Genomic DNA, 85,394 nt, shown 5'->3' with positions numbered 1-85,394 from the left:
CTCTGAAGTCCACGACGACCGCCACAGCAACGCCCCGCCCGCTGCGGCCAAATCGGCCCGGATCTCGTCGCATCAACTTCGAATAGGCGTTACTGACACACGCTCCTAGGGCAGGGGACGGCTAGGTGACGATGATGCCCAGGTGGGCGGCGAGCAGCGGCGCCAGCAGGCTCAGCTGTGCGTCGTCGATCGTTGCGCCGCGCAGCCCCTCGAGCCCGTGGACGGCGCTGAAATCGCTCGAGCGCAGGTCCACGTCCTTGAGCGTCGCGCGCGTCACGTCGAGGGTGCCGATGCGGCAGTCGCGCAGTTCCAGGCGCTGCACGGTGGCCCCGCCCAGGTCGAGCTCTTCGATAATGCAGTTAGAGAGCAGTACGTCGGTGAGTGTCGCGCCGCGCAGGTTCACGAAATCGAGCTTTGACCCGTCGATCTGAACGGAGCGCAGGGTGGCCTCGTAGAGCTCGACCGAGCCGAGCCGGGAGTGCTCGACCGAAACGCCCCGCCAACTGGAGCGGGGCGCGCTGAAGACGGCTGCGTGCAGCTCTCCGGCCACGCAGTCGGCGACGGATGCCCCGCGCAGCTGCGAATCGCTGAGGGAGACTCCGCGCAGCTCGCACTCCTGGAAACCGATGCCGGTCAGGTCCCTGCCGGACAGGTCGCAGCCGGTGAATCGTTCCGCTTCCCGGCTGTCACCGGCGCGGAGGTCGCCACCGTCGGCATCCGTCAGTCCGGTCAGCACGATGCGGTCGAGTTGCGGGCCCCGGGTTTGCGCGCGCGCCACCGTCAGGAGGCGGCGGAGGAGGCGGCGGCGGCCGAGGCGGCCGAGGCGGCGACGGGAACGGGCTCGAGCACGAACACCGGGATGACCCGGTTCGTCTTCTTCTCGTAGGCGGCGTAGTCGGGGAACGCGGCCACGGCCCGCTCCCACCACTTCGCGCGTTCGGTGCCGGTGACCTCGCGTGCCAGCATGTCCTGGCGGTGCGGGCCGTCCTGCAGCTCCACGTGCGGGTGGGCCAGCACGTTGCCGTACCAGATGGGGTTCTTCGGGCTGCCGCCGAGGGAGGCGATGGCGGCATAGGCGCCTTCGTGTTCCACGCGCATCAGTGGGGTCTTGCGCAACTTGCCCGACTTCGCGCCGAGGGTGGTGAGCACGATGACGGGCATCCCGCGCAACGTGGTGCCCTGCGTGCCGCCGGAGCTTTCGTACAGGTCGACCTGGTCGCGCACCCACTGCTGGGTGCCGGGCTCGTATTCTCCGATGAGGGGCATACGACCATTAAACGCCACCGGGCCGACCCGCATTCCCTCGGCCGTTCGCCCGGTGCGGATCAGGGGCGCGGTCGCGGCCGGCGCGGCGCGTAGCGGGGGATGTAGCGCCCGAGGATCACGGCGCCGAACAGCCCGAACACGCCCATCACGCCGCTGGCCAGCGACACGGTCGCCACCGCGGTCAGGCCGGCCACGGCCAGGGGGGCGACGGCGCCGCCCAGGTCGGCGGTGAACCGCCAGGCGCCGAGGAACGGTGCCGGGCTGGTGTTCTTCGGGGCGAGGTCGGCGCCCAGGGTCATCAGCAGCCCGCTGCCGATCCCGTTCGCCAGAGCCAGGATCATCGCCACCGCGATGAACCACTCCACGTTGGTCGGCAGGTCGTGCGTGAACGCGAGGATGAGGTGCCCGGCTCCCAGCCCGATCATCGACGGGAGAGCGGTCCACATCCGGCCGAAACGGTCCATGATCTGGCCGCTGGCGTAGAACAGGGCGAAGTCGACCGCACCCGCGATGCCGATGATCAGGGCGATGTCGGGCACGCTGATGCCGATGCTGACCGCCCAGAGCGGGAGGAGCACGGTGCGGGACGCCCGCATGGCCCCGATCAGGCCCGCGCCCGTGCCCAGCCTCAGGAGAACGGCCCGGTAACCCCAGATGGTGCGGAACAGTCCCTGTGATTCCTCGGCCGCGAGCTCCTGGCCGGCCGGATGCACCGTGCCATCCGGTGCTCTGGCCAGTTCGGGGCCACCGAAGGTGCTTGCGGGGTCAGGCAGGAGGAGGAGCATGGTGGCCGCGCCGAGACAGCAGACCACGAACACCCAGAAGACGGCCTCCGTGCCCCCGGTCAGACGGATGAGTCCGGCCGCGATGAACGGGCCGACGAACCAGCCGGCCCGGAAAATGCCGCCGAGGGTCGACAGCGCCCTGGCCCGGAAGGCCAGCGGCACGTAGCTGGTCATGAAGGCGTGGCGCGCCAGCGCGAAGACGGCGGTGGCCAGGCCGATCAGGAAGATCCCGATCCCCAGCACCCACGGGTTCGGGGCTGCTATGCAGATCAACACGGCGATGACCGCGAGCATGGCGGCCCAGATCATCGCGTTGCGCTCGCCGATGCGGGACACCACCCACCCGCTCGGGATGTCGCCGACGAGTTCGCCCACCATGATCATGGCCGCGATGAACCCGGCGACCGCGAGGGAGGCGCCCAGGTCGTTGGCCACGATCGGGATCAGCGGGATGATGGCGCCCTCGCCGATCGAGAACAGCAGGGTCGGCAGGAACGCCGCGAGTGCGACGGAGCGGAGGCTGAAGGGGCGCTCGGCGATACTCATGGCTCCTCGATGCTACTTCAGCCCGGGTGCTTCAGCCCGCGCTCCGTCAACCCGCCCGGTAGGCTGGGGTTTGACATGATTGAGCTGGACTTTTCGGAGCAGATCGCCGCGATGCGGGCCACGTTCGGCGACATCCGGTCGGTGATCGACATTGATCGACTCCGCACGGATATCGCCGACCTGAACGAACAGGCGGGAGCGCCCGACCTGTGGGATGACTCCGCGCACGCCCAGAAGGTGACCAGCGAGCTCAGCCACCGCCAGTCGGAGCTCGCCCGAATCGTGAGCATCGAGAGCCGCCTCGACGACCTCGAGGTGCTGGTCGAACTGGCCAACGCCGAAGGTGACCAGGAATCCGCCGACGAGGCCACGGCCGAGCTGGCGAGCCTGCAGAAAGTGCTGGGCGAGCTCGAGGTGCACACCCTGCTCAACGGCGAGTTCGACATCCGCCCGGCCGTCATCACCATCCGTTCGGGGGCCGGCGGGGTGGATGCGGCGGACTTCGCCGAGATGCTGCTGCGCATGTACCTGCGCTGGGCCGAGCAGCACGACTACCCGGTGCAGGTGCTCGACGTGGGTTACGCCGAAGAGGCCGGCATCAAGTCCGCGACGATCCAGGTGGATGCCCCGTACGCGTTCGGCACCCTGAGCGTCGAGGCCGGAACGCACCGCCTGGTGCGGATGAGCCCCTTCAACTCGGCCGGCAAACGCCAGACCTCGTTCGCCGCCGTCGAGGTGGTCCCGTTGATCGAGCAGACCGAATCGATCGAGGTGCCCGAGAACGACATCCGGGTCGATGTCTTCCGCTCCAGCGGCCCCGGCGGCCAGTCGGTGAACACCACCGACTCCGCCGTGCGGATCACCCACCTGCCCACGGGCACGGTCGTGAGCTGCCAGAACGAGAAGAGCCAGATCCAGAACCGGGCCGCCGCCATGCGCGTGCTCCAGTCCAGGCTGCTCCTGCTGCAGCGCGAGCAGGAGGCGGCAACGAAGAAGGAACTGGCCGGCGTCATCACCGCGAGCTGGGGCGACCAGATGCGCAGCTACGTGCTCGCGCCCTACCAAATGGTGAAGGACCTGCGCACCAACTACGAGGTCAACAACCCCAGCCAGGTCTTCGACGGCGACCTCGACGGCTTCATCGCTGCCGGAATCCGCTGGCGCAAACAGGCTCCGCAGGACTAGCGAGCCTCTCTTCCGTCGCGCCACCTGTTGTCGCAATAGGTATGTCGCTGTGAGAAATCTCAGGATGGCTGCTTAGGCTCAAAGGGCCATGATCCGTTTTGACACCATCACCAAGCAATATCCGGGAACGAACCGACCCGCCCTGGACGCCATCAGTGTCGAGATTCTGCGTGGTGAGTTCGTCTTCCTTGTCGGCGCGTCCGGCTCGGGCAAGTCAACCTGCCTGCGCCTCGTGCTGAAGGAGGACAAACCCACCAGCGGCAGCATCCACGTGCTCGGGCAGGACCTCCGGTCGATCTCGAACCGCAAGGTGCCATACTTCCGCCGCAACCTCGGAGTCGTCTTCCAGGACTTCCGCCTGCTGCCCAACAAGAGCGTGTTCGACAACGTGGCCTTCAGCCTGCAGGTCATCGGCAAGTCCCGTGGTTACATCCAGGAAGCCGTGCCCGACACCCTGGAGATGGTCGGTCTGGCCGAGAAGGCCCAGCGCTTGCCGCACGAGCTCTCCGGTGGTGAACAGCAGCGGGTGGCGATTGCGCGGGCCATCGTCAACAAGCCGCAGGTTCTGCTCGCCGACGAGCCCACCGGAAACCTCGACCCCACCACCAGCGCCGGCATCATGGCGCTGCTGGAACGCATCAACGCCGGCGGCACCACCGTGGTCATGGCCACGCACGAGGCCGGGATCGTCGACCAGATGCAGCGCCGCGTGATCGAGCTGGCGGCCGGCAAGATCGTGCGCGACGAGCGTCAGGGCGGCTACGCCACCTCGGCCATCCCCACCGTCATGGCCGGCACCGGACGCCGGTCCGCACCCGCGGCATCCGTCTTCGCACCCGCGGCGTCCGCGCCGCTCGTGCACCCCGCCGCTGCCGAACCGGCCGTCCTGCCGCCCGGCGGATCGCCCGCCGAGCCGGCGACGGAGCCGGTGGCCGAACCCGCGACCGTGCGCGCCGCCCAGCCGCCCCGCTTCTTCGCACCGGTTCCGGTTCCCCTGGTCGAGGCCAGAGAGGCCGCCCGCCAGGCCGTTCTCGCTGCCGCCGACAGAGGCAGGACCGGCACGCAGGCGCACCCGGTGCAGAGCACCGATTCCAGCAACGACACCGCACAGGGCACTGGGACGGATGCCGCGGACGGGGGCCCCGCCATGACCCGCCCCGCGCTCTCGACCACCCAGCACGACGTGCCGGAGCAACTGACCCTGGCCGAGAAGCTCGGGCTGCGCGCTCCGGGTGAGAAACCGGACCAGACCGGCGAACAGAATGTAGGGCCCACCCGATGAGACTCGGACTCGTGCTCTCCGAAGCCGCCAACGGCCTGCGCCGCAACGCCTCCATGGTTGTATCCGTCGTGCTCGTGACGTTCATCTCGCTGACCTTCGTCGGTGTCGCCGTGCTGATGCAGATGCAGATCGGCCAGATGAAGAACTTCTGGTACGACCGCGCGCAGGTGGGTATCTACATGTGCACCGCGATCTCGCCCGGTGAAACCTGCACCGCCGGTGAGGCGACGCAGGAACAGATCGACACGGTCACGGCTCAGCTCGAATCGCCCACCCTGGCACCGTTCATCGACAAGTACTACTTCGAGACCCACGACCAGGCGTTCGAGAACTTCAAGAAGCAGTTCTCGGGCAACCCGGTGGCAGACTACGTCACCCCCGACCAGTTGAACCAGACGTTCTGGGTGAACCTGAAGGACCCCTCGCAGTCCGACGTTCTCGTCGAGAGCTTGTCCGGGGTATCGGGGGTCGAGAACGTGGCCGACCAGCGCAAGTACCTGGATCAGATCTTCGCCGTGCTGAATGTGGCCAGTTACACCGCGATCGGGATCGCCTCGCTGATGCTTGTGGCGGCGGCCCTGCTGATCGCGACCACCATTCGCCTGTCGGCGTTCTCCCGGCGGAGGGAGCTGGGCATTATGAGGCTGGTCGGGGCATCCAACCGGTTCATCCAAACGCCGTTCATCCTGGAAGGCGTGTTCGCCGCACTCCTCGGCTCCCTGCTGGCGGGAGGCGCAGTTATGGCAATCGTGCTCTGGTTCGTTCAGGGTTATCTGGGCGACCGGCTGACCAGCTTTTCGCTGGTCGGGGTCGACGACGCCCTGGTGGTGGTTCCGATCCTGCTCCTGGTCGGCGCCGTGCTGGCGGCGTTCTCGGCCAACTTCGCCATTACCCGGTATCTGAAGGTCTGACCCGCGGCCGGCATCCGTGAGCCCGCTAGACTGATGGGCTGGTCGGTATCGCGTCCGAGCAAACACACCGAGTTGAGGAGCAAGTCCGTGCCCAGGGAAATAGGCGAGAAGGTCGTCTCGACCAATCGCAAGGCACGCCACGATTACCTCATCGAGGAGACCTACGAGGCCGGGATGGTGCTCAGCGGCACCGAAGTGAAGTCCCTCCGGGCCGGTCGGGCCTCGCTCGTGGACGGCTACGCCTTCATCGAGAACGGCGAGATCTGGCTCGACGCCGTGCACATCCAGGAGTACGTCGCCGGCACCTGGACCAACCACCCGCCCCGCCGCAAGCGCAAACTCCTGATGCATAAGCAGGAGATCATCAAGATCAGCCACAAGACCAAAGAGGGCGGCTACACGCTCGTGCCGCTGCGCTTGTACTTCAAGAACGGCAAGGCCAAGGTCGAGATCGCGGTCGCCAAGGGCAAGAAGGAATACGACAAGCGCCAGACGTTGCGCGAGCGCCAGGACAAGCGCGAGTCCGACCGGGCCATCTCCGCCCGCAAGAACCTCGGCGACTAGCCATCCGCCCCTGGTGTGTTGTAAGCTAAGGGGCTGTACGAAGCGGCCGATCTGGTCGCGCCGTGCAGATTGAAAACTCAACAGCGTGTGACAGGAACCCACTTGAATGCCGCCACGGCGGCAGTGAGTGCACAGGGGGATGATCGGTTTCGACATTGCCTGCGCAATTATGAGAAGCGGGTCGAGGATGCAGGGTTATCTCGTAAACGATCTCTGCAAAACAATAAGTGCCAAATCAAACCGCACTGACTTCGCCCTCGCTGCCTAAGCGAGCGCACTAAGAAGTCCGCCAGGCCGGGAATGCTCTCTACCCGGATCCTGACGTCATTTAGAGAGATTGCTCCTACTCTGAGCCGCGGGGTGTAGGGGGACTTGAACGAGGGCTGGGCTTGTCGGATTAGATGCCAGTGGCAAATTCCGGAGCCGAGTAGAACGATTTCACTGGATACACCCGTAGAAGGCATATGACCACAGCAGTGGACGGGGGTTCAATTCCCCCCATCTCCACCACCGGTTCCTGTCACACCTGTGAGTCGAAAGGCCCGAACCCCAAGGTTCGGGCCTTTCGTTGTTCGGGCCCTTTCCCTGTTTCGCGACACACAACCGACATCGGATGCAGCAAGATGGGGCCGGGAAGGGAACTGGATGACTGCGACCTGGCTGCGGAGGTGGGTGCCGGGAGTCGACACCGCGCTGACCTACCGCCGCGCGTGGCTGTTGCCCGACCTACGAGCAGGAGTCGTGCTGACCGCGCTGCTGATCCCGGTCGGAATCGGCTATGCCGAGGTGGCCGGCCTCCCGCCCGAAACCGGGTTGTACGCCACGATCATCCCCCTGCTCGCGTACGCCCTGTTCGGACCGTCGCGGGTGCTGGTCCTCGGGCCTGATTCCGCGCTGGCGCCGATCATCGCGGCGGTGGTGCTTCCCCTGGCCGTCGGCGATGACGCGCGCGCGGTCGCGTTGGCCGGGCTCCTGGCGATCATGGTCGGCGTGATTCTGGCCCTCGGCGGGGTGCTGCGCCTCGGCTTCGTGACCGACCTTCTCTCCAAGCCGATCCGGGTCGGCTACCTCAATGCGCTGGCCATCCTGGTGATCCTGTCGCAACTGCCCGCGTTCCTGGGTTTCTCCATCGACTCGGCTACGCCGCTGGGAGACGTCACGGCCATCGTCACCGGTGTTCTGGATGGGCGGGTCGACGTGACGGCCCTCCTGTTCGGGCTCGGGTCGCTCCTCATCATCGTCGGGCTGTCCTGGGGAAAGTCGCGCATTCCCGGTGTGCTCGTGGCCGTGGTCGCGGCGACGGTCCTGACGGCCGTGCTGGGGCTGCAGGACACGCTCCCGGTGGTCGGGGCGATGCCGCAGGGGCTGCCTGCCCCGGCCCTCGGCGGTCTGGTCTGGGCCGATGTGGCGGCGCTGGCCCTCCCCGCCCTGGGCGTCGCCCTGATCGCGTTCGCCGACACGGCCGTGCTGTCGCGCACGTTTGCGGCGCGCCGCGGAGAGAACGTCGACGGCAGCCAGGAGATGGCGGCGATCGGGGTGTCGAACATCGCGGGCGGCCTGCTGGGCGGCTTCCCCGTGTCAGCGTCCTCGTCGCGCACACCCGTCGCGGAGAGCGCGGGGTCCCGCAGTCAGCTCACCGGCATCGTCGGTGCCGTGCTGATCGTGGTGTTCATGGTGCTCGCCCCGGCGCTGACCGATTTCCTCCCGTCGGCCACCATCGCCGCGGTCGTCATCATCGCCGCCGCCGGGCTGGTCGACCTGAGGGGATTCATCGCGCTGGTGCGGATGAACAAAGTGGATGCCGCCCTCTCGCTCGCGTCCTTCCTGGGGGTCCTGGTGGTGGGCGTGATCGAGGGCATCGGTGTGGCGATCGTCTTGTCGCTCGGGGCATTCGTCAGCTATGCCTGGCGCCCCTACCGGGCCGAGCTCGGTCGCATCCGTGGCCTGCGCGGATACCACGACCTGTCGCGGCATCCGGAGGGCGAGCGGCTGCCGGGCATCGTCATCGTGCGCTTCGACGCCCCGCTGTTCTTCGCCAACGGCGGCATCTTCGACGACTACGTGCGTCGCCTGGTCACTCGGGCGGGCAGCGATGTGCGAACGGTCATCCTCGCGGCCGAGCCCATCACCGACATCGACACGACCGCCGTCGAGGAGCTGCTCGAACTCGACGACTTCCTCACCTCGCGCGGGATCACCCTGATCTTCGCCGAGATGAAGGGGCCGGTGAAAGACCACCTGCGCGACTACGGGCTGAGCGGGCGGTTCCCGCCGGAACGGTTCGCCGTCACCGTCGGGGAGGCCGTCGACGAGGCCACCGGAACCCTGCGCGGCGACCTCGAGGGAACCGAATGGGACGACGAGCCGTGACGTCGGCCGAGTCCGGTCGGCGTGACGCCGGGCGAGCCCCTCGCTACCGGGGGAGCACCCGATAGCGGGTCAACATGCCCGCGGTGATGTGGTCGTTCACGTGGCAATGGAACAGCCAGGTGCCGGCGTCGTCGGGAACCATGTCGGCTACCATCATGCTGGCCGGCAGGAGGCTCACGACGTCCGTGCGCATCCCGAGTGCGGTGACCGTGTTGCCGTGCCAGTGCGGCGTGTGAAGGTCGACCTCGGTGCCCATCCCCATCACGTACCAGCGCACCCGCTCGCCCTTCTTCATGGTCAGCGAGTCAATCGGCTGGTTGCCGAAGACGTAGCCGTTGATCGAATGCATCAGGTTGCTCTCCCCGAATTCCGGGTCCTCCGGGTCGACGGATGCCGGGTCCCCGGTGAAATTGGCGATGTTACAGGCCAGATGGGGGCTCTGTTTCTCGTCGCTGACCTTGAACTGGAGGAAGAACTCCCGGTCCACGTCGCGCGGGGTCCCGTCGGGACGGGCGGCACCCACCTTCGTAATAACCATCGGTCCGACGAGTCCCGCGTAGTCATCCGTGACCTCGCTCGTGTGCGAGTGGTACATCCACATCACCGAGCTGCCGTCCATGGGCCCGGCCCGCTCCGGCACCCCATAGCTATAGGTGTAGGTGCCGCCCGGCGGCACGGCATCGTCCGCCTGGTCGCTGGGCTCGGTGCCGTCGTCGTAGGGCGCCCCCTCGCTGCTCTTCTTGTAGAAGACGCCGTGGGTGTGCACGCTCGCCGGTCGGTCCGGATTGTTGCGGAAGACGACCTTGATCGTGTCTTCAACAACCCCGCGGATGACCGGGCCGAGCATGCTCAGGCGCTGGTCCGCGTCGGCGCGCGGCTTGAGGGTGCCGAAGGACGCATCCGTGTATTCGCGGTACAGCGACTTCAGATAACTGCTGCCGATGCGCTGCGGACCCGACTCCACAAAGACCGCTGCGGCGGCGTCGAACGGTTGGCCGGTGATCTGGTCGGCCCCAGCCGGGGCATAGTTCCAAACGACCTCATCGGCGGCGAGGAAGTAGGTGCGGGTCTGTGGCACATAGGAGCTGCCCGCCTGCACGCTCGCCGCGCCGCCGCCGCCGTCAAAAAGACGCGCGAGCACCAGCGCCGAGGCGATCGCCACCACGGCGACGACCGCGGCGAGGCGCAGGCGCCGCCGGTTCTGGGATACGCGGCGGTTCGTTGACGGCCCCTCGGTGGGGTCCAGGGTCTCAGACACGGGCACACCTCGTTTCGTCGGGTTGGTAGGCCGGCGGCATTCGGTGGCCTTCGCTGGCCTTGCGGACATAATAGTCCGGGGCTACGAAGAAGTTGAGGCGGTCGAATCAGTTCGAAGTCTGCCCTGGGGCCGATCCTGTCAGCGGAGTGCGACGCCCGAATTAGACGCCGGCGAGCCAGAGGTCGGGACCGAAGATCTCGTAGTGGATGCGCTCGGCCGGCACGCCGGACTCCAGCGCCTGTGAGCGCAGGCTGCGCATGAACGGGAGCGGGCCGCAGAGGTAGACCGAGGCATCCTCCGGAATCGTCACGTTCTCGAGCGACATGAAACCCTCGTGGTGGCCCTCGCTCGGGATCTCCAGCCAGAGTTCCAGTTCGGCCGCCTCGAGCAGCGCGATGTCCTCGCTCATCTGGTCGCGCAGCGCCCAGCGCTCGAGGTTGCTCTCGGCGTGCAGCACGAGCACCTCGCGCTTCGAGCCGGTGTCGACCAGGGAACGCAGGATCGACGCGCTCGGCGTGCAGCCGATTCCGGCCGAGGCAAGAATCAGCGGGCCGGTGCCCTGATCCAGGGTGATGTCACCGCACGGCACGGAGAGGATCAGGGTGTCGCCGACCTGCACGTCACGGTGCAACACGGGCGAGACCTCACCGTCAGCGTCAAGCTTGGTGGTGAAGACGCGGGTCGTGGCCGTACCGGCCGACAGCGAGTACTGGCGCACCTGGCGGATGCCGTCGGGCATGGTGGCCGTGACGCTGACGTACTGGCCCGGCAGGGCGGGTGTGACGGGGGTGTCGTCGGCCGGCTCTAGTGTGAACGTGACGGCGTCGGTGCCGGCGGTTTCCTTCTTGATGACGACCCAGGGGGCGAGAGGCTTGTCGCTGGCGAGTCCGGCGTAGAGGCCCTTTTCCATCTTGATCAGGGCGTGGGCCATCAGCCAGTAGACCTCGGTCCAGGCGCCTGCGATCTCGGCCGTGATGACGTCGCTGAGTTCGTCGGCGATGGCTTCGAAGAGGTACTTGTAGACGATGTCGTACTGCTCGGGCTGGATGTCGAGGGAGATGTGCTTGTGGGCGATGCGGGACAGCATGGCCTCGGGGGTCGTCTCGGGATTGTTCACCAGATGGGTCGCGAAGACCGCGATGCTGCCGGCCAGGGCCTGTTGCTGCGAGCCGTTCTTCTGGTTCGAGCGGCTGAATAGCCCGTCGAAGAGCTCGGGGTGGGCGGTTAGCATACGGCCGTAAAAGTTCTTCGCGATCTCGGGCATGCGCTCCCCAACCAGGGGCAGTGTCGCTTCGATCAGGGGCAGTGACTGGGTAGAGAGCATGCAGACTCCAAGCATTGAGGGATTTAACTCAAAGCTATCATTTCAAATAACCGCTGTGTGACGCGCCCGGCTCAGCGATGTCAGCGCTCAGCCCCCTTGAGACTGCCGGTTCCGGCGCCTGACGGGTCGAAGATCAGGCAGACGACGTTACGGCCGCCCGGCTCGGCCCAGCTCCGCTCGGTCGGAGTGAAGTAGTCCAAGTCCAGTGAGGAGTCCTGATACGGCATCCCGGTGAAGCCCTCGAACCCGGACGCGCAGCCCGATTCGGCCGCCGCTGTGACCGCCATGTCGCCGGGGAAAGCCTCGCCGGCCACCGGGAACCGGTCGAACACCTCGAAGTCGTGAGTCTCGGAGCAGGGGAGAACGGGGATGGTCCTGACATCGGCATCCACACCCGCATCCTCTTTCGTGGCCTCTGTGTCGTCGTGGGTGGCCTCGTCTGCAGAGTCGGTGAGACAGTCTCCGGCGAGGAGGGCGGTGACCGGGGCCACGGTGGCGAGGGGCGAGAGCGTCCGCGGGGCCGCCGTGACGGGAGCCGTCGGCAGCATATCGACGATTATGCTGCATCCGGTCAAGGTCCCGATCACCAGGGCCGGCAGTATGAGCCGGGCACCGAGCCGGAGGCGCGCGACGGCCATCCGTCTAGATGGCCGGTTCGGCCGTGGTACCGCCAGCGACTGCGTTTCGGAGCGCTCGCAGGGTCGCCTCGTGCAGGAGGCCGTTGGTGGCCAGCGCGCTGCCGTGCCACGGGCCGGGGCGGCCGTCGGCCGACGTGAAGCGGCCGCCGGCCTCCTGCACGATCGGGGCCAGGGCTGCCATGTCGTAGGGCTGCAGGTCGTACTCGGCGGCGATGTCGATCAGGCCTTCGGCGAGGAGCATGTAGGACCACATGTCGCCGTAGGCCCGGGTGCGCCAGACCTGCCGGGTCAGCGCGACCAGCGCATCGAGGTGACCGGCGACATCCCACTGTTGGATGCTGTTATAGCTGAGGGAGGCGTCCGCGAGTTCGGTCACGCCGGAGACCTGCAGGCGCACGGGCGCGGCCCCGGGCGTGCGTTCGTCGGTCATCCAGGCGCCGCCTCCGGTGCGTGCCCACCAGCGTTTGCCGAGCGCAGGGGCGCTCACCATGCCGAGCATGGGGACGCCGTCGATGGCGAGGGAGATCAGCGTGCCCCAGACCGGGATCCCGCGCATGAAGCCTGCCGTCCCGTCGATGGGGTCGATGATCCACTGCCGGATGGTCGAGCCCTCGGTGCCGAACTCCTCGCCCAGGATGCCGTCGGTCGGGCGCCGCTCGGCCAGGTGGGTGCGGATGGCGCGCTCGACCGCCTGGTCGGCATCCGTCACGGGCGTGCGGTCGGGTTTGGTGCTCACCACGAGGTCCATCGCGTGGAACCGGTCGCGCGAAATCGCATCGGCCAGATCGGCGAGTTCGGCCGCAAGGACAAGGTCATCGTCGAGGGAGTAGATCAGAGGCTCGGTCACGCTCCCCAGCCTAGTTATTCTGGCGCGACACACCGGGTCGCGGCTCGATTCGCATGGATCGCGTCAGGATGTTAGTCTCTTTCGAGTCGGTTCGGGATAGCTCGAACGGATAAAAAAGAAATACGCACCTCTAGCTCAATTGGCAGAGCAACTGACTCTTAATCAGTGGGTTCCCGGTTCAAGTCCGGGGGGGTGCACCAGTCAATGGGCCTGAGCCCCGTAGTTACCTAACAACTACGGGGCTCAGGTGTTTTCACATATACCCTCAGCGGCACTCAAGTCGTCAGAAACTCGTCAAAAACCCCCACGGGCCCGCAGTCCGCGGGCCTCGTCACCCGGTTGTTTCGGGGTGTTCCCCGTTGACCTCCGGGTGGTGCCGGGAGTCCGTTCCTACCTACGAGGTATGAACGAGCCTCGCCCCTTCGCAGAGCTGCCGAGCCGCCTTGAGCGACTGCTTACGGTGCAGCAGCTTTCGGACTACCTCGGCGTGCCGGTCAAGACGCTCTACGAGTGGCGCACGCAGAAGGTCGGTCCGCGCGCGGTCAAGGTGGGGCGTGCGCTGCGCTACCCCGAGAGTCACGTGATCGACTGGCTGGAGGAGCAGTCGTGAGCCGCCCCGTTCAGCCGCTGGGCACCTATGGGTCGATTTCGGTGAGAAAGCTCGGGTCAAAGTATGCGGCCACCACGCGCTACCGCGACATGGACGGCGACTACCTCCGCATCCAGGCCACGGCAACCAGCGAGACAAAGGCCACGAATGCGCTCAAAGCGAAGATCGCCGAGCAAGCGGACACAGCGGGCGATAGTGACCTGGATCGCAACACCAGCCTGCGCGACCTCGCGAGCTACTGGCTGGAGGAGGTTCGCGTTACCGGACGGCAGGCTCCGCAGACGCTCGATGCCTACGAGCGCAGTCTGGAGGTGGTCGTGCTCCCGGCGCTCGGTCAGTTGCGGCTACGGGAGCTGACTGTCGGCCGCGTCGATCGGTTCCTGAAGGCACTGGCACCCCAACACCCATCGCGCGCCCGTCGGGCCAAGATCGTGCTCGCGCTGGTCTTTGATCTCGCCGTGCGGCACGACGCGGTAGGCAAGAACCCGGTGCGCGATACCGCGCCCGTTCCGCGCGGACGCAAGGAGATTCGCAGTCTCGACCACGCCGAACTTGCGCGGCTGCGCGACGCCGTGGCGAAGTGGCGCACGGGCGAGAAGGTGCACGGTCCCAAGCCCGACGGTCAGCTCGCCGACGTCATCGAAACGATCCTTGGCACCTCTGCGCGCATCGGCGAAGCGCTGGCGATCCGCAAGTGCGACGTCGACATGACCGTCTCGCCACCGGAGGTCACGATCAGCGGAACACTTGTGCAGCGCAGGGGGCACAGTCTGTACCGGCAGCCTCAGGTCAAGCACTCGAAGGACTGGCGAATCATTGCCGTGCCGAGCTACACGGCCCAAGCCATTCGCTCACGGCTCGCGATGCTCGGCAACGTGCCCGACGATCACCCGATCTTCAGCACCCGCAACGGCACCTTTATCTCCCCAAACAACCTGCGCCGCCAGCTTCGCGCTGTGCTCGCGTCAGCGGGGCTGGCGGAGGACCTCGACCTGAGCGACATTACCCCGCACACATTCCGCAAGACCGTAGCCACGACGATCGACCAAGCAGCCTCCATAGACCTCGCCGCAGAACTGCTCGGCCACGCTTCGAAGGAGGTCACCGAGACCTACTATGTTCAGCCCACGAAGCGGGTTAACCCGGTCACGGCGGAGATCCTCGAACGATTAGCTCCCGACGGCGGCGGGTCGACGCTCGGCAGCGCTGAGCTGGACGGCGATGGCGTGTGAGGGCCTGGGGATGCTCAGACGTCGAGTAAATTTGCGTCGGCGTGCACCTGAGCGAGCACGTCATCGAAGGTCGGTGGTTGCTCGGTGCCGTAGTAGAGGTCGCGCATGGCGGCATCGTGTTCTGCCTGGAGGCGCTCGGCGAGTGGCGAGGCGGCATCGAAGGCGGGCGATGCAGCGAACCCGCCCTCGGGCAGGGGCAGATCGGGCTTGCCGAACGCGGCGGAGACCTCGCGGGCGCTGTTGAGGATCTCGGCCACGAGGCTCCTGTCGGCGAACAGGTCGCGCACGACGGGCGTGAGTAGCAGAGCGTGGATATCGTAGAGCTGGCGTCCGATGCGCGGCCAGCCGTGGGGGCCCGTGGTTGCGTCGGGCTCGCCGGCGAAGTTATTGACGCGCAGCAGCTTCTCCAGCAGAGTGCGGCCAGGGTGCAGGATCGGGACGTCGAAGGATGCCAGGTCGTCCCACGTGCTGGTGTCGAAGCGCGCGGCGTCGAGTTCTCGGCTGAGCAGCGACGTCACCGGGTGGTTGGCGTGCGGGTTCGGCCCGCCGGACTGCCCCAGCTCGACGAGGATCGCGGCGGGGTCGGCGATCGCGCCCGGCGTGCCGCGGTGTTCCAGCGGCGGATTCAGGTAGCCCGCGCGATGGAACGTGCCGGAGTTGCCGCCCGCGGTGACGTCCGACGGTTCCGCGCCGGTGGCTGCAGCAGCACTGGCGAGGATGTTACGTAGCGCGCGTTGCTCGGCGTTCTTCGACGGGTACTGGCCGATGACGAGCAGGTCGAGGTCTTCGGAGAATCGGCGGATGATCCGCAGCTTCTCCAGACTTGTACCGCCCTTAAAAACGATCTCGTCGGGGTGCGCGGTTGTGATCGAGCGCAGCGCCTCGCAGACCCAGTAGTCCTTCTCTACGGCGAGCGGCTGCACCCCGAGGCGTTCCGCGGCAGCGAGGATCGTGTCGCGGAACACCTCCGGATCGTCATCCCGCCACAGTGCCGCCTCTTCGTTCATACGAACGCCAGCGTCGCCAGCGCGGCGGATTCGGTGCGGCGGTCGGCGGCGGGCACCCGGTCGGCAAGGTCCGACCGGCCCGCGGCGGTCAGCAGCGCCCTGAGCCGTGCGCGCGTCTGCCCCGGCTCCGTCGTGGCAGCATCCGCGAGCCGCTCTGCGCGTACGATGCCGGAGCGCAGCAGCTCGGTGAGCTGCCGGGTAGCCTGCGCGAGCTCTACCTCGACCAGGGCAGGCCAGTCATCGAGCACTTCGAGCATGGCAACCTCAGTCGGGGTCAGGCGCGTCGCGGCCCGTCCGGTGCGGGCAGCGCGGGAGACGAACATGACGGCACCGGCATCCGAGGGTGCACGGTCGGGAACGGCGATCTGCGCACGCCGGGGAACCTGCGTCGACAGTCGAAGCGCATTCGCCGCGGACAGGCCCGCTGGCCCGACGCCAGCGCCGGGCGTGAGAGCCTCGACCAGGCGTTCCGGGGAAGGCGGTGCCATCCCGAGCGGGGTCTTCGTTCCGCGCCAGTACAGGCCGCGGCGGATGCGCCGGAGTTCGCCTCGGTCTTCCAAGTCACCGAGCAGGTGGTGCACGGTCGACGGGCCGAGCTGGAGGTCGGAGGGCTTCCAGAACCGATCGCGCGAGGCAAGCACGGCCTGCCGCGCGCGCGCCGCACCCTGACGGTCACGATGGGGTGCAAGTGCAGTCGTCACGTCGACCCTCCCTTCTGGTAACACGATACGAGATCCTGCGGTAATCCAGTTTACATAGCGATACGGGAAACTGCACTAATTGTCGTAGTGTTCGGCAAGAAGCGCAATGATTCTGGCTTGTGATGGTATCCCAGTCTCGCGCTACGGACGATCGAAGGTCACGTCCACACGAACGCTACGGTCTAGTGATCCACGGCGAGCTGCGCGTAGAAGGCGTCCTCTGCTGCGCGACGTCGAGCGATGTCGTCACGGACGAACTGCACGAAGTCCTCGTCCCGGTCGGTGATCGCCGATTCCTCGACAGTCGGGGCGGGGTCTTCGCCGGGCCACGCGGCCTGCCGCGTTGGCCGGTCGCTGTCGAGGCGGGTGCCGCAGGCGGCGACCCAGTCGTGCAGTCGTTGCTTGGCGTCAGCGAAGTCGCGGTGCCAGCCGATCGGGGCCGAACCGTGCTGCTTCGGCTCGTACGCGCTCAGCCAGTGTTGGCGCAACGCCGACAGCTCCCAGATGAGTTCGGGATGCCGGTGCCACAGCGGCGGGATGACGCCCACGCTGAGTCCGTAGGTGTGCCGCAGCCAGTTGATCCAGGCGTTCAGCTCCAGCCATTCGACCTGTGCCTCCTCGGCGGTGAGCAGGTTCCAGTTGATTGGTCGAGGGGGCTCCGGGGTGTGCGCATCGTCTTCGCCGGGTGCGGCCATCGGCTCGGGTTCATCGGCCGGCGGCGGCTCGAAGTCGAAGCCGGGGATGGAGAGCGTGTTGTCGTCGAGTGGCATCGCCGGACCTCACAGCGTGATTGGGCGGATCGGCTTCGCCGCCGCGGCGTCCGGGGCGGTTTGCTCGATCCCCGCGCCCTGACCGCGGCTGCGGTCGACGGCGTAGATCGACCGGGCCGTATCATGTCCGAGGCGCTTGGCGACGAACTCCTCACCGGTGATGGTTTGTCCATCGCGCTCGTAGCTGTACGGGTGCACGTAGCCCTCGGCGACGAAATTGTCACCCTTGGCGAGCTGCGCGAATGCCCGCTCCGCACTCCGGCGGTACATCACGAGGTCGTGAAACGTTGTCTCCTGCTGCGTGAAGCTGCCGTCGGGATTGCGCTCGAAATGCTCTTGGCCGATACGCACGTGCAGACGTGCTTCGCCGTTGGCATTGAACGAGAGTTGTGGATCAGTGGCGATGAATCCCGAGAGGGATTGTTGGGTGTGGATCGCCATCAGAGATGCTCCTTAGTCTGGTCAGGTGACCCAAATGGGTCTCGGCTTGCTAGAGAGGTGCGCGCGTCATCCCCGGCGAAGCAGCCTCTCGACCCCAGCCCGTTGCGCGCTCAGCTCGGCGGCGTCGGGGCGCGCAGTCCACTCGCGCATCCGGGTCACGATGGGCGGAGCGGAGCGCAGCAGCACGAGCGCCGTGCCGTACGGCAGGGTGCGGATGACGTCGGGCGGCATGATCGGCACGCGCCGCGTCGAGCGCTGATTCGAGCGCAACCCGCGCTCGCCGATGGTCACCGAGTCGGTGGTTTCATCACGGTCGCCGATGAGGGTGGAGAGATCCTGAAGGTCGCGGGAACCGGATGCGCCGCCGAGCACGATCTTGGCGATGCTGGCATCCCAAATAGCTGTCGCCGCATTCTCTCCCCAGCGTTCGCGTGCCTGAGCCATTGATTGCAAGACGGGCATCACCGTCAGTCCGGTGCCCCCTCCCTCGGCCATGAGTATCGGGAGTGAGGGCAGGGGTGCGAGGTTGCCGATCTCATCGAGCGCGAGCAGCACCGGCGGGTCGAGTCGCGCGCCGGGTGAGCGCGCGGCGAGACGGCGCGCGGTTTCCACGAGGTCTTCGACGAATGCGGCGACGAGCGCCGATGATGCACCGGCACCGGCACCCGTTGCCAGCAGGTAGAGCGTGCCCGAGTCATGGAGAAATGCCTCTGGATCGAACTGCTCGTCCTCGCTCGGACTGACTGCTTCGAGTACTCGCGGGTCGGCGAGCGCTGCCAGAGCCAACGAGACCCCCTGCCAGATCGAGTCGCGCGTACGTGGGTCGGAGTGGAGCATCGCGTCGAGCGACTCCGCCCAGCCGGTCGCCGCACCGGAGGAGGCGGACAGGATGGCGACGGCATCCGCTGCCGCCGCGGGATCGAGCGTCCAGCGAAACAGCTCGGCGGGTGGCCTGCCGTCGAGGGCGGCCGCGTGCAGCAGTGCTTGGAGCGCTGTGCGGGTCTTGCCCTCCCAGAAGCCGCCGTTCTCCACTGCGGGGCCGGAGATCCCGGTGCCCGCGGCGAGCCCGGTGGCACGGATCATCGCCGTGAGCGGCAGTTCGCACCCACGCACCGGATTCCAGCGCAGACCGGCAGGCACGCCCTCGGCGAGCCGCTGCGGGTCGAAGACGGCGACCGGCCCGCGCCGCGAACGTGCGCGGAGCGTGGCAGTGAGGTTGTCGGGGCGCGTCGAGGTAGTCACGACAGCACCGGGGGCGTCGAGGATGCTGTTGATGACGATGTGCGTACCCTTGCCAGAACGTGGCGGCCCGATGAGCAGGATGGAGTCCTCCACCGAGGTCCAGACCCGCTTCCCCCGGGCGGTGCCGATCAGATAGCCGACGTCCTCGGGCCGGGGCTTGTCGAGCGAGGGACGAAGGATGCCTGCGCGGGTGAGCAGGGCACGATCCGAGGCGGAGCGCACGATGTCGCCGGTCTCGGCGATGCCGACGATCTTGTTCGGGTCGGCTTTCGAGCGACGACCCAGCTCGTGGACGAATCGCCAGAGAAACCATCCGGCGACTCCGGCACCCGCGACCATCACGCCGGCGGTCAGCCAGTAGGCCACGGGATGAAGGGTCTCCGAGTCGAGTGCCGAGCCGGGGTCGTCGGCGTGGAAGACGACGCCGAACCCGGCCTCAAGGCCCGCCGTCGGCTGTGCCACTCCCGTCAGGAACGCCGCCACGTTGCCCGCGAGCCGCAGTACCCCGGCGAGCACCATCGCACCGATCAGTGCGCCGAGCGCGAGGTTTGTCAGCTCGTCGCCGAACGACCCCGATCGCGTCGACGCGCTGCTCACGTCGGCTGCCCGACGATGCAGGTGCCTGACATGCGCCCGAGCAGGACAACCTCGCGGGTGGGGCTGAGGTCGAGTAGTCCCGGCTCGATCAGCGATCGGGCGGAGCCTTCGCTCTGCGCGTCAGTGTGGCGGATGATGATCGCCACCGCGACCTGCTCGCCGGGGATGAATCCCTCGTCGCCGTGCACGGCCAGCAAATGCGCAGAAATGCCCGCGCTCGGTTCAGCCGTCACCGGCGCCGGTTCCTCGCCTGGCTCCGTCGCCAGGGTGCCCAGGATCGGCTGCGTCACGATGTCGGTGTAGACGCTGCCATCCTGCTCGTTGATGACCACACGGACGGGCGAATGGTGCTGCTCGATCACCTGGCTGATGACCTGCGCGAACGAGTGGCGCTGCCACCGCGGAGCGAAGGTCGGCGCGTCGAGCTGCTGCCCATCCACGGCGACGCTGAGCGTTGCGTCCGGCTGGACGGTCATCACGATGATCGGAAGCACCGGGGGTACTTGTATTGGCGGCGCAGCCTCGGTCTCGCTGCTGGAGAGGGGCTTGCGTCGCTTCGTCAGTGTGCTGCTCATCGCACGCCTCCTGTCATCCGGCTGGTCGTGTCGAATGCCGCCAACTCGGCGGGATGGAGCTGGTGCTGCACGACGAAGCTTCTGTCCTTGATGCGCCAGAGCCCCTGTCCGGTGCCGAGCCCCGGCAGTAGCCCTTGCTCGGTGCCGGTCAGCCCCAGCGCGCTCGCCGTTGCGCCGAGCTGGTCGGACTCTTGGCGGTAGATGATCCTGGTCTCCGCGTTGGCGAGCAGCGACGACGCGAGCGCGCGCATCGCAGAACCCTGATCGCCCACGTTGTCGAGGTCGCTGAGCTTGTGGAAGATCAGCATGTTGGCGATGCCGAAGTGCCTCGCCAACCGCCACTGTGCATCCATTCGCCGAAGGAGCGCCGGGTGCGACATCAGGCGCCACGCCTCGTCATAGATCACCCACCGCTGACCGCCTTGCGGGTCGAGCAGCGCCGACTCCATCCACGCGGATGAGCAGGTCATCAGCACCGAGACGAGGGTCGAGTTCCCGGCGACGCGCGAAAGATCGAGGGAGATCATCGGCAGGGACGGGTCAAATTTCACCGTGCTCGGCCCGTCGAAGAGGCCCTGGAGGTCACCAGCGACGAGCCGCCGCAGCGCGTGACCGACGACACGACCGTCTTCTACGAGGCGGCCGTCGACATCGTTGTCGACGGCGGGCGAGAGGATGCGGTCGACGACCATCGGGAGGATCGGAACGTCGGACGATCGCACGGCGTCGGCGAGGGCAAGGTCGATTGCGGTGTGCTCCAGCGGTGTGAGCGGTCGATCGAGCACCGTCTCGGCGAGCGCGCCGATGAGGTCGCGTCGCCTCGATGTGACCTGGCTCAGCCATTCGGTGTCGCTGAGCCCCGAGGGGCGGTGGCCTTCATCCAGCGGGTTGAGGCGGTTCGGCATCCCGTGCCCGAGCACGATGGCCCGGCCGCCTACGGCTTCGGCGACGGCTGTGTGCTCGCCCTTGGGATCTCCGGGCACGTAGACGCGCCGGCCGAACGGGATGCTGCGGGTGTAGAGGCTCTTCGCCAGCGACGACTTCCCCGAGCCCACGATCCCGGCAAGCACGATGTTCGGCGCGGTGATGGCGCCCCTCGCATAGAGCACCCACGGGTCGTAGACGAAGGACGCCCCGGAGTAGAGATCTTGTCCGACGAAGACCCCTTGCGATCCCAGTCCGCCCTCGGCGAGGAACGGGTATGCGCCCGCGAGCGTCGCACTCGTGTCCTGGTGGCGCGGGAGGCGGAACTTGCCCGGCGTGCGCAAAGCGGCGGGGCGGGCCTCGCCCGCGCTCGGCAGGTAAGTCGTCGCGCGTTGCGCATCGCGCTCGGCTTCCCACCCGGCCCGGGCCTGTGCATGGTGCGCCTTGCGGTCGTCGGTAGCGATTCGCTGAGCCGCCTGTCGCCGTGCCCTTCGCACCGATCGACGCTCGTTCGCCGGGTCGAGCAGCACTGTCGTGTGGAGGCGCTCGCGCTCGTCGTCGTTCACAGCGACAGCCCCCGTCGTTCGGAGAGCGCACGATGTGCGAACCGGTCGCCGTCGCCGAAGAGAGCCCGCGGCGCTCGCTCGGGCGAGGTGCCTCGGCGGTCCGTCGCCGGTGCCCACGCGACGCGACCGGAATGCTGGGACGCCTGATCGACGGCTAGCTCGGCGCGACGCACGAGACTCGCCGCCCGCCGAAGCGCGTTCGCGGCGGCGAATGCCTCCTCTACGCCAGCCCAGTGGTCGCCGCTATCGGTGTGCGCCCTGGACTCATCCCAGGTGTGGGCAGTCGCGACCTGCTCCAGTACCTGTGCGAGCGACCGGAGACCGCCGAGCAGCTCGCCCATCACCGTGTACGTGTGCGCGGGATCATCGAACGTGCGTGAGGCGTGAGCCAATGCCCGCAGCACCTCGTGTGCTTCCGCGGCATCGGCCACAGGGTCGTGGAAGGTTGGCATCGGGGCTCCTGATGGTCGGAATTACCAAGGAGGTACGCCGGCGCTACCCGGCGTCACACGCCCTACGTCGGAGGCCCCGGGTAAGGTCGGGGTCAGTCACAGCAAAGGGGTCGGATGAGCGCGAGTATGTACCGCGGCCAACTTGAGCGGAAACGTAAGCAGCGTGTTGACGCCGACAAGAAGGCGGGCGAATACCGCAGCAAGGAATCCAAGAAGCGGGCTGAAGCAGGGGCCGCCCGCTCTGCGGCGTCAAAGTCCAAGAGCACGAGCACGGTGCAGACCAAGCTGCGGGACGCCGAAAGGCGTGAGTCCGAGGCCAGTCGCGGCCGGCAAAGAAGCGGGTCGCTGGCAATCGCGTGCTGCGGGATACGCGAAAGAGGAGGCTACGTTGGCAGGCAAACTCGTCAAGGCAGAGCTTTCAGAGGCGAACACGGCCGAACAACGTCGCAAACGAGACCAGCAGCAGGTCGACCGGCAGGCAGCCGTAGCGCGTGCTTCGGTCGAGCGGCGCCTTGTCCACACTGAGCAAGCCGTGACTCAGGCAATCCGTGAGCTGCGCCCGCCCAAGCCGGAAACGCTTCGCGTGCTGATCCTGGGCGCCTCCTCCGAGGGAGACCTCCGCGTCGGGCGTGAACAGAAGCGCATCCGTGCCGCCGTCGAGTCCGCGCTGCATCGCGACCGAATCGCGCTGGACGTACGCCCGGCCGCCACGACCGCAGACCTCCTGGACGGCATCACGAAGTTCCGCCCACACGTCGTGCACTTCTCCGGGCACAGCAATGATGATCTCATCGTCTTCGAGGACGAGCGCGATGAGCCTCACGAAGGCGTAATCGTGACCGCGCGAGCATTCGCCGCCGCGATCCGCGCCACTGACGACCCGCCGTTGCTCGTGCTGCTCAACTCGTGCAGGTCGGCCGGCCAGGTCGACGCGCTCGTTCAGGACGTTGTGCCGTTCGCAATCGGCATGGCAGACGAGATCGACGACGGCGATGCGATCAGCTACGCGGCGCAGTTCTACGCTGCGGTCGCCAACGGCCAGTCGATCCACTCCGCGCATCTATCCGGCCAGGCGGCGCTACAACTCGCCGGGCTCGACGGAGCCGATCTGCCCACCCTCGCGTGGTCTGAGGGTGTCGACCCCGCTGCAACGATGCTTGTTCGCCCAGCGGAGTAACAGCGAGGTCTACTCGGCGTAAGCCGATTCGGCAAGTTCTTCGTCGATGCTCGCCGCGAGCGCAGCCTCGGCCTCGCCTCGCTCGACGTCGGCAGTCGTAGTGGGGGTCCCGCCACGACCATCGAGGTCGAGGTGCGCCCACGGCGTCGGGTTCGCCGCTTGGCCGAGATGAGGGCCGCGTTCGGGGTAGCAACGCCTCAGGCGCTCTCCTTGGTCACGTTGAACCCCACAGCAGTATTCCCCCGGCGTCGGCGGCGAATAGTCGCTTGGCGGCCCACACAGCGGCCCAGCGCTAGGAAATGTCCTTGGTGCTGGGCCGCTTGACGTTTCGGCGCTCGCCTCAACGGAGAAACTTTAGGCGCTAGGTTCGTTCGATGTGACGGAGATCGCTCGGAAGGTGATCGACTTCCCGCCGCCCGCAAACTCTCTGACCTGTGGTTTCGCGATGATAGTGATTTCCTCGCTCAAGTGGAACTGGGTCACGTCGACGCCCTGCAGATCTGTCGTATCCACCGTGACGATGTGGTCGCCGCCTAGGTCGATTTGCCAAGCGCGAGCGGTGCTCAAAGTGATTAGACGTCCACGTAGTGTCTCGGTCTCGGCATCGAGCTCCCGTGCGACAACCAAGCGCTTCACCTGTATCGCGTCCGCCTTGGTGAAAGTCGCCCGTTCCGTTGCCCGATCTGGTTCGCGCCATTCCAAGTCCACGTCGAAGGAAGCCTGCTCGACTCCCTTTGCGAACTCACGAATAGCGGTTGCCAGGCGTGGTCCACCGGCCGTTACCTTACTTACGAACGGTGAATCGTCCGCATCTGGGCCAATCGAATGTGCCGTGCGCACGAGCTCGAGTGCATCGACCACGCATTCATCGACGAACTGCCGTCGGTTCTGATCGTAGAGGGCCACTCCTTCGGCTCCGATGAGCTCAGCTTCCGGCAGCATCTCCGGCCCGATCTCGAACACTACGCTCCCCGGCAGCGGATTCATCAATAGCCGAAGCTGTGTCGAAGCGATCAGCGCTCCGCTCAGCTGCCCTCGGTTGGTCTTGATGCCTTCCTTCGCTGCACCAGCCGCAGTAACCAGCCGCTGCAGGTTGAGGAGGATCTGGCCGGCCGCGTCGAGACGAGCCTGGTGATCTTGAACGTTCACGCCGAAGATTCGAATCGAGCCGGTGCTTCGCACCAAACGAGCCTGGTGAGTGCTGCCCCACAGGCCCTCGATGCTCATTCTGTTCAGGTCCTCGGGAGTCTCCCACTTTGGTGCCGCGCTCGCCGCAAGTTGGTTGAAGAGCTCATCGGCAGCATCACTCAGCGAAGCCATCGATTACCACCTCCAAATACCCTCGTCGCGGCAGGCTATCGAGCCGTGCCGGCGTGCCACCCGCCTCGGTGAGAGGCGTCCTGCGCCGTTGCCACCAATCGTCCCAATGTCCTCGGTCCCGGTAGTACTTCCAGTCCAGAGCATCTCCGAGATGCGGTTCTGGGATGGAACGCCACGATGCCGTGAAGGTGTCCAGATTCAACTCGAAGGGGGGCTTTTTAAGTAGGTTATTCGCAAACACACTCAAGATGTTGTTAGCAGCATCCCCCGACAGTTGGGCGCTTGCCACGTCGGCCGAATCCAGCCAATACAAGCAATCGAGATCCCCGGCCTGGACCTTGGTCGATGTGAAGCTTCCTCCCAGCCATACGGAAGCAACCGGGACAACGCGGCGGAGCACCTCTGTGGCTTTCGTCCAGTCGTCCCAGATGGCCGCTCTAGTAGTCGACGCAGCAAAATCAGGGTGATCGACGAACCTAGCTCGCACGTCATCGAGCGACGTTGCGTAGCGGCCGACTGCCATTGCGTTGGCTCCGGGGGAGGGCTCCGGGATCAAGCTTCAGCGCTCGCCGGTCGGATATGAGACATGAGGGGGATTCTATTGCGAGAAGCGCTCGCCGAACCATCCCCCAACGGGGGAGAGCATTATTACTTTGCTCGCTCAGCGAGCCCGGTTGGGCAAATGGAAAAGGAAGCCTTAATAAGAACCAGTGGCACCGACATTCATGTGCTCCCACGGATCGGTCACACGTCCCGGCAGAGCGGCAGAGCGGCCGCGGCGAACGCTTGGGCTTGTTGCCCGACCAGCCGCCGCGTCTCGCACGACGCCTGTATGGCGGCCTGTTCGATCGCTGCGACGGCGGCATCCAGTTCGTCGACGGTCGGAGCCGAGACGGCGATGAGCCCGGTGTAGCGGAGCACGCCGTGGCCGGCGGTGAGGTCGGATTCCTGCTGGAGCACATCCTGGTATTCGGCGGTGCGGGCAGCGTCTTCGATCTGCCCGATCTTGGCACGCTGCGCCGCGTCCGAGAGGAGCCCAACCTTCTTCTTGCGGATATCGCGCACCGCCAGGTCGGCGCGCACCGGTGTGCAGATCAGCGAGAACGTGCGTTTGACTCCCGAGGTCAGCAGCATGGGTGCGAGGAACCCTGGATAGACCTGCGAGCGCGGCCACTCAGAGATCCAGAGCACCGTGTGGTGCGCCGAGTCCGTCCGCATCTTGTCCCAGCTTTCGGTCACCGCGACCGGCCCCGCGGTGGCGAGCGACCGGCTGATCTCGGAGTGTCGTTCGAGGGCGGGCGCGGCGGCCGGATCGTAGGCCGAGCGGAGGATGACCGCGACTTCACCCGGTGAGAGCCAGCCGGTCGTCGTGAGGTCGGCGGCGCGCAGCGCGGTGACGAGCGTGGTCATCTCCTGCCGCAGCACCGAGGCGGCCCCGCGGAGACCGCCGCCCGAGGAGCGGATCTGTCGCGCCGCAGCGTGCATGTCGAGCGCGAGCGAGATCGTCGTCGCGTGACGCTCGCTGGTTGGCCCCGCGCGTTCGATCAGTTCGCGGTAGGTCGTCGCGGGCCAGGAGTCGTCGTCTTTGCCGTGCGTCGCCCACCACTCGGCGAGTCCGCTGCCGGAGTCGGGGAGGGTTCGCTCCGATACTTGGAGGCGGGCGATCCTGCCCGAGTGGCATGCGGTGGCGAGCACTCGTCCCCAGCCGGTGACTCGCCGTTGCTGTTCGCCGGGGTCGAGCAGCACGAAGGCGGGATGTGTGACGCCGAGGACGGCGGTGAGTGTCTGCGCGTGCGGATCGTGCACCATCGCTGCGCCGGTCTCTGGATCGACCCACTCGCGGAGTGCCGCCGCGTCACCCGGCAACGAGAGCGTGCCCACGGGCCGCGGTTTGATGACCCGATGCCGGAAGATCAGCTGGCCTGCCGTGCTGCGCCACGTCCAGCGGGCGACGATCGGCAGCCAGTCGACGAGCTTGCGGCCCCGCACCGAGACGGAGGCGAGCAGGAGGCAGGTGAGCCAGATTGGCGACGACCCAATGACAACCATTTGGCCGCCCGAGTAGATCGCGATCACAAACGTGATGATCCCGATGCCGAAGACGAGGAGTTGCGAGACCGACAGCCCGAGCAGAACGCCGCGCCGAGCCAGCCGGGAGAACTGCACCGATGAAAGCTGCTGGCCGTTCGTCGGGTCCTGATGAGTCGCCATGATCTACCCCTTTCGTGACCCGACGGGTGTGGGAGCGGGCGGTCGCTGCCGGATGGTGGAGGCCGGTGAGGGCGCAGGCGTCGGTGGAGCGGACTCTGCTTGCCCCATCGCAGCGCCGCCCACCGTTGCCCCCGTCTTCGGCCCGGCGGTGGCTGCGGCCTTGACGACCTGTGCGCCAACGACGGCGGCGGCGGCAGGGCCGGCGGCAGCCGCCCCCGCTCCTGCCGCTCCGCCCGATGCCGCAGCGCCGCTGCCCGAGGCGGCAGCTCCGCTTGCCGTTCCGCTGGCGGCCGGAGTCGCCGTGGCTGCCGCGTTCGGCGCGGGAGTAAGGCTGCCGCCCGAGCTGCCTTGCCCGTCGAGCACTGACTTCGCTGCGTTCGGCTGGGGTTTGACCGGGATCGGGATTGGCCGATTCATCGCCGATTTCGCCTCCTGCTCGCTCGACATCGCGTGGTACATGTCGAAGCCGATGAAGGAGATGAACTTGTAGGTCAGGTATGGGGCGAAGGCTGCGATGAACATGAGCACGATGCCCGAGATTGGATCGCTGATTGAGGCGAGGTCGAGGTCGATTGGGGCGCTGACCTGCTCGATGGCGACGAGGAAAATGACGACCAGCACGAGCTTCGAGAAGATCAGGGCGATGATGAAGGCGGCCCACCTGGCGAACCATCCTTTCGCCGCATCCCAGGTGAATCCGGCAAGCGCGATGGGTGCGAAGACGATCGCCACCAGTAGCAGCGCCTTGCGAATGAGTAGTGAGAACCACACGATCGCTGCGCCCGCGATGCCGAGGCCGGCGAGGAAGATCGTGACGATCGCGCCGACGCCGGGTGAGGCGATGTTGATGGTCGTGAGCCCGACAGCGAGCAGGGTGATTCGATCACCCATGCCCTCCATCGTGTTGCCGGTCGCCTGCACGACTCCGATGGCGAGCTGATCCGTCACTTCGAGCAGCGTCGCGGTGAGCGAGATCGCGATGAACGAGCCGAGTACCGACTTGGCGAGGCCAAGGCCCGCCCGTGAGAGTGCCATCGGGTCGCGGTTCACGAGGCCGGTGATGAGCTGGAGGCAGAAGAAGATGAGCATGACGAAGACCGCCACACCGAAGAGCACGTTGTACACGTCGATGTACTGCCCGCCCGTCACATCAACGAGTGTGGTCGTGTCGAACACACCCCAGACCGCCTCGAACATCCACCCAGCCGCCTGCCCCATCGCCTGCGCGAGCCAGTCGAACGGTGCTGACACGAGCGATGCGACGCCCTCGCCAACCGAGTCGCATACGGTCGCGATGACCGGCACGTCGCACACGCTCATCGGCTCTGCCGCCCAAGTATCGATGAGGCGTCAGACCGATTGGCCGACGGTCCAGAAGAAGTTCACGAGGGTCACGGATGCGCCGCAGACGATCGCCGCTCCACACGCCACGAGCACGCCGAGCTTGCCTCGTGATGCGAGGTGAGGGTTCGAGGAGTTCGCACCGTAACCCCAGACGACGGCCGCAATGATGAGCGCGAGCACTGCGAGGATGAGGCCCACGGTCATCGCTGCGCCGACGATGACGCGCAGTTGTTCGATGCCCGGCAGGCCGTCGGTGTTGGGGTCGATGTCAATCACTGGTGTGCTCCTTTGACAGGCAGAAGAAGAACCTGCTTGGAAGGTGCGCACGCCGTCCCGGCAATGTCGGGGGTCAGGGGTAGATTCACCACCATGCGAGGCGTGAAGTGTCTGACGAAGCGGCCCCCGATCGAGTCGCGGCTTGAAGCCGTGACGATTGCCGCACGGGTTCCGAAGGGGGCGGAGGCCGTTCAGTGCCCGTACTGCGGGTGGTGGCACGTCGTCGGCTACGGCTCGGCGCTGGAGCGCCCGTCGACGCCACGGAAGCGACGCTGACCCGGCGCGGGTTCTCGACCTCGCCCCAAACTAAGGCCTGTCTCCAAACGGCTTGAGCCAGGTTGTGATGGTCCGGAGCGCAACTCCGCCGCGGTAGGTGACGGCGAGTTTTTCGTGCACGGTTGGGAGCCCCCCTAGCAGCAGATGAAGGAGGTGTTTTCCACGGTGGTCGCCGTGGTTTGGCCGCTCGATCCGTCCGGTCTGTCCGACCTTCAACTGAGCAATGGATCCACTTGTGGATCCGACTACAACGGTCTTATCCAGCGTGTTCGCCTCGATGTGGACCCCGTTCAAGCAACCCTCGTCCGCGAAGACCTCGACAAACGCGCATCCGTCGGTGGGATCCGAGTGGTACAGAGTGCTCCCTAACGATCACTTAGCATCTGGGACGCGACCGTTGGTCGGTATCAAGCCTTTCGTGGCTATCGTGTTTGCCTTCTGCTCAGCATCTTCGTCTTGGCTGTCGACGATTCCTGTGAGTCCTGCTAGAAGAGCCGTAAGCCGGACTGCGCCGTGGGTGGTCAAAAGGAAACACGCTTCCAGCACCCACAAGCCGGGTTCAGCGCCAAATCCGACAATCATGACAGCAGAGATGACAGCGACGAAAGCACCGGTAAGCGAGCTCAGCACAACTGAGATCCAGTTCGCACGGAGCCGGTGGCTTCCCTTGCGTCTCAGTAGCCGGAAGCGATCGTTCTCGCTCCCCAGACCGAAGACCACAACAACGCCTGCGAAGCCGCCAACCATCGCGCTTACTCCGGCCACTCCCAGAGCCAGGGACATAAGAGTGTCTGAGGGGTCGGCGACTGGGGCGTCCGCAAGTGCTGCGGCGACGTTAAGTTCCGGGAACTTCTGAGATAACGCGTAGTGCCCGGCAACTAATCCGATAATGAGCGTGCTGACGAACAATGGGTAGTTCGCGAACCAGCCGCCGATTGCCCTGAGTGCTTTCATATCCGAGTCCTTCCGAGGAGGGCGATACTACGGGGCACTCCCGACATTAGTTCTTCTTGAAGGTGATGCTCGCCTGTCCATCCGTTCCAGCTGCCTGTAGTCCGATCGTGCTGCCGCCTCGGTTGAACTCCTGAATGGCTAGGCCTATGGCGTTGAGGATGACCTCATCAGAGGTGCGTTCGCCGTCCTTGGTATTGAACTTGACGTGCTTCGTGATGCGGTCCTCAAAGAGGTCGCGTTCGTCATCCCGAACAAGTCGACCCTGCGCGTCAAGATCAGCGAGCTTGACCTTGGCGCTGGTGCTGAACGCGTGGTCCACAACCCACCGCGCGCCAGTGCGCAGCGCGTCCCGCACGGACTGCGTGCCGCCTGAGCGATCGAGGGACCAGCGGAATACCAGTCTTGCGTCCTGCAATGCCTGATGTTGCGCGCTTCTGAAGGCGTCGCCCACAGGACCACCGCCGGTCGCAGGCAACTGCGCGCCTGCGTCGAGGTGGACTTCGAGCATCACCGCTCCCTGCGCATTGTCAATCTTGGAAAGAATAGCGGGATCGACAACCGGCACCAGTTCGAGCGAATATCCATTCACCACGAGGTCGAGCACCAGCGTCAACCAACGAGACAGGGTCTCAGGTCGAGTTCCTTGAACGGCAGGACTCATTACGGCCACGCGGCCGTTCGCCCCGAAGGGCACGATGAAGGTCGGCTCGGATACTCGGTCGTCGGGGTCGTCAAAATCCAACGGGGCAACATCACCATTCGCCACGTTCGACCTGTTCAGCTGCTCGGTAAGTGCACGGATGCGCTCGACCTGAAGGTTCGGGAGCGCAGGCCGCTTCGGGGAGACAGAACGACCGATGTAGTCGATCTCCAAAATCTTCCCGCTGCGGGACGCAAGATTCCAGTCGGCGAAGGCAATCAAGAGCCGTGACCAGAAGTCGTTCTCAATGTTGTGGCGCTTGTCGTTGTCGTCGATTAGGACTGTGTCGTAGAACCGTACGATTTTCTCAACCGTCGCCATGCGGGCCACCTTTCATCGGGCGATGATCATGGTATTCCGAAGTTCACAACAAACAGTCAGATAAGCGAGCCCGTCTACCGTGTCGCAACGCGACAGGATTTGCACCACCAGGCGCCGACTACGATCTTTCTCGGTTCGAGGCACGTTGGCGGACCATCCCAACCCGGAACGTCAAACTCGCCATCACCTACCGCGGCGGAGTCGCGCCGGGCCATCACAATCTGGCTCAAGCCGTTAGGAGACAGTCCTAGATACTTGCACCGACGCCAAGCAGGAAGTTGACCCAGGTGACGCCGGCCCCGGCCAGGGCTGCGGCTCCGATGGAGACGAGGAAGCCGGTGCGGGCGCGGACGGCTGACGAGATGTTGCCGCTCGACGACGAGATCGCCCATACGATCGCACAAATGACGAGCATCAGCACGGCGAAGATCAGCACGAAGGTCAGAAGCGCGCCGACGATCGCGCGCAGCTCGGCGGTGCCGCCGACGGCTCCGAAGTCGGGGAAAATATCCATCGCTACGCCGCCTGTCCTGCCGTGCACAGTGCCGCGGTCGTCGTGGCATCGAGGTTCTCGACCCCGTGCTCGGCGAGCCACACCTCGGCATCGATGGCCGCAGAGGTCGTCCCGCCGGGGCGGATCTCGAAGTGGAGATGTGCGCCTGTTGACTTGCCGGACGATCCCACGTCGCCGATGTGCTGACCCGCGAGGACCCGATCGCCCGCGGTGACGTAGATGCCGTACTGCCACATGTGCGCGTAGGCGGAGGCGATGCGTCGGCCGCCGATTGTGTGCTCGATGATGATGAGTCCGCCGTAACCCCCTGAGAGGCCGGCATAGCTGACCACGCCATCGGCGAGCGCGAAGATCGACGTACCTTCAGCCGCTGCGAGGTCGGTGCCGGAGTGGAACGCTGGCTCGCCCGTGTAGGGGTCGGCGCGCCAGCCGAAGTCGTCCGAGTTCACCCACGTCCCCGACGGCAGCGGGAAGACGAGTCTCGTCGACTCGGGAACGCCGTCGAGCGGGACGCCCTCTGCCGTCGTCGGGGCACGACGGGTGAGCGCGGCGATGATCGCCTCGGCGACGGGCCGGTAGTCCTGGTATCGGTCGGGGTAGGCCGAGACCTCGACGGCCTGGGCAGCTTCGCCGGGGTCCATGCTCTGCCAGCCAGGGATGTCGAGCAGGCCGCGGGGCGACGGGTAGTTCGGCCCAATAGGCCCGCCGTAGAACGCCTTCGACTGGTAGTCGGAGTCCATCAAGTCGGCGACTGTGCCCCAGCCCGCGGTCGGGCGCATCTGGAAGAGCCCGAGCGAATCGTGGTCAGAGCCCTCGCCGTCGTTCGGATAGTCGGCGGACTCCGGGTAAGCCGACGAGTTGGCCAGCATCCGCAACCGCGACTCGGTCAGCGCGGCCATCAGCGCGACCGCGACACCCGAGCGTCCGACACCCTCGGTTTGGGCTCCGACCGTGATGACCGTTGCGGCGTGCGTGAGTTGCTGGTGGTCAAGCGTCACCGTCGCTCCCGACTGCATTGTCGCGGTGAGCGATTCGGGCACCACCCCGACGGTGAGTGAGGTCGATGAGAGGCACGCCGCGATGGCCGCCGGTGACATCAGCACGCCGACGCTGAGTAGGCCTGCGGCCGGGAACGCAGCGACCAGCACGACGAGTGTTAGGACGACCTTCTTCATTGGCGTATCCGCTCATCGCAGAGGGTTGTCGAGCTGGGAGAGTCGCAGCACGTGGCAGGTATCGAAAGTGGGCTGGCAGGTCACAATCACCGTGAACGCCGCGCCCCGCGCGGACTCGACAGGTTCAGTGCCGGAGATGCCGTCCCGGTGCCGTGTGCCGCTGATCGTATAGGCGATCGTTCCGGGCAGGAGCTGGCCGGGTGCTGCCTGGTCCAGCGCGTCGGCCCACGAGTCCGGCACATGCGCTTCGTCGATCGTGAGCCATTGGCGAGTCTGCATGGTTTGCAACTGCGCCCACGCCTCCGCTGTCGGCAGATAGCTTCGTACGTCGGAGGCGAGACCGGCCGCTTCTTCGCCGGACGGGTCGCCGACGTCCACGATGACCTGCGCGTAGTCGGTCGGTTCGTAATCGCTCGCCGTATCCCAGGCGAACAGCGCCTCGGCGACGGCGCGCGCGAAGCCCTCGGCATCCGCTGTCGAACGAATGCCCGGCAGTGAGGGAATCGTGTCGGTCGGCGTCGGGATCGCGGGCGCAGGCCCGGGAGTTTCGCGGGGCACATCACTCGCCGTGGTGGGTGCGGATCTCGGAGCGAGGAGCAGCCCATAGAGACCGACACCGACGAGCGCCGCGAGCACCGCGGCGGCGACGGCGAGGACGATGATGAGACGGCGGGGAAATCGAGACGGCGGCATTAGGCGCTCTCCTTTGACCGTAGCTGGCGGGCTTCTCGTGCGGCAGCGAAGAACTCGTTGGTGGCCGCGACGGTCGTCTCGACATGCGCCCACTGCGCAGCGCTGAGCGCGGGGCCGACTTCTTCGGGGTCGAAGTGTGCCCACCAGCCGTCGAGGTCATCCCAGGTCAGAGTGAAGGCGCGCAGCGGATAGCGCACTGGCTCGGCTGGCGCGACGGAAGGATTCACGCCGCGCTTGCGCCCTTGTTTCGCGCGCTCCAGCGCCTCGACAGCAAGTTGCTCCAGATCGGGCGGCTCGGGTTCGTCCTGCGGAATCGCGAGCATCGAGTGGGTGCGTGCGTGCGCGGCCGTGATCGACGCTCCGGCCTCGATTGACCCCAGCTCCGAGCGTGCGAAGGCACGAACATCCTCGGGCTGCTTCGGGTCGTTGGCGATGCGCTGGAGGTCGTTGATCTGCTCCAGGCTTGTGTACGACTTGCGGCCGGTGACCATCATCGCGGCCTGTGTGCGCGACTTGCCGGAGGTCCCGATTAGCGGTGGTGCCGTGACGGCACCACCATTCTTTGCCGTGATCTTCCCGCTTGCGCCGAACTGCGTCGTCTCCTGCCGACGTGCGGCATCCTCCGCCATGAGTGCCTTCAGCTCGCGGTACAGTGCCGCCGCCTCGATCTGCGTGAACGGCTTGTGGAGCACGTTGTCGGCCTGCTCGGCCATGAGCCGTTGCAGCCGGTCGGAGATGCCCGCCCGCACGAATACGTTGACCGTCTTGTACCCGAGCTGGTGCAGCGCGGCGAGGCGGCGTGCGCCGCACACGAGCAGGCCCTCGGGAGTGACCGTCGGCGGCTGCAAGAGCCCCTCGCGTTCGATTGAGGCAGCCAGTGCGTCGATGTCGCCCAGCTCGGTGCGGTGACGGCTGCCGACGACGATCGAGTCGATCGTGCGCTCCAGCTCGATGTGCCCCGTGTTCGCTCTCATCCCGTCACCTCGCTCCAGCAGGGGTCGGGGCGGCGAGTCCGACGAGCAGCACGAGGTCGTCATCGGTGAGCAGCGACCGCAGCGGCTCACCGATGAGTAGCCGCAGCAACACGCCGCGGCCGACGGCGGTGTGGGTCTGGTCGGGGTCGGGATTGCCGAGGATGGCGCGCAGCAGCGAGTGCCACGAGGTCGAGGGGATATCGAGCAGCGCGCGGGCGTGGAGGTCGCGCCGCAGCGACTCGGCGGCGCTCGCTCGGGAGGGCGCTTCGCTCAGCCGCATGCAGATGTACTCGACGGCGGTGCGCGCGGTGCGCTCCGGCCAGCCGAGGAGGGAGAGCAGGGCAATCGCGTCTTCGACTGCCCTGACGATGCCGGTCGGTCGTTCGTCGTTCATAGTGTTGTCGTCGATTTCCGAGTTCGGGTTGACACGGAATGCCGCGTGGTAGTCGGTGAGCGGGTTCTCACGGTCGCTGAACCGTTCGGCATCGTGGAAGCTCGAATACTGTGGTCGCCGCGCCTGGTGCGTCGAGCAGAGGAGCCCGTTCGCGCGTTCCTCAGCGATCAGCGTGACCTGGACGGCCCGCGTGATCACCGCCCAAGGATCGTTAGCGTTGCGCACCGCGGGTGTGCGCATTGCGTCGAATGCCGCGCCTGCGGCCTCCCACTGGTCGAGACCGTGCTTTCGTGCAAGTGCCACGTACCGAGCTGCCGTGTACTCCATGAGCGCCGTGGCCTCCGGGTCGCGACGCCAGGCACCCTCACCCTCGCGGTGCAGGCGGATGAGCAGTGCGCGCAGTCCCTCCGACGTCTTGAACGCCAGGGACGAGTCGGGCTGGTCGGCCATGTACGGGCCACCTCGTGACGGGGAGGTGCACACGTCGTCGCCGGCAGCGGAGTGAGGGGAGCGGGGTGACATGGGCAGCTCACTGTCTTCCGATGGCGTCGCGGCCGAGCGAGGGATGGTGCACGCCGGAGTTACCGAACGCCGCCAGTGGCGCCAGGCGGCGGGTGCGCTCTCGGATGCCGTGCCGGGTCGCTGCGGCTGCTTGCACCGGCAGTGCACGGGTGCGGCGGGCCAGCTCGGCCTGGAAGTCGATGCCGCGCCCCACAACTCGCCCTGTCGTCGTGGGAATCAGCTCGGTCGGCCGCACCCAGATGACAGCCCGGCGCAACTTCTCCTCTTCCGACATCGCCGGAGTCGAGGCTTTGACCCGCGATGGGTCACCGTGCCTCGCCAGTTCCGAGACCTCAGCGGCAGGCTCGGGGCTCTTCGAATCGACCTCGCGGGGGGCTTGGTCGATGTGCTGCGGGTCGTCCCGCGTGGCGTCGTTCACAGCGCGCCTCCTTCCTGGATGGCAGCCGCGGCGATGGCAGGCGGTGCGAGCCAGCGCCCGACAGTGGACGGATGCACGCCCGTCGCACGCGCGATCGCCTTGTTCGTCATGCCGTCCTCCTTCATTCGCAGGGCGAGTTCTTTAGGGGGTAGGTGCACAGCCGTCTCCGCCTGCCGCACGACGGCATGAGCTGCCAGTTCATGCTCGACCGGCTTGGGGTCCACGCGAAAGCGCCGCGTGAGTACGACGGTCAGGTGCGTGATTGCCAGCAGCACGAGCGGCGGAACGGCCGCGACCGCTCCGGCCAGCGCCGCAGGCACGTCGGCATCGGCGGCGACCACGGCATGAATTGCGTTCGCTGCGACCGACACCGCGGCACCCGCCATGAGTAGGAGCCACGGATACCAGGCCTCACGCTGCTGGGCGAGCGCGACCACCGAGACGGTGGAGACGACGATGATCCCGTCCACGATGAGCGGCCAGGCCCACGCCTGGCGCGCGTCCACGCCGGAGCGGCGCGCGAGGTCCGCGAGCGCGGTGAACGACAACCAAAACGCTCCAGCGGCGATGAACACGGTCCCGGCCACTGCGGTCCATACCGCGAGTCGCCCGGTTGGCCGCTGCACGTCGCCGGGGATCACGAGAGCACCTGTCCCATAGATGGCCGCGACGTGAGCCTCGGCTCTTCGACGTGTACGGATGCCGGAGCCGCAGCACCCGCGGCGGCGCGGTGCGCCGAGCGGATTGTCGCCGCGACCTCGGGCGTGGGCAGCCCGGCATGCTCAGCGGCCGGCGCCAGTGCGGCGCGGATGCTGTCGGGGGCGAGCCCTGACTCGGCCAGGCGACAGGAGGCCCAGAAGAGCCCGCGGTTCCGTTCGCCTTCACCGCGGGTGGCGACCCACCGGGCGATCCGCTCGACGTCGAGGTCAACGCTGCGGCGCATGGTGGCGGCGAGCGCTGCGGGCCACACCGGACGCGGCTGGAGGAAGTCGCGCAACGCGCGAGCGTCGACGGGCACGGGGTCCGACTTGCCCGCGCTGATCAGCTCGTACGAAGACGGCCCCACACCTGTGACGACGACCGAGGGCGGCACGACGACGTAGCCGCCTGCGCCGCGGAAGTCGATTCCGGCGCTCGCCGCCTGCCATGACGGCTGCACCTGGTCTGGGTCGGCCGGGTAGTAGGCATGGATGCCGCCCGAGGGTGTGCGCACGAAGGCGGCCCAGTGATCGGTCAGCCCTTCTCGTCGGGCGCGCTCGAATGCCGCGAAGCCGCGGATCGCCCCGTGCACGTCGACGTCGACGACCTCCAGCCCCGAGGCGGTTCCGGTCGGCATCCCGACGTTGGCGCGCGGCCACCGTGCCCACCAGCGGGCGACTTGCGAGGGGTCGGTGCTCGCGTCGTGAAATCCGTGCGTGGTGAGCGGGCGCTTGCCGCCAGCCGCGCAGGGGAAGACAGGGATGCCCGCCTCGGCATACTGCCGGGCTGCGGTCGTAGGGTCGTGCCCTGTGACCGATGCGAGGAGGCGTGCAATGTCCATCACAGGCTCCGACCGACGAGTTCGGCGGTGCGCGTCTGCGGCGCGATGACTTCCGGCTCCGCGGCCTCGGCGGTCGCCCGCTCCGTGGTGCGCCCGTTCGCCTCGCGGGTCAGGCCGGGAGGATCGCCGCCGCCGATCTGCACCGTCGGGAGCTCGGCGAGAATCTTCACCGCGGTCGCGCACACACGCTCCCCGGTTGCCTGCACAACTTCGACGGCGGACCTGCCCTCGACCGAGGTTGCCCACGACGAGACGTAGGGGATGGTGTAGCTCGTGGTGTCGAGGCCGTGCGCCGCGCCGATCATTAGCGCGACGGACTCGGCTTCGACCTCACCGATGCCGCGGTGGCGGACGGCATCCGGGTTATCGGGGCCGTGCAGCATGACGTGCGCCAGCTCGTGTGTGAGGGTTTTCACCTGAGCGGCATCGTCCATGTCCTGCCGTACGGCGACGGTGCGCGCTGAGTAGTCGGTGAGCCCGTTTGCGCCGAGGATGAGACCGGCGTGCGCGACGTGCAGCACGGCGAAACCGCGCGCCTGAATGAGCTGCGCGAGGCCGTCCCACAGCCCGGCGGGTGCTTCGCCTTCGAGCAGCCTGGGGCTGGGCTGCTCGGGGATCGGGTCGCCCGCGGTCTGTGTGACGTCCCAGACGTAGACGGGACGGACGCCGACCATCTTCGAGCGGACGATCTCACCGGGCCGCGGCTTCTCGTTTCGCTCCAGTCGCCGCCAGGATTGGGGATCGAACGGCGTCGCGGTGGCGAAGCGTGCCGTGACGGGAGCCTGGATCATGTAGCCCGCCTGGCCCTTGAGTACCGACCGGCCAAGCGAGAGCCACTGCTTGAATCCGGCGACGTAGCTCGGCATCGGCTCGGGCACTCGGCCGGCCTCGAAGGCGGCCATATGCTGCACCCAGATGAGCAGCGTGTTGTTGAACGACCGAGTGCGGAAGCGCGCAGCGAACTCGATCGCACGCGCCCAGTCGGTGCCCGAGACGAGCTGCTCGACCGCCCCTGTGAGCTGTTCGTGCAGCGCGTCGATTTTTGCCTCGCGCGCGGCGCGTGACTCCTCCCAACTCGTCATTTGGGCACCTCCTGTCGCCTGGTCGGGAGCCGGTGGGCTCTTGTCGATCAGGTGCGCCAGGGTTGCCGGGAGACGGTCGAGGGAGGTAGGTCACGCCGTCAGGAGTGGATGCGCCTGACGCTGGATGCATTCGGGCATAACACGAGGCGGGCGGCGCTTCAGGCGGTGCGCTCGATTGCGTCCCTATCCCGGTCGGGTATGTCCACATTGCGAACGCCGGTCAGGCTTCGATACTGATCGGGGGTGACGCCTATGCTGCGCCGGAACACCTCGATGGCATGGCTACGACTGCGCCATCCGACCTGGGACGCAGCTGCCGCGACGGTCATGTTGGTCTCGGCCAGTAGCCGTGCCATCTCCCGGGCGCGCATCATCGACAGGTAAACCATCGGCGTCTTGCCGAACGCGGTCGAGAACACGCGCGTGAGCTGGCGGCGCGACAGGTGCACCTCTTCTGCGAGGTCACCGATTGACCAGTGCCTCGCCGGGTCGGCGTGTAATGCGCGGCGCGCGGCGAGTGCTTCACCTCGCAGCGGGGCGAACTTGCGGTTGCGTGGCGGCGCGGGCACCGTGAGCGTGCTCGTCGTGGGCGATGTGCTGGGAGGTGTCACACCGATGAGCGGCGCGACGACGTGCAGCAGCTCGGACACGAGCGACTGGGCGTGGTAGAACTCGTCCGCTCCGAGCGCCAGGCTGTCCCTCAGGTCGTCAAAGACCAGGCCGATGTGGTGCGCTGTCTCGGGTGCGGGGCGCACGTAGGTCAGTGGCGGCAGAAACTCGCGCCTCATCGTGTAGGCGCGCAGCGATTCGCGGTCATGGCCGATGGGCGCGAGCTGCCACACCCACAGGTCGAAGAGGTAGTCGGTGTCGATGTAGAGCGTCGAGATCGTGACCGCCTGCTCGGGCGCCCCTCCGCAGAGCGTCGCGGTGCGCAGGAACACGAGGTCGCCCTCGCTGGCGAACGTCGTGTCGCTTTCCGTCGTGAGGATCGTCGATCCCTCGCGGATGAGCAGCAGCTTCACGCAGTCGAAGGCGACAGGGGGCACCGCCCGTCGGAACTCTCTGGTCTCGACGGCGATTGGCCCGTAGCGGATGCTGCCACCGGAGCCATTGCCCGTGAGCGACGCGTGCCCCATATCCAATTGTCACCTGTACTGGGGGGAGCGCAAGGGGGCGTTAGGCGGCGTCACACGGCTAAACCCGGTAAAACCCGGTCAGCCTTCGCTCATTGGCCGATAAGGTGGGCGTATCCGTGTTCCGATGTGCGCCGAGTGGAGATTCTTTGATGGCTGAGCCCTGGCTGTCGGCAGACCAGATTGCTGCCCATCTCGGTGTCACGAAAGACACGGTGTACGCCTGGATCGCCGAGAAGGGGATGCCCGCACACAAGATCGGGCGCCTCTGGAAGTTCCAGATCAGCGAGGTCGACGAGTGGGTGCGCAGCGGCGGCGCGTCGATCGTTGTCGGAGACCCCTGACCCAACGGTTGCCACTCGGTCGATGTCGGTCGGTGGTCGTAGGCTGTACGACTTGCCATTTTTAGGAAGGAGGTGCGGATTGACGAATGAACATGTCACCGTCGAGCGCTATGCCCTGTCGTTCACCAGCGGCGCTCTCCTGTCTCGTGAAGCCGTCATCGCCGCTCCTCTCTATCTGCGCGAGCGCGACTGGGCGCGTGTGCGTGAACTGATCAGAGAGAACAACCTTCTTCAGTCGCGCACCATATCGTCGGGGTTCCGCCTCGCGCGCGAGGTCGCGCAACGTCTTGCCGTCCTGACGGACAATGAACTTGAGTTGCTGATCGAAGCGACAGCGACGGAACGTGGCCACCTCATGTGGGTTGCGGCATGCCGTCGCTATACGTTGATCGGCGACTTCGCCGAGGAGGTTGTCCGCGAGCGATTCATTCTGCTGACCCCGACCCTGAGCTATGACGACTTCGACAGCTTTGTTCGAGGCAAGGCCCTGTGGCATTCCGAGCTCGCAGAACTCAAAGACTCCACCATGCAAAAGATTCGTTCCACGATGTTCCGAATGCTGACCGAAGCGGGCTTGCTGTCTGAGCGTGGCGACATCCTCCAGGCGGTGCCGTCCGAACGGGTAATTGACGCGCTCGGCGTTAGTAGACCGAGCGACGTTCGGTTCCTACCAACGATCGTCCCGGGGAGGGACACACGATGACCCCCAGTGAACTGTCCCGCCAGGAAGAACACCTTTTCGCGGTGCTCAGCGGCAGTAGATTCCTGCGGATGGAGGGCCTCAGCAATGAGGTTCCGTTTTTCATCTACCCATACGACGCCGAAGATGCGCTCGCGGTCGCCGACTCCAAGAAGCGAATCAAGAGGCGGTTGGCAAACAAGGGCATCGTGGTTCGCGAGGTGAACCTCTACGACCTGACCGTAGAGATACTCAAGGACCGCGGGGACTGGAACGAAGTACTCGAAGTCGAGCCGCAGTTGGACAAGTCCGAATTCACAGAGATGCTGCAATCGATGCTCAATCCGCAGCAGCACCTGGCTCCGGCGATCCGAGAGAAGATCGCGGACGGCGCCTTCGACATCTTCTTCCTCACCGGCATCGGCGAGGTATTTCCGTACATCCGTTCGCACAACGTGCTGAACAACCTGCAGAGTGTGGTCAGTGGCAAGCCGATGCTCATGTTCTTTCCGGGCCGGTACGAGCAGTCCAACACTCTTGGGTCGTCGCTCGTTCTGTTCGGACAGTTGATGGACGACCAGTACTACCGAGCCAAGAACATCTTGGAACAGGAGGCTTGACTCGATGAATCTCAACGCGATATTTGCCAAGGATGTGCAGCGCCCGATCGAGGGTGTCATCAAGGCTGATGACACCGCTCACCTCAGCACGGAGGTCGACGAGTACGTCCTGACGAATGAGGCTGCCAAGGGCCTGGAACTGCTGCTCGAGGCGTATACGAACTACACCAACGCCAACGGCGTGTGGATCTCGGGTTTCTTCGGCTCGGGCAAGTCGCACCTGCTCAAGATGCTCGCCCACCTGCTTGGTGATGTGCAGGGACAAGACTTCTCGCGCCAGCGCGTTTCCGAGAGCTTCGGTGTGAAGGCACAAGGCGCGTTCCTGCCTGCGCTGCTCGGGAAGGCCGACCGCATCCCGGCGAAGAGCCTCCTGTTCAACATCGACCAAAAAGCGACCCTCATCAGCAAGGACCAGTCGGACGCCCTGCTGAAGGTGTTCGTGAAGGTTTTCGACGAGTCCCGCGGTTACTACGGCGATCAAGGTCACGTTGCCCGATTTGAGCGCCAGATGGACGAGGAAGGACAGCTGGAGGCGTTCACGAAAGCCTTCAATTCCATCTCGGGCCGCGACTGGGTTGAACGCCGACCAAGCTTCGGGCTCCCGACGGTTCGCAAACAGGTCAATGATGCCTACGCGCAGGTCACTGGTGTGGACACTTCGAGCGCTCCGGACATCCTTGCGACCTATCAGGCAACCTATGCGGTCTCGATCGAGGATTTCGCCGACGAGGTAAAGGCGTGGCTCGACAAGCAGGTGCCCGGCTTCCGGCTGAACTTCTATGTCGACGAGGTGGGGCAGTTCATCGGGTCGAACACGCATCTGATGTTGAATTTGCAGACGATTGCGGAGTCTCTGAACACGAAGTGCCAGGGGCGGGCGTGGGTGTTCGTGACGTCGCAGGAGGACATGGACAAGGTCGTCGGTGACCGCACCAAGCAACAGGGCAACGACTTCTCGAAGATCCAGGCCCGTTTCAAGACGCGGGTGAAGTTGACGAGCGCGGATGTCGAGGAGGTCATTCGCAAGCGTTTGCTGGAGAAGAACTCGCAGGGCGCTGCCGCGCTGAGCGCGATCTACGCGGCGGAGTCGGCAAACTTCAAGACCCTGTTCGATTTCGTCGACGGTGCGAAGACGTACCGCAACTACACCGACGAGGGCCACTTCGTCGGCACCTACCCATTCGTGAGCTACCAGTTTCCGCTGTTCCAGGCGGCGATCGAGGGCATCTCCGATCACAACGTGTTCGAGGGGCGCAACAGCTCGGTTGGCGAGCGGTCGATGCTCGGCGTCGTGCAACAAGTCGCCAAAGACATCGGCGACGTCAGGGTCGGCACTCTCGCCACCTTTGACCACATGTTCGCGGGCATCCGCGCCTCCCTGAAGTCAGCCTCGCAGCGCTCGATCGACGTTGCCGAGCGCAACCTCGACAACGAGCTGGCTGTGCGTCTACTTAAGGCGTTGTTCTTGATCAAGTATGTCGAGAGCTTCCAGGCCACCGCGCGCAACCTCACCGTGCTGGTCTACGACCGGTTTGGCCTCGATTTGCCTGCTCTGTCGAAGCAGGTGCAGGAGGCGCTGACGCTGCTGGAGACGCAGACGTACGTGCAGCGCAGCGGCAACGTCTACGAGTACCTGACCAACGAGGAGCAGGTGATCGAGGAGGAAATCAAGAACGTCGACATCGACGCCTCCGAGGTCGCTGGCCGTTTGTTCAAGATCCTCTCGCAGGATGTCGTTCGCACAAGCAAGCTGCGCTACGCCAAGAACGGGCAGGATTTTGCCTTTGGATACAAGCTTGACGACCAGGTGTACGGGCAACAGCGCGAGCTGTCGGTGCACTTCATCACCCCTGAGTATCCGTACGACGCCCAGACGATCCGGGCACATAGCACCGGAAAGGACGAGCTCCGCGTGATCCTTGGGCCCGATGAACGGGTGCTCTCGGATCTTCGGTTGCTGATCAAGACCGAGAAGTACACCAAGCGCAAGCAGACCACTTCGCTGTCGGCGGTCGAAGACCAGATCTTGCGCTCGAAGGCCGCGCTGAACGTGGAGCGCGAGAAGGAACTCGTCGAGCGGATCCGTCGCGCGGCTGGCAAGGCCGAGCTCGTGATCAACGCTGCCAATGTGACCTCGGGCTCGCAGGATGCGCTCGCGCGGGTCACGGACGGGTTTCAGGACCTCATCGCCCGCACCTACACCCAGCTCAGTTTGCTCGGAGGTACGAGTTACACCGAGCAGCAGGTCGCTGGGTTCGCCAACCCCAACCAGTCGGGGCTGATCGATGATCCGTCGCTGTCGAAGCTCGCCGCGCCCGGTGACGAGGTGCTCTCGCACGTGCTGCGACGTGACCGGCTCGGCGAGCAGGTGACCGTCAAATCGATCGTCGATACTTTCCAGGCCAAGCCGTATGGCTGGGACCTCGCCTCGATCGAGGTCGTGATCGCTTGGCTAGTCGGGGCATCGAAGATCATTCTCACCGTCGATGCCAACGCTCTCAAGCGCAGCGAGGTCGCCGGCGTGCTTCGTAACACGCAGAAGCACTCGCACGCCGTCGTTGCACCCCAAAAGACGTTCGACGAGCGCAAAGTCGCTGCATTTCGCTCCTTCTGCACCGACTTCTTCGACGAGGCCACCGCACCCAAAGACTCGCTCGAACTCGCCCGCCACGGCAGCGACAAGTTGCGTGGCAAGCTCGACGAACTGAAGGCGCGGGTGACCGGATCGAAGTACCCGTTCGTGTCTCAGCTTGACGCGTCGATCTCGCTTCTTGAGCAGGTGGTTGGTAAGCCCGACGAGTGGTACCTGTCGGAATTCGCACTCGGCGACGAGCTGCTCGACGCCAAGGAGAGCGTGATTGATCCGATCCAAGCGTTCCTCGGCGGCGGGCAGCGGGCGATTTTCGACGACGCGGCCGAACTGTTGCGGTCGAACGTCAGCAACCTCGGTTATCTCGCCGCAGACAGCGACGTGGAGGTCACGGCTTTGCTCGATGACCCCCAGGCGTTTCGCGGCAACCGCATGGCCCAGCTTAAGCAGGCAGCCGACGCCCTTCGGGCTCGAATCGACGAGGTCCTCGCGGCGAACCGTGCAGGGGCTATTGCGGAGATCGAGTCACGCAGAACTGCGCTGCTCGGCAGCACGATCTACCGCGACGCGACCGAAGACGCACAACAGCGCGTCGTCAGGACGGTCGATCAGCTGATCACCCGCATCGGCGACGAGCCTCAAATTGCACTCATCCGCGAGCTGGGGAACAGCTTCGAGGAGACCCTCTTCCCCGCACTGCTCGATCAGCTCGCCGCAACAGCGCGGCCAGCCGAGGGGACTGACGATCCAGCACCCGCTCCGGTCAAGCAGACTATCTCGGTCAAGACGATCACAGCTACCGGCGTGCATGGCGTTCTGGAGACACCCGAAGACGTCGACCGGTATGTCGCGGCACTCCGAACGTCGCTAATCGACGCGCTCAATGACGGAAAGCGGATCGCCCTGTAATGGAAAAGACACACTGATGGAAACCGCACCCCTTAAGTCGTTCGCCACCTGGGCGCGCATCGCCCTGATCCGCGAAGTCAACGCGCGCATCGTCGCGGTGCTCGCTCCGGCCTCCAAAGACCGAGTCGAAAGTGCCAGCGTGGTCGCTGCACTCGAGCGCGATATCGCGGCCGGGGGCGGCGGCGAAACCGGACGTGATGCTATAGCCGACAAGGTTGCTTACACCTGGTTCAACCGCATCATCGCTTTGCGTTTTATGGATGCCAACGGCTACACCGGCACCGGCATCGCCTCGCCTCAGCGTGGGCAGAATATCGGGCAGCCGGAAGTGCTGGCCGACGCCAAACGCGGCAACATCGACCCCGCCGTTGTTACGAACAAGCGCACTATCGAAGAGATCACCGCGCTGCTTGATGGCACCCGCCGCAGCGACGACCCACAGGGCGAGGCATACGCCTTGCTGCTCACCGAGTACTGCCGCCACTGGAACCGCTCGATGCCGTTCATGTTCGAACGCGAAGGTGACTACACCGAGCTGCTCATCCCCGCCAACCTGCTCGCCGACGACTCCGTGCTCGCGCGCGCCGTCACCGTGCTCACCGAGGATGTCTGCCGAGACGTCGAAGTCATCGGCTGGCTGTACCAGTTCTATATCTCGGAGCGGAAGGACGAGGTCTTCGCCGGGTTCAAGAAGAACAAGAAGGCCGGCGCTGCGGAGATTCCCGCCGCTACCCAGCTCTTCACCCCGCACTGGATCGTTCGCTATCTCGTCGAGAACTCCCTCGGGCGGCTGTGGCTGCTTAACCGTCCAACCTCGCGCCTGGCCGAGCAAATGGAGTACTACATCAAGCCGGTCGCCGAAGAGACCGACTTCCTGAAGGTCTCCAGCCCTGAAGAGTTGAAAATCATTGACCCAGCCGTCGGCTCTGGGCACATGCTCACTTACGCTTTCGACCTGATCTACGCGATCTACGAGGAAGAAGGTTACGCACCTGGAGACATCCCCGGCTTGATACTCCAGCACAACCTCTACGGCACCGAGATTGATCCCCGTGCCGGCGCTCTCGCCGCGTTCGCGCTTATGATGAAGGCCCGGGAAAGACAACGCACGTTCTTCTCGCGAGGCATCCAACCGAACATCTGCGTGCTTGAGCCGATCCGTTTTACAACGGATGAACTCGCCCTTCTCGTTACCCGGCGACAATACTCGGCTGCTGAAGAGTTGTTTTGGAATCAGTTTGCGCACGCGGATCTCTTGGGAGCGCTAATCCAGCCCAGTCCCGAGATCGCGGCCGCGATCGAGGCTCATAGCGGAGATGCAGATGAGGGTGATCTCATTTCCGTAGAACTCCATGAGCGAGCGCGCAGGGTGCTGCGGCAGGCGAGTTACCTCTTGAGTCAATACTCCGTCGTCGTGGCGAACCCACCGTACATGGGTAGCGGTAGTTTCGATCCGCTGCTCAGAAGTCTCCTGGCTGTCCGGTTCAAGGTGACGCGATCCGATCTCTACGCGATCTTCATAGAGCGCTCACTCGAGTTGCTCCGGAGTGGCGGTTACCTAGCTATGGTGACCATGCAGGGTTGGATGTTCACGACGTCCTACGAGGGTCTTCGCAGCTTGATCCTTGCCAGGACTTCGATTGCTACGCTCGCGCAGTTCGGCACGCGTGCATTTGAGTCTCTAAATGGAGAAATCGTCGCTACCGCCGGAGTTGTTTTATGCAACAGGCGGCCGGTCGATGCGACGGCTGGCCAGTACATACGACTCGTCGAAGGTAATGCTTCGGCCAAAGCAACTGGCCTTCGCGAGCAGGCGAATGTAAGCCACGTTTTACAGCGTCTCCTGGCCGGTCTTCCGTCGACGCCAATTGTCTATTGGGAAGCCGATCTGCTAGCACGCCTTTACGGAGCTCATCCGCCGATCGGAGATCTCGCCCCGATAAGGGAAGGCATCCATACCGGGGACAACGCACGATTTCTCAGACAGTGGTGGGAAGCCGGGGCGGACCGGTTTATCCGACACGCGACCAAGCGACAGGACGTTGACTCTGCTCACGCACGATGGGTGCCATACAACAAAGGAGGGACATCCACGCGCTGGTACGGGAACAATACTCTGGTTCTCGCTTTTGACCGCGCCGCTCGAGATGAGATGGCCCGGCTTTCCGGTTTCGTGGAGCCCAGCAAGGACCTCTATTTTCAGGCTGGAGGAACATGGTCCGATGTTGGGACAAATGGCCTCCGGGTTAAGTACTACCCCGATGGATATCTTTTTGCCGATAAAGGGCCCGTCGTCGTGGGAGGCGACGACAACTATTTTCTGATTGGAGCGATGAACTCCAGTGCCTTCGGCTATGTCGGCGAACTACTTATGCCAACGATCAGTTATAAGGCGGGCACCGTCAAGAAGATCCCCTTGCCGTCCGCCGCGAACAAAGGCCAGATTTCAGAGATCGTAAGCGAGGCAATTGAGATCGCCAAGTCTGCATGGGACTCAGGCGAGGTGTCATGGGACTTTGCGACGCTGCCTCTGTTCGATGGCTTGATTATCGGTGGCTCGAGGCTGCGAGACGCGGTGCCGGCATGGTTGGCTCATACGGTCGACCGTTCTGAACGGCTGCAGGAGCTTGAGGAAATCAACAACGGTCTGTTCGAGGGCTGGTATGAGCTTTCGCATGATGCACAGGATCGGCAGCTCAACTTCGTTCCGTCGGATGTCTCGCTCGACAGCCAGGAATCTGCCGTCGAGGATCTCATTTCCTACGCAGTTGGCTGCATGTTCGGGCGGTACAGCCTTGACGAGTCGGGGCTCATCCTCGCCAACCAGGGCGGCACGCTGCAGGAATACTTGGCGAAGGTGCCGAGCCCGTCGTTCATGCCGGATGAGGACAACGTCATCCCAATCGTGGACGGCGATTGGTTCGAGGACGATATCGTGGCGCGGTTCCGGCAGTTCCTGCGGGTCGCGTTCGGCGAGGAACACTTCGAGGAGAACCTGCGCTTCATCACCGAAACGCTCGGAGTGAAGGACCTGCGCGACTACTTCGTGAAGTCTTTCTACAAGGATCATGTGCAGCGGTACAAGAAGCGCCCGATTTACTGGCTGTTCTCTAGCCCGAAGGGCTCGTTTAGCGCCCTCATCTACATGCACCGCTACACGCCGTCGACCGTCTCGACGGTGTTGAACGAGTACCTGCGCGAGTTCAAGTCGAAGCTGGAGGCCAGCCGCCAGCACCACGTGAGACTCGCGGCAAGTGACGGCACGCCCCGCGAGAAGGCGGCCGCCGAGAAGGAAGTCGATCGCCTGCGCAAGGTGCTGCTCGAACTCGACGAGTACGAACACGATGTGCTCTACCCGCTCGCCACCCAGCAGCTCGCGATCGATCTCGACGACGGAGTGAAGGCCAACTACCCGAAGTTCGGTGCCGCGCTCAAGAAGATCCCCGGCCTGGAGGCCAGCGATGAGTGAAACCTCCGCCGTGAAGGAGCACTTGGCGCGTCGGTTCAATACGCAACGCGTTGTGTTCTGGCATGACCCAGACAGTGAGTATACGGGCGACCTCGACACGCTCGGCCTGGATGGGGTCGAGACGATGCGCGTCGAGAATAACGAGTACGCGGTGAAGAACCGGATATTGCGCGTCGCGCCGAAGTCCAAGTTCCTCGTCTATCGCGCGGGATCTGTCCCGACGGGGGTCGCGAACTGGCTGCTCGACCTCGAACTGGCCTCCGGAGTATTTACGGCCGACCGCACCTCCCTCGTGCAGCAGGACCTTGGTCTGACTGCAGACGGCATCGACGAGGTTGTCCGTGTGCACGAGAAGTTTTTCCGGGCGGCGAAGCGTGTGCAGAGCCTCAAGGTGCTGCTTGAGCCGGATGACGACGCCGACAAGCTGCGGGCGAAGATGTTGGCTGTGCTTCTCGGCCAGCGGGAGCACAGCCTGCTGGAGCTGACGCGCACGTTGCTGATCGAGAACGCCGCCGGCGGTGATGCGAAATACCGTGCGCTTGTCGACTACGGGCTCGACGAGTTCCACTGGAAGGGTGCGGCTGCGATATACGGTTACACGTCGCCGAGCCCGAGTGTCCACGACTTCGCACTGTGGGTGTTCCGGCAGGCGATCGACGGGTTCAAGTCGGATCGCCCGGGCGGGCTGCGCAATATCCAGCTTGACTTCGCGAGCCTGCGCAACGATCGACGAAGCACGGACGCACTCACAGCACTCGCAAGGCGTGCGGCATCTGATCTCGACTACGCGGGCCGCATCGAGGACGCCACGTTCCGTGACCTCGCGGGCAACGATCTCTTCGAGGAGGTCGAACGCAAGATCATCAGCGACCTCGCCCGTGCCGTCGCCGAGCGCACTGTCACCGCGCGCGACGTCAGCGACGTCATTCGGAGTCGCCAGAGCAGTATTTGGATCGACGGCTACCGCAAGCTCTACGCGGCTATCGGCAGTGCATCCGAGCTGCTGAGCGAGTTGACGACGCTGAAGTTCACCGTGTCATCCTTCGACGAGGGACTCGACCGCTACCGACGTGAGTGGTTCCGCGTCGACCAGCTCTACCGACAGTTCGTATTCGCCGCGCGTACGGCTGAGCACTCCGGGCCACTGGAGACTCTGCGTGCCGAGGTGGAGAAGTTTTACGCGAACAAATTCCTCTACGAGCTGGGCAACGCATGGCAGCAGCAGGTCGATGCGACGGATCGGTGGCGTTCGTCGGTGCTACGCCCGCAGACCGCGTTCTACACGGAGCATGTCGCGCCGATTATCCGCGATGGCCGCAAGAAGGCCGTCGTCATCATCTCGGACGCTCTGCGCTACGAAGTTGCCGAAGAACTCGGCACGCGTATTCGGCAGGAAGACCGGTTCGACGCGACCCTCGACGCCGTGCTCGGCGTGCTTCCCAGCTACACCCAACTCGGCATGGCCGCTCTCCTGCCGCACAAGACGATCGGTCATTCGAAGGGTGGCGACCCCGTGCTCGTTGACGGGCAGCGCTCCGACGGCACGGCAAATCGCAACAAGGTGCTCGGCGCTGTCGACGGCAAAGCGATTCAGGCAGAGGATGTCCTCGCGCTCTCACGGGATGAGCTGCGCGAGCTCTATGCGCAGTACCAGGTGCTGTACGTGTACCACGACCGCATCGATGCGACCGGCGACAAAGCCCGCACCGAACGCCAGGTTTTCGAGGCCGCCGATGACGCGCTGCGCGAGCTGGTCGACCTCGTCAAGCGCCTCACAAACGCCAACGCGACCAACATCCTCGTCACCGCCGACCACGGGTTCCTGTTCCAGGACACCGCGCTCGCCGACTCGTTCTACCTCTCCAGGCTCCCACAGGGCGATGACGTCACCGTTACCAACCGCCGATATGTGCTCGGTCGGGGGCTGAAGGACGACTCGGCATTCCGCACCTTCGCCCCGAAGCAGGTCGGACTGGACAGCGATCTTCAGGTGCAAATCCCGAAGTCGATCCACCGACTGCGCCTACCGGGTGCCGGTTCGCGGTTCGTGCACGGCGGCGCTGCGTTGCAGGAGATCGTCGTACCCGTGCTGACTATCAACAAGAAGCGCAAGAGCGACACCCGACTGGTCAACGTCGAGGTGCTGCCCGAGTCCGACAAGATCACCACCGGCCAGCTCGTCGTCAAGTTGTTCCAGTCCGAACCGGTCAGCGAGAAGGTGCAGCCCCGTCTGGTGCGCGCTGGCCTCTATGTGGGCGAGACGCTGATCTCCAACGAGCCCGAGCTGACGTTTGGCCAGGAGTCGACCGACAAGCGTGACCGCTATCAGAGCGCGCACATGCTGTTAAGCCAAGACGCGAACGAGTTCAACAACCGCGCCGTCGAGTTCCGGCTCGAGGAGCGCATCCCGAACACCAACCAGTGGCGCGTGTATGCCAAAGCGATGTACACGCTGAAGAGGTCGTTCGCCTCGGACTTCGATTTCTAAGGAGAGGACAGCCATGACACTTGACAGCGTCACGCAGCCGGGGGGCGACGCGCCCGAAAGTGGAGCGGCCGAAGTCCCGCCGCCGCAGACTGACCTCGACCGCAAGATCAACGAGCACTTCGCCGGAGCGGTGGTCCGCAAGGACCTCGTCAAGGCGGTCAAGGGCAACGCGATTGTGCCGTCGTACGTGCTGGAATACCTGCTCGGCCAGTACGCGGCATCCGACGACGAGGCGACGATTCAAGCGGGCATCGACCGCGTGCGGGAGATCCTCGCCCAGCACTATGTGCATCGCAACGAGTCAGAACTCGTCAAGTCAAAGATCAAGGAGCGCGGGCGCTACCGGGTCATCGACAAAGTCAGCGTCACTCTGAACGAGAAGGACGACGTCTACCAGGCATCGTTCGCGAATCTCGGGATCACGAATGTCGTCGTCGATTCCGCCACCGTCACCGCACACCAGAAGCTGCTCGTCGGCGGAGTCTGGTGTCTATGCGACGTGGAATACTTCCACTCCGATGATGCCCGTGTTTCGCCCTGGATTCTCGGATCACTCAAGCCGATTCAGATGTCGAACTTTGATTACGCCGGCTACCTCGCCTCACGAGCCGAGTTCACCACTGATGAGTGGATCGACCTGCTAATCCAGTCGATCGGGTTCAACCCCGAAATGTTTGGTCGGCGCGCGAAGCTGCTGCAGCTCGTGCGCTTGATCCCATTCGTCGAGCGCAACTACAACCTCGTCGAACTGGGCCCCAAGGGCACCGGCAAGTCACACATTTACTCAGAGTTCTCACCGCACGGGATGTTGATCTCAGGCGGCGAGGTGACCGTCCCGAAGTTGTTCGTGAACAACGCGAACGGTCGCCTCGGTCTCGTCGGGTACTGGGATGTTGTCGCATTTGACGAGTTCGCGGGCAAGAAGAAGCGCACCGACAAAGCGCTCGTCGACATTATGAAGAACTACATGGCGAACAAGTCATTCTCGCGTGGTGTTGAGACCCTCGGGGCGGAGGCCTCAATGGTGTTCGTCGGAAATACTTCGCACACTGTGCCGTTCATGCTCAAGCACGCCGATTTGTTCGACGAGCTGCCCGAGAGCTATCACGACCCGGCATACCTCGACCGCCTGCACTTCTATATCCCAGGGTGGGAGATCGACACGATCCGCAGCGAGATGTTCTCGGACGGCTACGGGTTCGTGGTCGACTACATCGCTGAAGTGCTGAAGTCGATGCGTAACTTCGACTATTCGGACCGCTACCAGCAGCACTTTACGTTGGGATCCGACATCTCAACTCGCGATCGTGACGGGATCCACAAGACTTTCTCGGGGCTAATGAAGCTCATCTACCCCCACGGTGAAGCAACCGCTGAACAGATTGAGGAGTTGCTGCGCTTAGCAATTGAAGGGCGTAAGCGCGTCAAGGATCAGATCCTGCGAATCGACTCGACGATGGCCGAAGTGAGGTTCGGCTATTCAGACACCGCCAGTGTGTGGCACGCGGTGTCCACGCTCGAAGAAGACGAGTACCCGAAGTACTATCACCGGCGGTCTGCGAAGGGAGCCGGCGACATTGCGAGCGACGAGCAGAGCGATCCTAGGCAGGTCGGTGAAGAGCCGATCGAGATGGCTCCACCTGCCGAGCCGACGTTCTTCGAGGGGCACCGGGAGTTCCAGGAGAACCAACGCGGCGTCTCGTACGACACGATGCTGCTGCCGTACTTGCGCGGCGCAACCGAGATCACGATCGTCGACCCCTACATCCGTCTCCCGCACCAGGGTCGCAATCTTGTAGACCTGCTGGCTCTCCTCGCTGCCGCGAAAGATCCTGCTGACGAGATCGCCGTCACCCTCCTAACGAAGGAGGACACCGGCGAGTTCCAACGGCAGCACTTGCTCATGATGAATGAGATCCAGGACGGAGCCGCGGCCGTGGGTATCAAATTCACGGTCGTCTGGGACGAGACAATCCACGATCGTTCCATTAGAGCGGACAATGGCTGGAAGATCCTGCTCGGGCGCGGGCTCGACATATTCCAAAAGGGTTCTGGCAGCCAATTCGACCTTGGTGCGCGTCGTCAGGAGTTCCGTCAGGTCGTAGCCTTCGGCGTCACCTACATTCGCGAACGTGAGTGACTGTGTTGTGCGCAAAGGCAGGTAGGACTGTACAACGCCCCAAGACCGCAATCCCGAAAGCGAGGAAGCTATGACTCTGCCGAGTGAGGGGAGCCCCACACCATTCGAGTTTGATGAAGACCGTGGATTCTCGGAGAACATCACCACGTTTCTTGAACATGTACGGAGCGCCAGCCCGGAAATGGGAGAGCTATTGGGGGAGCTCGCTAGTCAAATTGTCGCGGGCGACGAGGACCGTACCCGTATGCGTACGAGCTTCAACGCCGAGATCGCGCGGAGACTCGACCAGTCGCTGCTCAGCGAGGAAGGCGGGGCAGAATGACGCGCTATTTCCTAACCCGGTTGAAGGTAGAAGGCTTCCGAGGGATCAACAACCACGGCACGCCACTGGAGATGAAGTTCAAAAGCGATCACGTGAACTCAGTGTTCGCGACGAACGCGAGCGGAAAGAGCTCACTCTTTGAGGCGCTGACATACGCCATCAAGGGCGAGATCCCGAAGCTCGCTGAACTTCAAGCATCGGATAACGCAGACCGGTACTACGTCAACCGATTTCATGGCGCGGGGCGGGCATCGATTGAGGTGGATTTCACGTCGGATGACACCCCATCAAGCGTTGACACCGTACTGGTTGAACTCGACGGAACGACCGGCATACGATCAGTGACGAGTCCCTCTGGGCATGCCGATCCGGCTCAGTTGCTGGTGGCGCTCGACCAAGCGTTCACACTGTTGGACTACGCATCTTTTCAACGATTTATCGACGACACGCCGCTGAGACGAGGACGTTCTTTCGCATCCCTTCTTGGGTTGGCGGAGTACTCGGAGTATCGGCAGGCTCTCCGCGTTCTGTCGGACACTCGAAGTGTTCGCAATGATCTCGGCATGCCTGCGCTCGAGGCAACTGCGTCTGCTGCATCGCGGGCGATGCCCACGGTCGTGGCTCGTCTTCACGCGGCGTTTACCGAGCTAACAGGGGAACAGATCGGCGATAGCCATGATCTCACGGCACTCGGAACTGGAATATCGAGTGTCCTCACCGCTATACCTCTCGTGAGCAGCTTCTTCGAGGGCGTCTCGATAAAGGACGTTGACTTCGCCTCTGTTGCGACGTCTCTTGAAAGCGCAGAAGGCGGTGACGAACGCGCCCGCTTGCTGGAGATCAACCGGGTTGTCGAGGATCTGGAGAAGCTTGTACTGGTAAGCGCGGTTAATGAAGAGCGTCTCGTGCTAGTCAATGGCGTTCGTGAACTGACTGAGCAGCTGGCGACGACACAAGGAGAGCACTACCAACACCTTTTCGCTGCAGTCCAGAAGATTATCGATGGCGGGGAGCTTGAGAATCCTCACATTTGCCCGGTCTGTGGATCCCTGATCGAGAGGACCATTGGGGATCTGGTTGAAGAGCAGCTTGATCAGTACGCAACGGTTGCGGAAAGGACTCGGGAACTCGACGACATTTGGAGCGCGAGCACGTCGGCAAGCCTTCTTGCGCAGATCGAACAAAGTCCGCATATCGGCCTCGAATCAAGTGAGCGCATTGCGCACGCGTTTCAGGAGACGGTCCGCATGGGGACCGTCGTCGTAACCGATGTTGATTCCTGCTTCGATCGGCTTCAGTTGCTCGGCACGCTTGTTGCGGGCAAGATGGCCTCGCTCGTCTCCGAACGAGAGCAGATCGAAGCCAGCCTTCCGCCATCTCTCGTCGCCCTTTCTCGACGTGTGGATGCGGCCCGTAGATTTCGTGACGCGTGGGAGGAGTACGACCAGCATGAGGTCGAGTACGAGGTCGCCGACGGGAAGCGCAAGGCGCGGCAGGCGTGGATCGATTTCATATCTCAGGCTTCGAAGACCTTCGCGGATGCTGAAACGCGGATGACGAGCGCCAAGGTTGCAGAGATCGGCTCTGCCTACAAGTCGATGTTCGCAAGCATCATGAACACCCAAGCGATCGTTCCCGAGTTGCGGCGTCCTTCGTCCGGTGAGGAGTTGAGGGTCGAGCTAGAGGTTTTCCACGGACTCCACGATGTATCGGCGCGAGCTGTGCTTTCTGAGAGCTACCGGAATGCGCTCGCGATTTCTGTATTCCTGTCCGCCGCGAAACGACACAAGAGTTCTCCGCGGTTTGTGGTGCTAGACGATGTCACTTCGAGTTTTGACGCTGGGCATCAGTACTTCTTGATGGAGCACATCCGGAGTTCCCTTCAGGCTCGTTCAGGTGCGGACGGACTACAGTTCATCATCCTCAGCCATGATGGCCAGTTGGAGAAATACTTTGACAAGCTCGGGAACACATTAGGATGGCACCATCAGCGGCTGAACGGATCGCCGCCAGTCGGCGCAGTAGTAACCCACGCTCAAGGCGCTTCGAGGCTGGAAGACACTGCTCGTGATTTCCTGAATGCTGGACAGGCACAACAGGCAGAGCCGCTCATCCGCCAGCATCTGGAGTTCAAGCTGACTGAGATCATCCGAAAGCTGGATATCCCGGTGCCGATTGACTACGCGATGAAGGACCAGAGCCGGATGGTCTCCAACTCGATCGCGGCTATTCAGGCGGCAATCGATTTACACAAGGCCGCGGGAATGCTCGTGCTAGCTCAAAGCCAGGAGGCGGATTTTGGTGCTCACCACGTCACAGGGATCATTAGCAATTGGGTGAGTCACTACGAAACAGGAACTGCTGGAAGCCTGAGCGCAGCGGTGCTGTTGCGCGTATTGGACGACACCAACCGATTGTCCGAGTGCTTCCAGTACGACGACACACGGAACGGGGTGACGGCAAAGAAGTGGTATCGCTCGCTGCGCTCCCGATAGCGTTACATCGGTGATCGACGCGTAGTGTCGGTCCGTCGCTGGCTAGCTGTATCCGGCGCTCTTGATCGTCCAGGACGTGTGACTGTATGGGCAGCGGTGAACGCCCATAAAGCTGATACACGTCTTGCAGATCAAGGGGCTGCGCCCGCTCACGCGGGCTCAGCAGCCCACCTCTCTGGCAGAGGAGAGGCGGTGCCCGGTGTCGATTTCGATGCGGGTGATGAGCTCGGGCGATGGGTACAAGTATCTGCTCCGCACCGTCGCCGCGGCGGATGGCGACCGGTCGCTCTCCACTCCACTGACGCGGTACTACGCCGAGGCGGGCACGCCGCCAGGTCGTTGGCTCGGCAGTGGGCTGGCAGCTCTCGGCCATGGCGAGATCACCGGGAGAGCGCTCGTATCCGAGGCGCAGCTCCAGTTGCTCCTGGGGATGGGGTTCGACCCGGTGACCGGCGAACCGCTCGGTCGCGCGTATCCGTCGTATGTGAGCGTCGCCGATCGGATCGCCGCGCGGATCGCGGTGCTTGATCCGAGCCTTGGCATCGTCGAGCGGGCCGAGGCGACCGCGGCCATCGAGACTGAGGAAGCCGAACGCGGGCTGCGCCGAGCAGTTGCCGGGTATGACTTCACGTTCTCGCTGCCGAAGTCGGCATCCGTGCTCTGGGCCGTGGCGGATGCAGATACGCAGGCGACCATCGCCGACGCGCATCATGCAGCGGTTGTGGAGGTGGTTGCATTCATGGAGCGCGAGCTTGCGGCCACGCGCTCGGGTGCAACCTCGCGAGACGGGGCGGTTGCGCAGGTCGATGTCACGGGCCTCATCGCGGTTGCGTTCGACCACTTCGACTCGCGTGCCGGTGACCCGCAGTTGCACACGCACGTAGTCGTGAGCAACAAGGTGCAGACTGTGTTCGACGGCAAATGGCGTTCGCTCGATGGCCGCCCCTTGCACTCGGCGACCGTCGCGCTCTCGGAGCTGCACAACGCGGTGTTTGCCGACCACCTGACGCGTTCACTCGGCGTCGCGTGGGAGCGGCGGGATCGTGAGGCCGACCGCAACCCGGTCTGGTCGATCGCCACGGTGCCGGAGGGGCTCCTCGCCGAGTTCTCTTCCCGCTCGCGGCACATCGACATCGAGAAGGACCGGCTGATCGCCGAATACGTCTCCTCTCACGGGCACGCGCCGTCGAAGGCAACGATCATCCGGCTGCGTCAGCAGGCGACCCTGGCGACCCGGCCTGACAAGGTGCTGCGGTCGCTCGCCGAGCTGACGAACGACTGGCGCACCCGCGCCGGCCGTCTACTTGGGCGCGATGCAACCGAGTGGGCACGCGAGGCCCTGAACGTGGCAGCCCCTGCGCTGCTGCGGGCGGACGACGTGCCGCTCGACGTGATCGCTCACGTCGGCGAGGTAGTGGTGTCGGTCGTCGGCGAGAAGCGCACCACCTGGGGACGCTGGAACCTGTACGCAGAGGCGGCGCGGCAGACGATGGGCTGGCGCTTCACCGCAACCGAAGACCGCGAGGCGATCGTCGGGATGATTGCGGATGCCGCCGAGCGCGCGTCCTTGCGCCTCACCCCGCCCGAGCTTGCAAGCAGCCCCGTCGTGTTCCAGCGCAGCGACGGCACGAGCGTCTTCCGTCCCCGCAACTCCGCCCGCTACTCCGCAACCGCACTACTCGACGCCGAAGACCGGCTGCTTGCGCTCGCGCGCAACACCGGCGGCCCCGTCATCACGGGCGCAGCCCTCGCACGTGCCGCGCACGCAGGAGGCAAGCGGGGGCGCGCCCTCGGCGAGGACCAGCGTGCGGCGCTCGAATCCATCGCAACCTCCGGTCGCGTGCTCGACCTGCTCGTCGGCCCAGCCGGTGCAGGTAAGACCACGGCGATGAACGAACTGCGTCGCGCGTGGGAATCCGAACACGGCGCGGGCTCGGTCGTGGGTCTCGCGCCGTCTGCCACTGCTGCACAGGCGCTCGCCGAAGACCTCGGGATCTCGACCGAGAACACCGCGAAGTGGTGGCAGAACTACCGAACTCACGGCATCACGTTCACCGAGGGCCAGCTCGTCATCATCGACGAGGCATCGCTCGGCGGAACGCTCTCGCTCGACCGGCTCACCGGCATCGCATCCAGCGCGGGCGCGAAGGTGCTGCTCGTCGGTGACTGGGCGCAACTGCAATCTGTCGACGCGGGCGGGGCATTCGCCATGCTTGTCGCCAGTCGTGAGGATGTGCCCGAGTTGGCCGACGTGCACCGCTTCGTCCACGCCTGGGAGAAGGCCGCGTCACTCGACCTTCGGCATGGGCGGCCCGCCGCCATTGATGCCTACGAAGTGTATGGTCGCCTGATCGGCGGGGAGACGGAGCGGATGGCGGATGCCGCCTACACGGCCTGGCGACGCGACCGGGCGGACGGGCTTGCCTCCATCCTCATCGCCGAGACCGGTGACGCGGTGACCGCGCTCAACCAGCGAGCCCGCGCCGACCTCGTGCTGGCCGGTGATGTCGATGCGAGCGCCGAAGTCGCGCTTCACGACGGAACCGCGGCGTCTGTCGGCGACGTGGTGTTGACGCGCCGGAATGAGCGCACGCTCCGCGCCGGGTGTGACTGGGTACGCAACGGCGACCGGTGGGTCGTCTCGGCGGTGAAGGCGGACGGCGCGATGACCGTTCGTCGCGCGGGGCGTCGCTGGGGTGGTGCGATCGTGCTTCCCGCCGGATATGTCGCCGAGCACGTCGAACTCGGGTACGCGGTCACCGCCTACCGTGCGCAGGGTGTCACCACCGACACCGCGCACGCGCTCATCGAGCCGGGCACGACGCGCGAGAACCTCTACGTTGCCATGACGCGCGGACGGCAGGCCAATACCGCGTACGTTTCGGTCAACCGACCGGATGACGACCACAGCGAACGGTACCCCGGAGATCCGGCAGAGGCGACCGCGCGCTCGGTGCTGTACGGGGTGCTCCAGCACGTCGGGGCCGAGCTGTCGGCCCACCAGACCATCGCCACTGAGCAGGATGCCTGGGGCTCGGTCGCGCAGCTCGCCGCCGAATACGAGACCATCGCGGGCGCTGCACAACAGGAGCGGTGGGCGGCGCTCCTGCTCGCATCCGGGCTGTCGGCGGGGGAGGCGGATGCGGCGACCGCTTCGACGGCGTTCGGTGCTCTCGGCGCGGAGCTGCGCCGAGCCGAAGCCGACGGCTACGACGTCGACCGGCTGCTGCCACGACTCGTCGCCGCTCGTGGAGTGGCCGATGCGGACGACATCGCCGCGGTGCTCCACGAGCGAGTAGCGCGGGCTGCCACTGATGCGCGCGGTGCAGGGCATGTTCGCAAGCCGCTGCCGCACATCGCCGGGCTCATCACGCCTGCCGTCGGCCCGATGGCGGCCGACATGCGCGCCGCACTGCGCGAGCGCCGCGCGCTCATCGAGCAGAGAGCCAATGCTTTGGTCGACGAGGCGGTGCGCGGGGGAGCGGCGTGGCTGACCGAACTCGACGGCGAGCCGAGCGACCCGCAGCGTGCGCAGGAGTGGCGACGCGAGGCACGCGTCGTTGCCGCCTACCGCGATCGGTACGGGATCGCGGACGAATCGGCGCTGGGCTCGACGGCCACCACCGCGGCTCAGCGGGGTGACGCCTCCAAGGCGCACGAGGCACTCATCCGCGCTCGCCAACTCGCTGCCGACACCGCCGAGTGGGTGTCACCGACGCCCGTGGTAGCAAAGGCGGCAGCGCCGAGCCTGTAACGCGGGCTCTTCCGACTGTCGTAGGAGAGGCGTACGCTGGATTTCAAGGTAGCGGTCACAACTCATAGGTTCATTACACGACAGCCTCCGGGCGCTCATCTACGGGCTACCTCCTCGGCGGAGTGACACGCTTTTTCGAGAGACGGGATCATGTTCCGACTGCTCTGGGCATTCAGCGTTCGGGTTCGCGTCTTCATGTGGCGCTACATGCCAACGAACATCCTGCTCAACGCGCTGCGAACGCGCCGTGGCCTCAAGTGGGGCGTGCCTGCCATGCTGCTTGCAGCCCCCTACCTTGTCGCCGCTTGGCTCTGCTCGACCTGGGTGGCCGACGGCGGCCCCGGCTGGGTCAACCTGCTCGTGCTCCTCTTCGTCTGGAACGCGCTGAAGTTCATCGTCAACGGGCCGATCACCCTGGTGATGCTCCTGCGCGTGCGGCTCGCCGAACGCCGGGCGCGCAAGTCATACGAGCGCGACCTCGCGGGCTACGAGCCGGATCGACAGATGGGGCCGCTAACGCACTCTATGAGCGACTGACACTCCGCGAGCCTGCCGCGCTGGAGCGATGCTCTCACCTTTCCACCATGGATGCGGTCTCCCTCGGCTCGTTGTTGTAGCCGCGTTGCAGTGAAGGCTGCAACGGTTCCGGTCGCCGCGAGATGGGCTAATCGGGCAGGGAGAACCACTCTCCCTTCTCTGCGACGGCGGCGAGCGGTTGCAGGCACGTCTTCTCATTGACTCTCTTGTCCGCGGCGTGAAGGAGTGTTGCGGGATACCGTGAGGGCTCGCTAAGGATGATTTCGGCGAGGTCTGGGTCGAAGGTTCCATCGAACTCCGGAAAGCGAGGGACTGCTGTCGGTTCGGTTGACTCCTTGACGTGCCCCATAGTTTGGTTACCCGAATTGATGTGTGGACCGGGCTCTCTTTGAGCGGCCTCATCCATGCCCAGACCCTTCCCCGCCGAGTCCCGGATGCGCGCAGTCGCGCTCGTTCGAGCTGGTAAGCCGATCACGACTGCGGCCGTTGAGCTGGGGGTGAGCGCGGCGGCGATCCATAACTGGGCGGCTCAGCCACCACTAAAACCAGTGGAATTTCGTCCAACGGTTCCGCGAGGGCAATGGACGCGCTCAGCGGATGTTCCGGAATCGGGTTGCGGCCGACGCTGGCTGGCAGCTGGACTGGCGCCCCGCCCCGGGTGCCGTCAACGATGCCGCCTGCCGCGCCGCTTCGGAGCGCAGTGACTTCGGCCCGATGCGCTCGATGTTCGATCAGGTCGTGACGCCGGCCGGAATCGCGGCCGACCCGTCGTCGGCTCTTGATCGGTTCGCGCTTCGCACCTCGAGGTCGATTGACCAGGCGTTGGATGCTGCGCGCATCGCGGGGATGGATCAGCCCGCGGCGCCGGTGGCGCAGCCGCCGGTAGGTCCTCGTGCTCCGGAGGCGTCCGGGGCGACCGGCTACTGGCTGGGCCGGGACCAGGGCCCCGGCCTCGGCCGCTAGCGACCTTCGCTCAGGATCGACGGTGCGGGATCTCGATGCCGCGCGGGTGCTCGGCCCGCCACTGGTCGACGTCGGTTTGCAGGTAGCGGATGGTCGAGCTGATCGTGAAGTACGCTGGCCCGAGGCCGGTATCCCGGAGCCGTTTCAGGTCGCCGCGGCTGACGCGCAGCTCGGCGCTGACCTCATCGGGAATCAGGAACAGTTCGTTTGCCAGCGCATCGTCGAGTACTCTTGGCCGATTTGTGGTCATTGTTGGTTTTCCTCTCGCGCGAGCGTGTCGAGGATCATCACGTGATCGCCGTTGGGGATGACGACCGTTGTGCACACCCGGTAGCCGGAACGGCCGTGAGCTCTCAGGTCGACATCGCGGGCGGTTAGCTTCGCTATTCGCCGCCGGCCTCGTCGTCCCCGGAAGGGACGTTCGTCGTCAGGGTCGTCACGTCGACCACGACGCTCGCTGGCAGCTGTCGCATTGCAGCTCGTCCATCGGGTCGACGGGCACTTTGTATTCGCCCAGGGCTACCGATTCCAACGTTCCATTCCTGTCCATCACACACCCCGCGTTCACATCTCCCATTGCCTTTCGGTACACGCCGAAAACAGCGCCAGGAGTCGAGCGTCAAGGGACCGTGGAATGCCGGAGCGCAGCGAGGATATGCCGCGGAAGCCCTTGATGATCGGGGAGTGGTGCGTACCCTCACCCGGTGCGAAAGGCAACTGAGTTGCCGTACCGGCGCAGTCGGCCAAGAACATCGCGGAGCTTCGCTCCGGCTCTCTCAGCTCTTCGATCCGAGCACGCTGACTGAGAGCCAGAATCGCGGTTTCTTCGGTCGCCGGCGGCGTGCGAATGCGACGCCGGGGGAGAAGCGCTCGAAGCGCTACCCGGTGACCGTGACGCCGACCGAGGCGGCCGAGCTCGAGGCGAAGGCTGCGGCCGCTGGCATGAGCGTTCCGCGGTTGCTGCACGAGTCTGCGAAGAGCTCGCATGTGGAGACGAGCACGGAGCGGAAGGCGGCGATCGCGGAGCTGTTCAGTGTCCGTCGAAAGGTCGCCGGCATTGCCACGAACCTGAACGAGCTGGCCCGGTACGCGAACGCGGAGGGAACTTCCCGGCCGAGGCCAAGGCGGTCACTGCCGAGTTACGTGGGTTGTTCCCGAGGGTCACCGCGGCGGTTGATCGGCTGGCCGACTCGTGATGCCGAACGTCACGCGAACGACCGCATGGGCGGTCTGCTGAGCTACCTCGCGGGGGAGGGGCGCTCGAACGAGCACGCCGAGCCGCACTTGGTGAACGGCGACTCTGCGACCTTCACCCTTTTCGGTGACAGCGAGCTTGCGCCGTCGACGGCGTTGGCGGTCGCCAAGCACCTCGACGAGCCCCGGACGGCGTTCGGGGTCGAGGTCAACGGCGGCCACGTCTGGCACGCCAGCCTCAGCCTCCGTGCTGAGGAGGGGCAGCTGACCGACGAGCACTGGGCGACGATCGCGGAGCAGTTCGTCGACCGGATGGGATTCACTGAGGCATCCGGCAAGGCCGGTTGCCGGTGGGTGGCCGTTCGGCACGGTCTGTCGAAGGCCGGCAACGACCACATCCACATCGCCGTCAACCTGGTGCGGGAGGACGGCACCAAGGCGTCGATCCACCACGACTACTCGCGGGCTCAGTCGATCGCCCGCGAGCTCGAGCAGGAGCACGGGCTGCAGCTGCTCGAGTCGCGCGGGTCGGACATGGCCATGCGCGGAGAGCGCCCGGGGGAGCGGGAGATAGCCAACCGCCACGGCGACGACACGTTGGCGTCCGTGCGCCTCGAGCGGAGCGAGCGTGCTGCTGCTGCAGCGTCACTCGACGAGGGCGAGTTCGTGCGCAGGCTGCACCAGGCCGGCGTGCTTGTGCGGTCCCGCTTCGCCGCCGATTGAGACGATATCGTGGCCGGCTACTCCGTCGCGCTTCGACCCGGGAGTCGGGACGAGACGATCGTCTGGCATGGGGGTGGGCGACTCGCCCGTGACCTGACCTTGCCGCGGCTTCGGGACGGCTGGCCGGACACCCCACAGTCGGCGCAGGTCGGCGTCGACGAGTGGCAAGCGACCTGGCGAAACCCGATGCGGTACACGCCGGTAACTCCCGGCCGTGAGCAGCACGAGCCCGGCCCTGAGCTGTGGCGCGAGTATACGGACCAGGTGACGCAGCTGCGCGACCAGCTGAGCGCGGTCGACCCAACCGACCGCGCGACATGGGCGCGCGTCGCCTGCGAAACCAGCGGCGCATTCGCCGCATGGTCGCAGTGGGTCGAGGCGACACCTGGCCCGCTCGCGGACGCTTCGCGGACCCTCGCCCGCACGGCTCAGATCAGGGCCCGCGACGTGGGACGCAAGAACACGGCCGGTCCTCGCTCGATCGCGGGCGCGGCGAACCTCCTAGCCACGGCGACCACGCATGGCCAGGGCACGCAGGCTGAGGCGATGCTATTCCGTCAGCTGATGCGCACAGCGCAGGCGATCTACTCGATGCACCAAGCCGTGAACGAGTCACGCCGTGCCGCGGGAATCCATAACGCGCTCGGCGCGCGACTGGATGCCGTGCGAGCCCAGATGCCCGAACTCGTCAGTGATTCTGCAGGCGATGTCGCGGCTGAGATCCCGATGACCGAGACGCTGCGCCAGGCCACCGGAGGGCAGGCGCCGACACGGCCAGCAGGCAGCCCGCGCCGCGGCCGCAGGTACCGACTACGCCGCCCGAGCGCGGCGCCGAGAGATAGGGGAGAGCCATGGCAGAGCTACAGGCCGATGGAGTGCTCGAAGAAGCCGAGGGGAATATCTGCCAGCAGCTCATGGCTGCGGCGCAGTTGGCCCGCTCAGCGGTCCAGGCACGACAGGACGCCGCCCAGTGGGCGACGCGCCGCGACCTCGAGGAAGCACGTCAGCTGCAGGCGCAGCTCGACGCGCAGAAAGTCGCCGCGCGGGCCGAGCTCGCTCCCGTCGACGAGTCGTCGTGGAGGGACCAAACCCAGGTGCGCGCCGTCGCCCGCGCCTACGAAACGGCCGTCACGTTCCGCGACGAAGATCAGGCCACCGGCGACGCTGAGAGCCGCATCCGCCAAGACCTGCGGGACCGGTACGACGTCGAGGTTTTGGAGACGGGCGCCGATCCCGTCGTGGTGCGAGCCACGCTCGCCGATCGCGCCACCGAGCGGGCCGACCGCGACGAGCGCCACGCGCAGGCTCGCGACGACCAGGACCGCGCCGCCGACATCGGGGACGACGCGGAGTTGTCGTGGGACTCGGCCGATTGGCGGGAGTTGCACGTCGCAGGCATCGAGGCCGCCTCCGACCGGGCCACCGCGGCGACCGCATGGAAGCAGGACGACGTCGACCAGGCCCGCCCTCCACGCGACGCCGTCAAGGGGGCACGCCCAAATTCGTCCCGCCCGAAGACCCCGATGGCCGCGTCGGGTCTTCAGATCGGGCTGGAGAGATGAGCGACCCCCTCTTGGTATCTGGTGACCGCGCAGCTTCGGTCTGCGACGGAACGTTGAAGTGCGATTGACACGAGAATTCCCGGCCTGCGGTAAAGTGCGAGCGAGACCAATCGAACATGGGGCGAATAAAGACAACTACGGAGGCCAGGAGATGAGCGCTGTGAGTCCATCAGGATCGACGATTCGTGACGTTGCTCGCGTTGCTGGCGTGTCGCTGGGCACGGTGTCAAATTACCTCAATGATGTTAAGCCAATCTCACCGAAGACACGTGTTCGCATCGAACAAGCCATCGAGAATCTTGAGTTTGTGCCGAATCGAGCGCTACGAACCATGCACGGCGGCCGGTCGCCGGCGATTGGGTTTGTCGTTTCAGACTCCCCTGATCCGTTCTTTGTTGAGGTTGCAAGAGGTGTCGAGGACGTTATCCGGAGTGCCGGAATCGTCCTAGTCTCATGTAACACGAAGGGGAAACAGGAGTATGAGAGTTCCTACGTTAAGGTCCTCGCAGAAATGCGAGTCACCGGGGCGATTGTCATGCCGTCGTTTGAACACAGCGATGTTCCATTCCGTGGCCTTCGAGCTTCCGGCGCCGGGCTGGTCGTGCTCGGTGAGTGGGACGACGATACTTGTGCCATCAGCTTCGATGATCGGCTGGGCGGCCAACTCGCCATTGAGCACTTGATTGAGCTCGGTCACACAGACATCGTGTTTCTTGGTGGCCCGGGCGGCGAACATCAGATTGAGCAGCGCTATCTGGGCGCTCTAACCGCGCTGTCCCCGTTCTCTCCGGACGCTTCGCTTCGACGAGTTGACGCGGCCGGTGTTACTGTCCAGGACCGGGCATTTCTTGCTGATCAGGTTCTCGCGCTAGATCCACGACCTACCGCGATATTCGCGGCTAGCGACACGCTGGCACTCGCGGTGCTCAACGAATTGCTACGCAGAGACATAAGGGTCCCTGGCGAGATGGCCGTTGTCGGATTCAACAATATTGCCGCGGCGCAGCTTGCGGTGGTTCCGTTGACGACAGTGTCAGTGCCGCAATACGAGATGGGCATAAGAGCCGCGCAGCTCCTTCTCGACGAGCTCAGGCCGGGCCACGTTCATCAACAGCTGCTCCTGAAACCTAACCTGATAGTTAGGGAATCAACGAGGTCTGTGGCTACTCCAGGGCTCGAGGGCCCAACCAACAAGGCGAGCAGGCGGCGCCCGCAGGACTGACGGACTTGACGCGACCGTTTCGAGACGGTAACTTCGACCCAAGGTGAAATGGTTCACCCACAGCCCAAGCACACCTCGAGTCTGGCTCGCCAGAGAAAGAAAGTCTGAGATCATGAAATCTTCAATGAAGAAGATGGTCATCCTTACCGCATCCGCGGTAGTCGCGATGTCTATGGCAGGTTGCAGCTCGACCCCCGCTGGAGACTCCACTGGCGGAACCATCACATTTGTCACCTACACGGGCGGCGCCGCCGGACAGAAGTACGTCGACGCCGTTGCTGGCTTCGAGGCGGATAACCCCGGGATCAAGGTCAACCTTGAGGTTGTTCCAGGAGATGCCACTTACGACAGCCTCGTTACCACTCGAATTCAGGGCAACAACGCCCCTGACATCTTCGAGGTTCTGAATCCGCTTGCCGGGGCCGCGTCATACATCGACGCCGGCCTGCTTCGTGATCTCTCAGATCAGCCGTGGGTGAGCACACTGGTTCCGGGGGTCGCCGCTGCTTCAGGTGTGACAGGTGGCAACACGTATGGACTGGTTACGTCCCTCGCGTCCGCGGGCGTGTTCTACAATAAGGACATCTTCGAGGCCAATGGTCTGGAGGTCCCGACCGACTGGGATCAGTTCCTCAGCGCAGTCGCCACTCTGAAAGCGACCGGGGTAACCCCGCTGGCTGTGGGCGCGAAGGATGGCTGGCCTCTCATGGTGAATGCACAGGCCATGGCCGCTAGCGACCCAGCGTTCGCTGACCCCGGTAACGAGACTGCCGCCGGACTAGCCGATGGCTCAATCAAGTTCAGCGAGAACGACAGTTGGAAGACGATGGTCAAGGACTTCTCGGACCTCGTGAACGCAGGTGGCTTCTCTCCCGACGCCTCAGGGGTAACCTGGCCGTCTTCGGCGGAAGACTTTGCCGCCGGGAAGTCCGCAATGCTCATTCAGGGCGACTTCGCCATCCCTGCCATTCGAACCGCGAACAAGGACATCAACCTCGGCTACTTCCCGCTGCCTTACGTGGCCGCTGGCGAGACTCCCGCAGTTCTGAGCTACTATCAGGGCGTGCTTGCGGTCCCGGAAGCAGCAAAGAACTCTGATCTAGCCCTGAAGTTCCTCGCCTACCTTGCGGACCCGAATGTTGCAACTGGATTCCTGACAACCGCAGCAGCGCTGCCTACCGTACAGGGCGCAGAACCCACGCTCGATCCCGCTGTCGCGGAGATCCTTCCTGCACTGCAGAAGAAGTCGGGTGATTCAGGTCAGTCCGGATTGACACCAGCAACCAACACGGCGCTGCAGACTGGACTGCAGAGCATCCTCGCTGGCAATGGTGATGTCGCTTCAGTGCTAGCGGCTCTGGACGGAGCCCAGGCGCAGTAGTCGGTAGGCGCAATGACGTCGCCCGGACCTTCTAGTTGGTTCGGGCGACGTCTGTCCAACCATCGACTTCAGGAGAAACATGACGAGCTATAGCCTGCCCACCAGACGACGTTTCGCCCTGGGTGAACGAGCTACCCGAACATTGTTCATCGTGCCTGCACTTGCGATTTTCACGATTGTGATGCTGGTACCTGTGGCGATGAACGCGGGATATGCGTTCACTGACTGGAACGGATTCACCCAAGACTTCGGTTGGGTTGGTCTGGCAAATTTCGCGCACATCGGCGCGGACGTTGCCACGCGTACGGCGTTCGTCAACACGCTTGTGTTCACTGCCATAAACGCGCCCCTGCAGATCTTGATCGGCCTGATTCTCGCCCTGTCTTTGCGTTCGACGAGTCGGTTCATCGTTGGCGTTCGACTGATTGTCGTGATGCCGATAGCGGTGAGCGGCGTGGTGCTCGGCTTCATCGGGACGATCATCTTTGATCCGCGCACCGGGATACTCGCCGCGCTTGCGGAATCCACAGGGCTCGAATTCATCGGCGCCAACTGGCTGGGAGATCCCAAGCTCGCGATGGCTGCCGTGATCGCGATGAACTTGTGGCAATGGTCCGGCTTTACCATGCTGATCTTTCTTGCTGGCCTCACAAGCATTCCCGAGGAGCTGTACGAAGCCGCACAGCTCGACGGCGCATCACGGTGGCAGCAGTTCAGCCAGATCACCTGGCCGCTGCTCTCACCGGCTGCGACGATAAACATCGTCCTCACGCTCATCGGTGGTCTGAAGATTTTCGACGTCGTGTATGTACTTACTGGCGGTGGTCCGGGAGACGCGACTCGCACCGTTGTCATGCGAGTCGTCACCCAAGGCGCAACCTCCAACTACGGCTACTCCGCGTCCATCAGCGTAACGCTGACCATACTCACCATGATCGTGGCGCTGGTCGCACTTGCGGTGCTGCGCAGAAGAGAGGCCCGCAACTCGTGACGCGTCCACACTCGCCCTCAGAAACTTTCGCGAAACGATTGAGTGTGATTCCCGCGATTATCTGGGCGGTTCTCATTCTTGTCCCACTTGCGTACTTGTTCATCATTCCGTTCCGCACTCAGCAGGAGTACAGCGCCAACCCCCTGGGGATCCCAGCAGGTTTGAATTTCGAGAACTACGCGACCGCATGGAATCAGGGTCAGCTCGGCACCGCCTTTGCCAACACCATGGCGGTCACGGCCGTATCAGTAGCTGCAATCATCGCCCTGTCGTCGGCAGCGGCGTATGCACTCTCACGCTGGCGAGGGCGAGCCGGCTCGAGACTGTTCACTGTGTTTGCGCTCGGCCTGATCGTTCCCTTTCAATTGGGCTTGCCGACCCTTTACAAAATGTGGGCTGGAGCCGGACTCGTCGACAACCTTCCCGGTGTCATTCTCATTCAAATCGGGGCGGGGATCCCTTTGGCTGTCTTCTTGTATTACGGCTTCCTGTCAGGGGTCCCCCGCGAGCTCGAGGAAGCGGCAAAGATCGACGGTGCTAGCGACCTTCGCGTGTTCACCAGCCTGGTCTTTCCCCTTCTGAAACCAGCAACAGCAACTGTCGCGATCCTGTCGACGATCACGGTCTGGAACGACCTGATCGTCAGCCTTTATTTTCTTCAGTCCAAGGCGAACCAAACACTCCCGAAGGCCACCATCGGGTTCCAAAGCACTTTCAACAACGACGTGCCCGTTTTCTTCGCCTGCGCCGTTCTTTCGCTCGTCCCCGTCCTCATCGCTTTCATTGCGCTTCAAAAGTTTGTTCTTTCCGGACTGACCGCCGGCGCGTTGCGTAGCTAACTACGACACAACAACCTCACCCCCTGACCACCCATTTGATTGATAAGGCCAATGACAGCTCAGATCTTCGCTTACTACTTCCCCAACTGGCACACCGACCCACGCTCCTCCGAGTGGTTCGGCAAAGGCTGGACAGAATGGGATCTTCTGCGAACCGCATCCCCTAGATTTCCGGGCCACCGCCAACCCCGCATCCCGGCGCTTGGCGAGTTTGACGAAGCTGACCCAGCCGCAATGGATACACAAATAGATCTCGCGGTAAGCCACGGAGTAGATGGCTTCTTGTTCGATTACTACTGGTACGAGGACGGCCCCTTCCTTCAGCGCGCTCTCGATGAAGGATTTCTTCCAGCGCCGCGATGCAAGGAAGTGAAATTCGCCCTCATGTGGGCAAATCACGCATTGGTAGATATCTTTCCCTCACGAAATGTGGATGGAAGCGGCCAACTCCTCGTTTCAGGCGACGTCGGCCGGTCCGCGTTCGAGGAAATGGCACGGCACGTCACCGACAAATACTTTGCCGAGGACAACTATCTGAAAATGGGGGATCGGCCGTTCCTCTCGATTTACGACCTCGACACTCTGGTTACTGGTCTTGGCGGCGTTGAAGCCACAAAAGACGCACTTCAGTGGTTCGGAAGCCACGCCCGAACCCGAGGTCATGCTGGCATTCACCTTGATGGCGTCGTCCGCGGTCAGAATGAACTCCCTGGATCCACGTCGCTCGGCGACCCAAGAAATCTTCTCTCGTCCCTCGACTTCGATTCAGCTTCGTCCTATGTATGGATTCATCATGCGTCCGCTGATGAAGTTGGCTTCCCAGCAGCTGATTGGGATCACGTGCGAGACCTCGCGTTCGAGTCTTATGAACGTATCGCTGGAAGTATTGGCGTGCCCTTCTACCCCAATGTCACGGTGGGGTGGGACTCTACGCCGCGCACAGATTTCGCAATCCCATTCGAACTTGGGTCCTACCCCTGGATACCAGCGGCAGACCCTGACCCTACGCAATTCCAGGAGGCCGTGGAGGAAGCGCTTCGGTTCCTCGACCGTCATCCCACGGACCACCCGCTGATCACAATCAACGCCTGGAACGAATGGACTGAAGGATCAAGCCTTCTTCCTGACACCCATCACGGCCTCGGCTATCTGGAAGCTCTTCGCGAAGCACGGCACCGTCACTCGCGAGCAGAGGCAAGACCGTGACGTCCAGCCGGGGCTGTTGCCGGCCATTGGCCCTAGTCACATCCAATGAGGCGATGCCCCATTTTGGGGAGCCGCCCGAGTGACCACACGAATCGCGCTGGCACTCAAGTTGCCAGCTGAGGCGCTGCCGGAGTACGCGCGCCGACACCGAGACATGAGCGACGACATGCGAACGTCTATCACCGCACACGGCGGTCGCAACTTCTCGATCTTTGCCGCGCCCACGTTGGGCGTGGTCATCGTCTATGTCGAGGTTGATCGTATGGATCTGTGGTCCCGCGGCGCAGACACCGAGATCACCAAGGCGTGGTGGTCATACATGGCACAGATCATGCCAACCAACGAGGACCTGTCACCCGTCTCGACCGATCTCGATCTGGTGTTCCACCTCGATTAGCGATGCTCTTGCCAACCTTGGGCCGGGGCACTAACGTCAGTGAAACAGTTCACTTACGGAAAGGTTGTCAACGATGCCACCCACATCCCACCCACGCATGCGTGCACTCGCACTGGGGCTCGCATTAATAACAGCGGCGGCGATTGCAATAGCGGTACCAACCGACCAGCCCGCATCCGCCGCCGTAAGCACTCTGAATGACTCAGCCCCCGCCTTTAGCTATTCATCGGGATGGACTTACACCACCAACCCACCGAGCGGGTACGCAAACGGCGACGCTCACTACGCCACATCTGCCGGTGCGACGGCAACCGTCGCCTTCACTGGGGTATCGGTGACTTTGATCGGTGGCACGAATTCGTTGCACGGGCGTGCTGACGTGAAGGTTTGCGATGGCTCGGGCAGCAATTGCGGTGCGACGACCATTGTCGACTCGTATTCGCCGACCACGCTTACGCAGCAGGTCCTCTACACGGCGTCGGGTCTGCCGGGAGGCTCACACACGCTCGTTGTCACCGTTCGTTCGGACTCGACCGGTCAAGGCACCTACACCGACATCGATCTGATCTCTGTGGACGACGGTCTCACTTCTATTACGGGCACCCGATACGTCGACAATCGTGTCGGCAGCTCCTGCTCAAACTCCGGTGCCGGAACATCAACGTCCACCCCATGGTGCGACTTCACACCCGTCAACGATAGGACCCTCGCCCCGGGTGCCCAAGTGTTGTTGGCCAGAGGAGCAAGTTTCGCCGGGCCACTTCGTCTTACCGGAAGCGGAACAAGCTCGAGCTGGATCACACTGGGCGCCTATGGCGCTGGCGCCTTGCCTATCATTCACGGATCTGGCTTGGCGACAGATCGCACCGTGATTGTGACAAATCCCGACTATTGGCATATTCAGGATTTGGAACTGACGAACGCGGGCATGGGCCTCCTGATCCCTTTCACGAGTCTCGGCCATACAGGTCTCGACGTTCACGGCCTGTGGGCTCACGATCTGTTCGGCATCTTCAATGGACGTGGCGAGGTCGCTGACTATCCGGACACCCAAAACTCATCGGCGATCACAATCACGGCGGCAGGAGTGCCGACAACGAGCCCTGGGCAGAATGTGCTGTCGAACATCTCAATCCGTGACAACCGCACACAGAACACGTCGGGCGTGTACCTAATGGCCGACCCTGGCTTCACGGGCACACCGTCCTACGCGCCGTCGACGTTCTCCAATATCGACGTCACGAACAATCGCTTCGAGGAAGCGAAAGCACCGATGATTGCGATTGAGGCCTCTTCCAATGTCAAATTCGTTGGGAACTGGCTTGATTGCAAGGGTCACGTCTACGAACCTCAGGGCACGACGTGCTTCTTCCTCACCGCGGTTGACGATGTAGTGATTCAAAATAATGTCGTTGCGAATATGCCGGACAACTCCACTCATGATCAGACTGGTATCGATCTTGAGTATGCGGTCAACAACGTCCGGATCCGCGGCAACCTATTCGCAAACAACGCGGGCGCGGGAGTAGAGATGCTCCAGCTCGCCAATCGATCGAACGACTTCAGCACCGGAACGGTTATCGAGCAGAACGCCTTCTACAACAACGGTGCTTCCGGCCAGAAAGGCCACATCGCAATCGATTCCTACGTGTCGACGCCACCCCAAGCGACCATTCGCGACAACGTGTACCAGGTCTCGCCCAACGGATTCATTAGCAACGTCAACGGGAATCCCCCCCTTACGAACGTCACGCAATCGAACAATCTCTCGGTGAGTTCGATCTACCCGGCGGCCTCGCAATTCTCTTCAACCCAAGGCCAGAATGGCTGGGCCTCCCAAACCTATAGCGGTTCTGGAGTCTGGACCAACATGGCTACGTATACGGCGGTCCCATCGAAATGGTCAGCGGGGGGAGGGTCCAGTATCGACGCTTTCACTTTGACGCCCGGAGTGGGTTCGTCTCAGTGGGTCGCTCGGACGTGGACCGCACCGAGCGCAGGTACGGTACGCATTACTGGCCGAGTTGCAATGAATGCCGTGACGGCGGCAGGGTCGAGTGTCCTCATTGAACGGAACGGTACCCCGGTCTGGCCGACGACAGGCGGCTCGTACTACAACCTGTCAGCGGGCGATCGCAACGGAGTCGACGCAGACGTGACCCTCGCGGTCGCAGCTGGCGACACGATTCGATTCGTCGTGTACGCCGGCAACGCAACCGGCGCAGCAACCAGTTGGACTCCGAGTATCAGTTACCAGTAATGCCTTCACTGCTCAGAGGATAGATCACTCGCTAAGCAAACCCCGCCAGCTACATCCTGGCGGGGTTTGCAGTGTGTAAATCCGCGCGGGCAAATCTTCCGCTACTCGCCGGAAGCGGGAAGTCGATTCTCGAGCTCTGGGCTGCTAAGGTTGCTTCGGTGAAACAGTTCACCACTCGCATCGGCACCGCCGCATACGACGGTGTCCCTGACTGACTCAACGAAGAGGACCATCATGAAATCCTTTGCCGCAGTCGCGACGCTGCTCGCGGAGCAGGAGATCGAACTTCCCTCGTGGGCGTTCGGCAACTCCGGAACGCGCTTTAAGGTGTTCACCACTCCCGGAACGCCCCGCACTCCCCAGGAGAAGATCGCGGATGCCGCGCAGGTGCACAAGTACACCGCGCTGTCGCCGTCGGTCGCGCTGCACATCCCGTGGGACAAGGTCGACGATTACGCCGCGCTCTCCGCCTTCGCGCAGGAGCACGGTGTGGCCCTCGGCACCATCAACTCCAACACCTTCCAAGACGACGCGTACAAGTTCGGCTCGCTCACGCACACCGACGCTGCCGTGCGCCAGAAGGCGATCGACCATCACTTCGAGTGCATCGACATCATGGATGCCACCGGCTCACGTGACCTGAAGATCTGGCTCGCCGACGGCACCAACTACCCGGGCCAGGGCGACATCCGGGGCCGTCAGGACCGCCTGCAGGAGTCGCTGCAGAAGATCTATGACCGCATCGGTGAGAACCAGCGCCTCGTTCTCGAGTACAAGTTCTTCGAGCCGGCGTTTTACCACACGGATGTCCCGGACTGGGGTACCAGCTATGCCCAGGTCGCGGCGCTCGGCGACCGCGCCCTCGTCTGCCTCGACACCGGACACCACGCGCCCGGCACCAACATCGAGTTCATCGTCATGCAGCTGCTGCGCCTCGGCAAGCTCGGCTCGTTCGACTTCAACTCGCGCTTCTACGCCGACGACGACCTGATCGTGGGCGCGGCAGACCCGTTCCAGCTGTTCCGCATCCTCTTCGAGGTCGTGCGCGGCGGCGGCTACGGTGCCGACTCGGGCGTGGCCTTCATGCTCGACCAGTGCCACAACGTCGAGGACAAGATCGCCGGCCAGATCCGCTCCGTGCTCAACGTGCAGGAGATGACGGCGCGCGCACTGCTCGTCGACACCGACACGCTCAAGGCCGCGCAAGACGCGGGCGACGTGCTCGGCGCCAACGGCATCCTCATGGACGCGTTCTACACGGATGTCCGCCCCGACCTCGCCGCATGGCGCGAGTCGCGCGGACTCGCGGGCGACCCCACGGCGGCGTACGCGGCATCCGGATACCAGGCGAAGATCGCTGCCGACCGCGTGGGTGGGCAGCAGGCAAGCTGGGGGGCATGATGACCGACCTTTCGACACTGCTCCCGGCCAAGACGCGCCGCAAGACCCGCATCGGCCTCGTGGCCGGAGGTCTCGGCACCTACTGGCCGCAGTTCCCAGGGCTGCTGCCCCAGCTGCAGGACTCCGCCCGCTACGTCTCCGACCGGTTCCAGCAGCTGGATGCCGAGGTCGTCGACGTCGGCTTCATCTCCGACGCCCAGGAAGGTGTCGCCGCGGGCGAGAAGCTGCGCGAGGCCGACTGCGACCTCATCGTCATGTTCCTCACCACGTACCTGACCTCCTCGATGGTGCTGCCGATCGCACAGCGCTCGAAGACCCCGGTACTCGTGATCGACCTGCAGCCGACCGAGAAGATGGATCACGCCAACTTCGACACCGGCCTGTGGCTCGCATACTGCGGGCAGTGCCCCGTGCCCGAGGTCGGCAACGTGTTCCGCCGGGCGGGCATCCCGTTCCGTTCCGTGTCGGGTCACCTCCGCCAGGAATCGGCGTGGACCCGTATCGAGCAGTGGATCAACGCCGCGCACATCCGTGCCGCCTTGCGCCACGCCCGTCACGGCCTCATGGGCCACGTCTACCCCGGCATGCTCGATGTCTCGACCGACCTCACCCTGCTGCCGACCACGTTCGGCTCGCACGTGGAGGTTCTCGAGTTCGACGACCTGCGCCAGCGCGTCGAGAAGGTCACCGAGGCGGAGACCGCGGCCCGCATGGACCTCGCGCGCCAGATCTTCACGCTGGATGACACCGTCGTCGACGACGACTTCGCCTGGGGCGCGACTGTCTCGGTGGCCCTCGACCGGCTCATCGAGGACTTCGACCTCGACTCGCTCGCGTACTACCACCGCGGACTCGACGGCGAGCAGCACGAGCGCCTGGGCGCGGGAATGATCCTCGGCGCGTCGCTGCTCACGGCACGGGGCATCCCGGCCACCGGTGAGTACGAGCTGCGCACCACGGTCGCCCAACTCGCCACCCACGTCATCGGCGCGGGCGGCTCGTTCACCGAGATCCAGGCCCTCAATTTCGTGGATGGCGTCGTCGAGATGGGCCACGACGGCCCCGCGCACCTCGCGGTCTCGTCTAAGGACCCGCTGCTGCGCGGCCTCGGGGTCTACCACGGCAAGCGCGGCTACGGCGTGAGCGTCGAGTTCGACGTGCAGCCCGGCCCCGTCACCCTGCTCGGCCTCGGGCAGGATCAGGACGGCAAGCTCGCGTTCTTGGCATCCCAGGGCACGGTCGTGCCGGGACCGCTGTTGGCCATCGGCAACACGACCTCGCGCGTCGACTTCGGTCGCGACCCGGGTGAGTGGGTCGACGAGTGGTCGGCGACCGGCATCGGTCACCACTGGTCGCTCTCGCTCGGTCACCGCGCGGGCGACTACAAGGCCGCGGCGAGCCTGCTCGGCATCGACTTCAGGCAGGTCTGATCGTGGCGTTGACCGTCGTCGCGGTGCTCTCGGCCAAGCCTGGCAGGGGCGCTGCGGTCATCGAGTCCTTCCGCGAGGTGTCTCCGCTCGTGCACGAGGAATCCGGCTGCGAATTGTATGCCGCGCACCTCGAGCAGGATGGCGACACCGTCGTCATGGTCGAGCGCTGGACCACCCGTGCCGACCTCGACGCTCACGCCGCGGGAGCACCGCTCCAGCGGCTCAACGAGCTGAACGCCGACCTGCTGACCAAACCATACGACGTGTGGTTCCTCGACAACGTACCCCTCGGCGACCCCGCCAAGGGGAGCATTCCCCTCTAACCAGGAAGTTCCTCCCTTGTCTTCAACTCCCGCCGACCTCATCGCGCGCAGCAACCGTCTCGGTTCCGACCCTCGCGTCACCAACTACGCCGGAGGCAACACCTCCGCCAAGGGCACCGAGACCGACCCGGTCACCGGTGAGTCCGTCGACCTGCTCTGGGTCAAGGGATCCGGCGGCGACCTCGGCACCCTGACCGAGGCCGGCCTCGCGGTACTGCGGCTCGACCGCCTCCGCGCGCTCGTCGACGTCTACCCGGGAACCGACCGCGAGGACGAGATGGTCGCGGCCTTCGATTACACGCTCCACGGCAAGGGCGGGGCCGCTCCCTCCATCGACACCGCCATGCACGGCCTGGTCGATGCGGCACACGTCGACCACCTTCATCCGGATTCGGGCATCGCCTTCGCGACCGCCAAGGACGGGGAGAAGCTCACGAAGAAAGCTTTCGGTAACAAGGTCGCGTGGGTGGACTGGCGTCGTCCCGGCTTCCAGCTCGGCCTCGACATCGCGGCGATCAAGGCCGCGAACCCTGAGGCGATCGGTGTGATCCTCGGCGGCCACGGCATCACGGCGTGGGGCGAGACCTCTGAGGAGGCCGAGAAGAATAGCCTCTGGATCATCACGACCGCCGAGGAGTTCATCGCGGCGAAGGGCAAGAAGGCCCCGTTCGGTCGCGCGGTCGCGAAGAACGCCGCGCTCCCCGTGGCAGAACGTCGCGCCAAAGCCGCGGCCCTGGCGGCGACCATCCGCGGCATTGCCTCGCACGACCGCCCCATGGTCGGCCACTTCACCGACTCCGACGTCGTTCTCGATTTCTTGGCCTCGGCGGATGCCCCGAAGCTCGCCGCGCTCGGCACGAGCTGCCCCGACCACTTCCTGCGGACCAAGGTCAAGCCCATGCTGCTGGACCTGCCCGCGAACGCCACCGTCGAGAAGTCGATCGAGCGACTCAAGCAGCTGCACGAGGCCTACCGCAAGGCCTACACGGCCTACTACGACAAGCACAAGGTCGCAGACAGCCCGGCGATGCGCGGCGCCGACCCGCTCATCGTGCTCGTGCCCGGTGTGGGCATGTTCAGCTACGGCGCCAACAAGCAGACCGCGCGTGTAGCCGGCGAGTTCTACGTCAACGCCATCAACGTCATGCGCGCCGCCGAGGCGATCTCGAGCTACGCGCCCATCAGCGACGCGGAAAAGTTCCGCATCGAATACTGGGCCCTCGAAGAGGCCAAGCTCGCCCGAATGCCCAAGCCGAAGTCACACGCCACGCGCATCGCCCTCGTGACCGGCGCCGCCTCCGGCATCGGCAAGGCCATCGCGACGCGCCTCGCGGCCGACGGAGCGTGCGTCATCATCGCGGACCTCGACCTCGCCAAGGCGCAGGAAGCTGCCGTCGAGATCGGTAACACGGATATCGCGGTCGGCCTGCAGGTCAACGTCACCGACTCCGCCGCGATCGACCAGATGGTGCAGGATGCCCTCCTCGCCTTCGGCGGCATCGACATCGTCGTGAACAACGCCGGCGTCTCGCTGAGTAAGCCGCTGCTGGAGACCACCGAGAAGGACTGGGACTTCCAGCACGACATCATGGCCAAGGGCTCGTTCCTGGTCTCGAAGGCCACCGCCCCCGTGCTCATCGAGCAGCAGATGGGCGGCGACGTCATCTACATCTCCTCGAAGAACTCAGTGTTCGCGGGGCCGAACAACATCGCCTACTCCGCGACTAAGGCTGACCAGGCGCACCAGGTGCGTCTGCTCGCGGTCGAGCTCGGCGAGCACGGCGTGAAGGTCAACGGCATCAACCCCGACGGAGTCGTGCGCGGCTCCGGCATCTTCGCCGCGGGCTGGGGCGCCAACCGCGCCAAGACCTACGGGGTCGCGGAGGAGGATCTGGGCAGATTCTACGCCCAGCGCACCATCCTCAAGCGCGAGGTCCTGCCGGAGAACGTCGCGAACGCAGTATCCGTTCTCACCGGCCCCGACCTATCGCACACGACCGGCCTGCACATCCCCGTGGATGCGGGCGTGGCCGCCGCCTTCCTGCGATGATCGCGAGTCTTGCCGCAGTTGACCTGGGCGCCACGAGCGGCCGGGTCATGCTGGGGCACGTCAGCCACAACCATCTGAGCGTGCGCCCCGTCGCGCGCTTCCCCAACATTCCGGTGCGTACGATCGACGGCCTGCACTGGAACATCCTCGAGCTCTATCGCAGCGTTGTCGCTGGTCTCGGCGCCGCCGTGCGCGAAGACCCCGCCATCGCGAGCGTGGCCGTCGACTCGTGGGCCGTCGACTACGCGCTCATGCGGGGCGGCCGGATGCTCGGCACCCCGTACCACTACCGGGACGAGCGCAACCTCCCGGCGGTCGAGGCTACGCACGCCCTCGTCGGCCCCCAGGAGTTGTACGCCGCCAACGGCCTGCAGTTCCTCTCGTTCAACACCCTGTACCAGCTCGCCGCCGACCGCTCGGCGGGTGTGCTCGACCTCGCCGACGGCTTCTTGCTCATCCCCGACCTGTTCAACTACTGGCTCACCGGCCAGCAGTTCGCCGAGCAGACCAACGCCTCGACGACGGGGCTGCTGTCGATCTCGACAGGCGACTGGGACCACGCGCTCATCGAGCGGCTCGGCCTCCCGCGCGGCGTGCTGCCGTCGCTCGTGACCCCCGGAACCCCGCTCGGCGGGCTGCTGCCGTCCGTCGACGTGGCGAGCAGCATGACCGTCACCACGGTCGGCTCGCACGACACCGCGTCGGCGGTCGTGGCGGTTCCCGCGACAAACCCCGACTTCGCGTACATCTCGTGTGGAACATGGGGTCTCGTGGGGGTTGAACTCGAGCATCCGGTACTTACCGACGCCGCGCGCGCGGCGAACTTCACCAACGAGGGCGGCGTCGACGGGCAGGTGCGGTTCCTGCACAACGTCATGGGGCTGTGGATCCTGAGCGAGTCGGTGCGCGACTGGCAGCGGACTGATCCGACCCTCGAGCTGCCCGGGCTGCTGGCTGCCGCTGCCGCGCTCGCCACCCCGGTATCCGTGTTCGACGCGGACGACCCCACGTTCCTGGTTCCGGGCGAGATGCCCGCCCGCATAGCGGAGTGGTGCCGCGATCATGGCGTGTCGGCCCCCCGGAGCCCGGTCGAGTTCGTCCGCAGCATCATCGAGAGCCTCGCGGTCGCGTTCGTCAACGCCGTGCGCTCGGCATCGGAGTTGTCGGGGAAGACGGTCTCGGTCATCCACATCGTCGGCGGCGGCTCGCAGAACGAACTGCTGTGCCAGCTCATCGCCGACCGAGCCGGGATGCCCGTGCTCGCGGGCCCCGTCGAGGCGACCGCTATCGGGAACGTGCTCGTACAAGCGCGGGCCCACGGGCTCGTGGACGGATCGCTCGAATCGCTGCGCTCCCTCGTCGCCACGGCGTTCTCGCCCAGGAGACACCTTCCAAAAGGTTGAACCAAATAGGGGTGCATTGAACCCAATTGCACTCTAAACGCCAGGTGTCGAGGAGGATCCCTGGCCGGCAAGAAGCCGCTCGGCCTCGCCGCGGTTGCGAAAATTGCGGGCGTCTCGACCGCAACGGTCTCGAACGTACTTTGAAATCCGCTAAAGGTCCGTGCGACCACGCGAATGCGGGACTTGGACGCTATTGATGCCGCGCAGTTTTTGCCTAACCGTGCGGCGGCTACCCTGCGGCAAGGCCATAGCCGAATGCTTGGCCTCCTACTCCCACCCGAGCGAAAGCCAGAGCACAGGTTGGCGCGGATGCCCCGATCCGCCACGGACTGGGACAAAGGGATCACGATCATCAAACGGGGCCGGATCTACCCCGACGGTAGTGTGATGCGGTATCCCGAGAAGCAAAATGGGGACGTGACTGAACGAAGGTCAACGGCAATTCCGACTCCCGGCACGTCGACATGGCCGTCGGCCTGATGCTCGGCTTGGCGTCGCTGTCGTTGCTCGCAAGCCTCGTCGGCCACCGGGAAGCGCGTGAGGTGTCAGTATTAACTCAAAGAAAGATTGGCCAAATGGAAGGGGCGGACCGCGCTCCGGCCGCGGGGAGTCACCTACCGTTGGGGATCGGCGAATTTGACCCGCTCGCCAGAAACTCTCCACAAAGCAACGGGAACTACTCGGCAACAGACGGAACCAGATCGGCGTAAACTCAACCGGGCAAAGCGACATCCATCCGTAACGGCGGGTTCTCAGCCCACTGGCACCGTGGTGCTCATACCTAGCTCAATTGGCAGTGCAACTGACTCTTAATCAGTGGGTTCCCGGTTCAAGTCCGGGGGGGTGCACCAGCAGGGGCCGGCTTCTTCGAAAGCCGGTCTTTTTTTTGCGCCTGCGGGTTGTGCCGTTGTGGCGGGAATCGCCGGGGCTACTCTGTCTCGAAACGGACGAAGGAGCACGGATGCTGTCGAGCGAACTGCTGATCGATGCCTACGGCCGGATCCGCGGCGCAGTCCACAACGTGCTCGCGGATGCCGGCCCCGAGATTCTGGCATACCGGCCGGATTCGCAGGCGAACTCGGTCGCCTGGCTGGTCTGGCACCTGACCCGGGTGCAGGACGACCACCTGTCCGAGATCATGGAGGAGAAACAACTCTGGACCGCAGCCGGGTGGGCGGAGCGTTTCGCCCTTCCGTTCGGGAACGACGCCACCGGATACGGCCAGACCGCCCTCGAGGTGGGGCAGGTGCGCCCCGACGCCGACCACCTGGGCGGCTACTTCGACGCCGTCCATTCCCGCACGGTCGCGTGGCTGCCGACCCTGGTCGCCGCTGATTTCGGCCGGGTCGTCGACCTGCGGTGGACGCCGCCGGTCACTCTGGCGGTCCGGCTGGTGAGCGTGCTCGCGGACGACCTTCAGCACGCCGGCCAGGCGGCCTACGTGCGTGGTCTGGCGGAGCGCGCCGGACTCTGACGCCCGCCCAAAACCGACGCCCGGCCAAAACCGACGCCCGGCTCTGAGCCAATTCGACGGAGATTCTGATCTAAAAGTGCCCTTTCGGTACAGTTCAGGGCTGTTTCCGGCAGAATCTCCGTCGAATTCGTTCGGGCACGCCGTTTGGACGCCGCACCGGCCGCACCGGGCGGGCCCGGCCGCCCTAGCGGCGCTTCCAGGTGTATTCGTTCTCCGGCCGTCCCGGGGTTCCGTAGCGGGGCTGCCGGTCGAGCGTTCCCGTGTCGGCCAGATGCTCCAGGTAGCGTCGGGCGGTCACCCGCGAGATTCCGAGCTTCTCCATCACCTCGCTGGAGGAGACGGGTGCGGTCTGCAGCTTCAGGAGCTCGATCACCGCACCCAGCGTGCCCTCGGACAGGCCCTTGGGCCGGGGCAGGTCGGCGGGTGTGCGCAGGCTGGCGAAGGCGAGGTCCACGTCGTTCTGGCTGGTCACAGCGGTGCGGGCACCCAGGTGGATCCGGAAATCCCGGTAGTGCGCCAGCTTCTGGGCGAAGGTCGCATAGGTGAACGGTTTGATCAGGTACTGCACGATTCCGGCCGCCACGGCACCGCGCACGATCTGCAGTTCGCGCACGGCCGTGATGGCGATGATGTCCGTGGTCAGGCCGGCGGCACGCATCCGTCTGCTGACGTCGAGGCCGTGCAGGTCGGGCAGGGTCATGTCCATCAGGACGAGGTCGATCGGCTGCCCGGCCGCCGACGCCGCGGCGAGGGCGCGCAGGCCGGAATGGCCGTCCGAGGCCGTCCCGGCGTGCACGAAACCGGGCAGCCGCCCGAGGTAGGCCGCATGGGCCTCGGCCGCGATGGCGTCGTCTTCGACGACCAGAACCCGGATGTCCCGCTCAGCCATGCGCTGCTCCCGTCGGTTCCGCGACGGCCACGCCGGTAGCCGGGCCGGGAGTCGCGCTGATGCCCGCCGCGTCCCGGTGGGGGAGCGTGACCGTGAACAGGGCACCCACGCGCCGGGTGATGGTGAGGTCGCCCCCGAGCCGTTTGACGGTCTGGTGCACGAGGGCGAGCCCCAGGCCTCGGCCGTAGGCGCCCGGCTCCTTGGTGCTGTATCCGCGCTGGAGGATGTCGGTCACGGCCTCCGGCGCGACGCCGGGACCGCTGTCGGCGACCTCGATGGTGACGACGTGCGCGGTCGCCCTGACGGTCAGGTGCACGGTGCGGGGTGCGTCACCGCCGGCGGCCGCGTCGAGGGCATTGTCGATCAGGTTGCCCACGACGGTGACCAGGTCCTGGCCCGACAGGCCGGAATCGGACAGCGACCCGGCCGCCTCGACGGTCAGCAGCACCCCGAGCTCACTGGCCTGGGCGAACTTGCCCATCAGGAGCGCGCTGAGCACCGGCTCGTCGACCGAGTCGATCATGTCGTCGGTCAGCTGCTGGCTCAGTTCGAGGTCCCTGGTCGCGAAGTCGAGGGCCTCGGCACCGCGCCCGAGCTCCATCAGGGACACGATGGTGTGCAGACGGTTCGCGTGCTCGTGGGTCTGGGCGCGGAGGGCATCCGAGAGCGTGCGCGTCGACTGCAGCTCACTGCCCAGGTGCTGCATGTCCGTGTGGTCGCGGATGGTGGCGACCCAGCCCATGGGTGCGGGCTGGTGGCGGCCGACGGCGGGCAGGAGGGCGGGCTTCTGGCTGACCACCAGCACGCGCGTGTCGGTGAGGTGGATTTCATCGACCGCGGACCGGCCGCTCTGCAGCAGGGCACCGAGCCCCGGGGGCAGGTCGAGCCGGTCGAGGCTGAGCGCGGCCGCGACGGATGCCCGCCGGCCCGGTCCGGGCGACGGCACCGCGGTTGCCCGGACCGGTACGCCCAGCAGCCGAGCGGCCTGGTCGTTGTAGAGCACGACCTCACCGGAGAGGTTGACCAGCACGAGCCCCTCACGCACGGAGTGCAGCACGGAGTCGTAGTAGACGAACAGCTGGGCCAGTTGTTCCGGCCCCCAGCCGAGCGTGACCCGGCTCAGGTAGCGTCCGAGGAGCCAGCTGGCGACCGTGCCGGCCGCCAGCAGGATCAGGGCCACGGCCAGCACGGCCGGCAGCCGTGCGCTCAGGGCGATGGAGAGGTTGCTCGTCTTCACTCCGGCGGCCACGAGGCCGAGCACGGCACCCGTGTCATCGGTGACCGGCACGATCGCACGCACGGATGGCCCGAGGGTGCCGGTCGTGACCTCGGTGAAGGGCTCCCCGGCCAGGGCAGGCTTGACCGTGCCGATGTAGGGCCGCCCGATTTCGGACGGCGTCGGGTGGGTCCAGCGGGTACGATCGGGGGCCATGATCGTGATGAAGTCGAGCCCGGCATCCTCGGTCACCCGCAGCGCGTAGGGCTGCAGGATGCGGCTCGGATCAGTCGAGCGGGCGGCCGCCAGCACCAGGGGGCTGTCGGCGATCGAGGTCGCGACCGACAGCATCCGGTTCTCGGCTTCCGCGAAGCCGCGGTCCCGGGCGTCGACGAAAGCGGCCGTGCCCACGAAGACAGTCATCGCGAGGATGAAGAGCGCGTTCGCCAGGAACAGGCGACGCGCAATGCTCCAGTCGTGCCCCATCGCATCCTTCTTTCGCGCCGTGTGCGGCCGTTCGCCTGCGGGCATCCGTGACCAATATGACCGCAACGACGGTGTATCGGACCCGGTCGACCAGTGTGGACTTCACCACGGCTCGCCGCGGGCGCATCTGGCGCCTGCCTCCAGCCTAGTTACCAGACAAAGGAGTCTTGACATGGCATCGCTGCCCTCCACCCGTGCTGCAAAGCCGGCGAAGAAGAAGTTCGACAAATCCCACTATCTCTATATGGCGGTCATCGTCGCGGTGATCCTCGGCGTCGTCGTGGGCCTGCTCTTCGGTGGCGCAGACGGATTCGCCGTATCGCTCAAGCCCCTCGGTGACATCTTCATCGCCCTGATCAAGATGATGATCTCGCCGATCATCTTCTGCACGATCGTCCTCGGCATCGGATCCATCGCCAAGGCGGCCACGGTCGGCCGGATCGGCGGCCTGGCCCTGGGTTACTTCCTGATCATGTCGACCTTCGCGCTGGGCATCGGCCTGTTCGTGGGCAACCTGGTCAAGCCGGGTTCGGGTCTGGACCTCAACTCGACCACCTTCGTGCCGCCGGAAGCCGTCGAAACGAACTTCTTCCTCGGCATCATCCCGACCACCCTGTTCTCGGCGCTGACCGCCGGCAACATCCTGCAGACCCTCCTGGTGGCGCTCATCGCCGGCTTCGCCCTGCAGAAGATGGGAGCGGCCGGCAAGCCGATCCTCGAAGGCATCGCGCACGTTCAGGCCCTGGTCTTCCGCATCCTGATCATGGTCATGTGGCTCGCCCCGATCGGTGCCTTCGGTGCCATCGCCGCCGTCGTCGGTGCCACCGGCATTCAGGCCGTGATCAGTCTCTTCGCTCTGATGGGTGCGTTCTACCTGACCTGTGCACTCTTCATCGTCGTCATCCTCGGCGGCCTGCTCAAGGTCGTCACCGGCGTCAACATCTTCAAGCTGATGCGCTACCTCGGCCGCGAATACCTGCTGATCTTCTCGACCTCCTCCTCCGAAGCCGCGCTGCCGCGCCTGATCGCCAAGATGGAGCACCTCGGCGTGTCCAAGCCGGTCGTGGGCGTCACAGTTCCCACCGGTTACTCCTTCAATCTGGACGGCACCGCCATCTACCTCACGATGGCGTCGCTGTTCATCGCGACCGCCATGGGCCAGCCGCTCAACCTGGGCGAGCAGATCGGGCTCCTCGTCTTCATGATCATCGCGTCCAAGGGTGCCGCCGGCGTTTCGGGTGCCGGACTCGCGACGCTCGCCGCCGGTCTGCAGTCGCATGCGCCGCAGCTGCTCGACGGTGTCGGGTTCATCGTCGGCATCGACCGGTTCATGTCCGAGGCCCGTGCGCTCACGAACTTCACCGGCAACGCCGTCGCCACGGTTCTGATCGGCTCCTGGACCAAGGAGATCGACCGGGCCCAGGTTGACCTGGTGCTCGACCGCCACGCCCCCTTCGACGAGACCACGATGATCGCCCACCACGGTGTGCCGACCGCGGCCGAGACGGCACGGGAAAACGAAAAGGCGGCTCAGACGGCGTCACTCACCGTCTGAGCGAGACCGGGCCTCTGACCGGGGGGTGAGACCGAAATGGGGGGCGGATGCCGTCCGGGGAGAAATCTTCCCCGGGCGGCATCCGCGGTTTCCGGGCTCGCTTCCTCCTCCACAATGTGGGTCTGATCGGCTTATCCACAGCATCCACGGATGCCGGGGCAGTGTCGGTGGGTGCCCCTAGCGTAGGTCTCATGAAGCCGTCATTCATCGAAGAGCGAGAGGCCATGGGCCGGCATTTCGACGCCATCGCCGAGGCAGAACGCGACATCGCCGCGGCCTTCGCCCGGCGGGCCGAACGGGTCGAGGATGCCCGCCGGTTCGGGCAGGCCATCGCGCACAATGCCGTCCGGGTGCCGGGCGCCCGCTGGGACGCGCGTGAGGTCGCCGAGCGGGAGTTCTCCAGCGAACTGGCCTGCACGATCCGAGTGCCGCAGCGCACCGCGGAGAACCTGGTCGCGGAGAGCCGGGCCCTGGCCCAGGAACTCCCGGCGACCCGGGCGGCGCTGGCGTCGGGGGAGATCAGCTATCGGCACGCGCAGGTGGTGGTCAACCAGGCCTGGTCGGTGCCCGCGGAAGGGCGGGTGAAATTCGAAGCGGCCGTGTTGAAATCGGCGGGCACGCTGACCGCGTCGAAGCTGAAGTGNGACCGCGTCGAAGCTGAAGTACAACGCCCGGACTCTGCGGGAGCGGTGGCACCCGGAGACGATCAAGGCCCGGCATCAGAAGTCGGTGAAGGATCGGGCGGTGTTCTTCGAGCCCGAGCCGGACGGGATGGCGTCGCTCACCTTCTACGCCAGCGCGGAGAAGGCGCAGGCCGCGTGCGAACGGGTGACGCTGATGGCCCTGAGCCTGCAGAGCAAGGAGGAGGAGCGAACCCTGACCCAGTTGAAGGCGGACGTGTTCGAGGATCTCATCCTCGACGGGGTGACGCCGTCGGGACTCGGCAAGGGGATCCGCGGTTCGGT

73 protein-coding genes, 2 tRNA genes, 1 other RNA gene and 1 pseudogene are annotated in these 85,394 nt (G+C 64.9%); 40 read left to right on the top strand and 37 right to left on the bottom strand.

Going from position 1 to position 85,394, the window contains the following annotated elements:
• Positions 1-121 precede the first annotated feature (121 nt).
• The 3 genes from E3T24_RS14120 to E3T24_RS14110 are packed head-to-tail and all read right to left on the bottom strand — an operon-like array spanning position 122 to position 2,597.
• Positions 122-778, bottom strand: coding sequence for a pentapeptide repeat-containing protein (locus E3T24_RS14120; RefSeq protein ID WP_134365132.1), 657 nt, complete (start codon positions 776-778; stop codon positions 122-124).
• A gap of 2 nt (positions 779-780) precedes the next feature.
• Positions 781-1,266, bottom strand: a complete 486-nt coding sequence (locus E3T24_RS14115; RefSeq protein WP_134365131.1) for a nitroreductase family deazaflavin-dependent oxidoreductase — start codon at positions 1,264-1,266, stop codon at positions 781-783.
• A gap of 59 nt (positions 1,267-1,325) precedes the next feature.
• Positions 1,326-2,597, bottom strand: a complete 1,272-nt coding sequence (locus E3T24_RS14110; RefSeq protein ID WP_134365130.1) for an MFS transporter — start codon at positions 2,595-2,597, stop codon at positions 1,326-1,328.
• Positions 2,598-2,672: 75 nt separating this feature from the next.
• On the opposite strand from E3T24_RS14110, the gene prfB reads away from it, so the two are divergent.
• The 6 genes from prfB to E3T24_RS14080 all read left to right on the top strand — a co-directional run bounded on the left by prfB (position 2,673) and on the right by E3T24_RS14080 (position 8,909).
• Positions 2,673-3,782 carry a peptide chain release factor 2 gene (prfB, locus tag E3T24_RS14105; protein WP_134365129.1) on the top strand — a complete coding sequence of 370 codons (1,110 nt, stop codon included), beginning with the start codon at positions 2,673-2,675 and terminating at the stop codon, positions 3,780-3,782.
• An 88-nt stretch (positions 3,783-3,870) separates the two neighbouring features.
• Entirely contained in the window at positions 3,871-5,064 is a 1,194-nt protein-coding gene (gene ftsE, locus E3T24_RS14100) for a cell division ATP-binding protein FtsE (protein WP_134402403.1), read from the top strand.
• On the top strand, positions 5,061-5,975 hold the full coding sequence (ftsX, locus tag E3T24_RS14095) for a permease-like cell division protein FtsX (RefSeq protein ID WP_134365127.1): 915 nt from the start codon (positions 5,061-5,063) through the stop codon (positions 5,973-5,975). The genes ftsE and ftsX overlap by 4 nt, the downstream gene beginning before the upstream one ends.
• An 87-nt stretch (positions 5,976-6,062) precedes the next feature.
• Positions 6,063-6,539: an SsrA-binding protein SmpB gene (gene smpB, locus E3T24_RS14090; RefSeq protein WP_104193627.1), complete on the top strand. Its 477-nt coding sequence runs from the start codon at positions 6,063-6,065 to the stop codon at positions 6,537-6,539.
• Positions 6,540-6,674: 135 nt separating this feature from the next.
• Positions 6,675-7,049, top strand: a transfer-messenger RNA (tmRNA) gene (gene ssrA, locus E3T24_RS14085).
• A gap of 135 nt (positions 7,050-7,184) precedes the next feature.
• Positions 7,185-8,909 carry a SulP family inorganic anion transporter gene (locus tag E3T24_RS14080; protein ID WP_134365126.1) on the top strand — a complete coding sequence of 575 codons (1,725 nt, stop codon included), beginning with the start codon at positions 7,185-7,187 and terminating at the stop codon, positions 8,907-8,909.
• Positions 8,910-8,952: 43 nt separating this feature from the next.
• Here the strand turns inward: E3T24_RS14080 and E3T24_RS14075 are convergent, their stop codons facing one another.
• The 4 genes from E3T24_RS14075 to hisN all read right to left on the bottom strand — a co-directional run bounded on the left by E3T24_RS14075 (position 8,953) and on the right by hisN (position 12,976).
• Positions 8,953-10,167 (bottom strand): multicopper oxidase domain-containing protein, encoded by a 1,215-nt coding sequence (locus E3T24_RS14075; protein WP_198419680.1) that lies wholly within the window; start codon positions 10,165-10,167, stop codon positions 8,953-8,955.
• A 160-nt stretch (positions 10,168-10,327) separates the two neighbouring features.
• Entirely contained in the window at positions 10,328-11,491 is a 1,164-nt protein-coding gene (locus tag E3T24_RS14070; RefSeq protein WP_134365124.1) for a globin domain-containing protein, read from the bottom strand.
• 80 nt (positions 11,492-11,571) lie between these two features.
• Positions 11,572-12,129, bottom strand: a complete 558-nt coding sequence (locus E3T24_RS14065; RefSeq protein WP_134434759.1) for a hypothetical protein — start codon at positions 12,127-12,129, stop codon at positions 11,572-11,574.
• Between the two features lie 4 nt (positions 12,130-12,133).
• Complete coding sequence (hisN, locus tag E3T24_RS14060; RefSeq protein WP_134365122.1) at positions 12,134-12,976, bottom strand: histidinol-phosphatase; 843 nt, start codon at positions 12,974-12,976, stop codon at positions 12,134-12,136.
• 124 nt (positions 12,977-13,100) lie between these two features.
• Here hisN and E3T24_RS14055 point away from each other — a divergent pair.
• The 3 genes from E3T24_RS14055 to E3T24_RS14045 all read left to right on the top strand — a co-directional run bounded on the left by E3T24_RS14055 (position 13,101) and on the right by E3T24_RS14045 (position 14,818).
• Positions 13,101-13,176: transfer RNA gene (locus E3T24_RS14055), tRNA-Lys, on the top strand.
• A 203-nt stretch (positions 13,177-13,379) separates the two neighbouring features.
• Positions 13,380-13,586: a helix-turn-helix domain-containing protein gene (locus E3T24_RS14050; RefSeq protein ID WP_134434758.1), complete on the top strand. Its 207-nt coding sequence runs from the start codon at positions 13,380-13,382 to the stop codon at positions 13,584-13,586.
• Complete coding sequence (locus tag E3T24_RS14045) at positions 13,583-14,818, top strand: tyrosine-type recombinase/integrase (RefSeq protein ID WP_134434757.1); 1,236 nt, start codon at positions 13,583-13,585, stop codon at positions 14,816-14,818. The genes E3T24_RS14050 and E3T24_RS14045 overlap by 4 nt, the downstream gene beginning before the upstream one ends.
• 14 nt (positions 14,819-14,832) lie before the next feature.
• On the opposite strand, the gene E3T24_RS14040 is transcribed toward E3T24_RS14045, so the two are convergent.
• The 8 genes from E3T24_RS14040 to E3T24_RS14005 all read right to left on the bottom strand — a co-directional run bounded on the left by E3T24_RS14040 (position 14,833) and on the right by E3T24_RS14005 (position 22,093).
• Entirely contained in the window at positions 14,833-15,825 is a 993-nt protein-coding gene (locus E3T24_RS14040; protein ID WP_134434756.1) for a nucleotidyl transferase AbiEii/AbiGii toxin family protein, read from the bottom strand.
• Entirely contained in the window at positions 15,822-16,526 is a 705-nt protein-coding gene (locus E3T24_RS14035) for a hypothetical protein (RefSeq protein ID WP_134434755.1), read from the bottom strand. Before E3T24_RS14035 ends, E3T24_RS14040 begins: the two co-directional genes overlap by 4 nt.
• Before the next feature lie 182 nt (positions 16,527-16,708).
• Entirely contained in the window at positions 16,709-17,221 is a 513-nt protein-coding gene (locus tag E3T24_RS14030) for a hypothetical protein (protein ID WP_134434763.1), read from the bottom strand.
• Between the two features lie 84 nt (positions 17,222-17,305).
• Positions 17,306-17,737, bottom strand: coding sequence for a single-stranded DNA-binding protein (locus E3T24_RS14025; RefSeq protein ID WP_134434754.1), 432 nt, complete (start codon positions 17,735-17,737; stop codon positions 17,306-17,308).
• Between the two features lie 66 nt (positions 17,738-17,803).
• On the bottom strand, positions 17,804-19,576 hold the full coding sequence (locus tag E3T24_RS14020; RefSeq protein ID WP_134434753.1) for a type IV secretory system conjugative DNA transfer family protein: 1,773 nt from the start codon (positions 19,574-19,576) through the stop codon (positions 17,804-17,806).
• Positions 19,573-20,151: a hypothetical protein gene (locus E3T24_RS14015; protein ID WP_134434752.1), complete on the bottom strand. Its 579-nt coding sequence runs from the start codon at positions 20,149-20,151 to the stop codon at positions 19,573-19,575. The genes E3T24_RS14020 and E3T24_RS14015 overlap by 4 nt, the downstream gene beginning before the upstream one ends.
• Positions 20,148-21,641, bottom strand: a complete 1,494-nt coding sequence (locus E3T24_RS14010; protein WP_134434751.1) for an ATP-binding protein — start codon at positions 21,639-21,641, stop codon at positions 20,148-20,150. The genes E3T24_RS14015 and E3T24_RS14010 overlap by 4 nt, the downstream gene beginning before the upstream one ends.
• Positions 21,638-22,093 (bottom strand): hypothetical protein, encoded by a 456-nt coding sequence (locus tag E3T24_RS14005; RefSeq protein WP_134434750.1) that lies wholly within the window; start codon positions 22,091-22,093, stop codon positions 21,638-21,640. Before E3T24_RS14005 ends, E3T24_RS14010 begins: the two co-directional genes overlap by 4 nt.
• Positions 22,094-22,625: 532 nt before the next feature.
• Between E3T24_RS14005 and E3T24_RS18070 the strand changes: the two genes are divergently transcribed.
• Complete coding sequence (locus tag E3T24_RS18070) at positions 22,626-23,270, top strand: CHAT domain-containing protein (protein ID WP_241978710.1); 645 nt, start codon at positions 22,626-22,628, stop codon at positions 23,268-23,270.
• 354 nt (positions 23,271-23,624) lie between these two features.
• Here the strand turns inward: E3T24_RS18070 and E3T24_RS13995 are convergent, their stop codons facing one another.
• The 17 genes from E3T24_RS13995 to E3T24_RS13915 all read right to left on the bottom strand — a co-directional run bounded on the left by E3T24_RS13995 (position 23,625) and on the right by E3T24_RS13915 (position 39,006).
• On the bottom strand, positions 23,625-24,590 hold the full coding sequence (locus tag E3T24_RS13995; RefSeq protein WP_134434749.1) for a hypothetical protein: 966 nt from the start codon (positions 24,588-24,590) through the stop codon (positions 23,625-23,627).
• Positions 24,574-25,113, bottom strand: a complete 540-nt coding sequence (locus tag E3T24_RS13990) for a hypothetical protein (protein WP_134434748.1) — start codon at positions 25,111-25,113, stop codon at positions 24,574-24,576. Before E3T24_RS13990 ends, E3T24_RS13995 begins: the two co-directional genes overlap by 17 nt.
• Before the next feature lie 221 nt (positions 25,114-25,334).
• Positions 25,335-26,801 carry an SCO6880 family protein gene (locus tag E3T24_RS13985; protein ID WP_134434747.1) on the bottom strand — a complete coding sequence of 489 codons (1,467 nt, stop codon included), beginning with the start codon at positions 26,799-26,801 and terminating at the stop codon, positions 25,335-25,337.
• A gap of 3 nt (positions 26,802-26,804) precedes the next feature.
• Positions 26,805-28,121, bottom strand: coding sequence for a conjugal transfer protein TrbL (locus E3T24_RS13980; RefSeq protein WP_134434746.1), 1,317 nt, complete (start codon positions 28,119-28,121; stop codon positions 26,805-26,807).
• 30 nt (positions 28,122-28,151) lie between these two features.
• Positions 28,152-28,421, bottom strand: a complete 270-nt coding sequence (locus tag E3T24_RS13975; RefSeq protein ID WP_134434745.1) for a DUF6112 family protein — start codon at positions 28,419-28,421, stop codon at positions 28,152-28,154.
• 648 nt (positions 28,422-29,069) lie between these two features.
• Entirely contained in the window at positions 29,070-29,651 is a 582-nt protein-coding gene (locus E3T24_RS13970; protein WP_134434744.1) for a hypothetical protein, read from the bottom strand.
• 46 nt (positions 29,652-29,697) lie between these two features.
• On the bottom strand, positions 29,698-30,672 hold the full coding sequence (locus E3T24_RS13965) for a hypothetical protein (protein ID WP_134434743.1): 975 nt from the start codon (positions 30,670-30,672) through the stop codon (positions 29,698-29,700).
• Positions 30,673-30,919: 247 nt separating this feature from the next.
• Entirely contained in the window at positions 30,920-31,186 is a 267-nt protein-coding gene (locus E3T24_RS13960; protein ID WP_134434742.1) for a DUF6112 family protein, read from the bottom strand.
• A 2-nt stretch (positions 31,187-31,188) separates the two neighbouring features.
• On the bottom strand, positions 31,189-32,361 hold the full coding sequence (locus E3T24_RS13955; protein WP_134434741.1) for a M23 family metallopeptidase: 1,173 nt from the start codon (positions 32,359-32,361) through the stop codon (positions 31,189-31,191).
• Positions 32,362-32,373: 12 nt separating this feature from the next.
• Positions 32,374-33,054: a hypothetical protein gene (locus E3T24_RS13950; protein ID WP_134434740.1), complete on the bottom strand. Its 681-nt coding sequence runs from the start codon at positions 33,052-33,054 to the stop codon at positions 32,374-32,376.
• Complete coding sequence (locus E3T24_RS13945; protein WP_134434739.1) at positions 33,054-34,028, bottom strand: ParB N-terminal domain-containing protein; 975 nt, start codon at positions 34,026-34,028, stop codon at positions 33,054-33,056. Before E3T24_RS13945 ends, E3T24_RS13950 begins: the two co-directional genes overlap by 1 nt.
• 4 nt (positions 34,029-34,032) lie before the next feature.
• Positions 34,033-34,872, bottom strand: a complete 840-nt coding sequence (locus E3T24_RS13940; protein WP_134434738.1) for a hypothetical protein — start codon at positions 34,870-34,872, stop codon at positions 34,033-34,035.
• A 79-nt stretch (positions 34,873-34,951) separates the two neighbouring features.
• Entirely contained in the window at positions 34,952-35,362 is a 411-nt protein-coding gene (locus E3T24_RS13935) for a hypothetical protein (RefSeq protein ID WP_134434737.1), read from the bottom strand.
• Complete coding sequence (locus E3T24_RS13930; protein ID WP_241978709.1) at positions 35,359-36,003, bottom strand: DUF2637 domain-containing protein; 645 nt, start codon at positions 36,001-36,003, stop codon at positions 35,359-35,361. Before E3T24_RS13930 ends, E3T24_RS13935 begins: the two co-directional genes overlap by 4 nt.
• Positions 36,000-36,902 carry a bifunctional DNA primase/polymerase gene (locus E3T24_RS13925; protein WP_134434736.1) on the bottom strand — a complete coding sequence of 301 codons (903 nt, stop codon included), beginning with the start codon at positions 36,900-36,902 and terminating at the stop codon, positions 36,000-36,002. Before E3T24_RS13925 ends, E3T24_RS13930 begins: the two co-directional genes overlap by 4 nt.
• Positions 36,902-37,984 (bottom strand): ArdC family protein, encoded by a 1,083-nt coding sequence (locus E3T24_RS13920; RefSeq protein ID WP_134434735.1) that lies wholly within the window; start codon positions 37,982-37,984, stop codon positions 36,902-36,904. The genes E3T24_RS13925 and E3T24_RS13920 overlap by 1 nt, the downstream gene beginning before the upstream one ends.
• Before the next feature lie 158 nt (positions 37,985-38,142).
• Positions 38,143-39,006: a helix-turn-helix transcriptional regulator gene (locus tag E3T24_RS13915; protein ID WP_166789213.1), complete on the bottom strand. Its 864-nt coding sequence runs from the start codon at positions 39,004-39,006 to the stop codon at positions 38,143-38,145.
• Positions 39,007-39,269: 263 nt separating this feature from the next.
• Here E3T24_RS13915 and E3T24_RS13910 point away from each other — a divergent pair, with 263 nt between their 5' ends.
• The 11 genes from E3T24_RS13910 to E3T24_RS13860 all read left to right on the top strand — a co-directional run bounded on the left by E3T24_RS13910 (position 39,270) and on the right by E3T24_RS13860 (position 59,464).
• The gene (locus tag E3T24_RS13910; protein ID WP_134434733.1) at positions 39,270-39,461 is read left to right on the top strand and encodes a helix-turn-helix domain-containing protein; all 192 of its coding nucleotides are present in this window, start codon (positions 39,270-39,272) and stop codon (positions 39,459-39,461) included.
• 79 nt (positions 39,462-39,540) lie between these two features.
• Complete coding sequence (locus E3T24_RS13905) at positions 39,541-40,164, top strand: DUF1819 family protein (RefSeq protein WP_241978708.1); 624 nt, start codon at positions 39,541-39,543, stop codon at positions 40,162-40,164.
• Positions 40,161-40,760 carry a DUF1788 domain-containing protein gene (locus tag E3T24_RS13900; protein ID WP_134434731.1) on the top strand — a complete coding sequence of 200 codons (600 nt, stop codon included), beginning with the start codon at positions 40,161-40,163 and terminating at the stop codon, positions 40,758-40,760. The genes E3T24_RS13905 and E3T24_RS13900 overlap by 4 nt, the downstream gene beginning before the upstream one ends.
• A gap of 4 nt (positions 40,761-40,764) precedes the next feature.
• Complete coding sequence (gene brxC / locus E3T24_RS13895) at positions 40,765-44,259, top strand: BREX system P-loop protein BrxC (protein ID WP_134434730.1); 3,495 nt, start codon at positions 40,765-40,767, stop codon at positions 44,257-44,259.
• Between the two features lie 16 nt (positions 44,260-44,275).
• Positions 44,276-47,728 carry a BREX-1 system adenine-specific DNA-methyltransferase PglX gene (gene pglX / locus E3T24_RS13890; protein ID WP_134434729.1) on the top strand — a complete coding sequence of 1,151 codons (3,453 nt, stop codon included), beginning with the start codon at positions 44,276-44,278 and terminating at the stop codon, positions 47,726-47,728.
• Entirely contained in the window at positions 47,721-50,216 is a 2,496-nt protein-coding gene (gene pglZ / locus E3T24_RS13885) for a BREX-1 system phosphatase PglZ type A (protein WP_134434728.1), read from the top strand. Before pglX ends, pglZ begins: the two co-directional genes overlap by 8 nt.
• A gap of 13 nt (positions 50,217-50,229) precedes the next feature.
• Positions 50,230-52,356 (top strand): BREX system Lon protease-like protein BrxL, encoded by a 2,127-nt coding sequence (gene brxL / locus E3T24_RS13880; protein ID WP_134434727.1) that lies wholly within the window; start codon positions 50,230-50,232, stop codon positions 52,354-52,356.
• Between the two features lie 70 nt (positions 52,357-52,426).
• Positions 52,427-52,678: a hypothetical protein gene (locus E3T24_RS13875; RefSeq protein WP_134434726.1), complete on the top strand. Its 252-nt coding sequence runs from the start codon at positions 52,427-52,429 to the stop codon at positions 52,676-52,678.
• Positions 52,675-55,173, top strand: coding sequence for an AAA family ATPase (locus E3T24_RS13870; RefSeq protein ID WP_134434725.1), 2,499 nt, complete (start codon positions 52,675-52,677; stop codon positions 55,171-55,173). Before E3T24_RS13875 ends, E3T24_RS13870 begins: the two co-directional genes overlap by 4 nt.
• Positions 55,174-55,384: 211 nt before the next feature.
• On the top strand, positions 55,385-58,927 hold the full coding sequence (mobF, locus tag E3T24_RS13865) for a MobF family relaxase (protein ID WP_277871434.1): 3,543 nt from the start codon (positions 55,385-55,387) through the stop codon (positions 58,925-58,927).
• Positions 58,928-59,077: 150 nt separating this feature from the next.
• Entirely contained in the window at positions 59,078-59,464 is a 387-nt protein-coding gene (locus E3T24_RS13860; protein WP_134434723.1) for a sulfate permease, read from the top strand.
• A gap of 127 nt (positions 59,465-59,591) precedes the next feature.
• Here E3T24_RS13860 and E3T24_RS13855 read toward each other — a convergent pair whose 3' ends face one another.
• Positions 59,592-59,870: a hypothetical protein gene (locus tag E3T24_RS13855; RefSeq protein WP_134434722.1), complete on the bottom strand. Its 279-nt coding sequence runs from the start codon at positions 59,868-59,870 to the stop codon at positions 59,592-59,594.
• 191 nt (positions 59,871-60,061) lie between these two features.
• On the opposite strand from E3T24_RS13855, the gene E3T24_RS13850 reads away from it, so the two are divergent.
• On the top strand, positions 60,062-60,427 hold the full coding sequence (locus E3T24_RS13850) for a hypothetical protein (RefSeq protein WP_134434721.1): 366 nt from the start codon (positions 60,062-60,064) through the stop codon (positions 60,425-60,427).
• A 10-nt stretch (positions 60,428-60,437) separates the two neighbouring features.
• Here the strand turns inward: E3T24_RS13850 and E3T24_RS13845 are convergent, their stop codons facing one another.
• Positions 60,438-60,677 (bottom strand): helix-turn-helix domain-containing protein, encoded by a 240-nt coding sequence (locus E3T24_RS13845; protein WP_134434720.1) that lies wholly within the window; start codon positions 60,675-60,677, stop codon positions 60,438-60,440.
• A 641-nt stretch (positions 60,678-61,318) separates the two neighbouring features.
• On the opposite strand from E3T24_RS13845, the gene E3T24_RS13835 reads away from it, so the two are divergent.
• From E3T24_RS13835 to E3T24_RS13760, 16 genes are all read left to right on the top strand, one after another.
• Positions 61,319-62,344, top strand: coding sequence for a relaxase/mobilization nuclease domain-containing protein (locus tag E3T24_RS13835; RefSeq protein WP_134434719.1), 1,026 nt, complete (start codon positions 61,319-61,321; stop codon positions 62,342-62,344).
• 851 nt (positions 62,345-63,195) lie between these two features.
• The gene (locus E3T24_RS13830; protein ID WP_134434718.1) at positions 63,196-63,906 is read left to right on the top strand and encodes a hypothetical protein; all 711 of its coding nucleotides are present in this window, start codon (positions 63,196-63,198) and stop codon (positions 63,904-63,906) included.
• Between the two features lie 151 nt (positions 63,907-64,057).
• On the top strand, positions 64,058-65,128 hold the full coding sequence (locus tag E3T24_RS13825) for a LacI family DNA-binding transcriptional regulator (protein WP_134434717.1): 1,071 nt from the start codon (positions 64,058-64,060) through the stop codon (positions 65,126-65,128).
• A gap of 124 nt (positions 65,129-65,252) precedes the next feature.
• A complete protein-coding gene (locus tag E3T24_RS13820) occupies positions 65,253-66,509 on the top strand; it encodes an extracellular solute-binding protein (protein WP_166789212.1) in 1,257 nt (418 codons plus the stop codon).
• A gap of 79 nt (positions 66,510-66,588) precedes the next feature.
• Positions 66,589-67,500 (top strand): sugar ABC transporter permease, encoded by a 912-nt coding sequence (locus E3T24_RS13815; protein ID WP_134434715.1) that lies wholly within the window; start codon positions 66,589-66,591, stop codon positions 67,498-67,500.
• A 44-nt stretch (positions 67,501-67,544) separates the two neighbouring features.
• Positions 67,545-68,339 carry a carbohydrate ABC transporter permease gene (locus E3T24_RS13810; protein WP_134434714.1) on the top strand — a complete coding sequence of 265 codons (795 nt, stop codon included), beginning with the start codon at positions 67,545-67,547 and terminating at the stop codon, positions 68,337-68,339.
• Positions 68,340-68,390: 51 nt separating this feature from the next.
• A complete protein-coding gene (locus E3T24_RS13805) occupies positions 68,391-69,545 on the top strand; it encodes a glycoside hydrolase family 99-like domain-containing protein (protein WP_134434713.1) in 1,155 nt (384 codons plus the stop codon).
• Positions 69,546-69,624: 79 nt separating this feature from the next.
• Positions 69,625-69,942 carry an L-rhamnose mutarotase gene (locus tag E3T24_RS13800; protein WP_134434712.1) on the top strand — a complete coding sequence of 106 codons (318 nt, stop codon included), beginning with the start codon at positions 69,625-69,627 and terminating at the stop codon, positions 69,940-69,942.
• Between the two features lie 97 nt (positions 69,943-70,039).
• The gene (locus E3T24_RS13795) at positions 70,040-72,202 is read left to right on the top strand and encodes a right-handed parallel beta-helix repeat-containing protein (RefSeq protein WP_134434711.1); all 2,163 of its coding nucleotides are present in this window, start codon (positions 70,040-70,042) and stop codon (positions 72,200-72,202) included.
• 234 nt (positions 72,203-72,436) lie between these two features.
• Positions 72,437-73,603, top strand: coding sequence for an L-rhamnose isomerase (rhaI, locus tag E3T24_RS13790; RefSeq protein WP_134434710.1), 1,167 nt, complete (start codon positions 72,437-72,439; stop codon positions 73,601-73,603).
• Entirely contained in the window at positions 73,600-75,033 is a 1,434-nt protein-coding gene (locus E3T24_RS13785; protein ID WP_134434709.1) for an L-fucose/L-arabinose isomerase family protein, read from the top strand. The genes rhaI and E3T24_RS13785 overlap by 4 nt, the downstream gene beginning before the upstream one ends.
• Positions 75,034-75,035: 2 nt before the next feature.
• Positions 75,036-75,356 carry an antibiotic biosynthesis monooxygenase family protein gene (locus E3T24_RS13780; RefSeq protein ID WP_134434708.1) on the top strand — a complete coding sequence of 107 codons (321 nt, stop codon included), beginning with the start codon at positions 75,036-75,038 and terminating at the stop codon, positions 75,354-75,356.
• 16 nt (positions 75,357-75,372) lie between these two features.
• Positions 75,373-77,406 carry a bifunctional aldolase/short-chain dehydrogenase gene (locus E3T24_RS13775; RefSeq protein ID WP_134434707.1) on the top strand — a complete coding sequence of 678 codons (2,034 nt, stop codon included), beginning with the start codon at positions 75,373-75,375 and terminating at the stop codon, positions 77,404-77,406.
• Positions 77,403-78,809 (top strand): rhamnulokinase family protein, encoded by a 1,407-nt coding sequence (locus E3T24_RS13770; RefSeq protein WP_134434706.1) that lies wholly within the window; start codon positions 77,403-77,405, stop codon positions 78,807-78,809. Before E3T24_RS13775 ends, E3T24_RS13770 begins: the two co-directional genes overlap by 4 nt.
• A gap of 781 nt (positions 78,810-79,590) precedes the next feature.
• Positions 79,591-79,660, top strand: a tRNA-Lys gene (locus E3T24_RS13765).
• Positions 79,661-79,770: 110 nt separating this feature from the next.
• Positions 79,771-80,283, top strand: a complete 513-nt coding sequence (locus E3T24_RS13760) for a DUF664 domain-containing protein (protein WP_134365121.1) — start codon at positions 79,771-79,773, stop codon at positions 80,281-80,283.
• A gap of 184 nt (positions 80,284-80,467) precedes the next feature.
• Here the strand turns inward: E3T24_RS13760 and E3T24_RS13755 are convergent, their stop codons facing one another.
• The gene (locus E3T24_RS13755; RefSeq protein WP_134402401.1) at positions 80,468-81,172 is read right to left on the bottom strand and encodes a response regulator; all 705 of its coding nucleotides are present in this window, start codon (positions 81,170-81,172) and stop codon (positions 80,468-80,470) included.
• Complete coding sequence (locus E3T24_RS13750) at positions 81,165-82,874, bottom strand: sensor histidine kinase (protein WP_134434705.1); 1,710 nt, start codon at positions 82,872-82,874, stop codon at positions 81,165-81,167. Before E3T24_RS13750 ends, E3T24_RS13755 begins: the two co-directional genes overlap by 8 nt.
• A gap of 172 nt (positions 82,875-83,046) precedes the next feature.
• Here E3T24_RS13750 and E3T24_RS13745 point away from each other — a divergent pair, with 172 nt between their 5' ends.
• The gene (locus E3T24_RS13745) at positions 83,047-84,429 is read left to right on the top strand and encodes a cation:dicarboxylase symporter family transporter (protein WP_134405845.1); all 1,383 of its coding nucleotides are present in this window, start codon (positions 83,047-83,049) and stop codon (positions 84,427-84,429) included.
• A 200-nt stretch (positions 84,430-84,629) separates the two neighbouring features.
• Here E3T24_RS13745 and E3T24_RS18065 read toward each other — a convergent pair whose 3' ends face one another.
• Complete coding sequence (locus tag E3T24_RS18065) at positions 84,630-84,962, bottom strand: hypothetical protein (RefSeq protein ID WP_241978707.1); 333 nt, start codon at positions 84,960-84,962, stop codon at positions 84,630-84,632.
• A gap of 211 nt (positions 84,963-85,173) precedes the next feature.
• Here E3T24_RS18065 and E3T24_RS18060 point away from each other — a divergent pair.
• A pseudogene (locus E3T24_RS18060) lies at positions 85,174-85,394 on the top strand (endonuclease); the annotation flags it as partial.

Source organism: Cryobacterium sp. TmT2-59, from assembly GCF_004403545.1.
Taxonomy (GTDB): Bacteria; Actinomycetota; Actinomycetes; order Actinomycetales; family Microbacteriaceae; genus Cryobacterium; species Cryobacterium shii.
The sequence above is the reverse complement of the archived record's forward strand: the minus strand, read 5'-3'. Positions and strand labels throughout refer to the sequence as shown.

What these genes read in the sequence shown, in the direction of transcription:
- E3T24_RS14115 (WP_134365131.1), bottom strand. Translation starts at nt 1,266, where the DNA reads ATGCCCCTCATCGGAGAATACGAGCCCGGCACCCAGCAGTGGGTGCGC.
- E3T24_RS14110 (WP_134365130.1), bottom strand. Translation starts at nt 2,597, where the DNA reads ATGAGTATCGCCGAGCGCCCCTTCAGCCTCCGCTCCGTCGCACTCGCG.
- prfB (WP_134365129.1), top strand. Translation starts at nt 2,673, where the DNA reads ATGATTGAGCTGGACTTTTCGGAGCAGATCGCCGCGATGCGGGCCACG.
- ftsE (WP_134402403.1), top strand. Translation starts at nt 3,871, where the DNA reads ATGATCCGTTTTGACACCATCACCAAGCAATATCCGGGAACGAACCGA.
- ftsX (WP_134365127.1), top strand. Translation starts at nt 5,061, where the DNA reads ATGAGACTCGGACTCGTGCTCTCCGAAGCCGCCAACGGCCTGCGCCGC.
- E3T24_RS14080 (WP_134365126.1), top strand. Translation starts at nt 7,185, where the DNA reads ATGACTGCGACCTGGCTGCGGAGGTGGGTGCCGGGAGTCGACACCGCG.
- E3T24_RS14070 (WP_134365124.1), bottom strand. Translation starts at nt 11,491, where the DNA reads ATGCTCTCTACCCAGTCACTGCCCCTGATCGAAGCGACACTGCCCCTG.
- E3T24_RS14065 (WP_134434759.1), bottom strand. Translation starts at nt 12,129, where the DNA reads ATGGCCGTCGCGCGCCTCCGGCTCGGTGCCCGGCTCATACTGCCGGCC.
- E3T24_RS14050 (WP_134434758.1), top strand. Translation starts at nt 13,380, where the DNA reads ATGAACGAGCCTCGCCCCTTCGCAGAGCTGCCGAGCCGCCTTGAGCGA.
- E3T24_RS14040 (WP_134434756.1), bottom strand. Translation starts at nt 15,825, where the DNA reads ATGAACGAAGAGGCGGCACTGTGGCGGGATGACGATCCGGAGGTGTTC.
- E3T24_RS14030 (WP_134434763.1), bottom strand. Translation starts at nt 17,221, where the DNA reads ATGGCCGCACCCGGCGAAGACGATGCGCACACCCCGGAGCCCCCTCGA.
- E3T24_RS14025 (WP_134434754.1), bottom strand. Translation starts at nt 17,737, where the DNA reads ATGGCGATCCACACCCAACAATCCCTCTCGGGATTCATCGCCACTGAT.
- E3T24_RS14015 (WP_134434752.1), bottom strand. Translation starts at nt 20,151, where the DNA reads ATGAGCAGCACACTGACGAAGCGACGCAAGCCCCTCTCCAGCAGCGAG.
- E3T24_RS14005 (WP_134434750.1), bottom strand. Translation starts at nt 22,093, where the DNA reads ATGCCAACCTTCCACGACCCTGTGGCCGATGCCGCGGAAGCACACGAG.
- E3T24_RS13995 (WP_134434749.1), bottom strand. Translation starts at nt 24,590, where the DNA reads ATGGCTTCGCTGAGTGATGCTGCCGATGAGCTCTTCAACCAACTTGCG.
- E3T24_RS13990 (WP_134434748.1), bottom strand. Translation starts at nt 25,113, where the DNA reads ATGGCAGTCGGCCGCTACGCAACGTCGCTCGATGACGTGCGAGCTAGG.
- E3T24_RS13985 (WP_134434747.1), bottom strand. Translation starts at nt 26,801, where the DNA reads ATGGCGACTCATCAGGACCCGACGAACGGCCAGCAGCTTTCATCGGTG.
- E3T24_RS13980 (WP_134434746.1), bottom strand. Translation starts at nt 28,121, where the DNA reads ATGAGCGTGTGCGACGTGCCGGTCATCGCGACCGTATGCGACTCGGTT.
- E3T24_RS13970 (WP_134434744.1), bottom strand. Translation starts at nt 29,651, where the DNA reads ATGAAAGCACTCAGGGCAATCGGCGGCTGGTTCGCGAACTACCCATTG.
- E3T24_RS13965 (WP_134434743.1), bottom strand. Translation starts at nt 30,672, where the DNA reads ATGGCGACGGTTGAGAAAATCGTACGGTTCTACGACACAGTCCTAATC.
- E3T24_RS13960 (WP_134434742.1), bottom strand. Translation starts at nt 31,186, where the DNA reads ATGGATATTTTCCCCGACTTCGGAGCCGTCGGCGGCACCGCCGAGCTG.
- E3T24_RS13955 (WP_134434741.1), bottom strand. Translation starts at nt 32,361, where the DNA reads ATGAAGAAGGTCGTCCTAACACTCGTCGTGCTGGTCGCTGCGTTCCCG.
- E3T24_RS13950 (WP_134434740.1), bottom strand. Translation starts at nt 33,054, where the DNA reads ATGCCGCCGTCTCGATTTCCCCGCCGTCTCATCATCGTCCTCGCCGTC.
- E3T24_RS13945 (WP_134434739.1), bottom strand. Translation starts at nt 34,028, where the DNA reads ATGAGAGCGAACACGGGGCACATCGAGCTGGAGCGCACGATCGACTCG.
- E3T24_RS13940 (WP_134434738.1), bottom strand. Translation starts at nt 34,872, where the DNA reads ATGGCCGACCAGCCCGACTCGTCCCTGGCGTTCAAGACGTCGGAGGGA.
- E3T24_RS13925 (WP_134434736.1), bottom strand. Translation starts at nt 36,902, where the DNA reads ATGGACATTGCACGCCTCCTCGCATCGGTCACAGGGCACGACCCTACG.
- E3T24_RS13920 (WP_134434735.1), bottom strand. Translation starts at nt 37,984, where the DNA reads ATGACGAGTTGGGAGGAGTCACGCGCCGCGCGCGAGGCAAAAATCGAC.
- E3T24_RS13910 (WP_134434733.1), top strand. Translation starts at nt 39,270, where the DNA reads ATGGCTGAGCCCTGGCTGTCGGCAGACCAGATTGCTGCCCATCTCGGT.
- E3T24_RS13900 (WP_134434731.1), top strand. Translation starts at nt 40,161, where the DNA reads ATGACCCCCAGTGAACTGTCCCGCCAGGAAGAACACCTTTTCGCGGTG.
- brxC (WP_134434730.1), top strand. Translation starts at nt 40,765, where the DNA reads ATGAATCTCAACGCGATATTTGCCAAGGATGTGCAGCGCCCGATCGAG.
- pglX (WP_134434729.1), top strand. Translation starts at nt 44,276, where the DNA reads ATGGAAACCGCACCCCTTAAGTCGTTCGCCACCTGGGCGCGCATCGCC.
- pglZ (WP_134434728.1), top strand. Translation starts at nt 47,721, where the DNA reads ATGAGTGAAACCTCCGCCGTGAAGGAGCACTTGGCGCGTCGGTTCAAT.
- brxL (WP_134434727.1), top strand. Translation starts at nt 50,230, where the DNA reads ATGACACTTGACAGCGTCACGCAGCCGGGGGGCGACGCGCCCGAAAGT.
- E3T24_RS13875 (WP_134434726.1), top strand. Translation starts at nt 52,427, where the DNA reads ATGACTCTGCCGAGTGAGGGGAGCCCCACACCATTCGAGTTTGATGAA.
- E3T24_RS13870 (WP_134434725.1), top strand. Translation starts at nt 52,675, where the DNA reads ATGACGCGCTATTTCCTAACCCGGTTGAAGGTAGAAGGCTTCCGAGGG.
- mobF (WP_277871434.1), top strand. Translation starts at nt 55,385, where the DNA reads ATGCGGGTGATGAGCTCGGGCGATGGGTACAAGTATCTGCTCCGCACC.
- E3T24_RS13860 (WP_134434723.1), top strand. Translation starts at nt 59,078, where the DNA reads ATGTTCCGACTGCTCTGGGCATTCAGCGTTCGGGTTCGCGTCTTCATG.
- E3T24_RS13855 (WP_134434722.1), bottom strand. Translation starts at nt 59,870, where the DNA reads ATGGATGAGGCCGCTCAAAGAGAGCCCGGTCCACACATCAATTCGGGT.
- E3T24_RS13850 (WP_134434721.1), top strand. Translation starts at nt 60,062, where the DNA reads ATGTTCCGGAATCGGGTTGCGGCCGACGCTGGCTGGCAGCTGGACTGG.
- E3T24_RS13845 (WP_134434720.1), bottom strand. Translation starts at nt 60,677, where the DNA reads ATGACCACAAATCGGCCAAGAGTACTCGACGATGCGCTGGCAAACGAA.
- E3T24_RS13830 (WP_134434718.1), top strand. Translation starts at nt 63,196, where the DNA reads ATGGCAGAGCTACAGGCCGATGGAGTGCTCGAAGAAGCCGAGGGGAAT.
- E3T24_RS13825 (WP_134434717.1), top strand. Translation starts at nt 64,058, where the DNA reads ATGAGCGCTGTGAGTCCATCAGGATCGACGATTCGTGACGTTGCTCGC.
- E3T24_RS13820 (WP_166789212.1), top strand. Translation starts at nt 65,253, where the DNA reads ATGAAGAAGATGGTCATCCTTACCGCATCCGCGGTAGTCGCGATGTCT.
- E3T24_RS13815 (WP_134434715.1), top strand. Translation starts at nt 66,589, where the DNA reads ATGACGAGCTATAGCCTGCCCACCAGACGACGTTTCGCCCTGGGTGAA.
- E3T24_RS13805 (WP_134434713.1), top strand. Translation starts at nt 68,391, where the DNA reads ATGACAGCTCAGATCTTCGCTTACTACTTCCCCAACTGGCACACCGAC.
- E3T24_RS13795 (WP_134434711.1), top strand. Translation starts at nt 70,040, where the DNA reads ATGCGTGCACTCGCACTGGGGCTCGCATTAATAACAGCGGCGGCGATT.
- rhaI (WP_134434710.1), top strand. Translation starts at nt 72,437, where the DNA reads ATGAAATCCTTTGCCGCAGTCGCGACGCTGCTCGCGGAGCAGGAGATC.
- E3T24_RS13785 (WP_134434709.1), top strand. Translation starts at nt 73,600, where the DNA reads ATGATGACCGACCTTTCGACACTGCTCCCGGCCAAGACGCGCCGCAAG.
- E3T24_RS13770 (WP_134434706.1), top strand. Translation starts at nt 77,403, where the DNA reads ATGATCGCGAGTCTTGCCGCAGTTGACCTGGGCGCCACGAGCGGCCGG.
- E3T24_RS13760 (WP_134365121.1), top strand. Translation starts at nt 79,771, where the DNA reads ATGCTGTCGAGCGAACTGCTGATCGATGCCTACGGCCGGATCCGCGGC.
- E3T24_RS13755 (WP_134402401.1), bottom strand. Translation starts at nt 81,172, where the DNA reads ATGGCTGAGCGGGACATCCGGGTTCTGGTCGTCGAAGACGACGCCATC.
- E3T24_RS13750 (WP_134434705.1), bottom strand. Translation starts at nt 82,874, where the DNA reads ATGGGGCACGACTGGAGCATTGCGCGTCGCCTGTTCCTGGCGAACGCG.
- E3T24_RS13745 (WP_134405845.1), top strand. Translation starts at nt 83,047, where the DNA reads ATGGCATCGCTGCCCTCCACCCGTGCTGCAAAGCCGGCGAAGAAGAAG.